The organism is Streptomyces sp. NPDC050439 (assembly GCF_040655335.1).
GTDB lineage: Bacteria > Actinomycetota > Actinomycetes > Streptomycetales > Streptomycetaceae > Streptomyces.
Genome location: NZ_JBFAJT010000006.1, coordinates 550,450 through 663,440 on the forward strand (window position 1 = coordinate 550,450; position 112,991 = coordinate 663,440).

The following is a 112,991-nucleotide window of genomic DNA, read 5'->3' on the forward strand; positions in this document are numbered from 1 at the left end:
GATGGGGCCCAGCCTCCAAGAGGCGGGACCCCATCCACGTACGAAACAGCGTCAGCGTGAACGCTTGGCCAACCGCTCCACGTCCAGCAAAATCACCGCGCGCGCCTCAAGCCGGAGCCAGCCGCGCCCGGCGAAGTCCGCCAGAGCCTTGTTGACCGTCTCGCGGGACGCGCCGACCAGCTGGGCCAGCTCCTCCTGCGTGAGGTCGTGCACGACGTGGATGCCCTCTTCGGACTGCACGCCGAAGCGGCGCGACAGGTCGAGAAGGGCGCGGGCCACACGCCCGGGCACGTCGGAGAAGACCAGATCGGACATCTGGTCGTTCGTCTTGCGCAGGCGCCGCGCGACGGCACGCAGCAGCGCCGCGGCCACCTCGGGCCGCGCGTTCAGCCACGGCTGAAGGTCGCCGTGGCCCAGGCCGAGCAGCTTGACCTCGGTGAGCGCGGAGGCGGTGGCCGTACGCGGACCCGGGTCGAACAGCGAGAGCTCACCGATGAGCTCGCCGGGGCCGAGCACCGCGAGCATGTTCTCGCGGCCGTCGGGTGAGGTGCGGTGAAGCTTCACCTTGCCCTCGGTGACCACGTAAAGGCGGTCTCCGGGGTCACCTTCATGGAAAAGCGCATCCCCGCGCGCGAGCGTCACCTCACTCATGGAGGCGCGGAGCTCCGCGGCCTGCTCGTCATCGAGCGCCGCGAAGAGCGGGGCGCGCCGCAGAACGTCGTCCACGAGTTCTCTCCTTGTCGACCTGCATCAGGGGACCGTGCTCCCCATTTTGCCGGACGGTCCAAACAGTGTGATCAGTCACAAGTCTGCCGCACTGACGTCGCGAGCTGTGCGGGAGGGGGCCAATTGGGGGCCGATCCATGGGGTCCAGGGCGGATGTCAGTGTCGGGCTCTAGGCTGGCCGGGTGTCCAAAAAGCCGGTGGGAGCACAGGCCAGGAGTACCGGGAAGGCTACAGCCCAACCGGATTCCGCTGTGGGCGAACATACATCCACTGAGCCAGAGAATGCGACAAAAGGGACAAGGGTGCCACCGGTGAGCAAGCCTTCGGAGCAGATTCAGGCCACCGCCGCCGCGGCGAAATCCACCCCGGCCAAGAAGGCCCCCGGGGCAGCCAAGAAGGCACCGGCGGCAGCCAAGAAGACCGCCGCCGCGAAGAAAGCTGCTCCAGCCGAAAAGACCGCCGCCGCGAAGAAGACCGCCGCCGGCAAGAAGACCGCACCGGCGGAGGCCAAGCCCAAGGCCGCGCCCAAGGCCAAGCCCGAGTCCCACACCGCCCTCGTCCGCCGAGCCCGCCGCATCAACCGTGAGCTCGCCGAGGTGTACTCGTACGCCCACCCCGAGTTGGACTTCGAGAACCCCTTCGAGCTGCTCGTCGCCACGGTCCTCTCCGCGCAGACGACCGACCTGCGGGTGAATCAGACGACCCCGCGCCTCTTCGCCGCGTACCCGACCCCTGAGGACCTCGCCGCCGCAAGCCCCGAAGAGGTCGAGGAGTTGATCCGGCCGACCGGGTTCTTCCGGGCGAAGACGAAGTCGATCATGGGCCTCGCCACGGCCCTCAGGGACCACCACGGCGGCGAGGTCCCCGGCCGCATAGAGGACCTGGTCAAGCTCCCCGGCGTAGGACGCAAGACCGCGTTCGTCGTGCTGGGGAACGCCTTCGGAGTCCCCGGCATCACCGTGGACACCCACTTCGGACGGCTCGTCAGGCGCTGGAAGTGGACCGAGGAGACCGACCCGGTGAAGGTCGAGGCCGCCGTCGCCGACCTCTTCCCGAAGAGCGAGTGGACGATGCTCTCGCACCGCGTGATCTTCCACGGGCGCCGGATCTGCCACTCCCGCAAGCCCGCCTGCGGCGCCTGCCCGATCGCCGATCTCTGCCCGGCGTACGGGGAGGGCGAGACCGACCCGGAGAAGGCGAAGAAGCTCCTGAAGTACGAGATGGGCGGCCTGCCGGGCCAGCGCCTCAAGCCCCCGCCGGACTATCCGGGGAAGGCCGCGCCCCCGCTGGGCGCCGCATGAGCGAGGAACCAACAGAGGGTCCACAGGCGTTGTCCACAGTTGGACGGGGGTGCCGATGACGCACGCGAGCGACACGAGCGAGACAACCGACACGAGCGATACGCACATGAGTGATGGGAACGGCTCCCAGAGGCCCGGCCAGGGACTCGGTCAGGGACTCGGTCAGATCCAGGGACTCGGCCACGGCCACGGCCGCACCGCCGGCCCCCTCGACCCCGTGCGCCTCAGCACCGAAGGCCTCCCCGCCTGGCTGGATCCGGTCGCACACGCGGCCGAGACGGTCCGGCCGACCCAACTCAGCCGCTTCCTGCCCCCGAAGAGCGGCGCCGGACGCCAGTCCGCCGTGCTGATCCTCTTCGGAGAGGGCACACACGGCCCCGAGCTGCTCCTGATGGAGCGCGCGGGGAACCTGCGCTCGCACGCGGGACAGCCTTCCTTCCCCGGCGGCTCCCTCGACCCCGAGGACGGCGATCCGCTGACCGACGGCCCCCTGCGCGCCGCCCTGCGCGAGGCCGAGGAGGAGACCGGACTCGACCCCCGGGGCGTCCAGCTCTTCGGCGTGCTGCCCAAGCTCTTCATCCCGGTGAGCGACTTCGTGGTGACCCCGGTGCTCGGCTGGTGGCGTACGCCCACCCCCGTGGGGGTCGTCGATCCGGCCGAGACGGCCCGCGTCTTCACGGTCCCCGTGTCCGATCTCACGGATCCCGGCAACCGCGCGACGACGGTTCATCCGAGCGGCCACCAAGGCCCGGCCTTCCTCGTCGAATCCGCTCTGGTCTGGGGTTTTACGGCCGGAGTGATCGACAGAATCCTGCACTTCGCAGGCTGGGAGCGCCCCTGGGACCGCACCAAGCAGGTGCCGCTCGACTGGCGCGCATGACAAGGTTGCGGGGACGTGGCGACCGCGATGCGAGGCGAGGATTGAATCGGTGAACGTGCTGGACATCCTTTTGGTGGTCGCCGCCGTGTGGTTCGCGGTCGTCGGCTATCGCCAGGGATTCGTCGTCGGCATCCTGTCGGTGATCGGGTTTCTGGGCGGCGGCCTCGTCGCGGTGTACCTGCTGCCCATCATCTGGGGCGCCCTCACGGACGACGAGGGAGCCGTCAGCACGACGGCCGCCGTCGTGGCCGTGGTCATCGTGATCGTCTGTGCCTCCATCGGCCAGGCCTTCACCACCCACCTGGGCAACAAGCTCCGCCGGTACATCACTTGGCAGCCGGCCCGCGCCCTGGACGCCACGGGCGGCGCGCTGGTCAACGTACTGGCGATGCTCCTCGTCGCCTGGCTGATCGGCTCCGCCCTCGCGGGCACGACGCTGCCGACGGTCGGCAAGGAAGTACGCAACTCCAAGATCCTGCTCGGCGTTTCGCGCACGCTGCCCGACCAGGCGGACACCTGGTTCGCGGACTTCTCCTCGGTCCTTGCGCGCAACGGCTTCCCGCAGGTCTTCAGCCCGTTCTCGAACGAGCCCATCACCGAGGTGCAGGCCCCCGACCCCAAGCTCGCCAAGAGCGAGGTCGCCACGAAGGCCCGGCGCTCCATCGTGAAGGTGCAGGGCGAGGCGCGCGGCTGCGGCAAGGTCCTCGAAGGCACCGGCTTCGTCTTCTCGGAGCGCCGCGTGATGACCAACGCGCACGTGGTCGGCGGCGTGGACGAGCCGACGGTGCAGATAGGCGGAGACGGCAGGACGTACGACGCGAAGGTGGTGCTCTACGACTGGGAGCGCGACATCGCCGTACTGGACGTGCCGACGCTCGACGCGCCCGCGCTGCAGTTCACGTCGAAGGACGCGGCCAGCGGTGACAACGCGATCGTCGCGGGCTTCCCGGAGAACGGTCCGTACGACGTCCGCCCCGCGCGCGTGCGTGGTCGCATCACGGCCAACGGCCCGGACATCTACCACCGGGGCACCGTGCGCCGCGACGTGTACTCGCTCTACGCGACCGTCCGCCAGGGCAACTCGGGCGGCCCGCTGCTCACGCCCGAAGGCAAGGTCTACGGCGTGGTGTTCGCGAAGTCGCTCGATGACCCGGACACCGGATACGCCCTCACCGCCGACGAGGTCCGCGAGGACATCAAGGCAGGCCGCACCGCCAACCAAGAGGTCGACAGCGAGGGCTGCGCGCTCTAGCCGGCGCGCAGTCGGGGGAGCAGCCGGATCGGTCCGGATCAGTCGCGCGTATGCCTCAGCCGCGCCGAGACCCAGCGGGCCCTGCGGCGCAGGATGCGGGGGATGCCGATGCCTTGAGCGGGGCCTTCATGGCCCGGATCACGGGGACCGCCCCTCTCACGGCTGTTCAGCGCGATGGCTGAGCGGCGGTTGCGTGCTGCGTCACTGTAGTCGTGCGTCCAGCCCATACCCCGACGTGTGCCCGTGCCCCAAGGTCGGTAATCGCGCCCACGGGCCCCAATTGGCCTATGCGGGAGGCAATTGGCCGTTCGAGGAACAGGTGTTCGCAACTACCGGTCCGGCTCGGGATCCTTCAGCCAGTTGACCAGTTCGGTGGAGAAGGCGACGGGGTCCTCCTCCTGCGGAAAGTGCCCCAGACCGTCGAACAGCCGCCACCGGTAAGGCGCTTCGACGTACTCGCCCGAGCCGGCCGCGCTGCGCGTACGCATCACGGGGTCCAGCGAGCCGTGCAGATGCAGCGTGGGAACCCGCACGGGGCGCTTCATGCGCCGGTTGAACTGGATGCCGTCGGGACGGGCCATCGACCGCACCATCCAGCGGTACGGCTCGACCGAGCAGTGCGCCGTCGACGGGATCGTCATGGCGCGGCGGTACGTCTCCACCGACTCGTCGTCCGGCAGCCGCGGCCCCGACCAGTCCCGCACCAGACGCCCCACCAGAGCGGCGTCGTCGGCGACGAGTTGACGCTCCGGCACCCACGGCCGCTGGAAGCCCCACACGTACGAGGCCGCGGCGGTCTGCTTGCGGTCCGACAGCATCGCCGAGCGCCAGCGCCGCGGGTGCGGCATCGAGGAGACGGCGAGGCGGCGCACCAGCTTGGGCCGCATCACGGCCGCCGTCCACGCGAGGTAGCCGCCCAGGTCGTGCCCGACGAGCGCGGCATCCGGCTCACCGAGCGACCGCACGACGCCCGTGATGTCGAGCGCGAGGTTCGCGGGGTCGTAACCCCGCGGCGTACGGTCGCTGCCGCCCACGCCCCGCAGGTCCATCGCGACCGCCCGGAAGCCCGCGTCGGCGAGCGCCACCATCTGGTGCCGCCAGGTCCACCAGAACTGCGGGAAGCCGTGCAGCAGCAGCACGAGCGGCCCGTCACCCATCTCGGCGATGTGGAAGCGGGCGCCGTTGGCGGCGACGTCCCGATGGGTCCACGGGCCTTCGATGCGTACGAGTGACGCCGGTTGGGCCGGATGGGGGGCGGGCGTGGCGGGGTCCGTCATGAAGACGAGCGTGCCACAGCCGCAGGCTTCTCCGTGCCACGGTCGAGGGTCGCGCCCACGGCGGGCGCGGGGCCGACCGAACGCGGGTGCGGCTTCACGTTCTGCAGTACGGCAGCCGTCTGCTTGGCCGAAGCGGCGGCCTTCTGCGGCCCCTTGCCCTTCTTGGCCTTCTTGGCGAAGACGACGCCGATCAGGGCGAGCACGCCCGCGACCAGCACGTTCGCCGCGAAGGACAGCACGAAGCAGATGGCCATGTTCCAGCCGCTCCAGGTACGGATGCCGTACGCCAGGGCGAAGCTCAGCATCGGCAGCGAGAAGAGCAGCACCGCCCCCGCGGCGGCGAACGCGCCACCGCCGACCGCACCCCGCTTGACGTCCTGCCGCAGCTGGGCCTTGGCCAGCGCGATCTCGTCGTGCACCAGCGCCGACATCTCGCTGGTCGCCGTGGAGACCAGCTGGCCGAGGCTGCGTTCGGTGCCGACGGGCCCGTCGGGTGCGCTCATCGCTTCTCCCCTTCTCCGTAAGCCTGCGTAAGCCTGCTCACATACGTCTGTTCCGGTACGACCGCTCAGCTCAGTCTGCGCAGTCAAGTCTGCTCAGATCATGCCGGACCGTCGTCTTCGGCGCGTGCCCCGGCCGACACTTCGGCAAGCCTGCGGTGCTCGGCCGCCTTCTTCTCATAGATCGCGGCCATCCGCAGGTGGTACTCCGGCTTGTCCTCTTCGTACACGTCCGGGATGCCGTCGAGGTCGTCGTCGCGCTCCTCGTGCTCGTACAGCGCGCGGTAGCGGGCGTTGCGCACCTTGAGCAGGATCCCCGAGAGCACGGCCGCGATGAGAGACCCCATCAGGACGGCTGCCTTGATCTCGTCGGTGAGCAGCGGGTCCTCGGTGAAGGCGAGTTCGCCGATCAGGAGCGAGACGGTGAAGCCGATGCCGGCCAGCGAGGCGACGGCGAACACGTCCGCCCAGGCGAGGTCGTCGTTGAGTTCGGCCTTGGTGAAGCGGGCCGCGAGCCAGGTGCCGCCGAAGATGCCGACCGTCTTGCCGACCACGAGACCGAGGACGACACCGAGCGTCTCCGGCTTGCTGAACACGTCTCCCAGGGCGCTGCCCGACACCGCCACACCGGCGCTCAACAGCGCGAACAGCGGTACGGCGAGTCCTGCGGAGAGGGGGCGCACGAGGTGTTCGATGTGCTCGCCCGGTGAGTGCTCCTCGCCCTCGCGGCGGGTGCAGCGCAGCATCAGGCCCATCGCGACTCCGGCGATCGTGGCGTGGATGCCGCTGTTGTACATCAGCCCCCAGATGACCAGGGCCAGCGGAACGTAGACGTACCAGCCGCGTACGTCCTTGCGCAGGAGCAGCCAGAACACGGCGAGGCCGATGACCGCGCCGCCGAGCGCCGCGAAGTTGAGGTCGCTGGTGAAGAACACCGCGATGATCAGGATCGCGAAGAGGTCGTCGACGACGGCGAGCGTGAGCAGGAAGGCGCGCAGCGCGGACGGCAGCGAGGTGCCGATGACCGCGAGGACGGCGAGCGCGAAGGCGATGTCGGTGGCGGTCGGCACCGCCCATCCGTCGAGCGATCCGCCGCCGACGGTGTTGACCAGGACGTACACGAGAGCGGGTGCGGCCATGCCGCAGAGCGCGGCGATGACGGGCAGGGCCGCGGCCTTCGGGTCGCGCAGGTCGCCCGCGACAAGTTCACGCTTGAGTTCGATGCCGGCGACGAAGAAGAAGACGGCGAGCAGTCCGTCGGCCGCCCAGTGCGCGATGGAGAGGTCGAGGCCGAGGGAGGAGGGCCCGAGGTGGAAGCCGCTCACGGACTTGTACGACCCGCCGGCGGTGTTCGCCCAGATCAGCGCGGTGACGGCGGCGACGAGGAGGAGGACACCGCCGACGGTCTCGGCGCGGAGCGCGTTCGCGACGAAGTTCCGTTCGGGCAGCGAGAGCCGTCCGAGGACCTTGCGGCCGTTACGGGGTGTGTTGCGGGGTGCGTTGCTGGGGGCGGGCGCGGCCACGGGGGTCGACCTCCGGTCGGTGGGCAGGACGAATCACTTGCCGACCAGACTTCCCGGCGCACCTAGGTTCTTCTTGTTTCTTCTTGTCGCGATGTTGACGCGAACCTCAGCGTACCCAACATGCGACCGGACCTATCCGGCGATCGTCACTTTATGCGCAAGAGGGGCGCCCGGCGTGGTGCCGGGCGCCCCTCGTCGGCTCGGGTCTGATTAGTCCTCGCTCGGCGCGGCCGGCAGCTTGGTCTGGATCAGATCCATCACGGAGGAGTCCGTGAGGGTGGTGACGTCGCCCAGCTCGCGGTTCTCGGCGACGTCCCGGAGCAGCCGCCGCATGATCTTCCCGGAACGCGTCTTGGGCAGCTCGGCCACCGGGAGGATGCGCTTGGGCTTGGCGATCGGCCCCAGGGTGGTGCCGACGTGGTTGCGCAGGTCCGCGACGAGGCCCTCGTCGTCGGCGTTCGCCGTGCCGCGCAGGATCACGAAGGCGACGATGGCCTGCCCGGTGGTCTCATCGGCAGCGCCCACGACCGCCGCCTCGGCGACCGAGGGGTGGGAGACGAGCGCGGATTCGACCTCGGTGGTGGAGATGTTGTGCCCGGACACGAGCATGACGTCGTCCACGCGGCCCAGGAGCCAGATGTCGCCGTCGTCGTCCTTCTTGGCGCCGTCCCCGGCGAAGTACTTGCCCTCGAAGCGCGACCAGTAGGTGTCGATGAAGCGCTGGTTGTCGCCCCAGATGGTGCGCAGCATCGAAGGCCACGGCTCGGTCAGGACGAGGTAGCCGCCCCCGCCGTCGGGCACTTCGCGCGCCTCGTCGTCGACGACGGTCGCGGCGATGCCCGGCAGGGCGCGCTGGGCGCTGCCCGGCTTGGTCTCGGTGACGCCCGGCAGCGGCGAGATCATCATCGCGCCGGTCTCGGTCTGCCACCAGGTGTCCACGATGGGGCACGAGTCGGCGCCGATGTTCTTGCGGTACCACATCCAGGCCTCGGGGTTGATCGGCTCACCGACCGACCCGAGGACCCGCAGGCTGGACAGGTCGAACTTCGCGGGGATGTCGTCGCCCCACTTCATGAACGTACGAATCGCCGTCGGCGCGGTGTAGAGGATCGTGACGCCGTACTTCTGGACGATCTCCCAGAAGCGCCCCTGGTGCGGGGTGTCGGGGGTGCCCTCGTACATGACCTGCGTCGCGCCGTTCGCCAGCGGGCCGTACGTGATGTACGAGTGCCCGGTGACCCAGCCGATGTCGGCCGTGCACCAGTAGACGTCGCTCTCCGGCTTGAGGTCGAAGACGGCGTGGTGGGTGTACGCGGCCTGCGTGAGGTAGCCGCCGGAGGTGTGCAGGATGCCCTTGGGCTTACCCGTCGTCCCCGAGGTGTAGAGGATGAAGAGCGGGTTCTCGGCGTCGAAGGCCTCGGGGGTGTGCTCGGCCGACTGGCGCTCGGTCAGCTCGTGCCACCACACGTCGCGGCCCTCGGTCCACGCCACGTCCTGCCCGGTGCGGCGCACGACCAGGACGTGCTCGACGGAGCTGTCCTCGCGCGCCACGGCGTCGTCGACGGCGGGCTTGAGGGCGGCGGGCTTGCCCCTGCGGTAGCCGCCGTCGGAGGTGATGACGACCTTGGCATCGGCGTCCGCGACGCGCTTGGCGATGGCGTCGGCGGAGAAGCCGCCGAAGACCACGGAGTGCGCGGCGCCGATGCGGGCACAGGCCAGCATCGAGATGACGGCCTCGGGGATCATCGGCAGGTAGACGGCGACGCGGTCACCCTGCTGGACGCCCAGCTCGGTCAGCGCGTTGGCCGCCCGGCTGACCTCGTCCTTGAGCTCGGCGTAGGTGATGGCCCGGCTGTCGCCGGGCTCACCCTCGAAGTGGATCGCCACACGGTCGCCGTTGCCCGCCTCGACGTGACGGTCGACGCAGTTGTACGCGACGTTCAGCTTGCCGTCGGCGAACCACTTCGCGAACGGCGGGTTCGTCCAGTCGAGCGTCTCGGTCGGCTCGGTGGCCCAGGTCAGCCGGCGGGCCTGCTCGGCCCAGAAGCCGAGCCGGTCAGCCTTGGCCTGTTCGTACGCCTCCGCGGTGACGTTGGCGTTGGCCGCCAGGTCGGCCGGCGGCGCGAACCTTCGCTCTTCTTTAAGAAGGTTGGCCAGGCTTTCGTTGCTCACGACATCTCCCATTCCCAGGGTGTCCGTTGTGTCCAAAGCCACAGCTCATCAGACCCGAACCCCTGGTGACAAGAGCTTGCCGAAAATTGGTTTAGACCTTTACTCGGCTCGGCGGCTCCTCGCGGGGTTCTCCCTGATGCGGCGACGGTGTCACCTGGTCGAATACGTCGTCCGGGCTGTCGGTCAGCAGATAGGCCTGCGCCTCGCCGACATGGAAGTACATGCCATGCAGTTCGAGCGAGCCCTCGGCCATGCGGCGCGCCACGGACTCGTGGCCCCGCAGATGCGCCAACTGCTGGACCACGTTGGTCAGGCAGAGCTGCTCGACGGCGTCGGCGGGCGCCCGTCCGGCGAGCCGCGCCCAGCCCTCCTGCTCGTGGGCCGCCATGCGTTCCAGGCTCGGCATCCCGTGCCGCAGCCACCGCTTCAGGGGCGTCTGGGCGCCCCCGGGCGGAGTGGTGAGCAGCGCCTGCATCGCCCCGCACCCGGAGTGCCCGCACACGGTGATGGACCGCACCCGCAGCACGTCCACCGCATACTCGATCGCCGCGGCCACCGAGTCGTCGCCGCTCTCGGCACCCGGCAGCGGCACCAGATTGCCGACGTTGCGGACGACGAAGAGGTCGCCGGGGCCGCTCGACGTGATCATCGACGTCACGAGGCGGGAGTCGGCGCAGGTCAGGAAGAGCTGTGAGGGCTGCTGCCCCTCGCGGGCGAGCCGGGCCAGCTCCCCCCGCACGTGCGGTGCCGTGTTCCGCTGGAACGCGCTGATCCCGCTGGCCAGTTGATGCCCGCTGGGTCGTGTCTCGCCCTGCGGTGCTTCCTGGGGACGGTCGCAGTGGTGGTTGCGCCAGGCCGTCCAGGGGCGGCAGCAGGAGTGCGACGAACTGGCGGGTTCGGCGATCCGCGTCCCGGCACGCCCGGTCACCTCGACGGCGCCGCCCTGCGCGGTGTGCGCGTCCTGCCAGCACTGAAGCGCTTCGTACGCCGCGTGGTCCATGAACGATCCGTCCAGCTCGATGACGGCCGAAGCGCCGTGCGGAACAAGATGCAGCGCCCTGCTGAGGCGCGGTACGGCGAGGAAGGTCAACTGCCCGCGCACACGCACGTGGTGGACGCCGTCCTCCTCGGTGTGCGTGATCCGAGTGCGGGCGAGGCGGTGCAGCGCGACGGCCACGGCGACGGCGACACCGATGGTCACGCCTTCGAGCACCCCGAGGAAGACCACACCGAGCGTCGTGGTCGTGTACACGAGGATCTCGCGGTGGCGGGTGATGGTGCGGATGTGGTTCAGGCTCACCATCTGGATGCCGACCGCCATCACCAGGGCGGCGAGCGCGGCGAGCGGGATCAGCTCGAGGAGGGGGACCAGGAGCAGGGCGGCCACTACTACCCAAACGCCGTGCAGCATCGTGGAGTTCCTGCTGACGGCACCCGCGCGCACATTGGCCACGCTGCGCACCGCGACCCCGGCGACGGGGAGTCCGCCGAGCGCTCCGGACACTGCGTTGGCGGCGCCCTGGCCGAGCAGTTCGCGGTTCAGGTCGGAGCGGATGCCGCCGGCGCGCGGGTCGCGCCGCGCGGAGACCAGCTTGTCCACGGCGACGGCGCCGAGCAGTGACTGCACGCTACAAACCAGCGTGACCGTGAGGACGGCGGCTACGAGCCCGAGGGCGGGGCCCTCCGGCAGGCCGACCAGAGCGTGACTGCGCCACGACGGCAGATCGACCTTGGCCACGCTCAGCCCGGCGACCACGGAGACGGCCGTGGCGGCCGCTACGGAGACCAGGGGAGCGGGTACGACACGCAGGGCTTTGCCCGTACGCCCGGGGATCCGCGGCCAGAGCAGCAGCAGCGCCAGGGTCAGCAGGCTGATGGACAGCGCCGCCGGATGTACGTCGGCCAACTGGGCGGGCAGACCACGGAGGTTGTCGAGCACGGAACTTTGCGGGGTGCCGCCGAGCACGATGTGCAGCTGGGCGACGGCGATGGTGACCCCGATGCCGGCCAGCATGCCGTGCACGACGGCCGGGCTGACGGCGAGCGCCGTGCGCGCCACGTGCAGGCAGCCGAGGGCGAGTTGGCAGAGCCCGGCGAGAACGGTGATGGCGCAGGTGGTCCGCCAGCCGTACTGGTGGATGAGGTCGGCGGTGACGACCGTGAGCCCTGCGGCGGGCCCGCTGACCTGCAGCGGCGATCCGCCGACCCATCCGGCGACCAGGCCGCCGACGGCAGCGGCGACGAGGCCTGCCTGGAGCGGCGCGCCGGTGGCGAGCGCGATGCCGAGGGACAGCGGAAGGGCGATCAGGAAGACGGCGATCGACGCGGAGACGTCGGCGCCGGCGATGCGGAACTTACGGCCCTTGCGGAACTTGCCGGGCGGCGGCGCGTGGGGCTCGTGGTCGCGTGAGGCGTGGGCCGAGTCGGTGGCATGGGTGGGGACGCAGGCAGACATGTTTTCCCGTCTCCTCCGGGGCAGCGCGGTCGCGGAACAGGGGGCCCTTCGGAGGTCTCCGGCGGGCGGGGTCGCGGCCGTGGGTCACGGCGTTGCAGCGGCGGGATTTCTCAACTCTCGGTAAACGAATCGTAATGGAGAGTAAAGGCTATGGATAGACAAGCAGGGCAAATGGGGCACTAGATCACTCCGAAGGGTGAATAAAGCATTTTGTCGGCTTGTCGCACCACGTGGCTCATGACCCCGTGCGACGTTGGCGGCGCTGTGGTTCATTCCCGGGCAATTACGGACTAATCGCTTCCCGGTGGTGATCCCTGAAGTGCCCCCGTGGGCTCCCTGCAGTCCCCTGCAGCCGTGCCCCATTCGAAGCCGACTCGAAGGAAGAAGGTGGGCGGAAGATGGCCGCCACCCAGAGGATCCAGCGGATCGCCGCGGGCACCACCGCCCTCGTGGCATGCGTCGCGGTACTGGCCGGCTGCTCCAGCGGCGACACCGGCACCAAGTCAGGCGCCTCCGGCGCCAAGAAGGCATCTCCCGCCCCGGCCCCCAAGAGCGCGGTCCGCATGATCGGCGACGGCTCCACCGCCTTCACCGGCCGCCAGCCGCACCTGCCCGAGCCCGCCCGGCTGAGACCCGGCCAGAAGCCGCCCCAGTTCGTGGTCTTCTCCTGGGACGGCGCGGGCGAGGACAGCCAGAAGCTCTTCTCGCACTTCCGCAAGGTGGCCAAGCGCAACGACGCCACGATGACGTACTTCCTCAGCGGCGTGTACATGCTCCCCGAGGCGAAGCGGAAGCTCTACGATCCGCCGCAACACCAGTCCGGCGCCTCGGACATCGGCTTCAACGACCGCAAGGGAATCAAGGACACCGTGGAGCAGCTCCGCGGCGCCTGGCTCGAGGGCAACGAGGTCGGCACCCACTTCAACGGCCACTTCTGCGGCGCCGGCCGCGGTGTGGGCGAGTGGTCGGTCGAGGACTGGAAGAGCGAGATCAACCAGGCCAAGTCGTTCGTGAAGGCCTGGAAGACGAACACGGGCCTGAAGAAGGCGCAGCCGCTGCCCTTCGACTACGACAAGGAACTCATCGGAGCCCGCACGCCCTGCCTCGAAGGCCAGAAGAACTTCATGCGGGCCGCCCGCGACCTGGGCTTCCGCTACGACACCAGCGGCGTCAACAACCAGGTCTGGCCCAAGAAGAAGGAAGGCCTCTGGGACCTGTCGATGCAGCTGGTCCCCGTACCCGACCGCAAGTTCGAGACGCTGACCATGGACTACAACTTCATGGTGAACCAGTCGGGCACGACGTCACAGGGCGACCCCAGCAAGCACGAGTACTGGGGTGACCAGATGCGTGACGGGCTGCTGGAGGGCTTCGACCGCGCCTACAAGGGCAACCGCGCCCCGCTGATCATCGGCAACCACTTCGAGTCCTGGAACGGCGGCACGTACATGCGCGCCATCGAGGAGACGATCGAGACGGTCTGCACCAAGCGCGACGTGCGCTGTGTCTCCTTCCGTCAACTGGCCGACTGGCTCGACGCGCAGGACCCGCAGACCGTGCAGCGCCTGACCAAGCTCCCGGTCGGCAAGGAGCCGAAGGAGGGCTGGAAGTCCTTCCTCTCCGCCCGGCCCGCACCGGCCCCGAAGGGCGTACCGGGCGCTCCGGCAGCCAAGCCGTAGCCCTTCGCCGCAGCGCCCCTGGCCTGGTTCAGGCCGTGGCGACGGTCCGCTCACGCAGGACGAAGTCGGGGTCGACCTGGGCAGCCAGGTCGGCACCCGTCCGTTCGTTGCCCCAGCTCTGCGCGTTCTTCAGGTGGAAGTGGACCATCTGGCGGGTGTAACGGTCCCAGTCCCTGCGGTCGTACGAGGTGTCGACGGCGCTCTGAAGTGCCTGCAGGGAAAGGCGGTTGTCGTCCTCCAGGAACTCGAACCGCGGCGGGCGGCCCTTCTCCATGGCGCGCACCCAGTCCGAGTGCCCGACCGTCACCAGGAGGTCGTCGCCGACCTGCTCGCGCAGGAAGTCGATGTCGTCCTGGCCCTGCACCTTGTTGCCGACGACCTTGAGGTCGACGCCGAAGTCCCGTGCGTATTCCTTGTACTGGCGATAGACGGAGACCCCCTTCCGGGTCGGCTCGGCCACCAGGAACGTCATGTCGAAGCGGGTGAACATGCCGGAGGCGAAGGAGTCCGAGCCCGCGGTCATGTCCACGACCGCGTACTCATCGCGCCCGTCGACGAGGTGGTTGAGGAGGAGCTCCACCGCCCCCGTCTTGGAGTGGTAGCAGGCGACACCGAGGTCGGCTTCGGTGAACGGCCCTGTGACCATCAAACGCACGGCTGCGTCGTCGAGTTCCACCGGCCGCGCACACGCGTCGTACACGGGGTTGTCCTCGCGCACCCGCAGGATGCGCGAGCCCTCGCCGGGCGGTGTCGTCTTGATCATCGTGTCGGCGGAGGCGATCCGCGGGTTGGAGCCCCGCAGGTAGTCCTTGATCAGGGGGAGGCGCGCGCCCATGGCGGGCAGGGCGGCGGCGTCGGCCTCGTCGAGGCCGAGCGCGGGGCCCAGGTGCTGGTTGATGTCGGCGTCCACCGCGAGGACCGGTGCTCCGGTGGCGGCGAGGTGTCGGATGAAGAGCGAGGACAACGTGGTCTTGCCGCTGCCGCCCTTCCCTACGAAAGCGATCTTCATGTTCACCAAGGGTAGCCGGACGATCACGTGACGTATCGATGCGGCGTGAAGAAGACCACTCCTTCGTGGGGCGGGCGCCCGGGGTGCGTAGGGTCGTACTCATGAGTACGACAGCCGATCCGCTCGCGGCCCTGGGCGCACTGCCCGGCGTGGCCGACTCCGTGGACTCCGTGCGCAAGGCCGTGGACCGGGTCTACGGGCACCGGATCATGCGGCGCCGCAGCAATGAGGTCACCTCCGAGGCGGCGCTGCGCGGCGCACGTGGCTCGGCGGCCCTCTCGGGTGCCGACTGGGCGCTCGAAGAAGTGCGTCGCCGAAGCGATTTCAGTGGCGACGATGAGGCCCGCACGGTCGGCGCGGCCCTGCGGCTGACCGCGGAAGCCGGTCAACTCCTCTCCATCTGGCGTCAGTCGCCGCTCCGGGTGCTCGCGCGCCTCCACCTGGTGGCCGCCGCCGAGAACGACGAGGCGGCGGGGCGGCCGCGCCTGGCGGGCGAGCCGGTCGACGAGCCGCTGATCGAGCTCGCCGTGCCGGACTCCGGCGAGGTGGCGGGCCGCCTGGAGGGTCTCTCGCAACTGATCATCGCGGGCGGCTCCGCGCCGGCCCTGGTGACGGCCGCCGTGGTGCACGGCGAGCTGCTCAGCCTGCGACCCTTCGGCTCGCACAACGGCCTGGTCGCGCGGGCGGCCGAGCGCATCGTCCTGGTGGGCAGCGGCCTCGACCCGAAGTCCGTCTGCCCGGCGGAGGCGGGTCACGCGGAACAGGGTCGCGCGGCCTACGTGGGGGCGCTCGACGGCTACGCGTCCGGTACCCCGGAGGGGATGGCGGCCTGGATCGCCCACTGCGGGCGCGCGGTCGAACTGGGGGCCAGGGAGTCGACGGCGGTCTGCGAGGCGATGCAGCGCGGCGCCGCGTAGAAGGGCCCACGCGGGGATGCGGCGGCCCTGCACACGAATGCGCCCTACACAGGGATGCGGCGGTACGAAACTTCTCGTACCGCCGCTGGCATGTTCACCGGGTTACCAAGCGTCCTCGAAGGTTGCCCATCAGGTCGGGACTTTGCCCGTCACCTGGTGCGGCTGGCCCGTAATCGACGGGTCGACGTCGCGTGGGTGCTCGGTGTTCATGCTTCGGTCCGTGGGGCCTTGGTTGCGTTTAAAGGTAATCCTCTCGGATGTCCTTGGTCTCGCGGGCCGTTGACTCCTTTGTACTCCTGTCCTGGGGTAAGCGGAAGTCCTGGCACTACTTCTTTACTTTTAGGTTCAAACAAGGGTGAATCGGGCGCGTGAGGTCCGGCGTCGGCTCACGAACCACACCAGGCCCGCCGTGGCCGCGGCGGCACCCACGGCCGCCACCGCGACGAGCGCGGGCCGCGACGGCTTCTGGCGCCGCTCCTTGAGCCGGACCGGGCGGTGGAAGTCGAGAATCGGCCACCCGCGCGCGAGAGCCTCGCGGCGGAGGGCCCGATCGGGGTTGACCGCGTGCGGATATCCCACGGATTCGAGCATGGGGACGTCGGTCGCGGAGTCGCTGTAGGCGTGGCAGCGGTCGAGGTCGTATCCCTCGGATTCCGCGAGTTCCTTGATCGCGGCCGCTTTGGTGGGGCCATAGGCGTAGTACTCCACCTCGCCCGTGAAGCAGCCGTCGTCGCCGACCACCATCCGGGTGGCCACCACCCGGTCCGCGCCGAGCAGTTCACCGATCGGCTCGACGACCTCGGCGCCCGACGTGGAGACGATGACGACGTCCCGGCCTGCGGTGTGGTGCTCCTCGATGAGCGACGCGGCCTCGTCGTAGATGATCGGGTCGATCAGGTCGTGCAGCGTCTCGGCGACGATTTCCTTGACCTGCTGCACGTTCCATCCGCGGCACAGCGCGGAGAGATACTCGCGCATCCGCTCCATCTGGTCGTGGTCGGCTCCGCCGGCGAGGAAGACGAACTGTGCATATGCGGTGCGCAGAACCGCCCTGCGGTTGATCAGCCCGCCTTGGTAGAACGACTTGCTGAAGGTGAGTGTGCTCGACTTCGCAATGACCGTCTTGTCCAGGTCAAAGAAGGCAGCTGTGCGAGGCAAGGAGTGGTTTTCCACGAGGCCGAGCATAGGCGCCCACCATTCGGCGTAAGGTGAGGCGCGTGGGTTTGCCTGAGAAGGCTCTCGGGTACACCATGGAAGTCACGGATCGTTCGCGACCGTGCTAACCCGGTCTGGCTCCTCCCCCCCCGAGTCGGACCGTGGGGACGACCCCCGCTCTCCCCCCCGGCGGGGGTCGTCGCATGTCCGGATGGGTTTTCCGGGCTTCTTTCGACCCTCATCTGATCGCCTGACGCCGTCTGACGGCCGTTTTGGGTGATCTTTCGCATGCCCAAGATCCGTCACGGTGCGTAGTCGGCGGGCTGCTCTGTGGAAACCTTCGAGATGTCACCGGTATGGGTGAAGGGGATATTCACAGCCCTCGCCTTGTCCACAGTTATTGACCAAGATCCACACGTTATCCAGGACCGCTGCACGCTGAATCCGCTGCTTCTGCACGCGAAGTTCATGGCCGGATTGCTTTGGCCGACTCATCGCCGATGTGGAACGCGGCATTCAACGGGCTTGCAGTGAGAGGGGGCTGGAGATCGTGGCCGGAGTGATTACACGTGACATGTCGCCGTCGAACGACGGACGACAGGGCGGACCGCTGATCGTCACGGAAGACGTGGACCTGCTGGACGACCTGCTGCGGCTGTGCGCCGCGGCCGGAGCGCGGCCCGAGGTGCAGCACGGCGTGCCGGAGCGCAGAGGCGGCTGGGACGCGGCGCCGCTGATCCTCGTCGGGGACGACGCGGTGGACCGGGTGCGGGGCGCCGTGCGCAGGCGCGGGGTCGTGCTGGTCGGCCGGGACCAGGACGACTCGGGGGTCTGGCAGCGCGCGGTCGAGATCGGGGCCGACCATGTGCTGGTCCTGCCCGACGGCGAGCGCTGGCTGGTGGACCGCATCGCCGATGTCGCCGAGGGAGTGGGGCGGCCCGCGCTCACGGTGGGAGTGATCGGCGGGAGCGGCGGCGCCGGTGCCTCGACGCTGGCGTGCGCCCTCGCCGTCGCGGCGGCCCGCGCGGGGCGGCGCACGATGCTGGTGGACGCCGACCCGCTCGGCGGCGGGCTGGACGTGCTGCTGGGCGGCGAGGCCGCCGACGGACTCCGCTGGCCCGCCTTCGCGCAGTCCAGGGGCCGGGTCGGCGGGGGCGCGCTCGAGGAGTCGCTGCCCGAGCTGCATTCCCTGCGGGTCCTGAGCTGGGATCGGGGCGATGCGGTGGTCATCGCGCCCGAAGCCATGCGGGCGGTGGTCGCCGCGGCCCGCAGGCGGGGCGGGGTGGTGGTCGTGGACCTGCCGCGCCGCGTGGACGAAGGAGTGGCCGAGGCGCTGGCCCAGGTGGATCTGGGGCTCTTGGTGGTGCCCGCGGAGCTGCGCGCGGTCGCGGGTGCCCGGCGGGTCGCCTCGGCGGTGGGGATGGTGCTGCGGGACCTGCGGGTGGTGGTCGGCAGGGGAGGCGCCGGTCGCGGAGGCGGCGGACTCGGTGGGCCTGACGGCGCCGGGGAATTCGATGCGGAAGAGGTCGCCCGGCTGCTCGGGCTGCCGCTCGTCGGCGAAGTGCCGAGGGAAGCCGACCTGTTGGCCGCGCAGGCCGGGGGCATGCCGCCCGGAGGCGTCGCGCGGGGCCCGCTCGCCCGGTTCTGCACCGCCTTCTGGGACCGGGTTCCGGTCGACGCCACCGGGGGCGGCTCATGAGCGCCGTCGTGGGGGCCCGGATGCTGGACGGGGTGCGCCAGTGGCTCGCGGAGAACGGCACGGAGCCGACCCCGGCCCGCGTCGCCGAGGCGCTGCGGGCCCAGGGCAGGGTGCTCGGCGACGCGGAAATCCTCGGGACGGCTGAGCGACTGCGGTCCGAACTGGTGGGCGCCGGGCCCCTGGAGGCACTGCTCGCGGACGCCTCGGTGACCGATGTGCTGGTGTCCGCGCCCGACCGGGTGTGGGTGGACCGCGGCGGCGGCCTGGAGCTGACCGGGGTGTCCTTCGAGGACGCGACAGCTGTGCGGCGGCTCGCGCAGCGGCTCGCGGCCGTGGCGGGGCGGCGCCTCGACGACGCCAGGCCCTGGGTGGACGCACGGCTGCCCGACGGCACCCGCCTCCACGCGGTGCTGCCCCCGGTCGCGGTCGGATCGACGTGCCTCTCCTTGCGCGTCGTACGCCCCCGGGCCTTCACCCTCGCGGAACTGACCGCGGCGGGGACGGTGCCGCCGGGCGGCGACCGGGTGCTGCGGGCACTGATCGACGCCCGGCTCTCGTACGTGATCAGCGGCGGGACGGGGTCGGGCAAGACGACGCTCCTCAGCGCCCTTCTCGGTCTCGTCGGGCCGGGCGAGCGGATCGTGCTCGCCGAGGATTCGGCGGAGCTGCGCCCCGACCACCCGCACGTGGTGCGCCTGGAATCCAGGCCCGCCAACCAGGAGGGGGCCGGTCAGGTGGGCCTCGACGACTTGGTCCGGCAGGCGCTGCGCATGCGCCCTGACCGGCTCGTCGTGGGCGAGGTGCGGGGCGCGGAGGTGGTCCATCTGCTGGCCGCCCTGAACACAGGGCATGAGGGCGGCTGCGGCACGGTCCACGCCAACGCCGCGGGGGACGTGCCCGCCCGCCTGGAGGCGCTGGGTACGGCGGCGGGACTCGACCGGGCGGCGCTGCACAGCCAGTTGGCTGCCGCGCTGTCCGTGGTCATCCACCTCGTACGGGACCGCGCAGGCCGGCGGCGGATCGCCGAGGTGCATGTCCTGCAACGAGATGCCTCCGGCCTCGTGGTGACGGTGCCGGCGCTGCGATGGGGCGAGAAGGAGTTCGTACGGGAGCGGGGCTGGGAGCGGCTGAAGTCGCTCCTGGAGAGCGGCGGTTGGAGTGAGGGGCCATGAGCGCGATGGGCTTGGCGGCTGCTGTGTGCGCGGGCGGCTCGGCCTGGCTGTGGGTCGGGCGGGACCGTGAGCGGCGGCGGACGCGGGCGGTGCTCGGGGGTGAGGACGCGGCAGGGCCGTCGGCATGGCAGCGGGCCATGGCCCGCGTCGGCGGCCGGGTGCGGCACGAATGGTGGGCGCTGGCGTGCGGGGCGGCGGTCGCGCTGCTCGGGGAGTCCGTGCTTCCGCTGGTCGTGGGAGCGGCCGGAGTGCCGCTGATACGGCGCGTACGGCGGGGCAGGGACGCACGGCTCGCAGAGGAGCGCCGGGCCACCGAAGTGATCACGCTGTGCGGGTCGCTCGCGGGCGAGGTGCGGGCCGGGCGGCAGCCGGGGGAGGCGTTGCGGACCGTGGCGGCCGGGACCGGTGCCGGGCTCGGTGAGGCGCGGGCCGGGGTGCTCGCGGCGGCGCGGTTCGGCGGGGATGTGCCGGGGGCGCTGGAGGACGCGGCGCGGGAGCCGGGGGCCCGAGGGCTTGTGGGGCTCGCGGCGTGCTGGCGGGTGGCGGTGGACCGTGGCGCCGGGCTCGCGGCGGGCCTCGAGCGGCTGGAGGGTGCGCTCCGGGTGGAGCGGGACCAACGTGCCGATCTTCGGGCCCAGTTGGCGGGAGCCCGGTCGACCGCGGTGATGCTCGCGGGGCTGCCGGTCCTCGGGCTGCTGATGGGGAGCGCGCTGGGTGCGGAGCCCTTGCGGGTGTTGCTGCACACCGGGGCGGGGGTCGGATGCCTGGCGGTGGGCGGGGCGTTGGAAGGGGCCGGTGTGTGGTGGGCGCTGCGGATCGTACGAGGGGTGGAGGAGCGATGAGCCTTGTTGTTGTCCACAGGCTGGGGGTGGCCGTGTGGGGTGTGGCGGCCGTGCTCTGGCTGATGTCGGCTGCGCTTGCCGCGCGGCGTGAGCGGGTAGCCAGGGGGCGTACGGGAGTCGTGCTCGGGGTGGTGGAGCGGCTGCCGGAGGAGCGGCGGAGGCACTGGTTCCGGTGGCGGGGCGCGGTGCGGGGGTGGCTGGCGGTGGTCGGGGCGGTGAGTGCCGGGTGGGTGCTGGTGGGCGGTGTCGCGGGGTTTCTCGCGGGAGCCGGTGCCGGGTACGGGGTGTGGCGTTGGTGGCGGGGGCGAGGGACTCGCATCGCTGAACTCGACGCGGCAGAGGCGGCTCGTCAACTGCCGCTCGCCGCAGACCTGTTGGCGGCATGCGTCGCCGCCGGTGCGGGGCCCGTCGTGGCCGCTCAGGCTATCGGTGAAGCGCTGAAGGGGCCGGTCGGGGAACGGCTGGCGCAGGGCGCGGCGGAGGTGCGGCTCGGCGGCGAACCAGTCGATGCCTGGCGGAGGTTGGGCGCGATACCGGGCGCGACGGCGCTGGCCCGCCTGTTGGAACGGGCGGGGGACTCCGGGGCTCCGGCGGCGGAGCGGGTGGCGCGCCTCGCCGCGGACTGCAGGGCGGATCGGAGCCGCGCGGCGACGGCCGCGGCGCGCAGGGCCGGGGTGCTGATGACGGCACCGGTGGGGCTGTGCTTCTTGCCCGCGTTCATCGCGGTGGGGGTGCTGCCCGTGCTGATCGGCCTGGCGGGCGGGTTGTTGAGCGGCGTCTGAGCGGCTCGACCGATCGAAGTCGCGATAACGGAACGCGATGACAGAACGTACGGAAATTCTACGGGGGTTGCTATGTGGGGACAGCTGTGTGCGCGGGCGTCGAAGGTCCGGTCGTGCGGGGTGCGAGGGGACGCGGGGATGGTCACCTCGGAGTACGCGATGGGGCTCATCGCGGCGGTGGGGTTCGCCGGACTGCTCTACAAGGTGGTGACGAGCGGGCAGGTCAGGGCCGCGTTGCAGGCGGTCGTGGAGAAGGCGCTCGATGTCCAGTTCTGAACGGGCGCGGGGCGGCCGTGGCCGTGGCGGTGACCAAGGCTTCGTGACGGCTGAGGCGGCCGTGGTGCTGCCCACGCTCGTGCTGTTCACGATGGCGCTGGTCTGGGCGTTGCTGACCGCGTCCGCGCAGATCCAGTGCGTGGACGCGGCGCGGGCAGGGGCGCGGGCTATGGCCCGGCAGGACCCCGAGAGCGCGGCCGTGGCCGCGGCGCGGCAGGCGGCGCCGCAGGGCGCGGCGGTGGCCGTGCGACGCGACGGCGACCTGGTCCGGGTGGAGGTCGTCGCGGACTCGCCCGGGCCCGGGGCGCTGGGGCTCGGGCTGCGCCTGCGGTCGGAGGCGGTGGCGTTGGCGGAGGAGACGGTGGGGGTGAGCGCGTGAGAGGGCGGGACGGGTGGCGGGCTGCCGGGAAGGCCTCGGACCGGGGAGCCGCCACGGTGTGGGTCGTCGTCGTGATGGCCGTGCTGTGCGTCGTCTGCGGCGCGGTCCTCGCGATGGGGCAGGTGATCGTGGCCCGTCATCGAGCCGGCGGCGCGGCCGACTTGGCGGCACTGGCGGCGGCGGACCACTGGATGGAGGGGCGTTCGGGTGCGTGTGCCACGGCCGGTCGGGTGGCCGAGGCCCAGGGGGCGAGCCTCGTGCGGTGCGCGGTGCGCGGCGAGATCTCGGATGTCACGGCTGCGGCGAGCCTCGGCCCGTTCGTGACGGAGGTCAGATCCCGGGCGGGGCCGGCGGGACCGGTCGCTCCGGAACCGGAACCGGAACCGCAGCCGGAGTCGGAACCGGAGCCGAGGCCTCACGCGGAGGCTGTGGCGCCCACCGGGTGGCGGCCGGAGGTACGGCCGCCACGCGGCACCGGAGGGCGGCCAGATGCCCTTGTGGGGCTTGCTGGGCGGAGGCCTGAGGTGAGGGCAGGGCCCGCGCCCCGACGTGCCGGCCAGGAGCGAGCCCCGAGGCGGACGGCACGCGCCCCCTCACTCTCAGGGCGTGGGCGCGTCCTTGAGGAGGGTGGTGAGCAGGCGGATCGCGCCGCGCTTGTGCAGGGGATCGTTGCCGTTGCCGCACTTCGGGGACTGGATGCAGGAGGGGCAGCCGGCCTCACACTCGCAGGAGGCGATGGCCTGACGGGTGGCCGTCAGCCATTCCCGGGCCGTGTGGAAGGCCCGCTCGGCGAAGCCCGCGCCGCCGGGATGGCCGTCGTACACGAAGACGGTCGGCAGGAGCGTGTCCGGGTGGAGCGGCACGGAGACGCCGCCAATGTCCCACCGGTCACAGGTCGCGAAGAGCGGCAGCATGCCGATGGAGGCGTGCTCGGCGGCGTGCAGGGCGCCGCCGAGGATCTCCGGATTGACCCGGGCGGCGTCCAGTTGGTCCTCGGTGACCGTCCACCAGACCGCCCGGGTGCGCAGCGTGCGGGGCGGCAGGTCCAGCTTGGTCTCGCCGAGGACCTCGCCGGTGATCAGCTTGCGGCGCAGGAAGGAGACGACCTGGTTGGTGACCTCCACGGAGCCGTAGCAGAGACGGCCCGAACCCCAGGGGATCTCGGTGTCCGTCTCCAGGATGGAGATGGACGTGGTGTCGCGGGCGGTCGTGGAGTACGGCGGCCCGGCCTCCTCGACCAGGGCGACCGAGTCCTCCAGGTCCAGACGGCGCACGAGATACGTGCGGCCCTGGTGGAGGTGGACGGCGCCCTCGTGGACGGCGGTGTGCGCGGCGGACGCGTCGACGGTGCCGAGGAGCCGCCCAGTGCCCTCCTCGACGATCTGGACGGGCCTCCCGCCCTCGCCGCGGATGTCGGTGAGGTCGGCGGCCCGCTCCCTGCGGGTCCAGTGCCACGCCTTGGTGCGGCGGCGCAGCAGCTTCGCGGCCTCCAGCTGTGGGAGCAGGTCCTCGGTGGCCGGGCCGAAGAGGGCCAGGTCGTCGTCCGTGAGCGGGAGCTCCGCGGCGGCCGCGCAGAGGTGGGGCGCGAGGACGTACGGATTGTCGGGGTCGAGGACCGTCGACTCCACCGGCTGTTGGAACAGCGCCTCGGGGTGGTGGACGAGATACGTGTCCAGCGGGTCGTCGCGGGCGACGAGGACGGCCAGCGCGCCCTGCCCGGAGCGCCCGGCACGGCCCGCCTGCTGCCAGAGCGAGGCGCGGGTGCCCGGATAGCCGGAGATGATCACGGCGTCGAGACCGGAGACGTCCACGCCGAGTTCGAGGGCGGTGGTGGCCGCGAGGCCGAGAAGCTCCCCGGAGTGCAGCGCTCGCTCCAGGGCGCGGCGTTCCTCGGGGAGATATCCGCCCCGGTAGGCGGCCACGCGGCGGGCCAGGGAGCGGTCGACCTCGGAGAGGCGTTCCTGGGCGATCACCGAGATCAGCTCGGCGCCGCGCCGGGACCGCACGAAGGCGACCGAGCGGACGCCCTGGACGGTCAGGTCGGTCAGCAGGTCCGCGGTCTCGGCGGTGGCGGTGCGGCGGACCGGCGCGCCCTTCTCGCCGTGGAGTTCGGTGAGTGGGGGCTCCCAGAGGGCGAAGACGAGGTCACCGCGGGGCGAGGCGTCGTCGGCGACTTCTTTCACGGGAAGCCCGGTGAGGCGTTCGGCGGCGATGGCCGGCTCGGCGGAGGTGGCGGAGGCGAGGAGGAAGACGGGGTCGGAGCCGTAGCGGGCGCAGAGGCGGCGCAGGCGGCGCAACACCTGGGCGACGTGCGAGCCGAAGACGCCGCGGTAGGTGTGGCACTCGTCGATGACGACATAGCGCAGGGCGCGCAGGAAGGAGGACCAGCGGGGGTGGGAGGGGAGTATCCCGCGGTGCAGCATGTCGGGGTTGGTCAGGACGTAGTTGGCGTACTGACGTACCCATTCGCGTTCTTCGACGGGGGTGTCGCCGTCGTACACGGCGGGGCGGATCGCGTTGCCGAGGGGCTCCGCGAGCTCGCGTACGGCGCGGCGCTGGTCGGCGGCCAGGGCCTTCGTGGGGGCCAGGTACAGCGCGGTCGCGCCACGCCCGTTGGGAGCCTCGGAGCCGTCCAGGAGGGCCGAGAGCACGGGAGTGAGATACGCCAGCGACTTTCCCGAGGCGGTTCCGGTGGCGACGATGACCGACTCGCCGTCCAGGGCGTGCTCGGCGGCGAGTGCCTGGTGGGCCCAGGGGTGCTCGATCCCGGCCGACTGCACCGCGGCGACGACCTCGGGGCGAATGCGATCAGGCCAGACTGCATACCGGGCCTCGCGCGGGGGCAAGTGCTCCGTATGAGTGACGCGCGAAGCACGGCTCGGCCCCGCGGTGAGCCGGTCCAGGACCGTCCGTGGAGACGTGCGTACCGGGGCGCCCGCGGCGGGTCCTCCGGGCGGAGAAAAGTTGGCCATCGGCACCGAGTGTGTCACTGGCGGGATGGACAATGGTCCCAAGGCGTCGTGCACGCCTGCCTGTAAGTGATTGAATGCCATCGCGGCTGGCGATCCGTCCTGGGGGCTCTGCCGAGGTGTCCCGAGGGATGACCGCTCGATAGCAAGGTGCTGGAGGATCCGTGGACCTGTCCCTGTCGACCCGTACCGTCGGCGATCGTACGGTCGTCGAGGTCGGTGGCGAAATCGATGTTTATACCGCGCCCAAGTTGCGCGAACAGTTGGTCGAGTTGGTGAACGACGGCAGTTTCCACCTGGTCGTCGACATGGAGGGCGTGGACTTCCTCGACTCCACCGGACTCGGCGTTCTGGTCGGCGGCCTGAAGCGGGTGCGTGCCCATGAGGGCTCGCTGCGCCTGGTCTGCAACCAGGAACGCATTTTGAAGATCTTCCGCATCACCGGCCTGACCAAGGTGTTCCCCATTCACACCTCGGTCGAGGAAGCGGTCGCGGCCACCGACTGAGAGCCGGATGTCCCGGGTCGCCTGCTTGTGCGGCCCGGGGGTGGCAGTACAGCAGGGGACCGGGCCCTCGGCCCGGCCCCCTGACAGCACGCGCGTATGTCCGAGGGGGAATGCATGGCCACCGTTGAACTCCGCTTCAGCGCGCTGCCCGAGCACGTCAGAACTGCTCGGCTCGTGGCGGCGGCGGTCGCGCGCAGGGCCGGGGTGGACGAGGCCGTCCTCGACGAGGTCCGGCTGGCCGTCGGCGAGGCCTGCACGCGTGCCGTCGGGCTGCACCAGAGCAGCGGCGTCTCCGCGCCGGTGCGGGTGGCCCTGATCGAGGACGAGAAGCAGTTCTCCATCGAGGTCGGCGACGAGGCCCCCCACGCGACTCCCGGCGACCGGACATCCGGCTCGGGGTCCGGTTCGGCCGACGATCTTGAGGCCGAGGGCGAGGACGAGATGGGTCTCGCCGTCATCAGCGGGCTCGTGGACGACGTGGAGGTCACCGCCGGCGAGGGCGGCGGTCTCATCCGGATGACGTGGCCGACGGCCCCGGTGCCGCTCGTCTGAGCCAATCCCTGAGCCGTCCATGTGTCGGATCTGAGCCGGGCTCCGGCCCGGCGCGCTTCGGCTCCACCTCGCCTCATCAAGGTCTTGCTCCCCGCCCGGGAGCAGGGCCTTTTTCTTTTTGGATCATTGCCCCGGTCAATTGCCTCGGGACTGGCGGTCGCCGTCAACGCTTTTGGGGCATTACCGCTTTCGGGGTCAATCTGTGGTCGCGATCATTTGCTGGGAAGCAATCTCGCGCCAATTCCGTTTGCGGCGCTCTGTTTTGATCAGGTTCAGCTCCCTACAATCCGTCCACATCTTGAGCTCAGCCCAAGCGTCAAGGAGGACGAATGGCGGGGCTTTCTACCCCTCATCAGATCGACCATCCCTCAACCCTCGCAGCCGCAGTACTGACCGACGACAACCGCCTCATCGTGATGGTCATCGCGGCCGTCGCGGTGGCGGCTCTCGTGGTCGCCTGGGTGCTCGTACGCCAGGTACTCACGGCCGACGAGGGCACCGACAGCATGAAGAAGATCGCGAAGGCGATCCAGGAGGGCGCCAATGCCTACCTAGGCAGGCAGTTGCGCACTCTCGGTGTTTTCGCCGTCGTGGTGTTCTTCCTGCTCATGCTGCTGCCCGCAGACGACTGGAATCAGCGTGCCGGCCGATCGATCTTCTTCTTGATCGGTGCGGTGTTCTCGGCGACCACCGGCTATATCGGCATGTGGCTCGCCGTACGCAGCAATGTTCGTGTGGCGGCAGCCGCCCGAGAGGCCACTCCGGCGGAAGGGGAACCCGAAAAGGATCTCACCGCCGTTTCGCACAAGGCCATGAAGATCGCTTTCCGCACGGGCGGCGTTGTCGGCATGTTCACGGTGGGGCTCGGTCTTCTGGGCGCCTCCTGTGTGGTGCTCGTCTACGCGGCCGACGCGCCGAAGGTCCTGGAGGGCTTCGGCCTCGGGGCGGCGCTGATCGCGATGTTCATGCGTGTCGGCGGCGGCATCTTCACCAAGGCCGCCGACGTCGGCGCCGACCTGGTCGGCAAGGTCGAGCAGGGCATTCCGGAGGACGACCCGAGGAATGCCGCGACCATCGCCGACAACGTGGGCGACAACGTCGGCGACTGCGCGGGCATGGCCGCCGACCTCTTCGAGTCGTACGCCGTGACCCTCGTCGCCGCGCTGATCCTCGGCAAGGTCGCCTTCGGCGACTCCGGACTCGCCTTCCCGCTGATCGTTCCGGCGATCGGCGTCGTGACGGCGATGATCGGGATCTTCGCGGTGGCGCCGAGGCGCTCCGACCGCAGCGGCATGACCGCCATCAACCGCGGGTTCTTCATCTCCGCGTTCATCTCGCTGGCGCTCGTGGCCGCGGCGGTCTACGTCTACCTGCCGGGCTCGTACTCCGACCTGAACGGTGTCACGGACGCGGCGATCGCCGGTCATGACGGCGATCCGCGGGTCCTCGCGGTCGTCGCCGTCGCGATCGGCATCGTCATGGCCGCGCTGATCCAGCAGCTCACCGGCTACTTCACGGAGACCAGCAGGCGTCCGGTGAAGGACATCGGCAAGACGTCCCTCACCGGACCGGCCACCGTCGTCCTGGCCGGCATCTCGATCGGGCTCGAATCGGCCGTCTACACCGCGCTCCTGATCGGGCTCGGCGTCTACGGTGCGTTCCTGCTCGGCGGTACGTCGATCATGCTCGCCCTGTTCGCGGTGGCGCTCGCCGGAACCGGCCTGCTCACCACGGTCGGCGTGATCGTCGCCATGGACACCTTCGGTCCGGTCTCCGACAACGCGCAGGGCATCGCCGAGATGTCCGGTGACGTCGAAGGCGCCGGCGCGCAGGTCCTCACCGACCTGGACGCCGTCGGCAACACCACCAAGGCCATCACCAAGGGCATCGCCATCGCCACGGCGGTCCTCGCGGCCGCGGCGCTCTTCGGCTCGTATCGCGACGCCATCGCGAGCGCGGCCAAGGACGTCGGCGAGAAAATGGGCGACGGCGCTCCGATGAACCTGGTCATGGACATCTCGCAGCCCAACAACCTGGTCGGCCTGATCCTGGGCGCCGCGGTCGTCTTCCTCTTCTCGGGGCTTGCGATCAACGCGGTGTCGAGGTCGGCCGGAGCGGTGGTCTACGAGGTGCGGCGGCAGTTCCGCGAGCGCCCCGGGATCATGGACTACTCCGAGGAACCGGAGTACGGGCGCGTCGTCGACATCTGCACCAAGGACGCGCTGCGCGAGCTGGCCACGCCAGGTCTGCTCGCCGTGCTCACGCCGATCGCGGTCGGCTTCTCGCTCGGCGTCGGCGCGCTCGGCTCGTTCCTGGCGGGCGCGATCGGCACCGGCACGCTGATGGCGGTCTTCCTCGCCAACTCCGGCGGTGCCTGGGACAACGCGAAGAAGCTCGTCGAGGACGGCCACCACGGCGGCAAGGGCAGTGAGGCCCATGCCGCGGTGGTGATCGGCGACACCGTCGGTGACCCGTTCAAGGACACCGCGGGCCCCGCGATCAACCCGCTCCTGAAGGTGATGAACCTGGTGGCGCTGCTCATCGCGCCGGCGGTCGTCCAGTTCAGCTACGGGGACGACGCGAGCGCGGGGATGCGGGCACTGATCGCGGTGCTCTCGATCCTCGTCATCATCGGCGCGGTGTACGTCTCCAAGAGGCGGGGCATCGCCGTGGGCGACGAGGAGGAAGGTGGTGCGGAGCCGGTAAAAAGCTCGCCTGATCCGGCCGTGGTCTCGTAACGCCGGGTCAGACTCTGCCCAACACAGGGGCGGGCGGCGCGTTTTGACGCGGCGTCCGCCTTTCGTGTGTGTCGTGCGCTCTCTGGTGAGCCTTCTCATGCGCTCTCGCCTTGGTGCAAATGGCTTCAATAGGGGTGGTACCGGACCCCCGGCATGCGGTTGTAGCCCAGTTGGCGTGTAAGTTCCGGGGCCGAGAGCCATGGAAGGGACCAATCCGGTGAACAAGAAGCTTGCAGCCGCACTGTCCGGCGGTGCGGTACTGGTACTGGCGCTGTCGGGCTGCAGCGACGACGGCAACGAGAAGCTGGACTCCTGGGCCAAGGACGTCTGTGACTCGGTTCAGCCGCAGTCGAAGAAGATCGCCGCCGCCAACGCCGCGATCCAGAAGGAGACCTCGGACAACAGCTCGCCGGAGGACGTCCAGAAGACCGACTCCAAGGCGTTCCAGGACATGTCCGACGCCTACAAGGCGATGGGCACCGCGGTGAAGGACGCGGGCGCCCCGCCGGTCGACGGCGGCCAGAAGAAGACCGACGACGCGGTCAAGGAACTGAACGCCATCTCCAAGTCGTACGGCGACCTGAAGAAGAAGGTCGACGGCCTGGACACCAAGAACCAGGCGGACTTCGCGGACGGGCTCAAGAGTGTCGCGGGCGAGCTGGACAAGCTGAGCAAGAGCGGCAACAAGGCGCTGGAGAAGTTGCAGGAGGGCGAGGTGGGCAAGGCGATGAGCAAGCAGGACAGCTGCAAGTCGGCCAGCGCCACGCCTTCTGCCGCGTAGGGGTCGCCTTCCCTTCTGCGACTTGCTGCCCCGGAGCCTCGGGAAAGATCCCCCGGCGCCGGGGCAGCGGCGTATACGAGCGTATGCGGGTCACAATGAAGGGGTGAGTATCGCTAGCGCCCCCCTGCCCTCGTCCGATCGTGCCGACGTCTCCGCCCAGCTGCGGGAAGCCCTGCTGGAGGCCGACTTCACCGCTGACGGGCTGCTGGAGCTGCTCGGGGCGCCCGCCTACACGGCGCTCGCCCGCAGCGAGACCGTGCCCGCGCTGCGGGCCACCCGCGGCGAAGGTCCGCTGGAGACGCTCGTACGGCTCTTCCTGCTGCAGCGTTCCGTGCCGCACGCGCGCGTGGCGGCCGTTCTGCCGGTCGGCCCTCTACAGGAGAGCGGTTGGCTCTCCGCGGCGGACGGTGAGGGCGCGCTGAAGGCGACGGTGGACGTGCGGCCCTACGGCGGGCCGAGCGGCGAGGACTGGTTCATCGTCTCGGACCTGGGCTGCGCGGTCGGCGGCGCCGGTGGCATCGGCAACCACGACGAAGGCGTCGTCCTGGGAGTCGGCGGGGCGTCGACGACGCTCGCCGGGCTCACCGTGCGTACGCCCGTGGCCAGTGCTCTTGACCTCGGCACGGGCTCCGGCATCCAGGCGTTGCACGCCGCGCAACACGCGACGCGGGTGACGGCGACCGACCTCAACCCCCGTGCGCTGCACATCACGCGGCTCACGCTCGCGCTGTCCGGCGCTCCCGAGGCGGACCTGCGCGAGGGCTCCCTCTTCGAACCCGTGGGCGAGGAGACGTACGACCTGATCGTGTCCAACCCGCCGTTCGTGATCTCTCCCGGGGCGCGGCTCACCTATCGCGACGGCGGGATGGGCGGGGACGATCTGTGCCGGTCGCTCGTTCAGCAGGCAGGGGAGCGGTTGAACGAAGGGGGGTACGCGCACTTCCTCGCCAACTGGCAGCACGTGGAGGGCGAGGAGTGGACCGAGCGGCTCCGGTCATGGGTGCCGCGCGGATGCGACGCGTGGATCGTGCAGCGTGAGGTGCAGGACGTCACGCAGTACGCCGAGCTGTGGCTGCGCGACGCCGGGGACCACCGCACGGACCCGGAGGAGTACGCGGCGCGGTACGACGCGTGGCTCGACGAGTTCGACGCCCGCAAGACACGCGCGGTCGGGTTCGGATGGATCACGCTGCGCAAGTCCGCGACAGGGGCCGGTTCCGCCGAGCCGACCGTGACCGTGGAGGAGTGGCCGCACCCCGTCGAGCAGCCGCTGGGCGAGACGGTGCGGGAGTTCTTCGCGCGGCAGGACTACCTGCGGACGCACGACGACGCCGCGCTGCTCGCAGGGCACTTCAAGCTCGCGGACGAGGTCGTGCAGGAGCAGGTCGGGCTGCCCGGCGCCGAGGACCCCGAGCACGTCGTGCTGCGCCAGCACCGCGGGATGCGGCGGGCCACCAAGGTGGACACGGTGGGCGCGGGCTTCGCCGGTGTGTGCGACGGCACGCTGAGCGCCGGGCGGATCCTCGACGCCATCGCGCAACTGGTGGGCGAGGACCCCGTATTGCTGCGCGACCGCACGCCCGCGCAGATCCGGCTCCTTGTCGAGCAGGGCTTCCTGGTGCCGGTCGACCTGTAGTCGGCACGCGGGGGGCCGCCGGGCCGTTGGCGGTACGCGTACGGCGTGTCTCGTACGTTTCGCGGACATGGGTCCCGCGTCGTGGGTGGGATGGATGGACGTCGGCGACCGCCGGACGTACATCGAGAAGGTGGACTGTACGAACCAGCCCCGCGGCGATTGGTTCCGGTCGAGTCGGGCCGAGCGCCGACCGGTGTTTCTGCCGGGCGCCCTTCGTTCACCCGAGGTTCGCGCCCCGGATTCCCGGGCGTGTCAGTTTGCCGATCCGGGAACTCAGTACGGGGAGGCAAAGACATGGAGAGTGGACCAGCGATCTTCGCGGGCACGGTGTTCGCGCTGTTCGGAGCGGGACTGCTGCTGTGGACCGGAGCACGCGTGGCACACCGCGCGCCCGTCGCCGACGGTGTGAACCCTGTCGCATCGGCGACGCTCGCCGCGCTCGCCGGCTCGGGCGCACTGGTGCTCGGAGTGTGGTGTTTCACTCGCCTCTGACCGGAAGCGGCCGGTGGCCGCGGGACGCGTACGGGCCGTAGGCCCGGCGCCGGTGCCGAGCCGGTGGTGAAGCCGGTGGTCAAAGGGCAGGTCGCCACTCCGGGCGGCAGGAATGGCGGTAGTCGGGTTACCGTTCGAGTGGCCGTTGCGGGCTTTTCCCGTTTGACACGGGGGCGGGATGTACCGTCACACTCCGCAGCGTCAGCGCAACTCAAGCGCACCGAGCGAGGCCACGCAGCATGGCCCCGAAGCCACGCAGCACGGCCACCGAGTACCGACCGGAGAGAAGAGCGAAGTTGTCCCCGACCAGCGAGACCGCAAAGGGCGGCCGCCGACTCGTCATCGTCGAGTCGCCTGCCAAGGCGAAGACGATCAAGGGTTACCTCGGCCCCGGCTACGTAGTCGAGGCGAGCGTCGGGCACATCCGCGACCTCCCCAACGGCGCCGCGGAGGTACCCGACAAGTACACCGGCGAGGTGCGCCGCCTCGGCGTGGACGTCGAGAACGACTTCGAGCCCATCTATGTCGTCAACTCCGACAAGAAGGCGCAGGTCAAGAAGCTCAAGGACCTGCTGAAGGACTCCGACGAACTCTTCCTCGCCACCGATGAGGACCGCGAGGGCGAAGCCATCGCGTGGCACCTCCTCGAGGTCCTGAAGCCCAAGGTCCCGGTCAAGCGGATGGTCTTCCACGAGATCACCAAGGCCGCGATCCAGGGCGCCGTCGCGAACCCGCGCGAGCTCAACAAGCGCATGGTCGACGCCCAGGAGACCCGCCGCATCCTCGACCGTCTGTACGGCTACGAGGTCTCGCCGGTCCTGTGGAAGAAGGTCATGCCGCGCCTGTCGGCCGGCCGTGTCCAGTCCGTGGCGACCCGGCTCGTCGTCGAGCGTGAGCGCGAGCGCATCGCCTTCCGCTCCGCCGAGTACTGGGACCTGACGGGCACCTTCGGCACCGGTCGCACCGGTGACGCCTCCGACCCCTCGCAGCTCGTCGCGCGCCTCACCACGGTCGACGGCAAGCGCATCGCCCAGGGCCGCGACTTCAACTCGGTCGGACAGCTCAAGTCCGACACCCTGCACCTGGACGAGACCAACGCCCGCGCGCTCGCCGCGGCCCTGGAGAACACCAGGTTCGCGGTCCGCTCCGTCGAGTCCAAGCCCTACCGCCGCTCTCCGTACGCGCCGTTCCGTACGACGACGATGCAGCAGGAGGCCAGCCGCAAGCTCGGCTTCGGCGCGAAGGCCACGATGCAGGTGGCGCAGAAGCTGTACGAGAACGGCTTCATCACCTACATGCGTACGGACTCCACGACGCTGTCCGACACGGCGATCACCGCCGCTCGCGCGCAGGTCACGCAGCTGTACGGCAGCGACTACCTGCCGGACAAGCCTCGTACGTACGCCGGGAAGGTCAAGAACGCGCAGGAGGCGCACGAGGCGATCCGCCCCTCGGGTGATCGTTTCCGCACGCCCGCCGAGACCGGCCTGACCGGCGACCAGTTCCGGCTCTACGAACTGATCTGGAAGCGGACCGTCGCCTCCCAGATGAAGGACGCGACCGGAAACTCCGTCACGGTGAAGATCGGTGGCACGGCCGCCGACGGCCGCGACGCCGAGTTCAGCGCGTCCGGCAAGACCATCACCTTCCACGGCTTCATGAAGGCCTACGTAGAGGGCGCGGACGACCCGAACGCCGAGCTCGACGACCGTGAGCGCAGGCTCCCGCAGGTCAACGAGGGCGACGCGCTGACCGCCGACGAGATCACCGTCGACGGCCACGCGACGAAGCCGCCGGCCCGCTACACCGAGGCCTCGCTGGTCAAGGAGCTCGAAGAGCGCGAGATCGGCCGCCCGTCGACGTACGCGTCGATCCTCGGCACGATCCTCGACCGCGGCTACGTCTTCAAGAAGGGCACGGCCCTCGTGCCGTCCTTCTTGTCCTTCGCCGTGGTCAACCTCCTGGAGAAGCACTTCGGGCGGCTCGTCGACTACGACTTCACCGCACGCATGGAGGACGACCTCGACCGCATCGCGCGGGGCGAGGCGCAGGCCGTGCCGTGGCTGAGGCGGTTCTACTTCGGCGAGGGCGACGACTCCGGTGTCGCCTCCAGCGCGGGCAACGGCGACGGCGACCACCTCGGCGGGCTCAAGGAACTGGTGACCGACCTGGGTGCGATCGACGCCCGGGAGATCTCCTCCTTCCCCGTCGGCGACGGCATCCTGCTGCGGGTCGGCCGCTACGGCCCGTACATCGAGCGCGGCGAGAAGGACTCGGAGGGCCACCAGCGCGCCGACGTGCCCGACGACCTGCCCCCGGACGAGCTGACCGTCGCGTACGCCGAGGAGCTGCTCGCCAAGCCGAGCGGTGACTTCGCGCTCGGCACCGACCCCACGTCGGGCCACGAGATCATCGCCAAGGACGGCCGTTACGGCCCGTACGTCACCGAGGTGCTCCCCGAGGGCACCCCGAAGACGGGCAAGAACGCGGTCAAGCCGCGGACGGCCTCGCTCTTCAAGTCCATGTCGCTCGACACGGTGACGCTCGAGGACGCCCTGAAGCTGATGTCCCTGCCGCGCGTGGTCGGGGCGGACGCCGAGGGCGTGGAGATCACCGCGCAGAACGGCCGCTACGGCCCGTATCTGAAGAAGGGCACGGACTCGCGGTCCATCGAGACCGAGGAGCAGCTATTCAACATCACGCTGGAAGAGGCCCTCGCGATCTACGCCCAGCCCAAGCAGCGCGGGCGGGCCGCCGCCAAGCCGCCGCTCAAGGAGCTCGGCGAGGACCCGGTCAGCGGGAAGCCCGTCGTCGTCAAGGACGGCCGCTTCGGTGCGTACGTCACGGACGGCGAGACCAACGCGACGCTGCGGGCCGCCGACAGCGTCGAGGACATCACCGCCGAGCGGGGCTACGAACTGCTCGCCGAGAAGCGGGCGAAGGGTCCTGCCAAGAAGACCGCCAAGAAGGCGGCGAAGAAGGCCCCCGCCAAGAAGACGGCCGCCAAGAAGACGGCTTCTACGGCTGCGAAGAAAACGGCCGCAAAGAAGACGACGGCCGCGAAGAAGACCACTACGAAGACGGCGGCCGCCAAGAAGACCGCTGCTTCGGCGGCGAAGGCGTCCGACGCCGAGTAGGCAGCCGCGTACGTCACCCGGTGACGGCGATGTGAATGTGTGAACCGAAGGGGCGCCTGTTTGTTCGGGCGCCCCTTCGGAGTGTCACACCGTCCGGATAGGCTGGACGGATGACGCGTGCCGAGCAGCCAACGGTCGGAAACCCGGCCCCCGACGACGCCCTGGTCGCAGATTCCCGAGAGCGTGCTGTCCGCGCCTTGCTGCGCGTGCCGCAACTGAAGCGGCTCTGGAGCGCCCAGCTCGTCGGCGGTGTCGGCGATGCCCTCGCCCTGCTTGTCCTGGTGGTGCTCGCTCTGCAAGCGGCCATCGCCGAAGGGGCGTTCGGGGGCGGTTATCGCGGGGTCGCTTTCGCGGTCACCGCGGTCTTCGGGGCACGCGTTCTCGCGACGCTGCTCTTCGGGGCGGTGCTGCTGGGACCGCTGAGCTCCCTCACGTCACCGGACGGGCCGCTCGACCGGCGCTGGACGATGGTCGTCTCGGACGGCCTGCGGGCCGCGCTCCTGATCGTCGCGCCGCTGTGGATCGACTGGACCCCGGACAACGCGCTCGCGATGCTGCTCGTGACCGCCTTCGTGATCGGCGTCGCCGAACGCTTCTGGACGGTCTGCCGGGAGAGCGCGGCGCCCGCGCTGCTGCCCGCCCCGCCCCTGGAGGGCGCCACGGTGCGGCCGCTGCCGGACCACATGGACGCACTGCGGCGCCTGTCGCTGCGTACGGGCTTCGTGGCGCTGCCCATCGCGGCCGCCGCGCTCGTCGCCGTCACGCTGATCGGGAACCTGCTGGGCGCCGGGCTCGACTGGTTCGAGGTGCACCAGGCGGGGCTCGCCTCGTTCGTCGCCGCCGGGCTCTTCGCGGCCTCGCTGTCGATCGTCTTCGTACTCGAACTTCCCGCCACACAGACGCCACGCGCGCGTAGCCCGCTCGAAGGGCTGCGCAGGCCGCGCACCGGCAGCGGCACCGACCGGGGCCGCACCGGCGCCATCCCGCTGCTCGTCGCCGCCTGCGCCGCGATCGCCGGGGCCGTCGCGGCCTCCGTCGCGGTCGCCGTGCTGCACGCCAAGGACCTGGACGGCGGGCCCGTCACGTACGGCCTGATCGTCCTCGCGCTGACCGGCGGCACCGTCGTCGGCATCCGTACGGCACCCTCGCTGCTGCCCTCGCTCTCGCGCCGCAGGCTGCTCGCGCTCGCGATCGCCCTCACCGGCGTCGCCCTGCTCGCCGCGGGCCTCGTGCCCGACGTGACGACCGTGCTGCTGCTCCTCGCGCTCGCCGGAGTGGCCGCAGGCATCGCCGCGCACACCGGGCACGCGCTGCTCGACCAGGAGGTCGAGGACTACCGCAGGGCGCGCACGACGGAGCATCTCCAGGCGGTCGTACGCCTCTTCGTCGCGCTCGGCGCGCTCATCGCCCCCGTGGTCGCTGCGGCGATCGGGCCGCACCGCTTCGTCAACGGCAAGTTCGTGTTCGACCACGGAGGCGCCGCCTTCACGCTGATGCTGGTGGGCGCGCTGCTCCTGCCGGTGGCCGCGCTGGTCCTCGCCAAGATCGACGACCGGCAGGGCGTGCCGTTGCGCCACGACCTGCGCGACGCGCTGCGCGGCGGCGACGACCCCGAGCAGGGGATCGCCGGCACGGGCTTCTTCATCGCCCTGGAGGGCGGCGACGGCGCCGGCAAGTCCACGCAGGCCGAGGCGCTCGCCGAGTGGATCCGGGCCAAGGGCCACGAGGTCGTCGTCACGCGCGAGCCGGGGGCCACGCCGGTCGGCAAACGACTGCGGTCGATCCTGCTCGACGTGTCGTCGGCCGGTCTCTCGCACCGCGCCGAGGCACTTCTGTACGCAGCCGACCGCGCCGAGCACGTCGACACGGTCGTCCGTCCCGCCCTCGAGCGGGGCGCGGTCGTCATCTCCGACCGCTACATCGACTCGTCCGTGGCCTACCAGGGCGCGGGCCGTGATCTGTCCCCGACCGAGATCGCCCGCATCTCGCGGTGGGCGACGGCCGGACTCGTCCCGCATCTGACGGTGCTGCTCGACGTGGCGCCCGAGGCGGCCCGCGAGCGGTTCACCGAGGCCCCCGACCGCCTTGAGTCGGAGCCCGCCGAGTTCCACGCGCGCGTGCGGTCCGGTTTCCTGACGCTCGCCGCCGCCGACCCGGGGCGCTACCTGGTGATCGACGCCGCCCAGGAGCCGGAGGCGGTCACGACCGTCGCCAGGCACCGGCTCGACCTGATGCTGCCGCTCTCCGAGGCCGAGGTGAAGGCACAGGAAGAGGCCCGCAAGGCGGCCGAGGAAGAGGCGCGCCGTAAGGCCGAGGAAGAAGCCGCACGCAAGGCCGAGGAGGAGCGGATCGAGCGCGAGCGCCAGGAGCAGCTCGCCAAGCTCCGCGCCGAGGAGGAGGAGCGCAAGCGCCGCGAGCTGGAGGAGGCGCAGCGCCGCGAGGCCGAGCGCCAGGCCGAGGAGGCCAGGCAGCGCGCCGAAGAAGCCAAGCGCAAGGCCGAGGAGGAGCAGGCCCGCCTGCTCGCCGAGGAGAAGGTGCGGGCGGCGGAGGAGGCGCGGCGCCGCCGGGAGGCGGAGGAAGAGGCGCGGCTCCGGGCCGAGGCCGAGGCGCGCCGCCTGGAGAAGCAGCGCAAGGCGGAAGAGGCGCTGCTGCGGGCCGAGGAGGCGCGACGCCTCGCGGCGGCTTCGGCGGCGGCCGCTGCCGCGGCTGCGGCTAGCGCGGCGGCTCCGGCTCCGAAGGCTGCGCCGGCTCCGAAGGCCGCGCCGGCTCCGAAGTCGAGTCCCGCTCCGAAGGCGGCTCCTGCTCCGGAGGCGGCTCCTGCTCCGAAGGCGGGGCCCGCCCCGTCCGCGTCCAAGTCCCCTTCGGATGCCGTGCCGGACAACGAGACGACGATTCCCACGCCCGTCGTGAAGCCGGGTGCGTCCGCGTCGGCCGCCCACGCGCCGGGTGCGGCTGACGAGACCGCGGTGCTTCCGCAGGTGCAGGACACCCCCGGCACTCGCGGCACCCACGGCACCCGCGGCTCGGAGGAGACCGAGGTCCTGCCGCAGCCGCCGGTCCCGGGTGCCGCCGACGAGACGGCCGTACTGCCTTCCGTACGGGAGGACAAGGTGCCGCCGGGGTACTTCCGCGACGAGCGGCCCGAGGGCGGCAACGACCGCACCCGCGAGCTGCCCCAGGTAGACGAGAACGGGGAGCCCGTCCAGCGGCCTCGCTCGGACTGGGCGGAGGAGACTCCGCTGGACGATCTGCCCTCCCTGGCGGACGAGTTGCTGGGGGACCGGGACGACGACGAGGACGGCCGGGGCGACGGCCGCGGCGGCCGGGGGCGGAACAAGCGCTGAGCCCCGCCCGGCGAGCTGAACCTGGCCCGGCGAGCTGAGCCTCGCCGGGCGGGCGGACCGCGCTGGCACTGCGTCGGCACTGCGTTGGCGCCGCGTTGTCAGTGGCGTGCTCCACAATGAATTCGACAGCGTGACGTGACGTGCGGGGCGCGACGCAGGTGCAGGGCGGAGGCGGTGACCGATGACCGTATGGGACGACCTGGTGGGCCAGGAGCGGGTGAGTGAGCAGCTCGGCGCCGCCGCCCGGGACGCCGACACGCTGGTCACCGCCGTGGCCTCGGGCTCCCCGCGGCCCGAGTCGTCGAAGATGACGCACGCCTGGCTGTTCACCGGACCGCCCGGCTCCGGGCGGTCCACCGCCGCCCGCGCCTTCGCCGCCGCGCTCCAGTGCACGAGCCCGGACCGCGCGCTCGGCTGTGCCCCCGGCTGCGGCTTCTGCGACGGGTGCCACACGAGCCTGGTCGGCACGCACGCCGACGTCGAAGTGGTGCGTACGGACCTGCTGTCCATCGGCGTCAAGGAGACCCGCGAACTGGTCAGGCGGGCCCAGCTCTCGCCCGCCGGAGGCCGCTGGCAGGTCATCGTCCTGGAGGACGCCGACCGCCTCACCGAGGGCGCGGGCAACGTCCTGCTGAAGGCCGTCGAAGAGCCCGCCCCCCGCACCGTATGGCTGCTCTGCGCGCCCTCACTGGAGGACGTGCTGCCCACCATCCGCTCCCGCTGCCGCCATCTGACGCTGCGTACGCCTCCGGTGGACGCCGTCGCCGACGTACTGATCCGGCGTGACGGCATTGAGCCGGATGTCGCCTCCGCCGCCGCGCGTGCCACCCAGGGGCACATCGGCCGCGCCCGCCGCCTCGCGACCGACCCGCGGGCCCGCGAGCGCCGTGCCGCCGTGCTCAAGCTGCCGATGCGGGTGCAGGACATCGGCGGCTGTCTCAAGGCCGCGCAGGAACTCATCGACACGGCGGGCGACGACGCGAAGCAGGTCGCCGAGGAAGTCGACGTCAAGGAGACCGACGACCTCAAGGCGGCGCTCGGCGCGGAGAAGGGCGGCCGGATGCCGCGCGGCACGGCGGGCGTCATGAAGGAGCTGGAGGACCGGCAGAAGCGCCGCAGGACCCGCACCCAGCGGGACAGCCTCGACCTCGCGCTCATCGAGCTGACCGGTGTCTACCGCGACGTGCTCACCCTGCAGCTCGGCTCGCGTGTGGCCCTGGCCAACGTGGAGGTGCTCGACATGCTGGAACGCCTGGCGAACGGCACGTCCCCCGAGTCCACCCTGCGCCGCATCGAGGCGATCAGCGCCTGCCGCACCGCACTGGACCGCAATGTGGCGCCGCTGCTCGCGGTGGAGGCGATGACGGTGGCGCTGCGGGCGGGTTAGGGCGGGCGATGACGGTGATCGCGACCGTGGCGCTGGGGGCTGGGGGCTGGGGGCTGGGGGCTGGGGGCTGGTGGAGGCGGTTGGCGGGTCACCCGTACGAGCACATTGCGTAACGCGGCCAATGCGTAGCGTTAGTCTCGTTTGATGCGCATCAGAGGACTCCGCACCCCCGCGACCGTGTTCCTGGCCGCCGGACTGCTCATCTCCGGCTGCTCGGCCGGGAGCTCGACGGCGGACGCGTCCATGGCCGCGCTGCCCCGCGCCACCCCGCAGGAGCTGTCCCCGTACTACGACCAGAAGCTGAGCTGGCGCGAATGCGGCGTCCCCGGCTTCGAGTGCTCCACGATGAGGGCCCCGCTCGACTACGCGAAGCCGGACGGCCCGCAGATCAAGCTCGCCGTCTCCCGGAAGAAGGCCACGGGCCCCGGCAAGCGCCTGGGCTCGCTCCTGGTCAACCCGGGCGGCCCCGGCGGCTCGGCGATCGGCTACCTCCAGTCGTACGCGGCCCTCGGCTACCCCGAGGAGGTCCGCGCCCGGTACGACATGGCGGCGGTCGACCCGCGCGGTGTGGCCCGCAGCGAACCCGTCACCTGCCTGGACGGCAAGCAGATGGACGCGTACACGCAGACGGACGTCACCCCCGACGACAAGCGCGAGACCGCCGAACTGTCGGACTCCTTCAAGAAGTTCGCGGCGGGCTGCGAGAAGCACTCCGGCAAGGTGCTGCCGCATGTCTCCACGGTCGAGGCGGCCCGTGACATGGACATCCTGCGCGCGGTGCTCGGCGACAAGAAGCTGAGTTACGTGGGCGCCTCGTACGGCACGTTCCTGGGGGCCACGTACGCCGGGCTCTACCCCGACCGCGTCGGCCGCCTGGTCCTGGACGGCGCGATGGACCCGTCCCTGCCGGCGCGCCGCATGAACCGTGACCAGACGGCGGGCTTCGAGACAGCGTTCACGTCGTTCGCGAAGGACTGCGCGAGCCGGGCGGACTGCCCCCTGGGCACGGAGGGCGAGGCGGACGCGGGCAAGCGCCTCAAGGCGTTCTTCGACGAACTGGACCGCGCGCCGCTCCCCGCCGGCGACTCCGACGGCCGCAAGCTCGGCGAGGCGCTGGCCACGACCGGCGTGATCGCGGCGATGTACGACGAGGGCGCCTGGCCCCAACTGCGCACGGCGCTGTCCGCCGCGATGAAGGAGAAGGACGGCGCGCCCCTCCTCTCCCTCTCCGACAGCTACTACGAGCGCGACGCCGACGGGACGTACGCGAACCTCATGTTCGCCAACGCCGCCGTGAACTGCCTGGACCTGCCCCCGGCCTTCAAGACGGCCGCCGACGTGAAGAAGTCGCTCCCGGACTTCGAGAAGGCGTCCCCGGTCTTCGGCGAGGGCCTGGCGTGGGCCTCGCTGAACTGCGCGTACTGGCCGGTGAAGGCGACGGGCGAGCCGCACCGCATCAAGGCGGAAGGCGCGGCTCCGATCGTCGTGGTCGGCACCACGCGCGACCCGGCGACCCCCTACCGCTGGGCCGAGGCCCTGGCCGACCAGCTCTCCTCCGGCAAGCTGCTCACCTACGAGGGCGACGGCCACACGGCGTACGGCCGGGGCAGCAAGTGCGTGGACTCGACGATCAACGCCTACCTGCTGGACGGCAAGGCCCCGGACGACGGAAAGCGCTGCTCACAGGGTTGACGCGAGCCTGGGTGCTCCGCCCACCGGGGGTGTGCGGAGCACCCCCGGAAACTGTGTAGACTTGGCGTCGCTGCTGATCGCACCATAGGTGCGGGACGCGTGCGCCGCCTTAGCTCAGATGGCCAGAGCAACGCACTCGTAATGCGTAGGTCTCGGGTTCGAATCCCGAAGGCGGCTCTGTAGAAGCCCCAGGACTCACTCGCCGTGACCTGGGGCTTTTGCTTTGCCGTTTTGCGGGGTGAGGGCGTGGCTGGGCGTGGGTTTCTCAGCGGGCGTAGGTGCCCAGGCCTATCAGGCAGTAGACGTACTCGTTGATGGTCGAGCCGTTGAGGGTGTAGCGGTACGAGAAGGCGTACTGCGTTCTGGGGTTGTCGTCGCAGCGGCTCATCTCCGATGTCATGGGGATCGTCTGGATCACCTCGTAGTGGGCGTCGGACGCCGAGCACGACACCTCTTCCACGTCGTTGACCTCCTGCGCCGTCGTGGAGTCCGGCAGCGTGCCGTTGAGGCAGGTTCCCGACCTGAAGGGGGTGGGGGCCTGGCTCGTGGGGGTGGCTGTGGCGGCGGAGGTCGGGGTGCTCGTGTATGCGGGTGGGGTTGTGTTTGTGGGTGGGGTGTAGGGGCTTTGGCTTGTTGTGGGGGTGGGGGCGGCGTTGTCGGTGGTGGTGCCCGCGTCGTCGTCCTGTCCCTGGGTCAGCAGCAGGATGAGGGTGACCACGGCGCCGACGGTGCCCAGGGTTATCAGGCAGCCGCGGGCGGTGGAGCCGGGGCTGTTGTTGCGCGGCCGGGGGCTGGGCGTGGGGCTGGGGCCTGGTGTCGGCGGTGTGGGTTCGGGCATCGGGTCAGTATGGGTCCCGGGGGTGCTTTGGTGGAGTGGTTTTCTAGAAAAGTGCTCTAGAAGTGGCTTGGCTGGGCCCAAGGGGTGGGTGCTCTAGGCTGGGGGCACCATGAGCCCCAAGCAGCAACGTGGCGAAGAGACCGCCGACCGACTTTTGGATGCCGCGCTCCGGGTGTATGCCGACTCCGGAGAGCAAGGCGTGACCGTCGGTGCGCTCACCAAGGCCAGTGGGGTCAGCCTCGGGAGTCTCTACCACCACTTCGGCAGCGTCGACGGGCTCATGAGTGCCCTGCTGCAGCGCTGGCTCGGGCGGCTGCTCGTCGAGATGGCCGCTTCCGTGGAGCGGTCCCGTACGGCCAGGACCGGTATCCGCGCCCTCGTGCGTGCCTACCTGAAGTTCATCCAGGAGAACCCTGAGGCCGCCCGCCTCCTGCACTCCTCGTACGCCGACCGGCTAGGGATGGCGCAGGCCCGGCAGATCCGCGACGCCCAGGAGGCCAGGCTGTCGCCGCTGACCGCCTGGATGCAGCAGCACGTCGACTCGGGTGAGGTCGCCCCGCTTCCCATGGCCCTGCTCGAGGGGCTGGTCCTGGGGCCCGTCGTCGCCACTGCCCGTCGGTGGCTCGCCGGTTTCGACGACGTGGACCTCGATCAGGCCGCGCGTGTACTGCCGGAGAGGGTCTGGCGCTCGATCGTTCCTTGAGGGGCGCGGGGGGCGAGGAGTGAGGGTGGGCGGTCGGGTGGTCAGTGGCGTAGCGCCTTGCTGATTTCCGCCTTGGGGGTGCCGGAGAGGGAGCGGTTGCTGCGGGCCGTGCCTGACTTCGACTTGCCGGGCTCCACGTCGGTGATGTTGAGGACGGCCGTGTCCAGGAGATTGCCGTCGCCGTCACGGAAGTTGACGGAGATGGTGTAGTCCGCCTTCTTGTCCTTGGGGTTGGTGGCCGTGATCGCGGCTGTTGTTCTGTCGTCCTCCGACTTGGTGGGGCCGTCGACCTTTACGTCGCCCTTCGCGTCCACCCCGTCCTTCACCTCGGCCATCTTGGAGGAGGCGGCCTCCGTCGCGGACGAGACGGCTTCGCCCGCCTTGGCTGTTGCGGACGCGGCCCTGTCCTTGGCCTTGTCCACGTCGCTCTCCGAGCAGGCGGTGGTGGAGAGGGCGAGGAGGGTGAGGAGGGCGGTTGCGGTTGCGGCTGTGGTGATGCGGGTGGCGTGGGTGCGGGCGGGCCCGGTGCGGGGCGTCTTGGTGCGGTTCATGCGGACCACCTTCGGGGTGGTGGGGGGCGGGCGCGAGGTGGGGCGGGCCGTATGGGTGCGGCGTGAACCACCGCTCGTTCCTGCGGGCCAGGCGCGCTAGCGTCCCCACCCGCCAAGAAATCCCACCACCGCCGGGCAATCGGGTGCGTGAGTGGGAGAAATTTGCCCTAGCCGGGGCGGCGGTGGGTGGGGGAAGTGTGTTTGTGTCTGTGGCGGGGGGTGCGAGGATGCCGCGATGAGTGATGACGTTGCCGCTGTTTACGTTCGGTATGAGTCGCCCGCGCGCCATCAGCGGGGGCATTTCACCGGGGTGTTCGGGCTGGTCAACAACCTCGCCAAGGCGGGGAAGTTGACTGCCGAGCAAGAGCTGTTTCGGCGTACCAACAACGATTGGTACGACGGCGCCTATCCGGACCCCTCGACCGTTGACCCCACCGTTTACGACCACGAAGTGAACCCTGGTGCCGTCGCCTGGTTCAAGGTCTCCGCCACCCATCTCATAGAGCGCGTACCCGGCTATCTGGAGATTCTCGACGCGCACGGTGTCGAGTGTCGGGTGGTGCGGTCCTCGGATCCTGGGCGGGTCGTGTACGAGGACGAGTTTCAGGTCGTGGTCGTGCCTTACGAGGGCGAGGCGTAGGCGGCCGGTCCGGAGTTATGTGGATCCTGTCAGGCCGCTGTCCGATTCCGGTTAGGGCCCTGCGGGCCCGCTTATGCTCGACGCCATGTGCGCTTTTGTCCTGGTCGCGGAGGATGACGAGAAACAGGCCGAGCTGGTCCGCCGCTATCTGGAGCGCGAGGGCCACACGGTCGCCGTCGTCCACGACGGGCGCGCCGCGATCGACGAGGTGCGGCGCAGGCCGCCGGATCTGCTCGTGCTCGACGTGATGATGCCTCGCGTCGACGGGCTCGGTGTCACCCGCGTCCTGAGGGGAGGGGGTGGGGCTGGTCCCGCCGCCGGTTCTGCCCCCGCCCCCGGGATTCCGATTCTGATGCTCACCGCTCGGTCCACCGAGGACGATCTGCTGCTCGGTCTCGATCTCGGCGCCGACGACTATCTGACGAAGCCGTACAGCCCCCGTGAGCTGATGGCCCGCGTCCGTACGCTGCTCCGACGCTCCCAGGGCACGCACCATCCCGTCGTCGAGGGCGGTGAAGCCGTGCCGCGTGTGCTGCGTGTCGGCGGGCTCACCGTCGACCCGGTGCGGCACGAGGTGACCGTCGACGGGCGGCTCGTCGAGTGCACCCCGGGGGAGTTCGAGCTGCTCGCGGCGCTTGCGGCGGAGCCGGAGCGGGTGTTCACACGGCCTCAGCTGCTCGATCGTATTCATGGGTCGTCGGGGTACATATCGGTGCGCACCGTCGACGTACACGTACTGAATCTGCGCAAGAAGATCGAGGTCGATCCGCGCAGGCCGCGCCATCTCGTGACGGTCTTCGGCGTCGGCTACAAGCTCACGGGTGCGGCCTTCGGCGCGGCTCCCGGGGCGCCCCTCGGGGCGGCGGCGCGTCGTGGCGCGTGACATACCGTTCCGCAAGAGCCTGTTGCCCCGGCTGCTCGCCGTTTCCGTCCTCGTCTCCGTCCTGTCGATCGCCGCCACCGCCTGGCTCGCCGCCCAGACCACGTCCGGCGCCATCCGGCAGGAACAGGGGCAGGTGCTCGCCGACGACGCGCGTGTCTACGACGAGTTGCTCGGTCTCGCGGCGACCGCGCCCGGGTGGCAGGGTGCCGAGAAGACCGTGCGGGAGCTGGCCCGGCAGACCGGGCGGCGTATCACCCTGACCACCCAAGATCGTGTCGTCATCGCCGACTCGCGGAGAAGTGACGGGAGCCGCGCCGGTGTCGAGCTGCCCTCCAAGGCCTCGGCCGTCGTCGATCCGCTTGCTGTCGACGGGGCGTTGACCACAGGGGAGGGGAGCGTCCGCGAGGACACCGCGGGGCTCGATCGCATCGATCCGCGTGCCGTCGGTCCCTTCCGGCTCTCGGAGCGGGAGCGGGGCGAACTGGCGAAGGTGGCCGCTGATGTCGTCGGCTGCATGCACGACTTCGGGGTCGTCGCCCGGTCCGTCCAGGGGCCCGGCGGGCGTCCGCGCATCGAGGCCGCCAACGACCCGAACCGTTTCCTGGACTTCACCTGCAATGACACGCGGCTCGTCGTCCCGACCCGCACGGAGAGCAAGGCCCTCAAGAGGCTCAACGAGCTCACCAACGCGTGTCTGCGGCGCGGGTCGCAGCCGCCCGTCGCGGTCGAGCTCGATCTCACCTGGCGGCGGTCGGACGGAGGGGCGGGCCCCGCGCCGGGTGTCGTGGGTCCGCCCGTCGACTCGGGCATGCGTGCGGAGCCGGGGTTGAGGACAGAGGGGCGCGCCACCCCCACCCCCGAAGCCACTTATACGCCCGCTCCCAAGTCCACCCCCACCGAGCCGGGCGGCCGCGAGCCGGGCGGCCGCGAGCCGGGCGGCCGCGAGCCGGACGGCGCGGAATCGGACGGCTCCGAGTCGGACAGCCCCGCCGCCCGCCGTACCCCCACCGGGCCGGCCCTCCCCGCCGATCCCATGGACGGCACCCGCGTGGCCGACGCCAAGGCCGCCGCCTGTCTGGGCAGCGCCCGCCGCGAGCAGCTCGGCCCGTACGTATCCGCGCCCGCGCTCCTCTTCGTGACCTCGTCCGACGGTTCGCGCACCGCGGCGGCCCGCGCGGGCGAGACCCCGGGGTTCAGCCTCTCCCCGGCCAACACCGCCCGGCTCGCGGGCCTCTCGGCGGGCATCCTCGCCGTGACCGTCGCCGTGACCGCGTTCGCCGCGAGCCGGCTGACCCGCCCGCTGCGCGCGCTGACCACCGCGACGCAGCGGATGAAGACCGGCGAGGCCGCCGAACCCGTCAACGCGCGCTCGGCCGGGTCGGCGGGAGAGATCCGCCAACTCGCCGACGCCTTCAACGACATGGCCGCCCACCGCAAGGCCCTCGAGGATCACCGCAAGGCTCTGGAGGATCAGCGTCAGGCCATGGTGAGCGACGTCGCGCATGAGCTGCGTACACCGTTGTCCAACATCCGCGGGTGGCTGGAGGCAGCCGAGGACGGCGTCGTCGCCACCGACCCGGAGCTGGTCTCCTCGCTCCTCGAAGAGGCCGTGCTGCTCCAGCACATCGTCAATGACCTGCAGGATCTCGCCGCCGCCGACGCCGGCACCCTCCGGCTGCACCGCGAGCCCGTGCACGCCTCCGACGTCGTGGACCAGGTCGCGGCGGCGCACCAGGCGGGGGCGGAGGCGGCGGGCGTACGGCTGAGCGCGACGACGACCGGCGATCCCTGCTTCACCGCCGATCCGCTGCGGCTGCGCCAGGCCATCGGCAACCTCGTCTCCAACGCGATCCGGCACACCCCGGAGGGCGGCAGCGTCACGATCGACTGCCGCGCCACGTCCGACGAGGTGGTGGTGGAGGTCGCCGACACCGGTACCGGCATCGATCCCGACGACCTGCCGCACGTCTTCGACCGCTTCTGGCGCGCGGACAAGTCGCGTACGCGGTCCACGGGCGGCAGCGGGCTCGGCCTCGCGATCGTCCGGCAGTTGGTGGAGGGGCACGGCGGGACGGTGTCGGTGCGCAGTACGCCGGGGGAGGGGGCGGTGTTCACGGTGCGGGTGCCGTCGGAGGCGTCGGAGCCGGTGGAGGCGACGGAGGCTTCGGAGCCGGCGGAGGCGCTGGAGTCCTCGGAGCCGTCGGGATGAAGGTGGTTGGGTGCGGGAAGGCGGAAGGCGGAGGGGCGGTGCCGATGGCCCACGTGAGCGAATCGTGGGTGATCCGTGAGCAACTGGTGCCGGTATCCGGGGGCCGGAGCGTGGGGCCGAAGTCTGTGCGCCCGTGCGTTCCGCGTGGGGCCGATGGCGCGCGTGCGGCCGCTCTCGGTCCGCGGGCACCTTAACTCCCCCACCCCGTCAGGAAGTTAAGCGTGCCGCGCAGAAACCGAGCGGGCCCGACCGCTACGGTGACACTCCCCCGAGTTACGCGCTGAGCGCGAGTACCGGCGGGGCCGGGCCCGATGTTCTGATCCCATCAGGGCTCGCCAACCGATCGCTAACATGTGGCCAACGGTTGGCGGGAGATGGCGTGGACGTACGGTGCGATGGCGTGGACGTACGGTTCGACGGGTTGCGGTTCGGGCTCCTGGGTGCGCCTGCCGTGTACGACGCCAAGGGCGAGCCACAGCCGGTGCAGAGCGCCAAGGGCCGCGCCCTGCTGGCCGCGCTGCTGCTCGAACCGGGCCGGGTGGTGTCCGTCGGCGCCCTCAAGGACGCGCTGTGGGGCGGTGCCCCGCCCGCGTCCGCACACGCCTCCTTGCAGAATCACGTGACGCGGCTGCGCCGGCTCCTGGACGATCCGGGCCGGCTGCGGGCGGTGCCCCCGGGGTACCGGCTGCGGGTGGCCGAGGGGGAGTTGGACGTACGGGTCTTCGAACAACTGGTCGCACGGGCGCGGGCCGCGCACGCGGCGCGTGACTGGGACGGTTGCGCGGAGGCCGCGTCCGGCGCGCTCGGGCTGTGGCGCGGGACTCCGCTGGGCGGGGTGCCCGCGGATGCGGCGGGGCACGCGCTGGTACCGCGCCTCGATGAGGCGCGGCTCCTCGCCCTCGAACTGCGGTACGACGCGGAGCTCGCGTCCGGGGGTGGCGGCGGGGGGCTCGTGCCGGAGCTTGCGGAACTGGTCGCCGAGCATCCGCTGCGGGAGGCCTTCCACCGGCAGTTGATGCTGGTGCTGCACCGCACGGGCCGCCAGGCGGAAGCACTGGCCGTCCACCGCGAGCTGCGGCGCAGGCTGGTGGAGGAACTGGGCGTGGAGCCGGGCGCGTCCGTTCGGGACGCGCACTGGGAGATATTGCAGGAGCCTGCGGGCTCGGCGAGCGTGGCGGGCGGTGCGGGTGCCGTTTTTGGCGCGGAGCCTGCGGGTTTGGCGGGTGCGCCTGGTAGCGCGGGTGTAGCGGGTGCTGGGCGTGTTGCGGGTGCAGTAGGCGTCTCGGGCGTCTCGGGCGGCGCGGGTGACGCGGGCCTTGGGGGCGTTGCGGGTGCCGTGGCCTCCTCGGGTGGCCCGGCGGCCACCGCTGAGGCCGCACACGGCTCCGCACTCGCGTCCTGCTCCAGTCCCGCCGACGCCATCCACGCCCCGGATGCCGCCTCCGCCGCCTCGCCCGCCTCCGCCGCCACCCCCGCGCATCCCTCCACCCCACGCAACTCCCCTCACACACGTCCCGCGCAACTCCCGCCGTCCCCGCCGTACTTCACGGGGCGCGAGGACGTCGTACGCTCCCTGGCCAAGCTCCTCGCCGGGTCGGTCCACGGCAGCGGCAGCGACGACATAAGCAGCAGTGGCGGCAGCGGACACCGCAGCGGCGACGCCGACAGCCACGCCCGCTGCGACTCGCCCCCGCCTAGCGCCGCCCCCCAAACCGCCCCGCCTCCGCATGGCGCCGCCCCCACCCCACCCGTAGCCGTCCTCTCCGGCATGGCCGGAGTGGGGAAAAGCGCCCTCGCCCTGCACGTCGCGCACCGGCTGCGTGCGCGGTTTCCCGATGGGCAGCTCTACATCAATCTGCGCGGGGCCACCCCCGGCATGACGCCCCTCACGCCCATCCAGGCCCTCGCCGCCCTGCTCCGGGACCTCGGCGTCGATGCGAGTCATAGTCCCGAACACCCGGACGCGGCAGCCGCGTTGCTCCGTTCGTTGCTCGCGCCCACCCGCACCCTCGTGGTCCTCGACGACGCCGCGACCGCCGCGCAGGTGCGGCCGCTGCTGCCCGCGGGACCGGGCTGCGCGGTCATCGTCACCAGCCGTTCGCCGCTCACCGCGCTCGACGGGGCGGGACGTTTCCCGCTGGACCCGCTCTCCGAGGGGGACAGCGTCGCCCTGCTGCGCGCCGTCTCCGGGCGCGCGGGGCTCGACGAGGGGCACCCCCTGGTCGAACTCGCGGGCCGGCTGCCGCTCGCCCTGCGGATCATCGCGGCCCGGCTCGCCGCCCGCCGCGCCCTCACTCCCGACGCCCTCGCCGAACTCCTCACCGTCAGCGGCGGACGGCTGCACCACCTGGAGCACGACGACCTGAGCGTCCGGCGCTCGCTGGCCGTGGCCCTGGACGCGCTGCGTACGTCGGAGCGTGAGTCCGACCGGGACGCGGCCGCCGCTCTCGCCGCGCTCGGTGCCCTCGACCTCCCGGCGTACGGAGTCCCGCTCGTGGCACGCCTGTTGGGCGTGGAGGAGTGGCGCGCGGGCGCCGCGCTCGACCGTCTCGTCGACGTCGCGCTCCTCGACGAGACGGCCTACGGCCGCTATGCCCCGCACGACCTCGTACGCGACTTCGCGCGGGAGGCCGCCCACCAGGACGAGGCGCGGGCCGCGGACGTCGTGGACCGGGCCCTGCGGTGGTACGCGGAGTCGGCGCGGCAGACCCTGCTCGCGATCATGCCGGAGGGGCTCGACCGCGACGACCGGCTCGGGGAGCTCCCCGAGCGGCTGTCGGCACGGCATACCGCCGACGGCCGCCCGATACCGGCCGTGCCGCCGATGTCCACCGACGACGCCTTCGCCTGGGGCGACACCGAGCTCGCCAACGTCATCGCCCTCGCCGACCGCCACGGCCGCGAATCCGCCCTCCTGCCCGTACTCGTCCGCTGCTTCTTCTCGTACCTCAAGCGCCGTGGCCGCCTCGCCGAGGCCGACCTCCTGAACCGCCTCTCGGTGACCGCGGCCCGCCGTCGGCAGGACACGGCGGCCGAGGCCCAGGCCCTCACCGACCTCGCGGGGCTCAGCTATGTCTCGGGCCGCAGCGGCACGGCGCTCGACCTGATCGACGAGGCCCTCGACCTGTGGCGGTCGCTCGGCCGCACGTCGTGCGTCCACCGCGGCGTCATCAACCGCGGCCTCCTCCTCGAAGCGCTCGGCCGTTACGAGGAGTCGGCCGAGGCGCTGCGCCACAGCCTGGAGCTCGCCCAGGCCGTGGACGACCCGCTGAGCGAGGCGTTCGCCCTCAGCACCTTGGGCAACGTCTACGAGCACACCGACGCACGCGCCGCGATCTCCTACTACGAGCGGAGCCTGGCGATCGGCGAGACGCTCGGGCATGTGGGCCTGCGGCAGGAGCTCCACTGCGACATGGGCAAGGCGCACCTCGTCCTCGGCGAACCGGCTGTGGCGCTGGGCCACTTCGAGGAGAGCCTGCGCCTGCACGGCGAGGCCGAGGACTGGCACAACGAGTCCAAGGTGCGCCTCGGGATGGTCCGCGCCCTGCGCGAGATGTCCCGCACGCGGGACGCGGGGCGCGAGTGCGCCGGCCTGCTGGAACGCGCGGAGCAGCGGGCCGACGCCCACATGGCGGGTCTTGCCCGCCATCAGTGGGGGCTGCTGCTGTACGCGGAGGGGCGTGCGGATGAGGCGTACGCGCAGTGGAGGTCGGCGCTGGCGGCGCTGGACGGCACGGACAGCAGCGAGGTGGTCGGGGAGCTGAAGAGCTTGCTGGCGGGCTCGTCGGTGGCCTGAACTCGCCTGAGGTCAGGGCTACTTCGCGTCCGCGTAGCACTCCACCACCGCGACGGTGAACGGGAAACGCACCGGCGTATCGCCGAACGTGATGCGCCCCGCCAGGTCCCCGGCCGCGCGGATCGCCGCCGTGACCTTCTCGGCCTCCTCCTGCGGGCAGTGCACGATGACCTCGTCGTGCTGGAAGAAGACCAGTTCGGCGCGGAGTCCGGCCGCGGCGATGGACTGACGCAGCGCGGCCAGCATCAGCAGGGCCCAGTCGGCCGCGCTGCCCTGGACGACGAAGTTACGGGTGAAGCGGCCGCGGGCGCGGGTGTTGCTCGACGCGTACCCCGGGGTGAACTCGCCGTCCTGGGACGGGGCTTCGGCGGGGGCGTCCTGCGGGATGCCCGCCTCGTCGAAGTCGCCCGCCCCGGCCGCAGGCGGGCTCGTGCGGCCCAGCCAGGTCCGTACGAGGCGGCCCTCCTCGCCCGCCTTCGCCGCGTCGTCGACGTACGCGACCGCGGCGGGGAATCTGCGGCGCAGTGCCGCCAGGTTCTTCAGGCCGTCGCCCGATGTCTGTCCGTACACGGCGCCCAGGAGTGCGATCTTGGCGTGGTCGCGGTCGCCGGAGAACGCGCGGTCGGACAGGCGTGTGTAGAGGTCCTCGTGGCTGCCGGCCACCTCCATCAGGCCCCGGTCGCGGGAGATCGCGGCGAGGACCCGCGGTTCCATCTGGTCGGCGTCGGCGACGACCAGCCGCCAGCCGGGGTCGGCGACGACCGCGCGCCGGATGATCTTGGGGATCTGCAGGGCGCCGCCCCCGTTGGTCGTCCAGCGTCCGCTGACGGTGCCGCCCGGCGTGTACTCGGGCCGGAAGCGGCCGTCGCGCACCCAGTCCTGGAGCCAGCTCCAGCCGTGCGCCGTCCAGATCCGGTACAGCTTCTTGTACTCGACGAGGGGGCGCACCGCCGGGTGGTCGATCTCCTCCAGCTCCCAGCGGCGGGTGGACTTGATCCTGATGCCGGCCTGCGCGAAGGCCTTGATGACGTCGTTCGGCAGGTCGGGGCGTACGCGGCGGCCGAAGGCGGCGGAGATCTCGTCGGCCAGCTCGGCGAGGCGGCGCGGTTCGGCCGCGCCCGCGTTCCTGCCGCCGCCCGCATAGCGCTCGCCGAGGAGCTCGGTGAGCAGGGCGTGGTGGACGTCGGCGCGCCAGGGCAGGCCCGCCACGTTCATCTCGGCGGCCACCAGCAGGCCGGCCGACTCGGCCGCCGTGAGCAGCCGCATCCTGCCGGGGTGCTCGGCGGCCTCGTGTCTTCGCTGCTGGGCGGCATACACCTCCAGGAGGGCGTCGAAGGGGAGCGGGGTGCTGACGGGGGACGGCTCGAAGAGGGAGTCCTGGGCTCCGGGGGAGGCCGCTCTGGGGGGAGGGTCGGCCGGCACCGGGGCGTTGTGCAGCCGGGCCCAGGCGGCCGCGGCCGAGCGGGGCTCGCCGAGGCGGCCCTCGTGACCGAGGAGGAGGAGCTCGGCGTCCTCGATGTCGTAACACCGGTTCACCCGGACGCCTGCCGCGAGCAGCGCGGGATAGATCTCGGCGGTGGAGCGCCAGACCCAGCGGCTCACGTCGGGCCTGGCGCGGACGGCCGCGACGAGATCCCGCTCATGCCGCACCGGCCCCGCGGGCAGGCCGTCGTCCCCGAGGGGGGCAAGGGTGGCGCCACCGGCCTCGGTGGCGGCGATGGCCCACCTTTCGGTCATATGGCCGAGTGTGTCAGCAGCCACTGACAATGCGGGGGAGGGCGGCGGGGCGGGGGCTGGTAGGGCTGAGGGCTGGTGGGAATCTTCTTCGGGTTCAGGGGCGCTCTGGTCCGCGGGCCCGCGTCGATCTGGTCCGAGGGGTTCGCGTCGCTCTGAGGGCCCGGGACTGGCTGTCGAGGCCCCGGGCTGGGCTGCCAAGGCCCCGGGACCGGCTGCCGCATGTCCGGGGGCCGGAGTGCGGGGCACGACGTGCGCGCCCCGGCATGCGGGCTCGGTGTGCGGGCAGTCCGGTGTGTGGGGCACGGGGTGCGGGTGGCTCGGTGTGCGGGCGGTCCGGTGTGTGGGGCACGGGGTGCGGGTGGCTCGGTGTGCGGGCGGTCCGGCGTGTGGGGCCCGGTCCGACGTGCGGGGTCCGGCGTGCGCGCGCCCCGGCCTGCGCGCCCCCAGCGTGCAAAGGGCCCTCGCCCCCCGTCGCACCCCCAGCGTGCCAAAGGGCCCCCTCACCCCCGCCACCGCACCCCCAGCACCCCCGCCCCCGCTCCCACCACCGCGCAGACCCCCGCGGCCATCCCCACCATCTCCCACGGCACCGTGACCCCCGCCGGTGCCGACAGGCGGGTGAGGCCCGCGCTCAGTGTGCCCAGGTTGAGGAAGGTCACCGCCAGGCCCAGGGTCGTGCCCACCGCCACCGCCAGCAGGGACTCCCCGGCGACCACCAGCCGGACCTGCGTCCGCGTGGCCCCGGCCAGCCGCAGTGAGCGCAGTTCAGGGCCCCGGGCCGAGGTCGCCATCAGCAGGGTTCCCGCCAGGGAGATCGCCGTGTAGGTCAACGCGATGCCCAGCAGCATCAGCAGCCCCAGCCGTGTCTGCGGTTTCGTCGCGGGGTGCGTGTCCGTCAGCCATTCCTCCGCCGTGCGGACCCGGAGCTCGCCCGCGCCCCGCTCCCGCAGCGCCCCCGCCACCGCAGCCGGGTCCGCCCCGTCCCGTAGCCGCACGTCGACGCGGTCCACGGCCGCGCCCGCGCCCGCGTTCGCCGACGTGACGTACGCACCGTTGTCCCCGGTGCCCCGCGCCAGCACCGCGACGATCCGCAGCCGCGCGGGCCTGCCGTCCCCGAGCCAGACGTCGACCCGCTCGCCGACCCGCCGCCGCTCCCACTCCTCGTTGACGACGATCGACCGGTCGTCGAGGTCGCGTACATCCCCCGCCACCACCGGAAGCCGCGAGACCGAGGCGAACGCGGCCGGATCGCGCACGGCCCGTGCCTCCGACCGGACGAGCGCCGTGCCTTCCTCCCGTACGAACACGGCCGTGGAAGCGGACGGCGCGGCTACCGCCACCCCCTCGGTCCTCCCCAGCAGTGGCTCCCGATTCCTCAAGTCATCGCCTGTCAGGACCAGTTCGGCCCCGGTCCGCTCCCGTGCCTCCTCCGCCCTCGCCTCGCCCGCCGTCTGCGCCGAGCCGAGCAGCGATCCCGCGAGAGCCACCGTCACCAGGACGGGCGCGGCGACGGCCGCGGTGCGGCGCACGGAGGCCGCGGAGTTCTCGCGGACCAGGAGGCCGATCGCGCCGGGCAGGCGGACGGCGCGCAGAACGGGGCGTACGAGAAGGGGAGTGAGCGCGGCGAGCGCGGTGATCAGGATCATCGGCTGCGTCGTGTACGTCTTCCGCTTCATCAGCGCGGACGGATCGCTCCACAGCGTCCAGGCCAGCAGCCCGACCCCCGCCGCCAGCAGCGCGCCCCCCACGACACGGCGGCTCCACGGCATGACTCCGGTGTCGACGGACGCGTCCCGCAGCGCCTCCACGGGACCCACGCGCCCCGCACGCCGCGACGCGATCCACGCCCCGGAGAAGGCCACCGACACCCCGACCCAGAACGCGAGATGGAACGGCCAGACCGCCCCGCCGATCGCGAACCACTCCGGCGCGATCTCCGCGTCCACCAGGGCCTCGGCGAGTACCGGCGCGCCCCAGGCTCCCAGCACGCACCCGGCCCCGGAGGCCGCGACCCCCACCGCGAGCGCCTCCGCGAGCACCGTCCTGCGCACCTGCCCCGGTGTCGCTCCGGCCATCCGCAGCAGCCCGAACTCCCGCCGCCGCAGCGCCACGACGAAGGAGAAAGTGGACGCCGTGACGAAAACAGACACGAAAGCGGACACCCCGCCCGCCGTCCCGAGGAACGAGTTCACCGCCACCAGGGCCTCCGCGTCCCGCCCCGGCTCCGCATCGGCGAGCCGTCGGTCGCCCCCGGTCAGGACGCGCGCCCGGTCCCCGACGACGTCCCGCACCTTCCCGGCCGGGGCATCCACCCCCACCGCGTCCCTCTTCGCCCCGTCCAGACGCACCGGTCCGAGGCTTCGGAGGTCGCGCAGAAGTTCGATATCCACAGGGTGTGGATGAGCGAGCGGTTTCGATACGTGGGTGCTGTCCGGGCCGCGTCGCACCGGCACGGTCAGGGTGTTCTGGCCCATGACGACCACAGGCGACCCGGCGAACCGCACCGGCTCCCGCTCCGGCGCGCTGAACGTCGAGGCAAGCCCGAGCCCCATCGCGGCGGTGAGGGCCACGCCCAGCGCAACTGCGACAAACGCACCCAGAAGGCCGACCCATCGGCTACGGAGAGAGGCGAAGAACATCACCGACCACCCACGATCGCGGCATCCGCGTGCCCACGGAGGGACAGTCCGCCGCCCGCACCCGCACCCGCACTCGCACTCGCACCCGCACCCGCACCTGCATGTGCAGCCGCACCCGCACCCGCAGTCGCCTCAAGCCCCGCCATCCGCCGCGCCACTTCCCCCGCATCCGGCGCGAGCACCTCGTCGGCCACCTGCCCGTCCACCAGGAACACCACCCGGTCCGCGTACGACGCCGCCACGGGGTCGTGCGTCACCATCACGGTCGTCTGGCCTTCCCTGTCCACCAACTCCCGTAGCAGCGCGAGCACTTCGCGGCTGGTCGTCGTGTCGAGCGCGCCGGTCGGTTCGTCGCCGAACAGGACGGCGGGGCGGGTGACGAGTGCCCGCGCGAGGGCCACCCGCTGCTGCTGTCCGCCAGAAAGCTCTCCCGGGCGATGACGGGCTCGGTCGGCGAGGCCCACCCGGCCCAGCGCGTCCCCCACCTCCGTGCGCGAGGGCTTGCGGCCCGCGAGCCGTAGCGGCAGGCCGACGTTCTGCGCGGCGGTCAGCGACGGCAGGAGGTTGAAGGACTGGAAGACGAAGCCGATGCGGTCCCTGCGCAGCAGTGTCAGCCGCCGTTCGCTCAGCCCCGTCAGCTCCGTGCCACCCACCTCGACCGTCCCGGACGTCGGCCGGTCAAGACCGGCGGCGCACTGCAGCAGCGTCGACTTGCCGGAGCCGGAAGGGCCCATGATCGCGGTGAAGGTACCGGCACGCATCGCGAGGTCGACGCCGTCGAGGGCGGTCACGTCACGGTAGTGGCGGCGGACGGCGGTGAGCCGTACGGCAGTTGAGGTCATGCCCCAACCCAATCGTCCGCGGCCCCGCCGGGCACGACCACTGGGGGGCGTCCTGGGGGTATGGCCAGCCATACCCTTGACGTATGGATGATCCGGCGGCCGAGGTGACAGAGGTGATCGACAAGGCGTTCGCGGCGGCGCTGTACGCGGACGTGTACGGGGGCGGCAACGGCGCCAATGGGGGCGGGGGCGATGGTCTCGACACCGGTGCGTCCCTTCTCGCGGCCGCCCCCGATGCCGACGCGGAGCTGTGGCGCAGGGGCGAGGAGCTGGTGCGCCGGGCGTGGGAACGGGGCTGGCAGCCGGCGGACGTCATACGCATGGTCGGCCGCGCGCAGGACGACGTCGCCCATGGCGTCGACCGCGCGCACCTGACCCGGCTGGCCGCCGAGCTGATCACCACGGAGACCAGGCGGTACGGCGACACGCTTCCGCCGCGGTGGCACGGGCAACTGTCCGAGCTCACGCTCCAGTACGGCGACGCCGCCTCCCGGCCGGAGGGCTCGTCGACGGCGGGTACGAAGCCGGGAGGCTCGTCCTCGGGCGGCTCGTCTGCGGGGGGCTCGTCTTCGGGAGGACCGAAGCGAGGCGGCTCGTCCCCGTCCGGTGCGAGGGCGGATCGCTCGTCTTCGGGAGGGGCGAAGGCAGGCCGCTCGTCCCGGCCCTTGGCCGCCCCGAAGCTGGATCGCTTTTCGCAGGCCACCGTCACCCTTGCCCTCTACCGCCTCCTCCTGCGCCTCCCGGTGATCGAGCCCGTCGGTCCGGCTCCCGGTGCCCCGCTTCACGCGCCCCCGCCGCCGGGGCACGAGGAGCCCCGCATCCTCACCCGTATCCGCGCCCTGCTCGCGAAGGCCGAGGCCACCGGGTTTCCCGAGGAGGCGGAGGCGCTCACCGCCAAGGCGCAGGAGCTCATGGCCCGGCACACCATCGACGAGGCCCTGCTTGCCTCCCGCACCCACGCCAAGGACACTCCGGGCGCCTGTCGCATCGGTGTCGACGCCCCGTACGAGACGGCGAAGGCGATCCTCCTGGACGCGGTGGCCACGGCGAACCGTTGCCGTGCGGTGTGGAACGAGGCGTACGGTTTCTCGACCGTCGTCGGCTTCGAGACCGACCTGGAAGTGGTCGAACTCCTCCACACCTCCCTCCTCGTACAGGGGACGGCGGCGATGACGAAGGCGGAGGCGGGGCAGCGGGCGGGCGGCCGGAAGCGTACGAAGACGTTCCGTCAGGCGTTTCTCCTGGCGTACGCGAACCGGCTCGGGGCGCGGTTGGCCGCGGCGGCGGAGGATGTGACCGTGGGGTCGCCTGATGCGGGTGAGTTGTTGCCTGTGCTGGCGGCGAGGGACGTGGCCGTCACTTCCCGGGCGGAGCGGATGTTCCCTCGGACCACTACTACCCGGGTACGGGGTGCTGTGGATCGGGAGGGCTGGGAGCAGGGGGCGGCTGCGGCGGATGCGGCGGCGGTGGGCCCTGGGCGGGCTCGGCTTCCCTAGCGTTCCGGCTGCCCCGGGGTGCCTTCTTGCCGAACGGGCCTCTCCCACGCGTCCGGTGCCCGGGGTGTCACCTGGCCGAACGGGCCTCTCCCGCCCACCCGCCCGTTTGCCCCGCGGTGCCTCCTGAACGAGCAGGCTTTTCCCACCCACCCGCCCGTTTGCCCCGCGGTGCCTTCTCAACGAACAAGCCTTTCCCGCCCACCCGCCCGATTGCCCCGCAGCGGCACCTGGACGAACAGACCCCCGGGGGGGCGGGCGCGGGCGCCCCCCCACACCACCCCAAATCCCCCGTATCATCACAGAGTGACCTGGCTTCGAGCGCTGAAGGAGACCAGCCGCTCGGGGCTGACCGTCGAGCGGAAGCGGCTTGAGCCTCTGATCGCGTTGCGCGGCGCGGCCGGCCTCGCCGTCGTCATCGGTCTGAGTCTCACCCTCTTCGGACCGGCCGTGGCCGCAAGCTCGGCCTTCGGCGCCTTCCAGGCCGCCATCGCCACCTTCCAGCGCAGCTGGCGCCCCCGCCCGGAACTCGCCCTGGCCTCCGGCACGAGCCTCGCCGTGTCCACCTTCCTCGGCTACCTCACCGGCTCCCACCTCCTCCTCTTCCTCGCCCTCCTCTCCCTCTGGACCTTCCTCTCGGGCCTGAGCTGGGCCGCGGGCCCGACCATCGGCATCATCGCCTCGTCCAACGTCGCGATCATGCTGGTCACGGTCACCCTCCCCGGCTCCATCGCCGCCGCGGCCGGCCACGCCGCGATGATGGTGGTGGGCGGCGCCGTACAGGCCGCCCTCGTCGTTCTCTTCCCCGTACGCAGGTGGGGCGCCCAGCGGGACGCCCTCGCCGACGCCCTCGCGGCCGAGGCCGATTACGCCCGCCGGCTACGCCACGACCCCCACGCCGACTTCGACCCGGAACCCCTGATGGCGGCCCGAGACGCGGCGACCATCACCCCGCGCCAGGCCCGCACCCGCCCCGCCGAACTCCACGGCGCCCGAGGCGTCGCGGAACGCATCCGCCCGGTGCTCGCCTCGCTGGCCGACCCCGCGGTGGGCGTACCGGAAGAGGGCCCCGAACGCGACCGCGTACGCGAGATCCTGGCCGCTGCGGGCGCGATCCTGGACGCGGCGGCCAGGGCGATCCGGCAGGGCGAGCCGGTGAAGATCCCGCCCGAGGCCGTGGCCACCCTGCGGACCCCGGACACCGGAGCGATCCTCACCGGCCCGGCGCAACGAGCGGCGAAACGCCTGTCCGCGCTCCTGCGCGACGTCGTCGAAACCGCGGGCAGACCCCCCGCCGAAGCACCACCAGCGACCCCGACCCCGGCCCCGGCCCCGACCCCGACCCCGACCCCGACCCCGACCCCGACCCCGGCTCCAGAACCAGCTCCGGCTCCGACCCGGGCGCCGGCTCCCCCCACCCCCCTCCTCCGCCCCACCTTCCCCGCGCTCCTCCCCGCCGCCCTCCGTGCCATGAGGGCCGAGCTCCGCCGCCGGCACGAATCCCCCGTCACCCGCCACGCGATCCGCGTCACCGGAGTGGCCGCCGCGGGCTATCTCCTCGGGACCTGGCTCCCCCTGGGCCACGGCTACTGGGCCCCCATGGCCTCCGTCATGATCATGCGCCCGGACTTCTCGCAGACGTACTCCCGCGCGGTGGCCCGTTTCGGCGGCACGCTCGTGGGCGTCGCGCTCGCCACGGGCGTGGTGCAGCTGGCGCACCCCGACACAGGTCTCTCCGCGGCGCTCGCCGTGCTCTGCGCCGGGATGATGTACCTCCTGATGCGCACGGGCCAGGTCGCCGCCCAGGCCTGCGTCGCCGCGTACGTCGTGTTCCTGCTCGGCATGGGCGGCGAGCAGTGGACGCAGACCGTGCCGGAGCGTGTCGTGCTCACGCTCCTCGGCGGCGTCCTCGCGATGATCGCGTACGCCGTGTATCCGGCCTGGGAGACCCCGCGCCTGCGCAACCGCCTCGCCGACTGGCTGATCGCGGACGGCCGTTACGCCGCAGCCGTCGTCAGCCGATACGCCGACCCCGCCGGCAGCTCATGCCCGGACGTCCGCGAGGCGCTCCTGGCCGCCCGCGACGCCCGTATCGCCTGGCAGGAAGCGGTCGCCCGCGCCAAGCACGAGCCGGTACGCCACCGCGGCCTCTCCCGCGCCGCGGCCGCCGACGCCGAGGACATCCTCGCCCAACTCGGGCGCGTGGCCATGCTGATGGAGGCCCACCTCCCGGACCGCGACGCCACCCCCGTCCCCGCGGCCGAACGCCTCGCGCAAGCCCTGCGCAAGTCGACCGAAGACGGCGCGAAGGCCGTGCGTGAGCGCCGCGTGCCGAAGTGGGAGGCCGTGCGCGAGGCCCTCGCCGAGTGGGACGGCGAGGGCGTCCCCGACCGGGTCGTACGCAGGGGAGCGGGGCTCCTCCTCGCGACCCTCGACGAACTGTCGGACGCCCTGGACACGGCACCGCCGCCCATGCTGGTGGACGGCTCGGACGCGACCACATCGGACGCGACCACATCGGACACGACCACATCGGACACGACCAAAACAGACAGCGGGCCGCGGGACCCCGAACAAGGTCCCACGGCCCGCTGACCGCGTCACATCAAGCAGTGCCTACGACTCAGGAAGCCCCGCCGTAGGCAGACCCTCCGGCAGCTTTCCGCCCTTGGTCCTGGTGAACTGGTCCTGGCCCGCGCCCTGCCAAGAGACCGTCATCGACGTCCCGTTGACCGACTCGACCGTGCCCTCGGTGCGATTCGAGTCACCCTTGGCGCACTTCAGCTTGATCGCGTCACCGGACGCGGTCCCGCTGCACAGGACGTTCTCCCCGAGCAGCGTCGCCTGCTTCCCGGCGATGACCAGGGCCAGCGGATTCCCGTCGGCGGTGGCGACCCAACTGCCCTCGGAGCCACCGTCCGCGGCACCGGAGTCCGCATCACCCGAACCCGCATCACCCGAACCCGCGTCCGCACCCTCGTCCGGCGAATCGGACCCGTCGGCCCCCGCGGAGGACCCCGCCGAGCCCTTGTCCTTGCCCTCGTCCCCACCGTCGCCGCCGTCACTGCTGCAACCGGTCAGGACAAGGGCGGCGACAAGACCCGCCGCCGCGGCGCCGATACGTACGTTCCGGACGTGCGTGCGCACTGAGTTCCCCCTACGAACCAAGCCGATGAACCGCGCGCCAAGCTACCAGGACGACTTGCGCACCCCGGGGAGGAATCCGGCGTGCGCTTGGTCACGCAGCTTGACCCTGGAAAGGCCGAACTTCCCGACGTAACCGCGCGGGCGGCCGTCGACGCTGTCCCGGTTGCGTACGCGCGTCGCGCTCGCGTCCCGCGGCTGCCGCGCCAACTCGGCCCGCGCGGAACGCCGTTCGGCCTCGCCGGACGAGGGGCTGCGCAGGATCTCCTTCAGCTCGGCCCGGCGCACGGCGTACCGCGCGACGATCTCGCGCCGCTTCTCGTTCTTCGCGATCTTGCTCTTCTTGGCCATCAGACCCTCACCCCACGCGCACGGATCCTGGCGACGGCGGCCTCGATGCCGATGGAGTCGACGGTCTTGATGCCCTTGGCGCTGAGCCGCAGCCGTACGTGACGGCCCTCGCTCGGCAGCCAGTAGCGCTTGCGCTGGACGTTGATGTCGAAGCGGCGTGACGTGCGCCGGTGCGAATGGGAGATCTGGTTGCCGAAGCCCGGCGTGGCGCCGGTCAGCTGGCAGTGGGCGGACATGGTGACGCACCTCTCGGTCGTGGGGAAGCGATCAGCGATCCCCTGTGGAACCGTTTTGAAAACGGGAATCATTTTCATACACTAGCGCCATGGCTCGCAACGAACTCCGCCCGATCATCAAACTTCGGTCCACCGCCGGAACCGGCTACACGTACGTGACCCGCAAGAACCGCCGTAACGACCCCGACCGCATGACGCTGCGCAAGTACGACCCGGTCGTCGGGCGCCACGTCGATTTCCGAGAGGAGCGCTGACCGTCATGCGCAAGGACATCCACCCGCCGTACGGCCCCGTCGTCTTCCGCGACAAGTCCGCCGGCTTCGCCTTCCTCACCCGGTCCACCGCGACCAGCGAAAAGACCGTCGAGTGGGAGGACGGACGCACCTACCCCGTCATCGACGTCGAGGTCTCCTCCGCGAGCCACCCCTTCTACACGGGCACGGCCAAGGTCCTGGACACCGCGGGCCGCGTGGAGCGCTTCGAGCGCCGATTCGGTGCGCGGTGAACCCGGTGAATCCCGTGAACCCCGCCGACCGGACGGCGGGAATGGACATCGCCATCGTCGGCGGGCTCCACTCCGACGCCCGCAAGGCAGCCGTCGAGCGCCTCCTGGCCACCGTGCCGGGGAGCGTCGCGCTCCACCACGACCTGGCGACCGCCGTGCACGGCACCGTCGTACGCACCGTGCGCGACGTCGGCGGAGTGCTCTCCTCCGGTGAGACGCCGCTGGTCAACGACTGTGCGTGCTGCGCCCTGCGCGAGGACCTGGTGCCCGAGCTCGAACGGCTCGCTGCCTCCGGTCTCACTCGGCTCGCGATCGTCGAGCTGTGGGACTCGGTCGAGCCGAAGGCGATGGCCGAGGTGATCACGTCGCACGCACAAGCACAAGCACACGCAAGCGCAAACGCGCACGAGGGGCTGCGGCTGACCGGTGTGATCACGGCCGTCGACCCGGCGCTCATGCTGCCCTACCTCGGCAACGGCGACGACCTGATGGAGGCCGGGCTCGCCGCGGCCGCCACGGATCAGCGCACGGTCGCCGACACCTGGGCCCGCCAGCTGGAGTACGCACCGGTGCTCGCCGTCGCGGATTCTCCCGAGGCCGACGACGAGGACCGCGCGCTCCTCGCCCAGCTCCACCCGACCGCCCGCCAGGTCCCGATCAGCGGTCATGGGGACCTGGCGGGTGCCGCGCTCGCCGGTTTCGACGTCGAGGCGGCCGCTGCGGCGCAGCACCCGTCCTGTGCGCTGCTGCCGACCGACGCCGATGAGGCGGGGGTCGCCACCCTCGTATGGCACCGGGACCGGCCCTTCCATCCGGAGCGGCTCTACCAGGCGCTGGAGGGCCTGACCTGCGCGGCGGCCCGCAGCCGGGGCCGGTTCTGGCTCGCCGACCATCCGGACACGCTGCTCGGCTGGGACGCGGCGGGCGGCGCGCTGTGCGTGGAGAGCGCGGGGCCGTGGCTGGCCTCGCTGCCCGACGCCGCGTGGGAGATGGTGCCGCCGGTGCGGCGGGCCGCCGCCGCGCTCGACTGGCATCCCGAGCACGGCGACTGCTGCCAGCACTTGGTCTTCGTCTCGCCCGGCCTGGACCGCGAAGGGCTCGAAGAAGTCCTGGAGTCCTGTCTTCTCACGGATGAGGAGTACGCCGCCGGGCGCGCCGCCTGGAAAAACCTGCCCCCCGCTTTCGACACTCTCCTGGAGGTCTGAATGTCCCCGCGCAAGCCGTCCGGACGCGAGCAGAAGCCGCGCCCCAATCCCCTTGACCAGGCGAAGGTCACGTACATCGACTACAAGGACACGGAGTTGCTCCGCAAGTTCATCTCGGACCGGGGAAAGATCCGCTCCCGGCGGGTCACCCGGGTATCCGCCCAGCAGCAGAGGCTGCTGGCCCGCGCGATCAAGAACGCCCGGGAGATGGCCCTGCTGCCCTACGGCTCGGCCGGCTGAACCGCACCGCCATGAGGCTGTTGCGTAAACGTTGGAACAGTAAGGGCACGCCGTGCGTCTTTACCTAGAACGGTGTTCGCATGGCGCGGGGGGAGTTGGGCAGGTGCGGACCAGGTGCTGACAGAGCTGTAATCAAGAGAGCACCCCGCGTGCACGTGCATCTGCCCATGCATCAGCATGTGAACACAGCTATGATCCGGGACAGTTGACCACTGCATCTAGAGCGATCTAGAGCCACACCAGGCACTGCACCACCGGGGAGCGACTGTGCATCACGTGTATAACGGCATGGCCGCCACGGAGCTTCATGGGGTGGTCTGGCAGAAGAGCAGGCACAGCAACTCGCAGGGTGCCTGCGTGGAGTTCGCGAAGTTGCCGGGCGGCGATGTCGCCATGCGGAACTCGCGCTTTCCCGAGGGGCCGGCGCTCGTCTACACGCGCGCCGAGATTGAGGCCATGCTGCTCGGGATGAAGGATGGGGAGTTCGACCACCTGATAGGTGGTTAGCCCCGCTCCTGAACGACGTTCACGCCACTGAACCGCGGCGCTTTCAGGCCAGTCGGAACAGCGCCCACACGACCTTGCCCCGCAGCGCGCCCGCGAGCGGGTGCCAGCCCCAGCTGTCGCTGAACGAGTCCACCAGGAACAGGCCGCGGCCCGACTCGGCCGAGAAGTCGTCGTCGGTCTCGCGCGTGACCGGACTGTCGTCGCTGGGGTCGCGCACGGCGCACACCAGGCGTGAGGTCCAGCGCATCAGGTGCAGCCGCACCGGCGGACCGTGGTCGCGCGGGGTGTCCGAGGGCAGCGCGTGCCTGAGGGCGTTGGTGACGAGTTCGGAGACGACGAGGGCGATGTCGTCGAAGCGCTCTTCCAGTTCCCACTGACACAGCGTCTTGCGGGTGAACTGCCGTGCGCTGCCGACCGCTTCGTAGCGGGCGGGCAGCGAGCAGGACGCGGCGCTGGAGACGGCTGAGGGGTCGAGTGGGGGAAGCCCCTGCCGTAACGGCTCGAGCATGGTCGATCCATTCGTCCCCATGCGAGGCACTCCCCGGTTTCGCGGTACATAGCGATGGAGCGGTGGTGCGGTCGGTACAGCGGCGCCGCGACGCATCGGTACAGCTCGGTGCGACGGTGAACAACTGGTGGCGCGCGGACCATGGTTCCGAATGCGTACAGCAGATGCAAGGGCAGATGCACGTGCACGCGCCGGACTTGGTCGCTCCCGTGCCACTTCTTGCCCATTTCTTCCTACGACTTCTTGTGGAGGACTTCCGAAGGCTTTCCGTTTCTGTAACCGAACGAGTACGGCCTGAAGCGTTTAATGGCAGACTGCTGGCTTCCAAGTGATGGGGAGGATTGAGCGAAGTGACCGCAGGGGAGTCGAGCGGCTCGGTCGTACGGCGCATGCTCCTTGGCTCGCAACTCAGGCGCCTGAGGGAATCGCGCGGCATCACCCGTGAAGCGGCCGGCTACTCGATCCGAGCCTCCGAATCGAAGATCAGCCGCATGGAGTTGGGACGGGTGAGCTTCAAGTCCAGAGACGTCGAGGACCTGTTGACGCTGTACGGCGTCACCGACGAGGCCGAGCGCGTCGCGCTGCTCTCGCTCGCCAAAGAGGCCAACCTCGCGGGCTGGTGGCACAGTTACTCGGACGTCCTGCCGGGCTGGTTCCAGACGTACGTGGGTCTCGAAGGCGCCGCATCACTCATCCGCGTCTACGAAGTCCAGTTCGTGAACGGCCTGTTGCAGACCGAGGCGTACGCCCACGCGGTCGTCGCGCGCGGCATGAAGGGCGCGAGCAAGGCCGACATCGAGCGCCGCGTCGCCCTGCGCCTCGAACGCCAGAAGCTCCTCATCTCCGAGCGCGCCCCTCGCTTCCACTGCGTGCTCGACGAGGCGGCGCTCCGACGTCCGTACGGTGACCGGGAAGTGATGCGCGGTCAGCTGCAGCATCTGATCGACATCTCCGAACGGCCGAATGTCACTCTCCAGGTCATGCCGTTCAGTTTCGGTGGGCACTCGGGCGAGAGCGGAGCGTTCACCATGCTGCGCTTCCCGGAATCGGACCTCTCGGACGTCGTGTACGTGGAACAGCTGACGGGAGCCCTTTACCTCGACAAGCCCGAGGAAGTCGGCCAGTACGAGCGGGTGGTGGGCGAGCTGCAGGGCGACAGCCCTAATCCGGCCGATAGTCGCGATCTTCTCCGAGGTCTGCTCCAACTGACGTGACCGGTCAGTACGATGACGTGCAATCAGGTGTCTGCGTCGTTTGTCTGCACCGTCTGTCTGCACCGTCTCTGCGGCAAGGGGTCTCATGTCCTTCTTCACTGACCTGGCTCACCAGTACATCGACGGTGAGTGGAAGGCCGGTTCCGGCTCCTGGGACATCATCGACTTCAATCCGTACGACGGCGAGAAGCTGGCGTCGATCACCGTGGCGACGGCCGACGAGGTGGACCAGGCCTACCGGGCGGCCGAGCGCGCGCAGAAGGAGTGGGGCGCGACCAACCCCTACGCCCGGCGCGCGGTCTTCGAGCGTGCCCTGCGCATCATCGAGGACCGTGAGGAAGAGATATCCGAGGCGATAGTCGCCGAGCTGGGCGGCACCCGGCTCAAGGCCGCCTTCGAGCTCCACCTCACCAAGGAGTTCCTGCGCGAGTCCGTGAACTTCGCGCTGCTGCCCGAGGGGCGCATCCTGCCGTCGCCCGGCGAGGGCAAAGAGAACCGCCTCTACCGCGAGCCGGTGGGCGTGATCGGGGCCATCAGCCCGTTCAACTTCCCGCTGCTGCTCTCCACCAAGACCGTCGCCCCGGCCCTTGCCCTCGGCAACGCGGTGGTGCTCAAGCCCCACCAGAACGCCCCGGTGACGGGCGGCAGCCTCCTCGCGAAGGTTTTCGAGGACGCGGGCCTGCCGCCCGGCGTGCTCAACGTGGTCATCACCGACATCGCCGAGATCAACGACGCGTTCATCGAACACCCGGTGCCGAGCGTCATCTCCTTCACCGGCTCGGACCGCGTGGGCCGCCATGTCGCCACGGTCTGTGCCTCGCACTTCAAGCGCTCCATCCTGGAACTCGGCGGCAACAGCGCGCTTGTCGTCCTGGACGACGCGGACATCGACTACGCCGTGGACGCGGCCGTCTTCAGCCGCTTCGTGCACCAGGGCCAGGTCTGCATGGCCGCCAACCGCATCCTCGTGGACCGGTCGGTGGAGGCGGAGTTCACCGACAAGTTCGTCACGAAGGTCGCCTCCCTGAAGGTCGGCGACCCGGCGGACCCGGCGACCCACATCGGTCCGCTGATCAACTCCTCGCAGGCGGAAGCGGTGACGAAGCTCGTCGACCAGACCGTGGCGGCGGGCGCGAAGGCGCTGCTGCACGGCCGCACCGACGGCAATCTGGTGGCGCCCACCGTCCTGACGGACCTGCCGGCCGACTCTCCCGCGCTGCGGCAGGAGATCTTCGGCCCGGTGGCGCTGCTCGTGCCCTTCGACGGCGAGGAAGAGGCCGTACGCATCGCCAACGACTCCCCGTACGGGCTCAGCGGCGCCGTCCACACCGCCGACGTCGAGCGGGGCGTACGGTTCGCGCGGCGGGTCAACAGCGGCATGTTCCACGTGAACGACGGCACCGTGCACGACGAGCCGATCGTGCCCTTCGGCGGCGAGAAGGCCTCGGGCGTCGGCCGCCTGAACGGCGACTCGACGGTGGAGGCGTTCACGACGCAGAAGTGGATCTCGGTGCAGCACGGGCGCTCACAGTTCCCCTTCTGAGCCTTCTGACCCTGCTGAGCCACCTCTGCGGGACGTGAAAACTCCCGGACCACTCCCGGACCCTTGCGGACAGAACCTGACCGTAAGGGTCCGTAACGTTCGTGGTGTCGGAAAGCCCGACAGGCTGCAACTGGCTCTCCAAGAGGCTCCAAGAGAGGCGGACCCCATGGTCACCCACGTCAACGCAGAGGCCCCCGGCGACGAGCGCGGCGCGCTGCTCGCCTTCCTCGACGCGGAGCGCGGCGGCATCCGGCGGGCCCTGATCGGCCTGACCGACGAGCAGGCGGCCACGAAGCCGAGCGCCAGTGAACTCTCGCTCTCCGGGCTGCTCAAGCATGTCGCGGAGGTCGAGGAGAGCTGGATCTCGCGGGCCATGGGCGTCGCCCCCGCCGTCGAGCGCACCGAGGCGAACTGGGACGAGTGCTTCCGCCTGACCGAGGACGAGACGGTCGACTCCGCGCTCGCGTACTGGCGCCAGGTCGCCGAGCGCACCGAGGAGTTCATCCGCTCCCGGGCCACGCTCGACGAGACCTTCGCGCTTCCGGACGAGCCGTGGTTCCCGAAGGAGGACGTGTCGATGCGGTGGGTGCTGCTGCGCCTGATCACCGAGATGTCCCGGCACTCGGGCCACGCCGACATCATCCGCGAGACCCTCGACGGCAAGACCGCCTTCGAGCTGGTGGCCCTGGAGCGCGGCGAGAGCTGGGGCTAGGAGTCCGCGGCTAGGGGCGGCTAGGGGCCGTCGAGCTGCGCGGCCATCTCCGCCCGCAGGGCGTGCAGCTCCCGCAGCTGGTCGGGGGTGGGGGTGCCGTCGGCGGCGAGGGCGTGGTCGATGACGCGGAGGGCGGCCGCGTGATCCTGCTTGGACTCGCCGAGGAGGACGGCCTGGTGCAGGGCGCGCGCGTACCTCTCCTTCGGTACGGGCGCGTGCTCGAAGGACTCGGCGATGGGCTGCCCGATGCGTACGCAGTTGCCGGCCGGGTCCGACATCAGGAACTGCCGGACGCCGTAGCTCATGTCGCGCACGGTCCCGATCCGGGGCAGGCCACGGGTCGGTATCCGCCCGAGGGTCTCCTTGAGGCCGGTGCGGAAGGCCTCGTGGAGGGCGTCCACGCGGTCGGTCACGATGTAGCAGGTGCTGTAGGAGGTCTGCGGGTCGTAGCCCTTGAGCCGGAAGAACTGAAGCTCCATGTCGTCGCGCCGCACCACGGCGAACGCGTTGGGTGCCTTCTGGTAGAAGGTCACCTCGAAGCCGACGGCCTTGTAGAAATCGAGGGTCTCGTCGAGCTCATGGCAGGGGAGGAGAGGGATCATTGTCTCGGCCATGCCGCTACTCTAATCAAAATTGATTAGAAGGAGGTGGCTTTGATGTCGGCGATCCGACTCCTTGTCCTCGGCGCCGTCCGTCAGCACGGACGGGCCCACGGCTATCAGGTGCGCAACGACCTGGAGTACTGGGGCGCCCACGAGTGGTCCAACGCCAAGCCCGGCTCGATCTACCACGCGCTGAAGCAGATGGCCAAGCAAGGCCTGCTGCTCGCGCACGAGATCGCCCCCTCGACGGCGGGCGGCCCGCCGCGCACGGAGTACGAGATCACCGAGGCGGGCACCGAGGAGTTCCTGAGCCTGCTCCGGTCGAACCTCGTCTCGTACGACCAGCGCCCTGACATGCTCTCCGCGGCTCTCGGCTTCATCGTCGACCTGCCCCGGGCCGAGGCCGTCGACCTGCTGAAGCAGCGGGTGGCGGGCATCGAGGAGTGGCGCAGGTCCGTGACCGAGTACTACACGCCCGAGGAGGGCCCGGAGCAGCTCGGGCACATCGGCGAGATCATGAACCTCTGGGTCCACACGGCCGACGGGGGCGTGGAGTGGACGCGCGGACTGATCGAGCGGATCGAGGGCGGCGCGTACACGTTCGCGGGGGAGGGCGCACCGTTCGTCGCCGTCCTCGGTGAGGGTGAGGAGAACCCGTACGCGACCGGGGAGCCGCATGCGGGGGACGACCGCTGATCAAGTTTGACTAATCCTGGATTCGGGGATACCTTCCCTCGCGTTGGACTCGTAGTCAAGTTTGACTACGGGGTGCCAGGGGCTCGGAGGGAGACGGATGACGGACGCGATCGTCGTCGAGGGCGCACGGAAGCGGTACGGGGAGAAGTGGGCGCTCGACGGCCTTGACCTGAGGGTCGGGCGCGGCACGGTGCACGGCGTGCTCGGCCCGAACGGTGCCGGCAAGACCACCGTGGTGCGGGTGCTCGCCACGCTGCTGCGGGCGGACGAGGGGCGGGTGGAGGTCGCCGGGTACGACGTGCGGCGCAGCCCCGACGAGGTGCGCAGGCGCATCGGCCTGCTCGGTCAGCACGCAGCCCTGGACGAGGAGCTGAGCGGGCGGCAGAACCTGGACATGTTCGGGCGGCTCCATCACCTGGGCGCCCGGCACGCGCGCGTGCGGGCCGACGAGCTCCTGGAGCGGTTCGGGCTCGGGGACACCGGCCGCAAGGCGGTCAAGCAGTACAGCGGCGGCATGCGGCGCCGCCTGGACCTGGCGGCCTCGCTCATCACCGAGCCCGACGTGCTGTTCCTGGACGAGCCGACGACCGGACTCGACCCGCGCGGACGCACGGAGGTCTGGGAGGCGGTGCGCTCGCTGGTCGACGGCGGCACGACGGTGCTGCTCACCACGCAGTACCTCGAAGAGGCCGACCAGCTCGCCCACCGCATCTCGGTGGTCGACCGGGGCCGGGTCATCGCGGACGGCACGGCGGACGAGCTCAAGTCGAAGACGGGCGGCGACCGCATCGACGTGGTGGTGCGCGACGCGGCCCAACTGGAGCTGGCGGCACGCCTCCTGCCCGGCGACGCCACCGTGGACGCGGACCGCCGTCTCGCGAGCGCGCCGGTGGCCGACCGCATGGAGGCGCTCACCGGCGTCGTACAGGCCCTGCGCGAGGCCGGTGTGGAGGCCGAGGACATCGCGGTGCGCAGGCCGACCCTGGACGAGGCGTTCCTGCGCCTCACGGGTCCAGCGGGCCTCGCGGACGGCCAGGAACGCATGAAGGAGACCGTGTGAGCGCGACGACGACAGGCCGTCTGCCGGTGGCGAGCGGCACGCCCCTCCGGTGGGCGGCGATCGACTCCTGGACCATGACGCGACGCGAACTCGCGCACTGGGCGCGGCAGCCCGTGCAGGTGCTCGTCGGCCTGGTCTTCCCGGTGATGCTGCTGCTGATGTTCAACTACCTGATCGGCGGCGGGAAGGGCATCGCGGGCGATTACGCCGAGTTCCTGGTGCCCGGCATGTTCGCGCTGACCATGGCCTTCGGTCTGGACGCGACCATGGTCGCCGTCACCCAGGACCTCAACAAGGGCGTGATCGACCGTTTCCGGTCCATGCCGATGACCAACGGCGCGGTGCTGGTGGGCCGTTCGGTCGCGGACATGCTCCAGTCGCTCACCTCGCTGCTGGTCATGATCGGCGTCGGCCTCGTGATCGGCTGGCGCTGGCACGGCTCCTTCGGGGCCGCGCTCGGCGCGGTCGGGCTGCTGCTCCTGCTGCGGTTCGCGATGCTGTGGATCGGCATTCACCTGGCGATGGTGGCGGGCAAGCCGGAGCTGGTCGTGGCCGTGCAGATCCTGGTCTGGCCGGTCGGTTTCCTCTCCAACGCCTTCACCGTCCCGCAGAACATGCCGGGCTGGCTCGGTGCCGCCGTCGAGTGGAACCCGATGTCGGCGACGGCCACGGCGGTCCGCGACCTGTTCGGCAACGACCCCGGAGTGGTGGGCACTTCATGGGCCGCCGAGCACGCCGGGCTGCTCGCGGTGGCGTGGCCCGTGGTCCTCGTGGGGGTGTTCATGCCGCTCGCGGTGCGCAGGTTCGGGGGCCTGAGCAAGTAGCGCAGAAGGGCCCTAGTGGTGGAAGCCCGTGGCCGCGTCCCTGTCCCGGGTGAAGGGATGCGGCTGCCGCCGCAGTTCGGGCAGCAGGCTGCTCAGATCCTCCAGGAAGAGCTCCGCGAGGTCGGCCGTGAAGCCGTTGCGGCAGACCACGCGCAGGACCGCCAGATCCTCGCGATGGGCCGGGAAGGTGTACGCGGGGACCAGCCAGCCGCGCTCGCGAAGCCGCCGGGACACGTCGAAGACGTCGTACGCCTGTACGTCGTCCCGCGTCGTGAAGGCGAAGACCGGCAGCTGGTCCCCGCGCGTGATCATCCGGAAGTCGCCGAGCGCCTCGACGCGTTCCGCGAGGCCGCCGGCGACGTCCCTGGCCGCCTGCTGGACGGCGCGGTAGCCCTCACGGCCCAGGCGCAGGAACGTGTAGTACTGCGCGGCGACCTGCGCGCCAGGACGCGAGAAGTTCAGCGCGAACGTCGGCATGTCACCGCCGAGGTAGTTCACCCGGAAGACCAGCTCCTCGGGAAGCGCGTCCGCGTCCCGCCACAGCGCCCAGCCGACGCCCGGGTAGACCAGGCCGTATTTGTGGCCCGACGTGTTGATCGAGGCCACCCTCGGCAGCCGGAAGTCCCACTCCAGGTCCTCGTCGAGGAACGGCGCCACCATCGCGCCGGACGCCCCGTCGACGTGCACGGGGATGTCGAGCCCGGTGCGCTCCTGGAGGTCGTCCAGAGCCGCGCAGAGCTCGGCCACCGGCTCGTACGACCCGTCGAAGGTGGACCCGAGCACGGCCACCACGCCGATCGTGTTCTCGTCGCAGAGCTCGGCGGCGGCCTCCGGGTCGAGATGGAAGCGGTCGCCCTCCATGGGGACCTGGCGCGCCTCGACCTCCCAGAAGTTGCAGAACTTGTCCCAGCACACCTGGACGTTGACGCCCATGACCAGGTTCGGGCGCGCGGTGGGGGACGGGTAACGGTCGCTGTTGCGCTTGTCCTTGGCCCAGCGGCGCTTGAGCGCCATGCCGGCCAGCATGCACGCCTCGCTCGACCCGGTCGTCGAGCAGCCGACGGCACCCGCTGGGTCCGGCGCGTGCCACAGGTCGGCGAGCATGGCCACGCAGCGCCGCTCCAGCTCGGCGGTGTGCGGGTACTCGTCCTTGTCGATCATGTTCTTGTCCCGGCACTCCGTCATGAGGACGCCGGCCTGCGGCTCCATCCACGTCGTGACGAAGGTCGCGAGGTTGAGCCGAGAGTTGCCGTCCAGCATCAGCTCGTCGTGCACCAGCTGGTACGCCGTCGTGGGAGGCAGCGGCCCGTCGGGGAGGCGGTGCTTGGGCGGGGCCTCGGTCATGCCGCTGACCGGGTTCGCCTCTCCGTAGAAGGGGTTCACCGCGAGGGTGCGCCCCTTGGAGTCGCCGTTCGGGTCCTCGCTGCGGTGGAGCGGCATGGCGGTCTCCTCGAAGGCGTGAGGTTTTCTGGCGTGCCTTTCATGTCCCCTCTGGCGAGGATATGGGCGGCCGCCGGGGTCTGCACTTGCACCTCACGTGACGTGAGGACCCAGGCTGTGGTGTGTACCGAGAGAGGGGCGCAAGCCATGAGCCACGTGAGCTATTCCGTGGGACAGGTCGCCGGTTTCGCCGGAGTGACGGTGCGCACGCTGCACCACTACGACGAGATCGGCCTGCTCGCACCCGGCGGGCGCAGCCACGCGGGCCACCGGCGTTACGACGACGCCGACCTGGACCGGCTGCAGCAGATCCTGTTCTACCGGGAGCTCGGCTTCCCCCTCGACGAGGTGGCGGCCCTTCTGGACGACCCGGAAACGGACCTGCGCGGTCACCTGCGCCGCCGCCACGAGCAGCTGACCGCCCGGATCAGCAGGCTCCAGGAGATGGCCGACGCCGTCGAGAACGCCATGGAGGCGAAGAAAATGGGCATCAACCTCACGCCCGAGGAGAAGTTCGAGGTCTTCGGGGGCGACCCCGACCAGTACGCGGACGAGGTCGAGCGCCGCTGGGGCGACACCGACGCGTACAAGGAGTCGCAGCGCAAGGCCGCCTCGTACACCAAGGAGGACTGGCAGCGGATCAACGACTCGTTCAACGCGGTGCACGCGCGCATGGGGGACCTGCTCGCCCAGGGCCTGCCCGCGGACTCCGTGGAGGCGATGGACACGGCGGAGGAACACCGCGCCTCCATCACGCGCTTCCACTACGCCTGTTCGCACGAGCTGCACACCTGCCTCGGCGAGATGTACGTGGCGGACGAGCGGTTCACGGCGACCTACGAGGCGATCAGGCCCGGGCTCGCCGTCTACATGCGGGACGCAATCCTGGCGAACGCGGCGCGCAACGGCTGAGCAAGAGGATCAGTAAGGGGCACCCGCCACGGGCGGGTGCCCCTTACTGTCATGACTCCTGGACGATCACGGCCGCCGTGCCGTACGCGCACACCTCGGTGCCCACGTCCGCGGCCTCGGTCACGTCGAAGCGCATCATCAGGACCGCGTTGGCGCCTCGCGCGCGTGCCTGCTCGATGAGGCGCTCCATTGCCTGGTTCCGGGTCTCCACCAGCGTTTTCGTGAGTCCCTTCAGCTCGCCGCCGATCATGGACTTGAGGCCGGCGCCGATCTGGCTGCCCAAGTGCCGGGAGCGAACGGTGAGGCCGAAGACCTCACCGATAACCTGTTGTACGCGGTAGCCCGGTACGTCGTTCGTCGTCACGACCAGTACGTCGGAGAGCGGGTCGGTGCCACCGCCGAAGTCTTCGATACCCATGGCACACAGCTTTGCCCCGGAGCACGCGCAGTGCACCCTGGAAGAAGGCTGGAACCTGGGCACGTCACCTCGCGTTGATAGCTTTGGGCGGCCATCCCCCCGCCGCATCGCCCTCTCACCCACAGGAGCCCCGAACCGTGACGACGCTTGCGCTCGGACCAAGCTGGCTGGATCCGGATTACCTCCTGAACACGTTCGGGGTCTGGGGTCTGCTCGCGATCGTCTTCGCCGAGTCGGGCCTGCTCATCGGCTTCTTCCTGCCGGGTGACTCGCTGCTGTTCACGACGGGTCTGCTGATCACGACGAAGCAGCTCGACTTCCCGCTCTGGCTCTGCATCGTCCTGATCTGCATCGCCGCGATCCTCGGCGACCAGGCGGGCTACCTCTTCGGCAAGAAGGTCGGCCCCGCGCTCTTCAACCGCCCGGACTCCAAGCTGTTCAAGCAGGAGAACGTGGTCAAGGCGCACGAGTTCTTCGAGAAGTACGGCCCGAAGTCGCTGGTCCTGGCCCGCTTCGTGCCCATCGTGCGGACGTTCACGCCGATCATCGCCGGCGTCAGCGGCATGCGGTACCGCTCGTTCATCACGTTCAACATCATCGGCGGCATCCTCTGGGGTGCCGGTGTCACGATGCTCGGCGCCTGGCTCGGCAAGATCGAATTCGTGCACAAGAACATCGAGGCGATCCTCATCCTGATCGTCCTGATCTCGGTGGTGCCGATCGTGATCGAGTTCCTGCGGGCGCGCAGCAAGTCCAAGAAGGCCGCGGCGACCGAGGGCGAGGCCCCCGGGGCGGCCCCGGCCTCACGCGGCCGCCACGCGAAGCGCTAGGGCACTCGCCGGCGGGCCCGGGGTCAGAAGCCTCGGGTCCGCTTGGCCGCCCGGCGGTTCGCCGCCGTGGTGGCGCCCGGGATCTTGAGGATCATCCGCGAGACCTCGCTGCCCAGGTTCACGCCGATCGCGATGGCCAGTGCCGTCGCCGCCGCCTTGGTGAGCGAGTTGATGCCCGTGTTCATGTCGTTCTGCGCGAGCGCCAGCAGACCGAAGTACGTGGCGCTGCCGGGCAGCAGCGGGCCGATGGCCGCGGTGACGTACGGCAGTGAAGAAGCGAAGCGGTAGCGCGAGAAGAGCTGGCCGAACAGGCCCACGAGCCCGGCCGCGACGGCCGTCGCCGCCACCGGCGACAGCTCCAGCGAGGTCTGCGCGAGCGCGCCGTACATGACCCAGGCGATACCGCCGTTCAGGGTCACGATGAGCACGGTGTGACGTTCCTGCTGGAGCAGTATCGCGAAGGCGAGGCTCAGCGCCATCGACGCCAGGATCTGGATCACCGGGCGCGAGTCGGTCGCCACGAACGCCGTCTCCGGCTGCAGGCTCGTCGCGTCGAGCATCACGCCGAGCGACAGGACGAGCAGGACGCCGCAGACGATGCCCACGACGAGATAGCAGACCTCCAGAAGGCGGGCGGCCGCCGTGATGTAGTAGCCGGTCAGGCCGTCCTGGACGCCCGCGACCAGGGCTCTTCCGGGGATCAGCGCGAAGAGGCCACCGGTGATCACCGCGGAGGCGTTGACCTCCTGGGAGTGCACGAGGCTGAGCGTGACGCCCATCGCCGCGGGCGGCATCGCGGCGCCCACGAACTGGTAGAACTCCGGAAGGCCGCGGCCCGCGCACAGCCAGGCGAGCCGGTCGCCGAGCATCGCGCCGAACGCCGCGACCAGGAAGACCAGCGCGCCACCGCCGACGAGCACGGAGGCCGAACCCGCGAGCAGCCCGCTGGCCGCCGTGAGCGCCCATCCGGGGTACGGGTGACGGTTACGCCGGATCGCCGCCAGACGGCGGTAGGCCTCTTCCAGGGTGATGTCGATGTCCGTGTCGCTGATGTCGTCCACCAGCTGGAAGACGGCCGCGAGACGGGTGTAGTCGGTGCCCCGGCGGCGCACCGTCCTGGAGGCGGTGACCGGGTCCTCCACCAGGGACGGCTGGTGCGAGATCGAGAGCAGCGTGAACGTGACGGTCGGCTCGCAGCGGTCCAGGCCGTAACTGCGGCAGACGGCGAACATCGCCGCTTCCACGTCCTCGGCGCCCTCGCCGCCCGCCAGGAGCAGCTCGCCGATACGCAGCGTCAGGTCGAGCACACGCGGGACCGCGGGCCCGGTCTCGTCCTCGTGCTTCTGCGTGGCCTCCGGAGTGGGCCGCTCGGCGACCGGCATGCGCAGCATCGTGCGCATCTGGTCCTGCCAGGGCGTCTCCTTGGTGAGTTTCACCAGGGGTATGCCGTGCGGGGGCGTGAACGCGGGGGGCGCGTTGCGGGAGCTGTAGGTGTGCGGCGTGGTGAACGCCGACTTCTCCGTCTCCTGCGTGGTCGACGCGGGATTCGGCAGGCCGTTCGGGATCGCGAACTCGGAGGTCGTCTGCGACTCGTCCTCGGGTGGCGGTGGCTGCTGCATCACGCCGGTGGGCTGAGTGAACGCACTCCGTGCCTCGTCCGACTGTGGCTTGCGGTCTTCGGCCTCCTGGTCAGCCACTTTCACTGCCTCGCTCCCACATACGTACCTTGTGCACCTCCAGTACGAACAGTATGCGCACAGATACGCGAACGGGCCGCGCGGTCTTCGTGAAGATCGCGCGGCCCGTAAGCGGAGGACAGGGGCACTCAGTGACCCTGGGCCTCCGCACGCTTGTACGACTTCTCGATCTCGGCCTCGGCGTCCGCGCGGCCGACCCAGTCGGCGCCCTCGACGGACTTGCCGGGCTCCAGGTCCTTGTAGACCTCGAAGAAGTGCTGGATCTCCAGGCGGTCGAACTCGGAGACGTGGTGGATGTCGCGCAGGTGCTCCACGCGGGGGTCCGACGCCGGGACGCAGAGCAGCTTGTCGTCGCCGCCCGCCTCGTCGGTCATCCGGAACATGCCGATCGCGCGGCACTTGATGAGGCAGCCCGGGAAGGTCGGCTCGTCCAGGATGACGAGGGCGTCCAGCGGGTCACCGTCCTCGCCGAGGGTGTTCTCGACGAAGCCGTAGTCCGCGGGGTAGCTGGTCGACGTGAAGAGGCGACGGTCCAAGCGGATCCGGCCGGTCTCGTGGTCCACCTCGTACTTGTTCCGCGAACCCTTCGGAATCTCGATGGTGACGTCGAACTCCACGGGTGGCTCCTCCATGATCAGCACATACTTCGGGTGGTTAAGTGTCCCTCACGCAGATGTGTGATCGCGAAAGGGGCTGGTCGTCGTGCCCGAGCTCAAGCCTTGGCAGCAGACCCGGCAGCAGATCGGGAAGCTGCTCGAGCAGCTTCCCAAGCCGTCGGCTCCCAAGATCTCCGCCGCTCTCAAGATTCCTGCGAAGCGCAAGACCTTGCAGCTCACGGCGGGTGCGGCCACTGTCGGACTCGCGATCGCGGCCGGTGCCGTGGCCGCGGCCGGCCCCTGGGACTCCTCCGGTCAGCGTACGGCCGAGCGGGACTGGGCGGCCTCCCAGGAGGCCGGGGGTGGCACAGATCACGGCGGTCGTACGTCCGGACGGGCCCCCGCGGCCGCCCCGAGCGCCCCGTCCGTGCTCAGGGGCCTCGGAGTGCCCGCGGGCTCCGCGCACGGCGGCTCAGCGCCCGCACCGGACGGCAAGGCGGTGGCAGGGGTCCTCGACCCGCTCCTGAAGGCCAAGGCGCTGGGCCCCGAACGCTCGGCGGTCGTGATCGACGCGGGCACCGGGCGGCGGGTCTACGGCAAGGGCGGCGGCGAGGCCCTGACGCCCGCGTCCACCACCAAGATCGCCACGGCGGTCGCGGCGCTGACCGCGGCGGGGGCGGACCACCGCATCACCACGAAGACGGTCATCGAGCCGGACTCCAAGGAGGTCGTCCTGGTCGGCGGCGGCGACCCCACGCTCACCGCACGCAAGGACGGCCCCTACGCGAAGAGCGCCGCCAGCCTGCGCGAGCTGGCCGAGGACACCGCGCACGCCCTGAAGGAGCGCGGCACCAAGAAGGTGACCCTGACGTACGACACCTCGCTCTACAGCGGGGAGCAGCAGCACCCCATCGGGCCGAACGAGAACCTCACCCTGGTCAGCGCGCTGATGGCCGACGAGGGCCGCCTCGACGACTCCTCCAGCGGCCCCGCCCCGCGTTCGGGTGACCCGGCGGGTGACGCGGCGAAGAAGTTCGCCGACCTCCTTAAGAAGGAGGGCATCGAGGCCGGCACCGGCGGCAAGGAAAAGAAGGACCCCGGCCCGTCCAAGGCGAGCGACCGGGCAGACTCCCTGGCCGAGGTCGAGTCCCCGCCCCTCTCGGCACTCGTCGAACGGATGCTGACGCACAGCGACAACGACATCGCCGAGGCGCTGGCCCGCCAGACGGCGCTCGCCTCGAAGGAACCCGCGAGCTTCGACGGCGCGGGCAGGGCGATCGACGCCCGGCTGAAGAAGGCGCAGCTGCCGCTCGACGGCACGAAGTTCGCCGACGGCAGCGGCCTGGACCGCGCCGACCGCAGCTCGGCCGAACTGCTCGCCGCGCTCCTGGCCCGGGCCGCCGACCCCGCCCACCCCGAACTGCGCTCCGTGGTGACGGGCCTGCCGGTGGCGGGCTTCACGGGCACCCTGGTGGACCGCTATCCCAAGGACTCCCCGGGCACCGGCGTCGTACGCGCCAAGACCGGAACCCTGACGGGCGTGAACACCCTGGCGGGCACGGTCGTCGACACGGAAGGCCGTCTCCTGGTCTTCGCTTTCATGACGACCGGCACGACGGACCCGAAGGCGGCCCAGGCGGCACTGGACGCGATGGCGTCAGCGGTGGCGAAGTGCGGTTGCCGCTGACCCTCGCCCCGCCCCGTCGACCCCTACGGGCGCGGAGTGGGGCAATCTCGGGGTTCAACCCCCTCCGCAGGCGGACACGACCACGTACCGTTGACGCATGACGAGCATCGGTGGTGCGGAGATGGTCGACTGGAATCTCGCGGTGGCGACCGCGACCCGGCTCGTGCGGCCGGGTCCAGAAGTGAGCCGGGACGAGGCACGGGCCATCGTCGCCGAGCTCCGGAAGCATGCGAAGTCCTCGGAGGAGCACGTCCGGGCCTTCACCCGGATGGGCACGGAGGACATGCACGACACCCCGGTGCTCGTCGTCGACCGCGCCGGCTGGATCAAGGCGAACGTCGCCGGTTTCCGGGAGATCCTCAAGCCCCTCCTGGACAAGATGCAGGACCGCCGCTCCGGCGGTCCGGGCGCCGTGCTCGGTGCGGTCGGCGGCAAGGTCACCGGCGTGGAGCTGGGCATGCTGCTCTCCTTCCTCGCCTCACGCGTCCTCGGCCAGTACGAGACCTTCGCTCCGGCCACCCGCGACCTCCCGGCGGGGGAGCACGGCGGCGGCAGGCTCCTCCTCGTGGCACCGAACATCGTGCACGTCGAGCGCGAACTCGACGTGGACCCCCACGACTTCAGGCTCTGGGTGTGCCTGCACGAGGAGACGCACCGCACCCAGTTCTCGGCCGTGCCCTGGCTGCGTGACCACCTCGAGGGCGAGATCCAGGCGTTCCTCTCGGAGACCGAGGTCGACCCGATGACGGTCCTCGAACGCATCAGGGAAGCGGCGCAGTCCCTCGCGGGCGGTCGCCCCGAGGGCGAGGAGGACGACGGGGGCCGCTCCATCGTGGAGCTGGTCCAGACCCCCGCCCAGCGCGAGATCCTCGCCCGGCTCACGGCGGTCATGTCGCTCCTGGAGGGCCACGCGGACTTCGTGATGGACGGCGTCGGGCCCGACGTGGTGCCCTCCGTCGCCGAGATCCGGGAGAAATTCCAGCAGCGCAGGGCGCGCGGGGCGAGCCGCCTTGACCAAGCCCTGCGCAAGCTCCTCGGCCTCGACGCGAAATTGCGCCAATACCGCGACGGCGAGCGGTTCGTGCGCGCCGTCGTCGGCGAGGTCGGAATGGACGGCTTCAACCGGGTCTGGACTTCGCCGAACACGCTGCCCACCAAGTCGGAGATCGCCAAACCGGCGGACTGGGTCGCGCGGGTGCACCGTAAGGGAGAGTGAGGGCGGCAGGGGAGCGAGTTGCGGCCGATGGCAGGCGAACGCCCCCGCAATCACCCGTCCGAGGGACCGTGAGCCATGGGTAGGCGTGCAATGCTCGGGGAACGGCTCGGCTCTGTCACCATCGACACACTCTGAGTGACTAACCTCTGGGGATCTGCCTGAGGCCCGATCTCCTGCGTGTGGTCCTGAGTGACAGGTCCGAGGCTCACCCCCGAACTTCATGAAGGGAACCGGACATGGGTCCCCATCCTGCGGTCGCGGCGATACGCCTGGCGGTTCGCCGCGTACTCCACGACGTACTGACCGACGTACAGCGCACCGACACCCCGCGCGCCGATCAGAGGCGCCTCGAAGCACGGCGCACCCCCGACGCACAGCGCACGCCCGAGCTCGTCCCCCCGCGCCCCGCGCACTCCCACCCTCCACGCGAGCAGGCCACGTCGCCACTCGTGCTCGTCGCCTGCTCCGGCGGCGCCGACTCCATGGCGCTTGCCTCCGCCCTCGCCTTCGAGGCCCCCAAACTCGGCATCCGGGCCGGCGGCGTCACCGTCGACCACGGTCTGCAGGACGGGTCCGATCTGCGCGCCGCCGAGGTCGTCTCGCGGCTCACCGCCCTCGGCCTCGACCCGATCGAGTCCGTCGCCGTCGACGTCGGCAGGGACGGCGGCCCCGAGGCCGCGGCCCGCGACGCGAGATACGGCGCGCTCGACGCCGTCGCCGAGCGACACGGCGCCGCCGCGATCCTCCTCGGCCACACCCGCGACGACCAGGCGGAGACCGTCCTGCTCGGTCTCGCCCGCGGCTCCGGCATCCGCTCCCTGTCCGGGATGGCGGCCGTGTCGGGCGGCCCGGGGGCCGACCGCCGCTACCGCCGCCCCTTCCTGCACATCGACCGGCAGACCGCCCGCAAGGCCTGCATGGTCCAGTCGCTGCCCGTCTGGGACGACCCGCACAACACCGACCCCGCCTACACGCGCTCGCGGCTGCGGCACGAGGGCCTGCCCGCCCTGGAGAAAGCCCTCGGCAAGGGCGTCGTGGAAGCACTCGCCCGTACGGCCCAGTTGTCCCGGGATGACGCCGACGCCTTGGACCACTGGGCCGCACAGGCGGAAGCTTCCGTGCGCGACGCCGCGGGACTCCTGGAGTGCGCCAAGCTCTACGCCCTGCCGCCCGCCGTGCGCCGCCGCATCGTCCGCCGTGCCGCCATCGAGGCGGGCGCCCCGGCCGGTGCGCTGTTCGCCCGGCACCTCGAAGAGGTGGACCGGCTGATCACGGGCTGGCGCGGCCAGGGAGCCATCAATCTCCCGGGCAAAGTCGTCGCCCAGCGCCAGGGTGGCAGACTGGTGATCCGGCAAGGCTGTTGACCGAGGGGCCCCTGGGCCCCGCGCAGCCGGTGTGACGGACGACCGAAAGTGATGCGGGTGGACGCGAAAGACATGGGCACCGACCTTCAGTCGGTGCTCATCACCAAGGAAGAGATCGACGCGAAGCTGGCTGAGCTGGCCGCGAAGATCGACGCGGAGTACGCGGGCAAGGACCTGCTGATCGTCGGTGTGCTCAAGGGCGCGGTGATGGTCATGGCGGACCTGGCGCGTGCGCTGTCCACCCCGCTCACCATGGACTGGATGGCCGTGTCGTCGTACGGCGCGGGCACCCAGTCCTCCGGTGTCGTGCGGATCCTCAAGGACCTGGACACCGACATCAAGGGCAAGCACGTCCTGATCGTCGAGGACATCATCGACTCCGGTCTGACGCTGTCCTGGCTGCTCTCCAACCTCGGCTCGCGTGAGCCCGCGTCGCTGAAGGTGTGCACGCTCCTTCGCAAGCCCGAGGCGGCCAAGGTCGCGATCGACGTGGAGTGGGTCGGCTTCGACATCCCGAACGAGTTCGTCATCGGGTACGGCCTGGACTACGCGGAGAAGTACCGCAATCTGCCGTTCGTCGGCACCCTCGCCCCGCACGTCTACGGCGGCTGATCACCGGGCCTCCCGGCCCTCTCCCGGCCAACTCGTCGGAGGCGGCCGGGAACCCTCACCCGTTTCCCCGCGTTGAAGCATGCGAAGACGGGTTTGTCAGCCGTCCCGTGCGGCTTCGGGTGACAATGCTGGGGTACCGTCCGAAGAACAGTCTTTATCAAACTCACTATGGCAGGAGGGACGGGGCGTCTTCGCTCCGTATGGATGGACGTGAAGCGATACTTCCGTGGGCCAGTCATGTGGATCGTGCTGGCCGTCCTTGCCGTGGTCGTGTTGATGCAGGTCGTCGGTTCGTCCGGCGGCTACAAGACGGTGGACACCGGCCAGGTTGTGCAGGCGATCAACGACGACAAGGTCGAATCCGCCAAGCTCACGACCGGTGACGAGCGGACCATCAAGGTCGAGCTCAAGGACGGCCAGAAGGTCAAGGACAGCAGCAAGATCCAGGCGAGCTACATCGGCGACCAGGGCGTCGCCATCGCCAACACCTTGCAGGAGAAGTTCGAGGACAAGAAGATCCCGGACGGTTACACCGTCTCGGAGTCGAAGCAGAACCCGTTCGTCGGCATCCTGCTCTCCCTTCTCCCCTTCGTACTCATCGTCGTCGTCTTCCTGTTCCTGATGAATCAGATGCAGGGCGGCGGCTCCCGGGTCATGCAGTTCGGGAAGTCCAAGGCGAAGCTCATCACCAAGGACACCCCGAAGACGACGTTCTCCGACGTCGCCGGCTCGGACGAGGCCGTCGAGGAACTCCACGAGATCAAGGAGTTCCTCCAGGAGCCTGCGAAGTTCCAGGCCGTCGGAGCCAAGATCCCCAAGGGCGTGCTCCTGTACGGGCCGCCCGGTACGGGCAAGACGCTCCTCGCGCGCGCTGTCGCGGGTGAGGCCGGCGTGCCCTTCTACTCGATCTCCGGTTCCGACTTCGTCGAGATGTTCGTCGGTGTCGGTGCGTCGCGTGTGCGTGACCTCTTCGAGCAGGCCAAGGCGAACGCCCCGGCGATCGTCTTCGTCGACGAGATCGACGCCGTCGGCCGGCACCGCGGTGCCGGTATGGGCGGCGGTCACGACGAGCGCGAGCAGACGCTGAACCAGCTGCTCGTCGAGATGGACGGCTTCGACGTGAAGGGCGGCGTCATCCTGATCGCCGCCACGAACCGCCCCGACATCCTCGACCCGGCGCTGCTTCGTCCCGGCCGTTTCGACCGCCAGATCGCGGTCGACCGCCCGGACATGCAGGGCCGTCTGGAGATCCTCAAGGTTCACCAGAAGGGCAAGCCGGTCGCCCCGGACGTCGACCTGGGCGCGGTGGCACGGCGTACGCCGGGCTTCACCGGCGCCGACCTGTCGAACGTGCTGAACGAAGCGGCGCTCCTCACGGCGCGCGGCGACAAGAAGCTGATCGACAACCACTCGCTCGACGAGGCGATCGACCGTGTCGTGGCCGGTCCGCAGAAGCGGACGCGGATCATGTCCGACAAGGAGAAGAAGATCACCGCGTACCACGAGGGCGGACACGCCCTGGTCGCGGCGGCTTCTCCGAACTCGGACCCGGTCCACAAGATCACGATCCTGTCGCGCGGCAGAGCCCTCGGTTACACGATGGTCCTGCCGGACGAGGACAAGTACTCGACCACGCGCAACGAAATGCTCGACCAGCTCGCGTACATGCTGGGCGGGCGCGCGGCCGAGGAGCTCGTCTTCCACGACCCGACGACGGGCGCGGCGAACGACATCGAGAAGGCCACCGCGACCGCACGGGCCATGGTCACGCAGTACGGCATGACCGAGCGGCTCGGCGCGATCAAATTCGGTGGCGACAACACCGAGCCGTTCCTGGGCCGCGAGATGGGTCACCCGCGCGATTACTCGGAAGAGGTCGCGGCGCTGGTCGACGAAGAGGTCAAGAAGCTCATCGAGACCGCGCACAACGAAGCCTGGGAGATCCTCGTCGAGAACCGCGACGTTCTCGACAACCTGGTTCTGCAGCTCCTCGAGAAGGAGACGCTGAACAAGGAGCAGATCGCCGAGGTCTTCGCCGGCATCGTGAAGCGTCCGGCACGCCCGGCGTGGACCGGTTCCTCGCGGCGCACGCCCTCGACCCGTCCGCCGGTGCTCTCCCCCCGGGAGCTGTCACTGACGAACGGTGCGAACGGCGCCACGCCCGCGGTGACCGCGGGCCCGACGGAGACGCCGATCGACGTGACCAAGGAGGATCGCCCCGAAGGCTGATCCCCCCGGTCGCCTCAACAGGCCCGGAATGGAAGCTGCGCCCCCCTGGTTCTAGCCTGGGGGCGCAGTTTTTTTCGTACGCGGTAGCGCTTCCGTACGCAGTGACGCACGGAACGCAAGGAACGAGGCACAGATGACCGACCCCGTGACGCTGGACGGCGAGGGCACGATCGGCGTTTTCGACGAGAAGCGGGCCGAGAACGCCGTGCGCGAGCTGCTGATCGCGGTCGGGGAGGACCCGGACCGCGAGGGCCTGCGGGAGACTCCGGGCCGCGTGGCACGCGCGTACAAGGAGATATTCGGCGGTCTGTGGCTCAAGGCCGAGGACGTCCTGACGACGACGTTCGACCTCGGCCACGACGAGATGGTCCTGGTGAAGGACATCGAGGTGCAGAGCTCGTGCGAGCACCACCTGGTGCCTTTCCACGGTGTCGCGCACGTCGGCTACATCCCGTCCTCCGACGGCAAGATCACCGGCCTGTCGAAGCTCGCCCGCCTCGTGGACGTGTACGCACGCCGTCCGCAGGTCCAGGAGCGGCTGACCACGCAGGTCGCCGACTCGCTGATGGAGATCCTCGAACCGCGCGGCGTCATCGTCGTCGTCGAGTGCGAGCACATGTGCATGACCATGCGCGGGGTGCGCAAGCCCGGCGCGAAGACGATCACCTCGGCGGTGCGCGGGCAGCTGCGCGACCCCGCGACGCGCAACGAGGCGATGAGCCTGATCATGGCGCGCTAGCGCGACGCGTGGACGCCCCGGCGCGCGCCCGGCCGCTTCAGGCGGCCGCGGCCGTTCCGCCGGTCTCGTCGTCGTCCTCCGGGAGCCTGCAGACGCGCTCCAGGAAGAATGCGGCCGCTATGACCGCGATGCCCGCCACCAGGGAGAGGCCGGCGTAGATCGCCTGGTCGCGGCGGGACGGGACGTCCAGATACTCCAGGAGGAAGGCGCCCGTGCCGCCGTACATCCCGGCGACCAGGGCGGCCACCAGGGCGCTCGCCTGGCCGAAGACGACCGCGCGTGCGGCCATCATCGGTTCGACGCCCTTGGCTCCGGGGCGTCGCTCGCGCTGGGCGCGCAGCCGGGAGCGCAGGGAGAGGGCCGTGGCCAGCAGCACCGCGGCGATCACCGCGAGCACGATGGGCGCGGCCAGCGGGACCCGCGGGAGGGTGCCCACGGAGTCCCACAGCCGGGCGCCCGCCCAGGACAGCACGCCGGCCACCAGGAAGAGGCCGATCAGTGTCCTGATGCGCAGCTGCTTCACGGGTGACCCTTCATCGTCGTACGGACCGCTTCTTGTCGAGCTTCTTGTCGATCTCGATCGTGCGGGTCCGATAGACCCTAACGATTACTCGGGCAGGCGGAGTTCCAGGTCGACGCGGGGCGTGACGCCTTCGCGGGTGACCTTGGCGAGCAGGTCCGCCACCTCGCCGCGGCCCGCCAGCTGCGCCTCGGGCTCGACGTCGTGCCAGGGGGCCAGGACGAAGGCACGTTCGTGCGCGCGCGGGTGGGGGAGCGTGAGGTCGGGGTCGTCCGAGACGATGTCCGCGTACGCCACGATGTCGACGTCGATCGTGCGGGCGGCCCAGCGCTCGTCACGGACGCGGTGGAAGGCCTCCTCGACGGCGTGCGCCCGCTCCAGGAGCGAGGAGGGCGGCAGGGTCGTCTTCACCACGACCACCGCGTTGAAGTACGACGGCTGGGTGCCGGGGTCGACGCCCCAGGGCTCCGTCTCGTACACCGGGGAGACGGCCTTGACGCGCAGGCCGGGGGTGTCCTCCAGGGCGTCGACGGCGCCCTGCAGCGTCTCCAGGCGGTTGCCGAGATTGCTGCCGAGGGAGATCACGGCGCGTTTGGGGTTGGAGAGGGTGGTGTCGGCGGCGTCGACCTGCTCCACGACGGCGGTGGGCACCGGCTGGACGGTCGGGTCGCTCTGCCCTTGCGTGGAAAACGCGGTCATACTCGGCTCCGGGTGATGGTGACGGTCACGTCGTCGAAGGGGACGGTGATCGGGGCGTCCGGTTTGTGGACGCACACCTCGACCTCCAGGACTCCTTCGTGCTTCAGACACGTCTGTGCGATGCGCTCGGCGAGGGTCTCGATGAGGTCCACCGGGTCGCCTTCGACGGCGGCCACGACCTCCTCGGCCACGATGCCGTAGTGCACGGTCTTCGCCAGGTCGTCGTCGGCGGCGGCCGCACGGGTGTCCAGGCCAAGAACCAGGTCCACGATGAAGGTCTGGCCCTCTTCGCGTTCCCGCGGAAAGACACCGTGGTGTCCACGGGCCTTGAGGCCGCGCAGCGCGACACGATCCACGCGAATCACTCCTGCAATCGTCGTTATCGGCAGGCCTGCACCGAGTGCGGTCGGAACACCGGCCTCGATCGAATCTACCTGCGCGCACTGACAGCCCTCGTCCGCGGGGGCTCCCGGAATCGCCCCTACCCACTCAAGAGGGTGTGTCCTCGTCCTCTTCGTCGTCTGTTTCGGCGAGTACGGGTGAGGCGTGGTGCGACCAGAGCTTCCAGCCGTCGACTGTGCGGCGGAACACATTGGTGGCGACGACGAGCTGGCCGACGAGCGGACCGAGTTCGCCGCCGGCCTCGGGCGGCGGGCCGCCGCTGAGAATGTTCTCCGTGCAGGTCACCAGGGCGGTGTCACCGGCCACGCCGACGTGCACGTCGGTCAGGAAGAACTGGATGTACTCGGTGTTCGCCATGATCAGCGCGTACGACCTGAGGACCTCGCCGCGGCCGGTGAGCACCGGCCAGCCGGGGTGGACGCAGGAGATCGCGGCCTCGGCTCCGTCCTCCGCGATGTCCTCGTCGTCCCGGGCGTCGGGGTCATGCGACTCGGGGGCCGCGTCCGCGTCCAGCCAGAGGTCGGAGAGCTCGTCGAAGTCGCCGCGCTCCAGTGCTTCGTAGAAGGCCGTGTTGGCCAGCTCGACCTGTTCGACGTCGGTCCTGGCCCCGGTCACCGGGAACCGCCCGCCGCGCTGGTCACGGCGTGTGCGACACGTACGGCGTCGGCGGTGGCCCGCACCTCGTGCACGCGGACCGCCCACGCGCCCTGGTGGGCGGCGATGGCGGAGACCGCGGCGGTGGCCGCGTCGCGCTCGCGGGCGGGCGGCGGGGCACCCTCGGGGCCTGCGAGGACGCGCCCGAGGAAGCGCTTGCGGGATGCGGCGACCAGGATCGGGTGGCCGAGCTCGCGCAGGCGGTCGATGCGGGCCAGGAGCGCCAGGTCGTGCTCGGCGTTCTTGGAGAAGCCGAGGCCGGGGTCGACGACGATGCGCTCGGGGGCGATGCCGCCCTCGATGGCGGCGCGCACGCGCGCGTGGAGCTCGGCGACGACTTCGGAGACCACGTCCTCGTACGAGGGCGTGGCGTGGATGTCGGCGAGGAAGCCGCGCCAGTGCATCACCACGAAGGGCGCGCCCGCGGCGGCGACCGCGGGGACCATGCGCTCGTCGGCGAGGCCGCCGCTGACGTCGTTGACCAGGACGGCGCCCGCGGCCAGTGCCTGCTCGGCGACGGTGGCGCGCATGGTGTCCACGGAGACGGTGACGCCTTCGGCCGCCAGGCCCCGCACGACGGGGACGACGCGCCGCAGCTCCTCGTCCTCGTCCACGCGCGTGGCGCCGGGGCGGGTGGACTCACCGCCCACGTCGACCAGGTCGGCGCCCTGGGCGACCAGGTCGATGCCGTGCTTGACGGCAGCCGTGGTGTCGAACCAGCGGCCCCCGTCGGAGAAGGAGTCGGGTGTCACGTTCACGACCCCCATGACCGCACAGCGGCCCCACTGGGGCAGCCCTTCGACCGGTCCCCGCCCGCGCAACGTACTCATGCCTCCAGCCTAGGCCCGAGCGGGCGGGCGCTACGCCGCCCGGACCTCACGCTCTGTGGTCCGGTGCGGGCAGGGGCGGCGCTGTGCGCCCGCACGGCGCAGGACGCGGGGCATCGCGAGGGTCACGAAGCCCTCGGCCTGCATGGCGGCGAAGCCGATGCGGGGGAGGTCCTTGGAGGAGCGGTAGACGACGAAGCGGGGCTCCCAGCGGGGGCGGAACTTCGCGTTGAACTTGTAGAGCGACTCGATCTGGAACCAGCGCGAGAGGAAGACGAGCAGGCCCCTCCAGGCGCGCAGGACGGGCCCCGCGCCGATCTTCTCGCCGCGGGCGAGGGCCGCGCGGAACATCGCGAAGTTGAGGGACACGCGCGCGATGCCGAGCTTCGGGGCGGCCTGCAGGGCGGCCACGATGAGCAGCTCGTTCATGCCGGGGTCGGCGGCGCGGTCGCGACGCATCAGGTCGAGGGAGACGCCGTCCGTGCCCCAGGGGACGAAGTGGAGGACGGCCTTGAGGTCTCCGTAGGGACCCGGTTCCTCGTCGGCCTTGTGCGCGGTCGCGATCAGACAGTCGCCGTCGTCCGGGTCGCCGATGCGGCCGAGTGCCATGGAGAAGCCGCGTTCGGTGTCCGTGCCGCGCCAGTCGTCGGCGGCGCGCTGTATCCGCTCCAGTTCACGCTCCCCGAGGTCACGCACCCGCCGTACGCGCGTCTCGTAGCCATTGCGCTCGATCCGCTTGACCATCTGGCGTACGTTGCGCATCGCACGCCCGGACAGGGAGAAATCCACGACGTCCACCACCGCCTCGTCGCCCAGTTCGAGGGCGTCAAGGCCGGTCTCGCGGGTCCAGACCTCGCCGCCGGTCTCGGAGCAGCCCATCACGGCGGGCGTCCAGGAGTGGGCCTTGGCCTCGTCCATGAAGCGTTCGATGGCGCCGGGCCAGGCCTCCACGTCACCGATGGGATCGCCGCTGGCGAGCATCACCCCGGAGACGACGCGGTAGGTGACCGCGGCCTTGCCGCTGGGGGAGAAGACGGCCCCCTTGTCGCGGCGGAGCGCGAAGTGGCCCAGCGAGTCGCGGGCGCCGTGCTTGTCGAGGAGGGCGCGCAGCTTGGCCTCGTCGTCCTCGGTGAGGCGTGCGGCCGGGTGTTCGGGGCGGAAGGCCAGGTAGACGGTGGTGAGGGCGGTGAGCATGCCGAGCGCGCCCAGCGAGTAGGCGACGGTCGAGGTCGTGGTCCCGTAGTAGTCGACCGGGCCCTCGAAGCCGAACAGGCCGTACAGGACGTGGGCGAGGCGGTCCGTGATGCTCGGGTCCCCGATGACCTTGCCCGGGTGGACACTGACGATCACCAGGCCGAGGGCGATGGAACCGGCCCCGAGGAGGACGAAGTTGGCGACCGCGCGCCAGCGGCTGCGCGGGTCGGGCAGCGCGGCGAACTCGCTCCGGTGGCGAAGGAGCAGCGTCAGGAGGGCGAGGGAGATCAGTACGCCGATGACCGAGTGCCGGTAGGCGAACTGCGCGACGGCACCGGCCGGGAGCAGCACCACGGCGGCCCGCCAGGCCCGCCGCTTGTGGCGCCGCAGGCCGTGCGCGAGAAGCAGCAGGAGGACGCCGGAGCTGAGCGCGAGGGCGGCGGCGAAGGGGCCGAGCGCGCCGGGCAGGACCTCGGCGAGGGCGTGCATGCGGCTGTGCCGGAAGCGCGGGAAGACGCCGGCCGCCACGTTCAGCAGGCCCACGAGGGTGCAGGCGCGGGCGACGAAGGTCGGTACGGACTCGGGGCGCGGGCCGCGCACCAGCCGGCCGAGTCTGCTGTGGCTGCCGTCACGGAGCCCGCCGGTACGGCGCCGTCCTTCGGGGCGGCTGCCCTCACTGTCCGGAACCCCACCCGACATTTCCGCATCTATCCTGACAGACATCGCATCCCGTGGTTCTGCGAGAGACCTTGATTCCGGCACCAAAACGGCATCCGGCGACATTGCGCCCTCTAGGACGGTCCTTCTGGGAGTCGGGTTCACTCCCGACCGGAAAACCGCCGGAAAAGAACCACGGAACAGGCAGAAAGCGCAGGCAGAACGTCCATGGGTCTGACGAGCAACAAGCTCCTCGTGTTGGCGGTCCTCCTCGCCGTCCTGCTGTTCGTCGGCACGGTCTGGCTCTGGCCGCGGCTTGCCCGCCAGACCTGGCGGTCCGTCACCGGCCGCGTCGGGCTGCTCATCGCCACCCAGTTGGCGATCTTCGCCTCGGTCGGCCTCGCCGCCAATCAGGCGTTCGGCTTCTACGCCACCTGGGCGGACCTCTTCGGCCAGGAGACCAGCCCCGGTGTCGTCGTCGACCACGACCCCGCCAAGGGCGGGTCCCCGGTCGACGTACGCGGCACCCGGCCCGTGAACGTGCCCGGCGGCGGCAGGCCGTCGACCGGCGGACAGATCCAGAAGGTGGTCGTCAGCGGGAAGGAGGCCGACATAGCGAGCCCCGCGTACGTCTACCTGCCGCCCGAGTACTTCCAGCCGCGGTACAAGAACCGCACGTTCCCGGTGTCCGTCGTGCTGACCGGCTACCCCGGCACCGCCGAGGCGCTGATCAAGGGCCTGCACTACCCGCAGACCGCCCACTCACTGGTCAGGCGGGACAAGATGAAGCCGATGATCCTCGTCATGATGCGGCCCACCGTGGCGCCGCCGCGCGACACCGAGTGCGTGGACATCCCCGGCGGACCGCAGGCCGAGACGTTCTTCGCCAAGGACCTGCCGGACGCCATCTCCGAGCACTACAGGGCGGGCCGCACCGCGGGGAGCTGGGGCGTCATCGGTGACTCCACGGGCGGCTACTGCGCCCTGAAGCTCGCCCTGCACCACCCCGACGTGTACGCCGCCGGGGCGGGCCTCTCCGCGTACTACAAGGCGCCCATCGACGTGACGACGGGCGATCTCTTCCACGGCGACAAGGAGTTGGAGGAGCGCGCCGACCTCATGTGGTCCCTCGACCACATGCCGCCGCCCAAGACGTCCCTCCTTGTCACCACCAGCAGACATGGAGAGGACAACTTCGCGGACACCGAGAAGTTCATCGGCAAGGTGAAGGCGCCCACCAGGGTCTCGTCCATCACGCTCGACAGCGGCGGGCACAACTTCAACACCTGGCGCCGCGAGATTCCCGCCACCCTGGAGTGGATCAGCGGGCGGCTGAACGGCAAGTAGCGGCTGAGCAAGTCAAGGGGCTCCTCAGAGCTTGCTGATGGCCGTGATGGTCTCCAACTCGACCTCCCCGCGCGCGATGTCGCGCGCGTCGGCCGCCGTCGACCTGCGCAGCGCCTCGTGCAGCCGGGCCGGGGTGAGTACGCCCAGGAAGCGGCCCTCGCTGTCCTTGTCGATGACCGCGATCCAGCCCGCGTCGTGCTGGAGCATCGTGGCGAACGCCTGCTTGAGGGTGGCGCCCACCGGGAGCCACGCCTCCATGCGCCGGGCGTGGTCCCTGACGGTCCCCTTGGCGCCGTGCGCGTGCTCGGCGGAGATCCAGCCGTGCAGGTTGTTCTCGCCGTCCAGGACGACCGCCCACTGGGCGTCGAGCCGTGCGGGCAGCGGGTCGTCCAGGTGCACGACGGGAGGCTGCTCCAGGTCGCCCTCCTCGATGGGCGTCACGGAGAGGCGCTTGAGGCCGCGGTCCGCGCCGACGAAGTCCGCCACGTACGCGTTGGCCGGTGCGCCCAGGATCGTCGACGGGGTGTCGAACTGCTCGATGCGCCCGTCTCCGTAGACGGCCATCCGGTCGCCCAGACGGACCGCCTCCTCGATGTCGTGCGTGACGAAGAGGACGGTCTTGCGGACGGCCTGCTGGAGGCGGAGGAACTCGTTCTGCAGGTGCTCGCGCACCACGGGGTCGACCGCGCCGAACGGCTCGTCCATCAGGAGCACGGGCGGGTCGGCCGCCAGCGCGCGGGCCACACCGACCCGCTGGCGCTGTCCTCCGGAGAGCTGCTCGGGGTAGCGGTCGCCGAAGGTGGCGGGGTCGAGGCCGACCAGGTCGAGGAGTTCGGCGGCACGCTCTCGGGCCTTGCCGCGCTTCACGCCGAGCAGGTGCGGGACGGTCGCCGTGTTCTCCAGGACCGTTTTGTGCGGGAAAAGGCCGACCTGCTGGATGACATAGCCGATACGGCGCCGGAGTTGCACCGGATCGGTGGTCGATATGTCCTCGCCCTCGACGAATATCCGGCCCTCGGACGGCTCGATGAGGCGGTTCACCATCTTCATCGTCGTCGTCTTGCCGCAGCCCGACGGGCCGACGAGCGTGACCAGTTCACCCTCGGCGACCTCGAAGGACAGGTCGTCGACGGCCGTGGTGCCGTCCTCGTACCGCTTGGTGACGTGCTCGAACCGGATCATGATTCCCCATTGTTGCGGGCGTTGTGTAAAGCCCATGTTGCGCCAGTACGACGAGTCTCGGCGATTGTCGGTGCTGCGCGTTAGGGTCGCCAGACGGCCTCAGGAAACGGGACTCGGGGGGAGTGGGGCGGGATGAGCGAAGAGAACTGTCTGGTGACGAACGACTGGATCTGCGGGGAGTACGTCCGCTCCCGCAGCCAGGAGCTGATCGACGCCACCGTGCAGCACGTGGGCATCACCGCCGCCTCGGTCGCCATCGGCGTCGCCGTCTCGCTGCCGCTCGCGCTGCTCGCCCGGCGCTGGCGCTTCCTGGCGGGACCGATCCTCGGCGTGACGACCGTGCTCTACACCGTCCCGTCGCTCGCGATGTTCTCGCTGCTTCTGCCGTTCTTCGGGCTCTCGGCGTCGCTGGTCGTCACGGGCCTCGTGCTGTACTCCCTGACGATCCTGGTGCGGAACATCCTGGCGGGGCTCCAGGCCGTGCCGGACGAGGCCAGGGACGCCGCCAAGGGGATGGGGTACGGCCCGCTGAGGCTGCTGTGGGAGGTGGAACTGCCGCTCGCGCTGCCCGCCCTGCTCGCCGGAGTCCGCATCACCACGGTCTCGACGGTGGCCCTGACGACGGTAGGCGCGATCGTCGACTACGGAGGCCTCGGATCGCTGATCCTCGACGGCCTCGACACGACCTTCAAGGCGCAGGTGCTCACCGCGTCGGCGCTCTGCGTGGTCCTCGCGGTCGTCGCCGACCTGCTCCTCCTCGCGCTGCAGCGGTGGCTGACCCCGTGGACCCGCGTCCATCGCATACGTACGAAGCGTCCCGCCCCGGCGGAACGCACGGCCAAGGTGGCTGAACCTGCATGAACGCGATAACCGGCGCGTACGACTGGCTGACCACGAGTGCCAACTGGCAGGGCGAGAAGGGGGTGTGGCACCGCCTCGCCGAGCACCTCTACTTCAGCGGGGTCTGCCTCGCCGTCGCGTGCCTGATCGCGCTGCCGATCGCCCTGTACCTCGGCCACATCGGCAAGGGCGGCGCCCTCGCGGTGAACATCTCCAACATCGGCCGCGCGGTGCCGACACTCGCGGTGCTCGTGCTGCTCACGCTCACCCCGCTCGGCGAGCACGGGGACGTACCGACGCTCATCGCGCTCGTGCTCTTCGCGGTCCCGCCGCTGCTGACCAACGCGTACATCGGGATGCGTGAGGTCGACCGGGCGGTGGTGGAGGCGGCCCGGGGGATGGGCATGAGCGGCCGACAGCTCTTCGCGCGGGTCGAACTGCCCCTCGCGTACCCGCTGATCATGACCGGCGTACGGTCCGCGGGCGTGCAGGTCGTCGCCACGGCGACGCTCGCCGCGATGGCGGGCGAGGGGGGCCTCGGCCGGATCATCACCGCCGGGTTCAACCTGCAGAACACGCCCCAGGTGGTGGCGGGCGCGCTCCTTGTGGCGCTTCTCGCGCTCTTCGTCGAGGTGGTGCTCGTCGTGGTGGGGAAGGTGTTCAGTCCCATGCGAGGGCGCTCGGGGGTCGCGCGGTGATCCCCGACAGCCTCACGTTTTCCAGTTTTCCCGGGTCTTTCGAAATGGTGGTTCACGCATGAACAGCACAACGCGTCGCGCACGACGGATGGCAGGGGCGGCCGTGGCCGTCGTGGCGCTGACCGCGGGGCTCACCGCGTGCGGCGGGGACAGCCTGGAGAAGGACGGCAAGGGTGAAGGGGACAAGGCGGGCGGCAAGGGCAAGATCGTCGTCGGGTCGGCCCGTTTCACCGAGCAGAAGGTGCTCGCCGAGCTCTATGTGGGCGTCCTGGAGGACGCCGGATACGACGCCGAGGTCAAGACCGTCCAGAACCGCGAGGTGTACGAACCCGAGCTCAAGAAGGGCTCGATCGATGTCGCCCCCGAATACGCGGCGACGCTCGCGGAGTTCCTCAACCTCGGCAAGAACGGCCCGAAGGCGAAGCCGGTCGCCTCGAATGACGTGGACGACACGGTGACCGCGCTGAAGAAGCTCGCGGAACCGGAGGGCCTGAAGGTGCTGCCCGCCGGTGAAGCGGTCGACCAGAACGCGTTCGCGGTGAGCAAGGAATACGCGAAGGAGCACAAGCTCAAGACCCTTTCGGATCTCGGTAAGTCCGGCGAGAAGGTCAAGATCGCCGCGAGTGACGAATGCGAGTCGCGCCCGTTCTGCGCGCCCGGGCTCGAGAAGACGTACGGCATCGACGTCGCGGGAATCGACCCCAAGGGTGTCGGCACCACGCAGTCCAAGCAGGCCGTGAAGAACGGCACGGACCAGGTGGTGCTGACCACGACCACCGACGCGACGCTCGACAGCTTCGGTCTGGTGGCCCTTGAGGACGACAAGAAGCTGCAGAACGCGGACAACATCCTTCCGGTTGTGAACGCGAAGGAAGCGGGCGACAAGGAGATAGCCGACGCGCTCGGGAAGCTGACCAAGACCCTGACGACGGAAGATCTCGCGGAACTCGACCGGAAGGTCGATGTGGAGCGACAGAAGGAAGCCGATGTCGCCAAGGAGTATCTGGAGTCGAAGGGATTGATCAAGAAGTAGCGCGGGAAGGAGGAGCATCCTCGAAGTGGCTCGGCCGAAAGTGGAGTTGAGTGGCCGAAGAGGATCGTGAAGGGTGGGGAGTTAGCGCTGTGACGCTCTCATTTTGGCGGGCGGGGCACCATAGTTCGCCTACGCGCGGTAAGTTTCTGGCCATGCCACGTGGACGTCACCGCCATTCCCCACCCCTGCACAGGCTGCTTCCTCCCTCGACGGTCGCAGGCCTCTCCCTTGTCTGCGCCGGTGGCGCCTGGCTGTTCGCGGAACCCGTCGTGCTCCGCGGCCTGGTCGCCGCCGCGGCGGCGGCCGCCGTCGTGGGCTCGGTCGTCATGCGCCGCTGGGACCTGGCGGCCGGCAAGCAGGTCGCCGAGCTGGGCCGGGCCCGCAAGAGCGACGAGTGGCGTTACGAGGAACGCATAGCCGAGTGCGAGTCCGACCTCGACGAGTCCCGCGAGATCCGGGGCCGTCTGGAGACGAAGCTGCGCTCCAAGCGGGCCGAGCTCGCCGCCCTGCGCAACGAACACGCGGCGCTCCTGCGGCGGTACGCGACCGCGGAGACCGAGCGCGCGAGCGCCCTGGAGGGGCGGCGGCTGCTCGCCATCGAGGCGTCCACCCCGGCGCGGGCGCTGCCGCCGGCCCCCACGCGCGCGGAGCCCGCGGCCCGGGCCGAGGCGCCGGCTCCCGTGGTGCGCCCGGGGTCGATCGCGCCCCCGTCGCTGTACGACAGGGCGAACATGGCGCTCGACCGGCTGACCCCGAAGCCTTCCCCCGAGGGCGATGCCTCCCGGCAGCGCGCGGACGGGGACGAAGCGCGGGGGAAGTCCGGGGCGGCCGAGGGGTACGGCGGGCATGAGCGCGCGGTCGCCGTCGCGCCGCCCGCGCAGAGGCGACGCCAGGGCGTCCAGGGCGGCTTCGACTTCTTCGGCACGAAGAGCGAGGCGACCGCGGGTGCGTTGGAGTCCGTGCAGAACGAGGACCTCGCGGACGTCGTGGGCGAGGAGGCACTCGCCGTGCACAAGGCGGAGTCCGAGGCGGAGTTCAAGAACGCGCCGCAGGACGACGCCGCGCGGGGCGTGGGCCAGGTCATCGACCTGACGGCGCACGACGAGACCGAGCAGATCGACGTGGCGGAGCTGCGGACGGCTTTGCGGGCGTAGGCGGGCCCCTGGGCCTTGGTTGCCGTCATCACCGGCTCCGCCGAGTTCGTCCTCAAACGCCGGACGGGCTGAATTCCAGCCTCTTCAGGCCATCCACCGATCCGGTCGCGCCGTCCTCCGTCCCGTACGCGACCTCTCCGCCTGCGCGGACAGCAGTGCGGCCGCCTCCTCCGTGGGTCGCAGCCGCGCCGTGACCGTCTTGTCGGCGCCCGTGTCGACGTGCACGTCCGCCACCCCCTTGAAGCGCTCCCAGGGGCCCTGCGTGAGCCGCACGCTCTGCACCTTCGCGTGCGGAACCAGGGACAGGCGGCGGCGCAGCAGGCCGTGCCGCGCCGCGAACACCGTGTCCGTCACGGTCAGGCCGTACCCCTTCCACCACACCGGAAGGCACCACGCGGCCCGCGCGGGAGGGCGGACGAGCTCGGCGGCGTCCGGCACCCGTACCCCCGGCAGGATGCGCGCGATCACGGCCTCCGCGATCTCCCGCGGCGCGACCGGGACCAGGACGCCGTTGGACGAGCCCGCGACATCCAGCTCGACCCGCACCCAGCCGCGCCGCCGCCACAGCCACGGCTCCACGACACGCACCGTCTGCACGCGCCCCGGGGGCACCGTCTCGTGCGCCTTGTCGAGCAGCCCGTGGTCGATGCGCAGACCGTCCGGGGACTCGCCCACCTTCCAGTCGTACTCCCCGATGAACCGCCCCACGCTGCCGGCGAACGCGCCGCCCAGCATGGGAAGTCCCGTCGCGAGCACCGTCCACAGGTTGTGGGTGGCGAACCACAGGAAGGGCGGCACGATGAGCGTGGCGACGAGCATGGCCCACGTCGTGCCCGTCAGCAGCAGGGCGATCGCGAGCATGCGCGGCGGTACGTGCACCAGGTTGTCGACCGGCGCCTCGCCGACCTCGTGCGCCGTCTCGGGCGCGAAACCGGCCGCACGCGCGAGGAGTTCGGCCCGCAGGAAGGAGGCCTCCTCCTGTCCCAGATAGGCCAGTTCGTCCTTCTTCTCCGTCCCGACGACGTCCAGCTTGAGCTTGGCGACGCCCGCGATACGGGCCGCGAGCGGCTGTGTCACGTCCACCGCCTGGAGCCGGTCGAGCCGGATGTGCGCGGTGCGCCGGAAGATCAGGCCGGTACGGATGCGCAGTTCGGTGTCGGTGACGGCGAAGTGCGTGAACCACCAGCTCATGAAGCCGTAGAAGGCGCCGCCCAGGAGGACGACGGCGATGCCGACGAGCAGCCCGGTCACCGGGAGCTCGGAGACCCGCCGTTGTGTGCCGCCCGGGTCGTGCACCGCGAAGCCCACGATGACCGCGACCGGGGCCCAGGCCCTGCGCAGGGGCGTGACGGGATGCAGACGCCGCTCTCGCACGACCTCGACGCCCGGGGTGTGTTCCTGCCCGGCAACCTCCCGTACGCCGCTCACAGCCCCGCCGAGCGGGCCTCGCCCAGTTCGGTGAGCCGGTCGCGCAGCCGCTCCGCCTCCGCGGGGACGAGGCCGGGGATGCGGGCGTCCGTGGCGGCGGCCGCCGTGTGCAGCTGCACCCCGGCCAGGCCGAAGTAGCGCTCCACGGGCCCCGATGTCACCTCGACGAGCTGCATCCGGCCGTACGGGACGACCGTCTCCTCGCGCCAGAGCACACCCCGGCTGATCAGGAGGTCGTCCACCCGCTCCGCGTACCGCCACGAGCGCCAGTTGCGCCCCAGCATCGGCCAGCCCCACGCGACGAACGCCAGCGGGACGGCCGCGAACGTTGCCCACGACGGCCCGGCGAAGACCCACAGGAGCACACCGACGGCCGCCGCGAGCGGCACGAGCCACACCACGAGGAGCAGTCGCCGCATCCGCAGCACCCCCCGCGGCAGCCCGGTCCACACCGGCTCCGCGGCTGACTCTCCCGGCTGCGCCGGCCGTGCCGGTCCCGCCGTCCCCGTTTCCATGCCTCAAGCGTACGTAGCCGACGTGACAGTCGCGTAGGAGCGCGCGTACGAGAGAATGCGCGCATGAGCCCCACGACGGAGACCACGCTCGGCATCGGCGGCGCCGCGGAGAGCACCGACATGGTGCTCAACATCGGCCCGCAGCACCCGTCCACGCACGGCGTGCTGCGGCTGCGCCTCGTCCTCGACGGCGAGCGGATCCAGCAGGCCGAGCCGGTCATCGGCTACATGCACCGCGGTGCGGAGAAGCTCTTCGAGGCGCGTGACTACCGGCAGATCGTGGTGCTCGCCAACCGGCACGACTGGCTGTCCGCGTTCTCGAACGAGCTCGGGGTCGTCCTCGCCGTGGAGCGGATGCTGGGCATGGAGGTGCCCGAGCGCGCCGTCTGGATGCGCACGCTCCTCGCCGAGCTGAACCGCGTCCTCAACCACCTGATGTTCCTCGGCTCATATCCCCTCGAACTGGGCGGCATCACCCCGGTGTTCCACGCGTTCCGGGAGCGCGAGGAGCTCCAGAACGTGATGGAGGAGATCTCCGGCGGCCGCATGCACTACATGTTCAACCGGGTCGGCGGCCTCAAGGAGGACCTGCCGGCCGGATGGGCCGCACGCGCGCGTGGCGCGGTGGCATCGGTCCGCTCCCGCATGGATGTCTACGACAAGCTGGTGCTCGGCAACGAGATCTTCCGGGGTCGTACACGCGGCGTCGGCGTGCTCTCCCCTCAGGCGGTGCACGCCTACGGAGTGAGCGGTCCCATCGCCCGCGCCTCCGGAGTCGACTTCGACCTGCGCCGCGACGAGCCCTACCTCGCGTACGGGGAGCTCCAGGACACCCTGAAGGTCGTCACGCGTCAGGAGGGCGACTGCCTGGCCCGCTTCGAGTGCCTCCTGGAGCAGACCCACAACGCCCTCGACCTCGCCGACGCCTGCCTGGAGCGGCTCGCCGAGCTGCCGCCGGGGCCGGTCAACCAGCGTCTCCCGAAGGTGCTCAAGGCCCCCGAGGGCCACACGTACGCGTGGACCGAGAACCCCCTGGGCATCAACGGCTACTACCTGGTCTCCAAGGGCGAGAAGACCCCGTACCGCCTGAAGCTCCGCTCGGCGTCGTACAACAACATCCAGGCACTCGCCGAACTGCTGCCGGGGCAGTTGGTCGCCGACATGGTGGCGATCCTGGGGTCACTGTTCTTCGTGGTCGGCGACATCGACAAGTAGCGGCCCGCCGGGCGCGTCCTCGAGCGCCACGGGCTGGATCAGCCACCCGAAGTCGCCGAGCCCGCCCTCGGCGGTCAGCTCGGCCGCCTCCCCCGCGCGCGTGAGGGCCCGTACGTACGCCGTCGGATCACTGGTGGCAAGGGAGAGCGGCGGGCGGCCACCGCGCACGCCGAGCGCCCGCAGGGTCGCCCGCTGGGTGAGCAGACGGGCTCCGGGCAGCGCGCACGCGTCCAGCGCCACATGGGCGGTGATGTCGCACGTGCCGTCGGGCACGGGCGCCACCTCGCGGCCCTCCCGGAAGCCGTTCAGCGTCCCGAAGGGCGGCCGTGCGGCGCGGTCGTGCGCGTAGTCCACGGCGACCGCGAGGCCGCGCGTCAGCGTCGCCGCGGCCGCCGACCACGCCTCGTCCCGGGGGCGGCCGATCTCCGCGCGCAGGCCGGGCTCAGGGGCGAGCGGCCACCAGCGCGCGAGCCAGGAGGCGTCCGCGCCCTCCACCGTGTCGCCGAGGGACTCGTTGCCGTCGTCGCCGACGAGCACGTGCCGCGCCAGGCCTTCGGAGTCCACCTCGACGACGTCCAGGGGGACGTTGTCGAGCCATTCGTTGGCGAAGAGCAGGCCGGTGACCCCGGTGGGCGGCAGGTCGTGCCACTCCACGCGCGGATCGAGTCCTGCCGGGCGCGCGGCCCGCTCGACCGCGCAGGCACGCACTCGTGCCGCCACGTCGGCGGGCAGCGCGTCCAGGACGCCCGCGGTCAACTCGCCGCGCCCCGCGCCAAGATCGACGAACGCCAACTCGTCCGGGTGGTCGAGGGCCTCGTCCACCCGGCACAGCAGCCGGGCCACGGCGCCCGCGAAATGGGCCGAGGCGTGCACCGACGTCCGGAAGTGTCCCGCGGGGCCTTCGGGGCGCAGATAGAAGCCGCCGGGCCCGTACAGGGCGGCCTCCATGGCCTCCCGCCAGCCACGCCGCGCGTCTTTCCGCTCACCTCGGGCCTCGTTCGTCACGCGAGAAGGCTAAGCGGGCCTCCACCTTGGGGAGTACACGCGAGCGGTACGGATCGGACCTCCGGTTGACCCCGGAGGGCCGTCCCGCTGCCTACGCTGGGTTACGTGCAGCGCGTCTATGACTTCCTCCGCAGACACCCGACCGGGGTCGATGGCTTCTGGGCCCTCGTCCTGCTCGGGATGTCCGGCATCGGTCTGGTCTCCATGGCCGAGGGGGAAGGCCGTGACCCGAAGGTCGCGGCCGCCGTCATCGTCCTCGGCATGTCCGTCGTGGTGGCGCTGCGCCGCAAGTACGTCGAGAAGATGCTCATCCTCGCCGTCGTGCTCGGCGTCGCCCAGTTGATCTTCGACGTGAAGACGATGCCGGCCGACTTCGCGATGCTGGTGATCATCTACACCGCGTCGGCCGACGGCGCGAAGTGGGCCTCGCGGTTCGCCCTCGTCGGCGGCCTGTGCGCGGCTCCGCTGTCGTCGCTGCGCTGGCCGGAGGAGAGCATAAGCACCTTCGGCAGCATCTTCTTCACGATCTTCCAGATGGTGCCGTTCGCCCTGGCCTGGGTGCTCGGCGACTCCATCCGCACCCGCCGGGCGTACTTCGCGCAGCTGGAGGAGCGCGCCGACCGCCTGGAGAAGGAGCGGGCGGCACAGTCCAAGGTCGCGGTGGCGGCCGAGCGGGCCCGCATCGCGCGTGAGCTGCACGACGTCGTCGCGCACAACGTCTCGGTGATGGTCGTCCAGGCCGACGGCGCGGCGTACGTCCTGGACGCGGCCCCCGAGCAGGCCAAGCAGGCCCTGGAGACCATCTCCGGCACCGGACGGCAGGCGCTGGCCGAGATGCGCAGGCTGCTGGGCGTGCTGCGCACCGGCGAGCACCAGGAGAGCGGTGAGTACGTCCCGCAGCCCGACGTCGAGCAGCTCGACGAGCTCATCGAGCAGGTGCGCACGGCAGGCCTCCCGGTCGACTTCAAGGTCGAGGGAACCCCGCGCCCGCTGCCCAGCGGCGTCGAGCTCACGGCGTACCGCATCGTGCAGGAGGCGCTCACCAACACCCGCAAGCACGGCGGCGAGAACACCGGCGCGAGCGTGCGCCTCGTCTACTTCGACGACGGCCTCGGGCTGCTCGTCGAGGACGACGGCAAGGGCGCCCCGCACGAGCTGTACGAGGACGGCGGCGCGGACGGCAGCGGGCACGGCCTGATCGGCATGCGGGAGCGCGTCGGCATGGTCGGCGGCACCCTGGACGCGGGGCCGCGGCCGGGCGGCGGCTTCCGCATCAGTGCGCTTCTCCCGCTCAAGCCCGCAAACTGACACCTGTCACCGAAACGAAAGGGCCTTTGATGTCGATCCGCGTCATGCTCGTCGACGACCAGGCGCTGCTGCGCACGGGGTTCCGGATGGTGCTCGCCGCACAGCCGGACATGGAGGTCGTCGCGGAGGCGGGCGACGGGGTCGAGGCGCTGCAGGCGCTGCAGACGACCGAGGTCGACGTGGTGCTCATGGACGTACGCATGCCGAAACTGGACGGCGTGGAGACGACCCGGCGCATCTGCCAGGACGCGAACCCGCCGAAGGTCCTGATCCTGACGACGTTCGACCTCGACGAGTACGCCTTCTCGGGGCTGAAGGCGGGCGCCTCCGGCTTCATGCTGAAGGACGTGCCCCCGGGTGAGCTGCTCGCCGCGATCCGCTCCGTGCACAGCGGTGACGCGGTGGTCGCGCCGTCCACGACGCGGCGCCTCCTCGACCGTTTCGCGCCGATGCTGCCGAACGCGGGCGGGCAGCCCCAGCACAAGGAGCTGGAGCGGCTCACCGAGCGCGAGCGCGAGGTCATGATCCTGGTCGCCCAGGGGCTCTCGAACGGGGAGATCGCGGCGCGGCTCGTCCTGTCGGAGGCCACGGTGAAGACCCATGTGGGCCGCATCCTTACGAAGCTCGGCCTGCGGGACCGGGTGCAGGTGGTCGTCCTGGCGTATGAGACGGGTCTGGTGCGGGCCGGCGGCGGCGGGGCCTGACGGCTGCCCCGTCCCGTGGGGTCAGCGCAGGATGCCCTCCAGGAAGTCGCTGCCCAGGCGGGCCACCACGGAGACGTCCAGCTGGTGCATCACGTACCGCCCGCGCCGAGCCGTGGTGACCAAACCCGCCTTCTTGAGGAGGGTGAGGTGCCGGGAGACCTCGGGGGCCGTCAGGCCGACCGCGTGGGCCAGCTCCCCGGTGGTGAAGGACGCGCGGGCCAGGTCGCGGCACAGCCGCAGGCGCACGGGGTGCGCGAGGGCCGTGAGCCGCTTCTCCAGGGTCTCCACCGAGGTGGGCCTCGCCAGGTCCGGCGCGGACACGGGGTAGTGGATCACCGGGCGCCAGCCGGGCGCGTGCAGGACCATCAGGTGCGGCCAGGCGAAGTGCGAGGGCACGAACGTGAGCCCCGCGCCCAGGGAGTGGTCCAGGGCGGTCGTCCGGCCCGGCACGAGCTTGTCCGCCGTGATGCGACGGTTGTCCGCGTCCACGGAGAGGGCCGCCGAGACTGACGTCAGCACTTCGGAGAGGCCCTTGTGGCGCAGTATCTCCGTCTTGTGCCGTGCGTCGGCGGCCAGTTGGACGCGCACCCGCCGCCAGGTGTCCGCGAAGAACGCCTCGTCGCAGTCCTCCAGGAGGCGGCGCAGCCAGGCCCGGACGGTCCGCGGGTCGCTCAGCAGGCGCCGCGCGAAGTCCAGTTGCCGTGTGCCGCGGGTGGCGGCGAGCTCCAGGGCGCGCGCTCCGCGGACCGGGTCGGTGAGCGGCGAAGGGCCGCCTTCGTTGTAGGTCGTGCCGCAGGTGAACTCCAGGGCCGCCATGACGAATCGCTCGTCGTCCAGGCGGTCGAGCAGGTCCAGTTCGTCGGTGAGGGTGGCGCCCGGCCTGCCGTCGCCGTCGACGAGCCCGGCGAACGCCATGAAGACGTCCGAGAACGTGTTCCGCCACAGGAAGTCGGCCTCGCACAGCCGGTCGGCGAGGTCCGGCTTGAGGCAGGCGGTGGTCGCCGTGGCCCAGCCGTGCAGCCCCGGGTGGTGGCCGGGCTCGGCCAGCGCGTGCAGGGCGACGCCCAGCTCCGCCAGGGGCGAAGGGTCGAAGAAGATCCGCTCCTGCGGCAGGCCCGCGATCTCGATGTGCACGCTCATGGACCCATCGTGCACCGCGCCACCGACATCCCGGCCGCCGATTGACGCCCGGTGTCAATCGGCGCGACGACGGCGTGACGGCGGGAGCAGTCTGTGGTGACAGGGCCGGACGACGACACCACCGGACCCGGTCTTCACCTCCTTGAGCCGACTCTGCTTCCCGTCGACTCAAGGGGGCCCGATAAGTAACATTTGTCATGAGAGGCGAACCCATCATGAGCATCACCCAGCAGTACCTGCTCGACAGCTACCGCGCCGTCCAGCACGACGAGCGCACCCCGCCCGCCCCCGGCCGCCAGGACTGGCAGGTCCTGCGCGAGATACGCGACTACGGCCGCTTCCGTGCCGTCGTGGAGGAGCGCCCCGCCCACGGAAGGCTCCGGGCAGCCGTGGCCCGACTCATCCGGGGATCCGCCGCACGAACTCCGCGACCGCATCATTGACGTCGTCGGACGTCCACTCCAGGCCCGCCTCGGTCACGGTGACCTCCGTGACCGAGAGGCCGGGCGGCCCGTCCGGGAACCAGCGGCCGAACAGCTGGGTCTTGGTCTCCTCGGCCTGCGAGAGCGCCGCCTCGGTGAGGACGTCGGCGTCGTACGGCAGCCAGACCTGGAACTGATGGGTGTGCGGCTGCTCGGGGTGCACGCGCGACCAGGGCACCCCGGCCGCCGCGAACCCTTCCCGCAGCGCGTCGGCGACCACGCGCGCGTGGTCGACGTAATCCGGCAGCCGGGGGAGGGTGTTCTTCAGGCCGAGCAGGGCGGCGACGGCGGCCGGGAACTGCTGGAAGACCTGGCCGCCGTAACGGTGGCGCCAGATCCGCGCTTCGTCGACGAGGGTGCGCGGGCCCGCGAGGACCGCGCCGCTCAGGCCGTCGAGGGACTTGTAGAACGACACGTACACGGTGTCCGCGAGAGCGGCGATCTCCGCCAGGGAGCGGTCGAAGTGCGGTGTGCACTCCCACAGGCGCGCGCCGTCGAAGTGCACGACGGCGTCACGTTCCCTGGCCGCCTCCACGACCTCTTCGAGCTCCTCCCAGGACGGCAGCACGAAACCGGCGTCCCGGAGCGGCAGTTCGAGCATCAGCGTCCCGAAGGGCTCCTCGAAATCCCGCACCTCGTCGGCCGTGGGCAGCCGCGGCTCCCTCGTCGGATGCACGGTGCGCAGACCGCTCACCGCGGAGAGGGCGCCCCCTTCGTGGACCTCGGGGTGCGCCTTCGGGTGCAGGGCGACCGTCGCGTTGCCGGTGCGGCCCGCCCAGCAGCGCAGGGCGACCTGCTGGGCCATCGTGCCGGTCGGGAAGAAGGCGGCCGACTCCTTGCCGAGCAGTCGCGCGACCTCGTCCTCCAGGCGCGCGACGACCGCGTTGCCGTAGATGTCGATGGGCTCGTCCGGGTCCACGACCTCCGACGCCGCGTCCGCGAGCGCGGAGAGCCGCGCCGCGAGCGGGAGGTGCGCGGACCAGCGGTGCAGGGTGCGGGTGGCGCCGAGGGCGGCGGACCGGCGGCGGGCGGCGAGCAGGTCCTGCTCGCTCACCTCGGATTCTCCGTCGTGTGCAGTCATCCCCCGAGCATGGCGTGCGGTCGGCCACCGGTCATACCAATACCCACAGCCTGTGGACAGCCGAGGACGCGGCACCGACCAATCGCGTTAGCATGACGAGAAATCGTCCGGTACCCCGAGCGGACTGGAACGGGAAGGCGTCATCGCGTGAACGCACCTCATCAGCCAGACCCGCGGGACCGCCCCGCGAGGCTCACGGTGGGCGTCGTGGGAGCGGGCCGTGTCGGCCCCGCGCTCGCCGCGGCACTCCAGCTCGCCGGGCACCGACCGGTCGCCGCGTCCGGGGTCTCCGACGCGTCCGTACGACGCGCGGCCGCCCTGCTGCCAGACGTCCCCCTCGTCCCACCCGCCCAGGTCCTGGAGCGCGCCGACCTGGTCCTCCTGACCGTTCCCGACGACGCCCTCGTGGGCCTCGTCGAGGGCCTCGCCGAGACCGGCGCCATCCGCCCCGGCCAGCTCCTGGTGCACACGTCCGGGCGGTACGGAACCCAGGTCCTCGAACCCGCGCTGCGCGCAGGCGCCCTGCCGCTCGCGCTGCACCCCGCCATGACGTTCACCGGCACCCCCGTCGACGTGCAGCGCCTGGCGGGCTGCTCCTTCGGCGTGACCGCCCCCGAGGAGCTGCGCCTCGCCGCCGAGGCCCTGGTCATCGAGATGGGCGGCGAGCCCGAGTGGATCGCCGAGGAGGCCAGGCCGCTGTACCACGCGGCGCTCGCGCTCGGCGCGAACCACCTGGTCACGCTGGTCGCCGAGTCCATGGACCTGCTCAAGGAAGCGGGAGTTTCCGCCCCCGACCGGATGCTCGGCCCGCTGCTCGGCGCCGCCCTGGACAACGCGCTGCGGTCCGGCGACGCCGCCCTCACCGGACCCGTCGCGCGCGGGGACGCGGGCACCGTCGCCGCGCACGTCGCCGAGCTGCGCAAGCACGCCCCGCAGACCGTCGCCGGCTATCTGGCGATGGCCCGCGCGACCGCCGACCGCGCCCTCGCCCACGGACTGCTCAAGCCCGAGCTCGCCGAGGACCTCCTGGGCGTCCTGGCCAACGGCGGGGGCGTGACCGGGACCGGCGACGCCGGGGGAGGCACCCGATGACCCGCCTGGCGCACACCGCCGAGCCGCTGCGCACGCGTACGCGCGCCGGGCGCCGGGTCGTCGTCATGACCATGGGCGCCCTGCACGAGGGCCACGCCACCCTGATCCGCACCGCGCGCCGCATCGCGGGCGACGAGGGCGAAGTCGTCGTCACGGTCTTCGTGAACCCCCTCCAGTTCGGGGCGAACGAGGATCTCGACCGCTACCCCCGCACCCTGGACGCCGACGTCAAGATCGCCGAACAGGAAGGCGCGGACTTCGTGTTCGCCCCCTCCGTGGACGAGGTCTACCCCGGCGGCGAACCCCAGGTCCGCATCAGCGCAGGACCCATGGGCACCCTCCTCGAAGGGGCCACCCGCCCCGGACACTTCGACGGCATGCTCACGGTCGTCGCCAAGCTGCTGCACCTCACCCGGCCCGACGTCGCGCTGTACGGCCAGAAGGACGCCCAGCAGCTCGCCCTCATCCAACGCATGGTGCGGGACCTGAACTTCGGCGTCGAGATCGTCGGCGTACCCACCGTGCGCGAGGACGACGGCCTGGCCCTGTCCAGCCGCAACCGCTACCTCTCCCCGGCCGAGCGGCGCACCGCGCTCGCGCTCTCCCAGGCCCTCTTCGCGGGCCGCGACCGGCACGCCGCGCAGGAGGCCCTCCACGCGCGGGCGGCGCTCGCCCCCGTCACGCACGCGCGCGCCGACGCCCTGAACGCCCTGGGAGAGTCCCGCGCCGCCGCCGACACCCACGCGCTCGCCCAGTCCGTCACGCCGTCCGTGCCCGGCGGCCCCGCGGCCGTCCGGGCCGCCGCCCGCCACGTCCTCGACCAGGCGGCCCGCAGCAAGCCCCCGCTCGAACTGGACTACCTGGCGCTGGTCGACCCCGCCGACTTCACGGACGTCCAACCGGGCCACACCGGTGAGGCGGTCCTCGCCGTCGCGGCCAAGGTCGGCGCGACCCGGCTGATCGACAACATCCCGCTCACGTTCGGAGCCACCCCATGAGCGCCACCGGAATACGGCTGCACGCCCCCGCGCCCGGCTGGTCCCTGGAAGCCGACATCGTCGTCGTCGGCTCCGGAGTGGCCGGTCTGACCACGGCCCTGCGCTGCTCGGCGGCGGGCCTGAAGGCCGTCGTGGTCACCAAGGCACGCCTGGACGACGGCTCCACGCGCTGGGCCCAGGGCGGCATCGCCGCGGCACTCGGCGAGGGCGACACCCCCGAACAGCACCTGGACGACACCCTCGTGGCGGGCGCGGGCCTGTGCGACGAGGAGGCCGTGCGCACCCTGGTCACCGAGGGCCCCGACGCGGTGCGGCGCCTCATCGAGACCGGCGCCCACTTCGACACAGGACCCGAAGGCGCCATCGAGCTGACCCGCGAGGGCGGCCATCACCGCCGCCGCATCGCCCACGCGGGCGGCGACGCGACCGGCGCGGAGATCTCCCGCGCCCTGGTCGAAGCGGTGCGCGCGCAGGCCATACCGACCGTCGAGAACGCGCTCGTACTGGACCTGCTCACGGATGCCGACGGGCGCACCGCCGGTGTCTCCCTGCACGTCATGGGAGAGGGCCAGCACGACGGCGTGGGCGCGGTGCACGCCCCCGCGGTCGTCCTCGCCACCGGCGGCATGGGCCAGGTCTTCTCGGCGACCACGAACCCCTCCGTCTCGACGGGCGACGGCGTCGCGCTCGCCCTGCGCGCGGGCGCCGAGGTCAGCGACCTGGAGTTCGTGCAGTTCCACCCCACCGTGCTCTTCCTGGGCGCCGACGCGGAGGGCCAGCAGCCGCTGGTCTCCGAGGCGGTGCGCGGCGAGGGAGCCCACCTCGTGGACGCGGACGGCGTGCGCTTCATGGTCGGCCAGCACGAGCTCGCCGAGCTCGCGCCCCGGGACATCGTCGCCAAGGGCATCACGCGCCGCATGCAGGAACTGGGCACCGAGCACATGTACCTGGACGCCCGGCACTTCGGCGCCGAGATGTGGGAGAACCGCTTCCCGACGATCCTTGCCGCCTGCCGCTCCCACGGCATCGACCCGGTGACCGAGCCCATCCCCGTCGCCCCGGCCGCGCACTACGCCTCCGGCGGCATCCGCACCGACCCGCACGGCCGCACCACGGTCCCGGGTCTGTACGCCTGCGGAGAGGTCGCCTGCACGGGCGTGCACGGAGCGAACCGCCTCGCCTCCAACTCCCTGCTGGAAGGCCTGGTCTACGCCGAGCGCATCGCCGACGACATCGCGTCGTCGCACACGGGGTCGTCGCACTCGGGCCAGACGCTCCACGCGCGCGTGCCCGCGCCCGTCTCCCACCCCGACACCCCCGCGCACCCCTTGCTGCCCCCCGAGGCCCGCTTCGCCATCCAGCGCGTGATGACCGAGGGCGCGGGAGTGCTCAGGTCCGCCGACTCGCTCTCCGGGGCCGCGGCCCGGCTCGCCCGCATCCACGCCGAGGCCGCGGGCGCGCTCGCCGAGGACGGCAAGACCGCCGAGCCCGGCGTCGACACCTGGGAGACCACCAACCTCCTGTGCGTCGCCCGCGTCCTGGTGGCCGCCGCGCAGCGCCGCGAGGAGACCCGCGGCTGCCACTGGCGCGAGGACCGCCCCGACCGCGACGACGAGGCCTGGCGGCGCCACATCGTCGTACGCCTCAACGCGGACCGGACCCTGGCCCTGCGCACGACCGAGACCGCAGACTTCCCCCCGACGACCAGCCTTCAGGAGAAGTGACCGTGAGCACCCCCGACGACCTCCCTCTCGCCCCCACCGGCGGCTGCGGCGATGCCTGCGGCTGCGGCGGAGACGACGCGTACGACCCCATGGAGTGCGGCCTCGACCCCGCTCTCGCGCAGCTCCTGACCGAGGCGGGGCTCGACCCCGTGCAGGTCGAGGACATCGCGCACATGGCGATCGAGGAGGACCTGGCGGGCGGCGTGGACGTCACCTCGGTCGCCACGATCCCCGAAGAGGCCGTCGCCACCGGCGACTTCACCGCGCGCGAGGCCGGCACCGCGGCGGGCCTGCGCATCGCCGAAGCCGTCATCTCCATCGTCTGCACGGACACCTTCGAGGTGGAGCGGCACGTCGAGGACGGCGACCGGGTGGCGGCGGGCGACAAGCTGCTCAGCGTCACCACCCGCACCCGCGACCTGCTCACCGCCGAGCGCAGCGCGCTCAACCTGCTGTGCCGCCTCTCCGGCGTGGCGACGGCCACGCGCGCGTGGGCCGACGCACTGGACGGCACCAAGGCCGAGGTCCGCGACACCCGCAAGACGACGGCCGGGCTCCGCGCCCTGGAGAAGTACGCGGTGCGGATGGGCGGCGGCGTGAACCACCGCATGTCGCTCTCCGACGCGGCCCTGGTGAAGGACAACCACGTGGTGGCCGCCGGAGGCGTGGAGCAGGCCTTCAAGGCCGTCCGCGAGGCCTTCCCCGACCTGCCCGTCGAGGTCGAGGTCGACACCCTGCACCAGCTGCGCGAGGTCGTGGACGCGGGCGCCGACCTGATCCTCCTGGACAACTTCACGCCGGGCGAGACCGAGGAGGCCGTGGCCCTCGTCGACGGCCGGGCGATCCTGGAGTCCTCCGGCCGCCTCACCCTGGAGAACGCCCGGGCGTACGCGGAGACGGGCGTGGACTTCCTCGCGGTCGGCGCCCTCACCCACTCCTCGCCGATCCTGGACATCGGCCTCGACCTGCGCGCGGCGGAGTGACGACGACATGCTGCTGACCATCGACGTCGGAAACACCCACACCGTCCTCGGCCTCTTCGACGGCGAGGAGATCGTCGAGCACTGGCGCATCTCCACCGAGGCCCGCCGCACCGCCGACGAACTCGCCGTGCTCCTCAACGGGTTGATGGGCATGCACCCGCTGCTCGGCGACGAGCTGGGCGACGGCATCGACGGCATCGCCATCTGCTCGACCGTCCCCTCCGTCCTGCACGAACTGCGCGAGGTCACCAGGCGGTACTACGGAGACGTGCCCGCCGTCCTGGTGGAGCCCGGCATCAAGACCGGCGTGCCGATCCTGATGGACAACCCCAAGGAGGTCGGCGCCGACCGCATCATCAACGCGGTCGCGGCGGTCGAGCTCTACGGAGGCCCCGCCATCGTCGTCGACTTCGGCACGGCGACGACGTTCGACGCGGTCTCCGCGCGCGGGGAGTACACCGGAGGCGTCATCGCCCCCGGCATCGAGATCTCCGTCGAGGCCCTCGGCGTACGGGGCGCCCAGCTCCGGAAGATCGAGCTGGCCCGGCCGCGCAGCGTCATCGGCAAGAACACCGTGGAGGCCATGCAGTCCGGCATCCTGTACGGCTTCGCGGGCCAGGTCGACGGCGTCGTGCAGCGCATGGCCCGCGAACTGGCGGGCCCGGGCGGCGACCCGGACGACGTGACGGTCATCGCGACCGGCGGCCTCGCGCCCATGGTGCTCGGCGAGGCCACGGTCATCGACGAGCACGAACCGTGGCTGACCCTCATCGGCCTCCGCCTGGTCTACGAGCGGAACGTGTCCCGGAGTTGATGTCCCGGAGTTGAAGTCCCGCAGGTGAGCCCGCCAAAGCCGTCGGCTCATAACCGGCGGCTCATAAGCGGGGCTTGCGCACACAACCCTGCGCCCCATACAAGAGTCTGCGCAGGGACGGGACTTGAGCAGGTTCGAGCGGGCGTGGAGCAAATGGGGCGTAGGGGAAGACTGGCCGCGGCAGTGGCGGCCGGGGTGCTGGCCGGCCTCGCCGGTCCCGCCGCGGCGGCGCACACGGCCACCGGGTTCGACGAGGCGCGCTCCGTGTACGCGGTGAGCGTCCCGGCGGCGACGGCCTCTCCGTCCACGACCTCCAGCACGGCGCCGTCCGGTGTGACCCCCACCTCCACCACGTCCCCGGACCCCGAAGAGCACGGCCCCGAAGCCCCCGACGCCCGAGAAGCCCCGGACGGCAAAATGGCGGACACCGGCGCGAACGTCCTCCCCTGGATAGCCGCCGCCGCGGCCGGCGCCCTCGGAGTCGGCGCGGTCGCCTTCGCCATGATCCGCCGCCGCTCGGACTAGACACGCGAGCGGGCAGAGCCACGACACATATTGGCGTTAAGCGGATTTTGTCCACTTTGCACGTATCGTTAGCTCATGCCCACGCCATACGGATCTCGCGGCGGCATGGCCTTCGGTGCGGAGGAACTGCGTGTGCTCCGCCGCGCTCTGGCCCTCGCCCTGCATCCCAGCCCCGTCTCCGCCGGGGACGTCCAGGACTGCCTACGCCTAGCCGACGCCGTCGACCAGGCGGTGAGCGAGGGTGCCAGGCTCCGCGCCTTCCTGCTGGCCGACCTCGCCCGCTACCGGACGGCCCTGCCCGGCACCGCCACCGGCTACCTCGCACTCCTGGAGGACGTCCTCTCCGCCGGCTACCAGCCCGGCGCCGACGATCTCGCCGCGCTGCGCGCCCTGCGCGGCAACCCGGTGGCCGCCGCCCTCCTCGACCGCTGCCGGACCGTCGCCGAACAGGCCGTACGCGCCCGTCTCGCGGGCCGGTCCCATGCGGCCGTCCCGGCACCCCGCCCCCTCGTCCCCGCCTCACGCACGCGCCTGCTCGCCCTTCCCGGCGGCCGGAGCGAGGCCGGTGACCGGGCGGCGCCCAAGCCCAAGACGCCGAACTCCCCTCCGGCGAAACCGGCCGCCCCGGAGCCGCCACGCCCCGTGCCCACCCCGGCCGAGGTCTTCCCTCCCAAGCGCCGCCCGACGGACCCGCCGCACCAGCTCGCCGCGGGCTAGCTACTCTGGGGGGCATGGAATACGTCTCCGCGCTCCTGCCCCCCGTAGTGATGGCCGTGTTCTTCGGCGGTCTCATCGTGACGATCGTGAAGACCCAGGGCGGCGCCAACAAGGCCAAGGAGGACGCGGCCGTCGACGCCGTGATCTCCAGCGCCGAAGGCGCCCGGCAGACCCCCAAGGCCTGACGGTCCCGATCTCCGGTGACCTGAGGTCACCACCCGCACACTCTTGGCGTACGACTCGCTCACATTCCGAGTCGTACGCCCTTTTTGTTGGGGAAATGGCAGCTCCGCCACGTCCGTCACGTCATTAGTGACATCTCCCACTATTGTTCTCGTGTGCCTCGCCCCTTGGGAGAACTCGAAGACTCAGTCATGACACGGGTGTGGAAGTGGAACCGCCCCGTGACCGTTCGAGAAGTCCTGGAAGACCTTCAGCAGGAACGGTCCATCGCGTACACCACCGTCATGACCGTTTTGGACAATCTTCATCAGAAGGGCTGGGTGCGCCGTGAAGCGGAAGGCCGTGCCTATCGATATGAGGCGGTCTCCACTCGGGCCGCCTACGCCGCCGCACTGATGAACGAAGCTTGGTCGCAGAGCGACAACCCCGCGGCCGCTCTCGTCGCGTTCTTCGGGATGATGTCGGCGGAACAGCGCGAAGCACTCAGTGACGCGATGCGGATCGTGGGCCCGGTCTCTCAGGCCCCGATCTCCGAAGCGCCGATCTCTGAAGCCCCGATCTCTGAAGCCCCGATCTCTCAAGGCCCCGCCACTCAAGCCCCGCAGAACCCCGGCGAGGCGGAGCCCGAAGCAGAACGATAGCGTCCGGTCATGCCAGCAGAACCCCCTGAACTCAGCGCTAAAGCAGTCTCCGTACGCCGGGCGCGCACAGCCGATGTGCCGGTCGTACGCAACCTCCTGGACTCCTACGCCCGTCAGGGGATCCTGCTCGACAAAGCGACGGTCGCCCTTTACGAGTCCATCCAGGAGTTCTGGGTCGCGGAACGCGACGACAACGCCGAGGTCGTCGCCTGCGGTGCACTGCACGTGATGTGGGAAGACCTCGCGGAAGTGCGCACTCTCGCCGTGAACCCCGACGTCAAGGGCGTCGGAGTGGGGCATCAGGTGTTGGGGAAGTTGCTGCAGACCGCTCGCTGGCTCGGTGTCCGCAGGGTTTTCTGTCTCACCTTCGAAGTCGACTTCTTCGCGAAGCACGGCTTCGTGGAGATCGGTGAGACACCTGTCGACGGAGATGTCTACAGCGAGCTGCTGCGTTCCAAAGACGAGGGCGTCGCGGAGTTCCTGGGCCTCGAACGAGTGAAACCGAACACCTTGGGCAACAGCCGGATGCTTCTGCATCTGTGATCGTCGCCGGTATTCCGGGGCTGCCTGCTGCCCCGGTT

Annotated in this window: 102 protein-coding genes, 1 tRNA gene and 1 pseudogene; 68 read left to right on the plus strand and 36 right to left on the minus strand. The window is 70.9% G+C overall.

The window, feature by feature from the left end; genetic code table 11:
* Window positions 1-51: 51 nt before the first annotated feature.
* Entirely contained in the window at window positions 52-726 is a 675-nt protein-coding gene (locus AB0I66_RS27095; protein WP_016642758.1) for a Crp/Fnr family transcriptional regulator, read from the minus strand.
* Between the two features lie 311 nt (window positions 727-1,037).
* Here AB0I66_RS27095 and nth point away from each other — a divergent pair, with 311 nt between their 5' ends.
* The 3 genes from nth to AB0I66_RS27110 all read left to right on the plus strand — a co-directional run bounded on the left by nth (window position 1,038) and on the right by AB0I66_RS27110 (window position 4,159).
* Complete coding sequence (nth, locus tag AB0I66_RS27100) at window positions 1,038-2,027, plus strand: endonuclease III (RefSeq protein ID WP_363210532.1); 990 nt, start codon at window positions 1,038-1,040, stop codon at window positions 2,025-2,027.
* Between the two features lie 106 nt (window positions 2,028-2,133).
* On the plus strand, window positions 2,134-2,907 hold the full coding sequence (locus AB0I66_RS27105) for a CoA pyrophosphatase (protein ID WP_363210533.1): 774 nt from the start codon (window positions 2,134-2,136) through the stop codon (window positions 2,905-2,907).
* A gap of 49 nt (window positions 2,908-2,956) precedes the next feature.
* The gene (locus AB0I66_RS27110) at window positions 2,957-4,159 is read left to right on the plus strand and encodes a MarP family serine protease (protein WP_363210534.1); all 1,203 of its coding nucleotides are present in this window, start codon (window positions 2,957-2,959) and stop codon (window positions 4,157-4,159) included.
* Window positions 4,160-4,197: 38 nt separating this feature from the next.
* Here the strand turns inward: AB0I66_RS27110 and AB0I66_RS27115 are convergent, their stop codons facing one another.
* The 6 genes from AB0I66_RS27115 to AB0I66_RS27140 all read right to left on the minus strand — a co-directional run bounded on the left by AB0I66_RS27115 (window position 4,198) and on the right by AB0I66_RS27140 (window position 12,086).
* Complete coding sequence (locus AB0I66_RS27115; RefSeq protein ID WP_363210535.1) at window positions 4,198-4,386, minus strand: hypothetical protein; 189 nt, start codon at window positions 4,384-4,386, stop codon at window positions 4,198-4,200.
* Between the two features lie 102 nt (window positions 4,387-4,488).
* Window positions 4,489-5,436 carry an alpha/beta hydrolase gene (locus tag AB0I66_RS27120; RefSeq protein WP_363210536.1) on the minus strand — a complete coding sequence of 316 codons (948 nt, stop codon included), beginning with the start codon at window positions 5,434-5,436 and terminating at the stop codon, window positions 4,489-4,491.
* Complete coding sequence (locus tag AB0I66_RS27125) at window positions 5,433-5,939, minus strand: phage holin family protein (protein WP_363210537.1); 507 nt, start codon at window positions 5,937-5,939, stop codon at window positions 5,433-5,435. Before AB0I66_RS27125 ends, AB0I66_RS27120 begins: the two co-directional genes overlap by 4 nt.
* A 98-nt stretch (window positions 5,940-6,037) precedes the next feature.
* A complete protein-coding gene (gene nhaA, locus AB0I66_RS27130) occupies window positions 6,038-7,459 on the minus strand; it encodes a Na+/H+ antiporter NhaA (RefSeq protein ID WP_363210538.1) in 1,422 nt (473 codons plus the stop codon).
* A 210-nt stretch (window positions 7,460-7,669) separates the two neighbouring features.
* Window positions 7,670-9,643 (minus strand): acetate--CoA ligase, encoded by a 1,974-nt coding sequence (gene acs, locus AB0I66_RS27135; protein WP_363210539.1) that lies wholly within the window; start codon window positions 9,641-9,643, stop codon window positions 7,670-7,672.
* 79 nt (window positions 9,644-9,722) lie between these two features.
* Window positions 9,723-12,086: a SulP family inorganic anion transporter gene (locus AB0I66_RS27140; protein WP_363210540.1), complete on the minus strand. Its 2,364-nt coding sequence runs from the start codon at window positions 12,084-12,086 to the stop codon at window positions 9,723-9,725.
* Between the two features lie 398 nt (window positions 12,087-12,484).
* Here AB0I66_RS27140 and AB0I66_RS27145 point away from each other — a divergent pair, with 398 nt between their 5' ends.
* The gene (locus AB0I66_RS27145; protein WP_363210541.1) at window positions 12,485-13,765 is read left to right on the plus strand and encodes a hypothetical protein; all 1,281 of its coding nucleotides are present in this window, start codon (window positions 12,485-12,487) and stop codon (window positions 13,763-13,765) included.
* Window positions 13,766-13,793: 28 nt separating this feature from the next.
* On the opposite strand, the gene AB0I66_RS27150 is transcribed toward AB0I66_RS27145, so the two are convergent.
* The gene (locus AB0I66_RS27150) at window positions 13,794-14,774 is read right to left on the minus strand and encodes an ATP-binding protein (RefSeq protein ID WP_363210542.1); all 981 of its coding nucleotides are present in this window, start codon (window positions 14,772-14,774) and stop codon (window positions 13,794-13,796) included.
* 101 nt (window positions 14,775-14,875) lie between these two features.
* On the opposite strand from AB0I66_RS27150, the gene AB0I66_RS27155 reads away from it, so the two are divergent.
* Complete coding sequence (locus tag AB0I66_RS27155; protein WP_363210543.1) at window positions 14,876-15,691, plus strand: oxidoreductase; 816 nt, start codon at window positions 14,876-14,878, stop codon at window positions 15,689-15,691.
* Between the two features lie 345 nt (window positions 15,692-16,036).
* On the opposite strand, the gene AB0I66_RS27160 is transcribed toward AB0I66_RS27155, so the two are convergent.
* Window positions 16,037-16,876 (minus strand): HAD-IB family hydrolase, encoded by an 840-nt coding sequence (locus AB0I66_RS27160; RefSeq protein ID WP_363210544.1) that lies wholly within the window; start codon window positions 16,874-16,876, stop codon window positions 16,037-16,039.
* 520 nt (window positions 16,877-17,396) lie between these two features.
* Here AB0I66_RS27160 and ssd point away from each other — a divergent pair.
* The 7 genes and pseudogenes from ssd to AB0I66_RS27195 form a co-directional block, all read left to right on the plus strand.
* Window positions 17,397-18,545 (plus strand): septum site-determining protein Ssd, encoded by a 1,149-nt coding sequence (gene ssd / locus AB0I66_RS27165; RefSeq protein ID WP_363210545.1) that lies wholly within the window; start codon window positions 17,397-17,399, stop codon window positions 18,543-18,545.
* Window positions 18,542-19,717, plus strand: coding sequence for a TadA family conjugal transfer-associated ATPase (locus tag AB0I66_RS27170; RefSeq protein WP_363210546.1), 1,176 nt, complete (start codon window positions 18,542-18,544; stop codon window positions 19,715-19,717). The genes ssd and AB0I66_RS27170 overlap by 4 nt, the downstream gene beginning before the upstream one ends.
* Entirely contained in the window at window positions 19,714-20,559 is an 846-nt protein-coding gene (locus tag AB0I66_RS27175; RefSeq protein ID WP_363210547.1) for a type II secretion system F family protein, read from the plus strand. The genes AB0I66_RS27170 and AB0I66_RS27175 overlap by 4 nt, the downstream gene beginning before the upstream one ends.
* A complete protein-coding gene (locus AB0I66_RS27180; protein ID WP_363210548.1) occupies window positions 20,556-21,341 on the plus strand; it encodes a type II secretion system F family protein in 786 nt (261 codons plus the stop codon). The genes AB0I66_RS27175 and AB0I66_RS27180 overlap by 4 nt, the downstream gene beginning before the upstream one ends.
* Before the next feature lie 72 nt (window positions 21,342-21,413).
* The gene (locus AB0I66_RS27185) at window positions 21,414-21,617 is read left to right on the plus strand and encodes a DUF4244 domain-containing protein (RefSeq protein WP_363210549.1); all 204 of its coding nucleotides are present in this window, start codon (window positions 21,414-21,416) and stop codon (window positions 21,615-21,617) included.
* On the plus strand, window positions 21,604-21,996 hold the full coding sequence (locus tag AB0I66_RS27190; protein ID WP_363210550.1) for a TadE family type IV pilus minor pilin: 393 nt from the start codon (window positions 21,604-21,606) through the stop codon (window positions 21,994-21,996). Before AB0I66_RS27185 ends, AB0I66_RS27190 begins: the two co-directional genes overlap by 14 nt.
* Window positions 21,993-22,358, plus strand: a pseudogene (locus AB0I66_RS27195) (Rv3654c family TadE-like protein); the annotation flags it as partial. The gene AB0I66_RS27190 and the pseudogene AB0I66_RS27195, both read left to right, overlap by 4 nt.
* A 237-nt stretch (window positions 22,359-22,595) precedes the next feature.
* Here the strand turns inward: AB0I66_RS27195 and AB0I66_RS27200 are convergent.
* On the minus strand, window positions 22,596-25,049 hold the full coding sequence (locus AB0I66_RS27200) for a DEAD/DEAH box helicase (RefSeq protein WP_363210551.1): 2,454 nt from the start codon (window positions 25,047-25,049) through the stop codon (window positions 22,596-22,598).
* Window positions 25,050-25,129: 80 nt separating this feature from the next.
* Between AB0I66_RS27200 and bldG the strand changes: the two genes are divergently transcribed.
* From bldG to AB0I66_RS27255, 11 genes are all read left to right on the plus strand, one after another.
* Entirely contained in the window at window positions 25,130-25,471 is a 342-nt protein-coding gene (bldG, locus tag AB0I66_RS27205; protein ID WP_003975386.1) for an anti-sigma factor antagonist BldG, read from the plus strand.
* 114 nt (window positions 25,472-25,585) lie between these two features.
* Entirely contained in the window at window positions 25,586-26,023 is a 438-nt protein-coding gene (locus tag AB0I66_RS27210) for an ATP-binding protein (RefSeq protein WP_363210552.1), read from the plus strand.
* Window positions 26,024-26,352: 329 nt separating this feature from the next.
* Entirely contained in the window at window positions 26,353-28,761 is a 2,409-nt protein-coding gene (locus AB0I66_RS27215) for a sodium-translocating pyrophosphatase (protein ID WP_363210553.1), read from the plus strand.
* 199 nt (window positions 28,762-28,960) lie between these two features.
* Window positions 28,961-29,542: a small secreted protein gene (locus AB0I66_RS27220; protein ID WP_363210554.1), complete on the plus strand. Its 582-nt coding sequence runs from the start codon at window positions 28,961-28,963 to the stop codon at window positions 29,540-29,542.
* Between the two features lie 103 nt (window positions 29,543-29,645).
* Complete coding sequence (locus AB0I66_RS27225; RefSeq protein WP_363210555.1) at window positions 29,646-31,178, plus strand: class I SAM-dependent methyltransferase; 1,533 nt, start codon at window positions 29,646-29,648, stop codon at window positions 31,176-31,178.
* Window positions 31,179-31,472: 294 nt separating this feature from the next.
* Window positions 31,473-31,670, plus strand: a complete 198-nt coding sequence (locus AB0I66_RS27230) for a hypothetical protein (protein ID WP_363210556.1) — start codon at window positions 31,473-31,475, stop codon at window positions 31,668-31,670.
* Window positions 31,671-31,966: 296 nt separating this feature from the next.
* On the plus strand, window positions 31,967-34,807 hold the full coding sequence (gene topA, locus AB0I66_RS27235) for a type I DNA topoisomerase (protein WP_363210557.1): 2,841 nt from the start codon (window positions 31,967-31,969) through the stop codon (window positions 34,805-34,807).
* A gap of 110 nt (window positions 34,808-34,917) precedes the next feature.
* Window positions 34,918-38,151 (plus strand): dTMP kinase, encoded by a 3,234-nt coding sequence (gene tmk / locus AB0I66_RS27240; RefSeq protein ID WP_363210558.1) that lies wholly within the window; start codon window positions 34,918-34,920, stop codon window positions 38,149-38,151.
* Between the two features lie 181 nt (window positions 38,152-38,332).
* A complete protein-coding gene (locus tag AB0I66_RS27245; protein ID WP_363210559.1) occupies window positions 38,333-39,538 on the plus strand; it encodes a DNA polymerase III subunit delta' in 1,206 nt (401 codons plus the stop codon).
* A 144-nt stretch (window positions 39,539-39,682) separates the two neighbouring features.
* Window positions 39,683-41,230 (plus strand): alpha/beta hydrolase, encoded by a 1,548-nt coding sequence (locus AB0I66_RS27250; protein WP_363210560.1) that lies wholly within the window; start codon window positions 39,683-39,685, stop codon window positions 41,228-41,230.
* Window positions 41,231-41,333: 103 nt separating this feature from the next.
* A tRNA-Thr gene (locus AB0I66_RS27255) sits at window positions 41,334-41,407 on the plus strand.
* 88 nt (window positions 41,408-41,495) lie between these two features.
* Here AB0I66_RS27255 and AB0I66_RS27260 read toward each other — a convergent pair.
* Entirely contained in the window at window positions 41,496-42,068 is a 573-nt protein-coding gene (locus tag AB0I66_RS27260) for a hypothetical protein (RefSeq protein WP_363210561.1), read from the minus strand.
* 109 nt (window positions 42,069-42,177) lie between these two features.
* Here AB0I66_RS27260 and AB0I66_RS27265 point away from each other — a divergent pair, with 109 nt between their 5' ends.
* Entirely contained in the window at window positions 42,178-42,771 is a 594-nt protein-coding gene (locus AB0I66_RS27265) for a TetR/AcrR family transcriptional regulator (protein WP_363210562.1), read from the plus strand.
* Between the two features lie 41 nt (window positions 42,772-42,812).
* Here AB0I66_RS27265 and AB0I66_RS27270 read toward each other — a convergent pair whose 3' ends face one another.
* A complete protein-coding gene (locus tag AB0I66_RS27270; protein ID WP_363210563.1) occupies window positions 42,813-43,322 on the minus strand; it encodes an FxLYD domain-containing protein in 510 nt (169 codons plus the stop codon).
* 235 nt (window positions 43,323-43,557) lie between these two features.
* Here AB0I66_RS27270 and AB0I66_RS27275 point away from each other — a divergent pair, with 235 nt between their 5' ends.
* The 4 genes from AB0I66_RS27275 to AB0I66_RS27290 all read left to right on the plus strand — a co-directional run bounded on the left by AB0I66_RS27275 (window position 43,558) and on the right by AB0I66_RS27290 (window position 50,850).
* Window positions 43,558-43,962, plus strand: a complete 405-nt coding sequence (locus tag AB0I66_RS27275) for a hypothetical protein (RefSeq protein WP_363210564.1) — start codon at window positions 43,558-43,560, stop codon at window positions 43,960-43,962.
* Between the two features lie 85 nt (window positions 43,963-44,047).
* The gene (locus tag AB0I66_RS27280) at window positions 44,048-44,845 is read left to right on the plus strand and encodes a response regulator transcription factor (protein WP_363210565.1); all 798 of its coding nucleotides are present in this window, start codon (window positions 44,048-44,050) and stop codon (window positions 44,843-44,845) included.
* Window positions 44,835-47,054, plus strand: coding sequence for an ATP-binding protein (locus tag AB0I66_RS27285; protein WP_363210566.1), 2,220 nt, complete (start codon window positions 44,835-44,837; stop codon window positions 47,052-47,054). The genes AB0I66_RS27280 and AB0I66_RS27285 overlap by 11 nt, the downstream gene beginning before the upstream one ends.
* A 400-nt stretch (window positions 47,055-47,454) precedes the next feature.
* Window positions 47,455-50,850: a BTAD domain-containing putative transcriptional regulator gene (locus AB0I66_RS27290; RefSeq protein ID WP_363210567.1), complete on the plus strand. Its 3,396-nt coding sequence runs from the start codon at window positions 47,455-47,457 to the stop codon at window positions 50,848-50,850.
* A gap of 18 nt (window positions 50,851-50,868) precedes the next feature.
* On the opposite strand, the gene AB0I66_RS27295 is transcribed toward AB0I66_RS27290, so the two are convergent.
* From AB0I66_RS27295 to AB0I66_RS27305, 3 genes are all read right to left on the minus strand, one after another.
* On the minus strand, window positions 50,869-52,587 hold the full coding sequence (locus tag AB0I66_RS27295; protein ID WP_363210568.1) for a bifunctional 3'-5' exonuclease/DNA polymerase: 1,719 nt from the start codon (window positions 52,585-52,587) through the stop codon (window positions 50,869-50,871).
* 500 nt (window positions 52,588-53,087) lie between these two features.
* Window positions 53,088-55,226, minus strand: coding sequence for an ABC transporter permease (locus AB0I66_RS27300; protein ID WP_363210569.1), 2,139 nt, complete (start codon window positions 55,224-55,226; stop codon window positions 53,088-53,090).
* Window positions 55,226-56,068, minus strand: coding sequence for an ABC transporter ATP-binding protein (locus AB0I66_RS27305; RefSeq protein ID WP_363210570.1), 843 nt, complete (start codon window positions 56,066-56,068; stop codon window positions 55,226-55,228). The genes AB0I66_RS27300 and AB0I66_RS27305 overlap by 1 nt, the downstream gene beginning before the upstream one ends.
* A gap of 83 nt (window positions 56,069-56,151) precedes the next feature.
* Here AB0I66_RS27305 and AB0I66_RS27310 point away from each other — a divergent pair, with 83 nt between their 5' ends.
* On the plus strand, window positions 56,152-57,564 hold the full coding sequence (locus AB0I66_RS27310) for a DUF2786 domain-containing protein (protein WP_363210571.1): 1,413 nt from the start codon (window positions 56,152-56,154) through the stop codon (window positions 57,562-57,564).
* 303 nt (window positions 57,565-57,867) lie between these two features.
* Window positions 57,868-60,156: an FUSC family protein gene (locus AB0I66_RS27315; RefSeq protein WP_363210572.1), complete on the plus strand. Its 2,289-nt coding sequence runs from the start codon at window positions 57,868-57,870 to the stop codon at window positions 60,154-60,156.
* A 21-nt stretch (window positions 60,157-60,177) separates the two neighbouring features.
* Here the strand turns inward: AB0I66_RS27315 and AB0I66_RS27320 are convergent, their stop codons facing one another.
* From AB0I66_RS27320 to rpmB, 3 genes are read right to left on the minus strand one after another with little or no spacing between them, the layout of a single operon-like run.
* Complete coding sequence (locus AB0I66_RS27320; protein WP_363210573.1) at window positions 60,178-60,708, minus strand: hypothetical protein; 531 nt, start codon at window positions 60,706-60,708, stop codon at window positions 60,178-60,180.
* Window positions 60,709-60,750: 42 nt separating this feature from the next.
* Entirely contained in the window at window positions 60,751-61,056 is a 306-nt protein-coding gene (gene rpsN / locus AB0I66_RS27325) for a 30S ribosomal protein S14 (protein ID WP_363210574.1), read from the minus strand.
* Window positions 61,056-61,292 (minus strand): 50S ribosomal protein L28, encoded by a 237-nt coding sequence (gene rpmB, locus AB0I66_RS27330; protein ID WP_363210575.1) that lies wholly within the window; start codon window positions 61,290-61,292, stop codon window positions 61,056-61,058. Before rpmB ends, rpsN begins: the two co-directional genes overlap by 1 nt.
* Window positions 61,293-61,381: 89 nt before the next feature.
* Here rpmB and rpmG point away from each other — a divergent pair, with 89 nt between their 5' ends.
* The 5 genes from rpmG to AB0I66_RS27355 all read left to right on the plus strand — a co-directional run bounded on the left by rpmG (window position 61,382) and on the right by AB0I66_RS27355 (window position 63,749).
* Complete coding sequence (gene rpmG, locus AB0I66_RS27335; RefSeq protein WP_009719228.1) at window positions 61,382-61,546, plus strand: 50S ribosomal protein L33; 165 nt, start codon at window positions 61,382-61,384, stop codon at window positions 61,544-61,546.
* A 5-nt stretch (window positions 61,547-61,551) separates the two neighbouring features.
* The gene (locus AB0I66_RS27340) at window positions 61,552-61,797 is read left to right on the plus strand and encodes a type B 50S ribosomal protein L31 (protein WP_363210576.1); all 246 of its coding nucleotides are present in this window, start codon (window positions 61,552-61,554) and stop codon (window positions 61,795-61,797) included.
* Window positions 61,798-61,838: 41 nt separating this feature from the next.
* On the plus strand, window positions 61,839-63,002 hold the full coding sequence (locus AB0I66_RS27345) for a GTP-binding protein (RefSeq protein WP_363210683.1): 1,164 nt from the start codon (window positions 61,839-61,841) through the stop codon (window positions 63,000-63,002).
* Window positions 63,003-63,242 (plus strand): 30S ribosomal protein S18, encoded by a 240-nt coding sequence (gene rpsR / locus AB0I66_RS27350; protein ID WP_363210577.1) that lies wholly within the window; start codon window positions 63,003-63,005, stop codon window positions 63,240-63,242.
* A 267-nt stretch (window positions 63,243-63,509) separates the two neighbouring features.
* Window positions 63,510-63,749: a DUF397 domain-containing protein gene (locus AB0I66_RS27355; protein ID WP_363210578.1), complete on the plus strand. Its 240-nt coding sequence runs from the start codon at window positions 63,510-63,512 to the stop codon at window positions 63,747-63,749.
* Window positions 63,750-63,792: 43 nt separating this feature from the next.
* Here AB0I66_RS27355 and AB0I66_RS27360 read toward each other — a convergent pair whose 3' ends face one another.
* Window positions 63,793-64,278 (minus strand): ATP-binding protein, encoded by a 486-nt coding sequence (locus AB0I66_RS27360; protein ID WP_363210579.1) that lies wholly within the window; start codon window positions 64,276-64,278, stop codon window positions 63,793-63,795.
* Between the two features lie 329 nt (window positions 64,279-64,607).
* Here AB0I66_RS27360 and AB0I66_RS27365 point away from each other — a divergent pair, with 329 nt between their 5' ends.
* The 3 genes from AB0I66_RS27365 (at window position 64,608) to AB0I66_RS27375 (ending at window position 67,726) form a co-directional block, all read left to right on the plus strand.
* Window positions 64,608-65,471 carry a helix-turn-helix transcriptional regulator gene (locus AB0I66_RS27365; RefSeq protein WP_363210580.1) on the plus strand — a complete coding sequence of 288 codons (864 nt, stop codon included), beginning with the start codon at window positions 64,608-64,610 and terminating at the stop codon, window positions 65,469-65,471.
* Between the two features lie 85 nt (window positions 65,472-65,556).
* Window positions 65,557-67,014: an aldehyde dehydrogenase family protein gene (locus AB0I66_RS27370; RefSeq protein ID WP_363210581.1), complete on the plus strand. Its 1,458-nt coding sequence runs from the start codon at window positions 65,557-65,559 to the stop codon at window positions 67,012-67,014.
* Window positions 67,015-67,180: 166 nt separating this feature from the next.
* Window positions 67,181-67,726, plus strand: coding sequence for a DinB family protein (locus AB0I66_RS27375; protein WP_363210582.1), 546 nt, complete (start codon window positions 67,181-67,183; stop codon window positions 67,724-67,726).
* Between the two features lie 20 nt (window positions 67,727-67,746).
* Here AB0I66_RS27375 and AB0I66_RS27380 read toward each other — a convergent pair whose 3' ends face one another.
* Entirely contained in the window at window positions 67,747-68,340 is a 594-nt protein-coding gene (locus AB0I66_RS27380) for a VOC family protein (protein WP_363210583.1), read from the minus strand.
* A 42-nt stretch (window positions 68,341-68,382) separates the two neighbouring features.
* On the opposite strand from AB0I66_RS27380, the gene AB0I66_RS27385 reads away from it, so the two are divergent.
* The 3 genes from AB0I66_RS27385 (at window position 68,383) to AB0I66_RS27395 (ending at window position 70,908) form a co-directional block, all read left to right on the plus strand.
* Window positions 68,383-69,024, plus strand: a complete 642-nt coding sequence (locus AB0I66_RS27385; protein ID WP_363210584.1) for a PadR family transcriptional regulator — start codon at window positions 68,383-68,385, stop codon at window positions 69,022-69,024.
* Window positions 69,025-69,121: 97 nt separating this feature from the next.
* Complete coding sequence (locus tag AB0I66_RS27390) at window positions 69,122-70,084, plus strand: ATP-binding cassette domain-containing protein (protein WP_363210585.1); 963 nt, start codon at window positions 69,122-69,124, stop codon at window positions 70,082-70,084.
* Window positions 70,085-70,158: 74 nt separating this feature from the next.
* Complete coding sequence (locus AB0I66_RS27395) at window positions 70,159-70,908, plus strand: ABC transporter permease (protein WP_363210684.1); 750 nt, start codon at window positions 70,159-70,161, stop codon at window positions 70,906-70,908.
* 12 nt (window positions 70,909-70,920) lie between these two features.
* On the opposite strand, the gene AB0I66_RS27400 is transcribed toward AB0I66_RS27395, so the two are convergent.
* Window positions 70,921-72,348: a glutamate decarboxylase gene (locus tag AB0I66_RS27400; protein WP_363210586.1), complete on the minus strand. Its 1,428-nt coding sequence runs from the start codon at window positions 72,346-72,348 to the stop codon at window positions 70,921-70,923.
* Window positions 72,349-72,504: 156 nt separating this feature from the next.
* On the opposite strand from AB0I66_RS27400, the gene AB0I66_RS27405 reads away from it, so the two are divergent.
* Window positions 72,505-73,260 (plus strand): MerR family transcriptional regulator, encoded by a 756-nt coding sequence (locus AB0I66_RS27405; RefSeq protein WP_363210685.1) that lies wholly within the window; start codon window positions 72,505-72,507, stop codon window positions 73,258-73,260.
* A 49-nt stretch (window positions 73,261-73,309) separates the two neighbouring features.
* On the opposite strand, the gene AB0I66_RS27410 is transcribed toward AB0I66_RS27405, so the two are convergent.
* Entirely contained in the window at window positions 73,310-73,678 is a 369-nt protein-coding gene (locus AB0I66_RS27410; RefSeq protein ID WP_363210587.1) for a YbjQ family protein, read from the minus strand.
* A gap of 137 nt (window positions 73,679-73,815) precedes the next feature.
* Here AB0I66_RS27410 and AB0I66_RS27415 point away from each other — a divergent pair, with 137 nt between their 5' ends.
* Entirely contained in the window at window positions 73,816-74,508 is a 693-nt protein-coding gene (locus AB0I66_RS27415; protein WP_363210588.1) for a VTT domain-containing protein, read from the plus strand.
* 23 nt (window positions 74,509-74,531) lie between these two features.
* On the opposite strand, the gene AB0I66_RS27420 is transcribed toward AB0I66_RS27415, so the two are convergent.
* Window positions 74,532-76,205 (minus strand): threonine/serine exporter family protein, encoded by a 1,674-nt coding sequence (locus AB0I66_RS27420; RefSeq protein WP_363210589.1) that lies wholly within the window; start codon window positions 76,203-76,205, stop codon window positions 74,532-74,534.
* A 128-nt stretch (window positions 76,206-76,333) separates the two neighbouring features.
* Complete coding sequence (locus AB0I66_RS27425) at window positions 76,334-76,822, minus strand: inorganic diphosphatase (RefSeq protein ID WP_135330561.1); 489 nt, start codon at window positions 76,820-76,822, stop codon at window positions 76,334-76,336.
* Window positions 76,823-76,991: 169 nt separating this feature from the next.
* On the opposite strand from AB0I66_RS27425, the gene dacB reads away from it, so the two are divergent.
* From dacB to folE, 6 genes are all read left to right on the plus strand, one after another.
* Window positions 76,992-78,488 carry a D-alanyl-D-alanine carboxypeptidase/D-alanyl-D-alanine-endopeptidase gene (gene dacB, locus AB0I66_RS27430; protein ID WP_363210686.1) on the plus strand — a complete coding sequence of 499 codons (1,497 nt, stop codon included), beginning with the start codon at window positions 76,992-76,994 and terminating at the stop codon, window positions 78,486-78,488.
* Window positions 78,489-78,585: 97 nt separating this feature from the next.
* On the plus strand, window positions 78,586-79,704 hold the full coding sequence (locus AB0I66_RS27435; RefSeq protein WP_363210590.1) for a zinc-dependent metalloprotease: 1,119 nt from the start codon (window positions 78,586-78,588) through the stop codon (window positions 79,702-79,704).
* Between the two features lie 236 nt (window positions 79,705-79,940).
* On the plus strand, window positions 79,941-81,068 hold the full coding sequence (gene tilS, locus AB0I66_RS27440) for a tRNA lysidine(34) synthetase TilS (protein ID WP_363210591.1): 1,128 nt from the start codon (window positions 79,941-79,943) through the stop codon (window positions 81,066-81,068).
* 51 nt (window positions 81,069-81,119) lie between these two features.
* Window positions 81,120-81,680: a hypoxanthine phosphoribosyltransferase gene (gene hpt / locus AB0I66_RS27445; RefSeq protein ID WP_135330538.1), complete on the plus strand. Its 561-nt coding sequence runs from the start codon at window positions 81,120-81,122 to the stop codon at window positions 81,678-81,680.
* Window positions 81,681-81,884: 204 nt separating this feature from the next.
* A complete protein-coding gene (gene ftsH, locus AB0I66_RS27450; protein ID WP_363210592.1) occupies window positions 81,885-83,909 on the plus strand; it encodes an ATP-dependent zinc metalloprotease FtsH in 2,025 nt (674 codons plus the stop codon).
* 133 nt (window positions 83,910-84,042) lie between these two features.
* Window positions 84,043-84,648 (plus strand): GTP cyclohydrolase I FolE, encoded by a 606-nt coding sequence (gene folE, locus AB0I66_RS27455; protein WP_344522535.1) that lies wholly within the window; start codon window positions 84,043-84,045, stop codon window positions 84,646-84,648.
* A 37-nt stretch (window positions 84,649-84,685) separates the two neighbouring features.
* Here the strand turns inward: folE and AB0I66_RS27460 are convergent, their stop codons facing one another.
* The 6 genes from AB0I66_RS27460 to AB0I66_RS27485 all read right to left on the minus strand — a co-directional run bounded on the left by AB0I66_RS27460 (window position 84,686) and on the right by AB0I66_RS27485 (window position 89,643).
* A complete protein-coding gene (locus tag AB0I66_RS27460) occupies window positions 84,686-85,171 on the minus strand; it encodes a DUF3180 domain-containing protein (protein WP_363210593.1) in 486 nt (161 codons plus the stop codon).
* 84 nt (window positions 85,172-85,255) lie between these two features.
* Window positions 85,256-85,867: a 2-amino-4-hydroxy-6-hydroxymethyldihydropteridine diphosphokinase gene (gene folK, locus AB0I66_RS27465; RefSeq protein WP_363210594.1), complete on the minus strand. Its 612-nt coding sequence runs from the start codon at window positions 85,865-85,867 to the stop codon at window positions 85,256-85,258.
* Entirely contained in the window at window positions 85,864-86,223 is a 360-nt protein-coding gene (gene folB, locus AB0I66_RS27470; protein WP_363210595.1) for a dihydroneopterin aldolase, read from the minus strand. Before folB ends, folK begins: the two co-directional genes overlap by 4 nt.
* Before the next feature lie 133 nt (window positions 86,224-86,356).
* On the minus strand, window positions 86,357-86,884 hold the full coding sequence (locus AB0I66_RS27475; protein WP_363210596.1) for a nuclear transport factor 2 family protein: 528 nt from the start codon (window positions 86,882-86,884) through the stop codon (window positions 86,357-86,359).
* Window positions 86,881-87,753, minus strand: a complete 873-nt coding sequence (gene folP, locus AB0I66_RS27480; RefSeq protein WP_363210597.1) for a dihydropteroate synthase — start codon at window positions 87,751-87,753, stop codon at window positions 86,881-86,883. Before folP ends, AB0I66_RS27475 begins: the two co-directional genes overlap by 4 nt.
* A 30-nt stretch (window positions 87,754-87,783) precedes the next feature.
* Complete coding sequence (locus tag AB0I66_RS27485; RefSeq protein WP_363210598.1) at window positions 87,784-89,643, minus strand: phosphatidylglycerol lysyltransferase domain-containing protein; 1,860 nt, start codon at window positions 89,641-89,643, stop codon at window positions 87,784-87,786.
* A gap of 186 nt (window positions 89,644-89,829) precedes the next feature.
* On the opposite strand from AB0I66_RS27485, the gene AB0I66_RS27490 reads away from it, so the two are divergent.
* Window positions 89,830-90,948 (plus strand): alpha/beta hydrolase-fold protein, encoded by a 1,119-nt coding sequence (locus AB0I66_RS27490; protein WP_363210599.1) that lies wholly within the window; start codon window positions 89,830-89,832, stop codon window positions 90,946-90,948.
* Window positions 90,949-90,972: 24 nt separating this feature from the next.
* Here the strand turns inward: AB0I66_RS27490 and AB0I66_RS27495 are convergent, their stop codons facing one another.
* Window positions 90,973-92,130 carry a betaine/proline/choline family ABC transporter ATP-binding protein gene (locus tag AB0I66_RS27495; RefSeq protein ID WP_363210600.1) on the minus strand — a complete coding sequence of 386 codons (1,158 nt, stop codon included), beginning with the start codon at window positions 92,128-92,130 and terminating at the stop codon, window positions 90,973-90,975.
* A gap of 132 nt (window positions 92,131-92,262) precedes the next feature.
* On the opposite strand from AB0I66_RS27495, the gene AB0I66_RS27500 reads away from it, so the two are divergent.
* From AB0I66_RS27500 to AB0I66_RS27515, 4 genes are all read left to right on the plus strand, one after another.
* Window positions 92,263-92,991, plus strand: a complete 729-nt coding sequence (locus tag AB0I66_RS27500) for an ABC transporter permease (RefSeq protein WP_363210601.1) — start codon at window positions 92,263-92,265, stop codon at window positions 92,989-92,991.
* Window positions 92,988-93,668, plus strand: coding sequence for an ABC transporter permease (locus AB0I66_RS27505; protein WP_363210602.1), 681 nt, complete (start codon window positions 92,988-92,990; stop codon window positions 93,666-93,668). The genes AB0I66_RS27500 and AB0I66_RS27505 overlap by 4 nt, the downstream gene beginning before the upstream one ends.
* 58 nt (window positions 93,669-93,726) lie before the next feature.
* Window positions 93,727-94,701: an ABC transporter substrate-binding protein gene (locus AB0I66_RS27510; RefSeq protein ID WP_363210603.1), complete on the plus strand. Its 975-nt coding sequence runs from the start codon at window positions 93,727-93,729 to the stop codon at window positions 94,699-94,701.
* Between the two features lie 152 nt (window positions 94,702-94,853).
* Complete coding sequence (locus AB0I66_RS27515) at window positions 94,854-95,855, plus strand: hypothetical protein (protein WP_363210604.1); 1,002 nt, start codon at window positions 94,854-94,856, stop codon at window positions 95,853-95,855.
* Window positions 95,856-95,939: 84 nt separating this feature from the next.
* On the opposite strand, the gene AB0I66_RS27520 is transcribed toward AB0I66_RS27515, so the two are convergent.
* Window positions 95,940-97,283 (minus strand): PH domain-containing protein, encoded by a 1,344-nt coding sequence (locus tag AB0I66_RS27520; protein ID WP_363210605.1) that lies wholly within the window; start codon window positions 97,281-97,283, stop codon window positions 95,940-95,942.
* A complete protein-coding gene (locus AB0I66_RS27525) occupies window positions 97,280-97,798 on the minus strand; it encodes a PH domain-containing protein (protein ID WP_363210606.1) in 519 nt (172 codons plus the stop codon). The genes AB0I66_RS27520 and AB0I66_RS27525 overlap by 4 nt, the downstream gene beginning before the upstream one ends.
* Window positions 97,799-97,861: 63 nt before the next feature.
* On the opposite strand from AB0I66_RS27525, the gene AB0I66_RS27530 reads away from it, so the two are divergent.
* Window positions 97,862-99,013, plus strand: a complete 1,152-nt coding sequence (locus tag AB0I66_RS27530; protein ID WP_363210607.1) for an NADH-quinone oxidoreductase subunit D — start codon at window positions 97,862-97,864, stop codon at window positions 99,011-99,013.
* On the opposite strand, the gene AB0I66_RS27535 is transcribed toward AB0I66_RS27530, so the two are convergent.
* Complete coding sequence (locus AB0I66_RS27535; protein ID WP_363210687.1) at window positions 98,978-99,961, minus strand: SAM-dependent methyltransferase; 984 nt, start codon at window positions 99,959-99,961, stop codon at window positions 98,978-98,980. The genes AB0I66_RS27530 and AB0I66_RS27535 overlap by 36 nt on opposite strands.
* Window positions 99,962-100,123: 162 nt before the next feature.
* Between AB0I66_RS27535 and AB0I66_RS27540 the strand changes: the two genes are divergently transcribed.
* Together AB0I66_RS27540 and AB0I66_RS27545 are read left to right on the plus strand one after the other, a co-directional pair.
* Window positions 100,124-101,326, plus strand: coding sequence for a sensor histidine kinase (locus tag AB0I66_RS27540; RefSeq protein WP_363210608.1), 1,203 nt, complete (start codon window positions 100,124-100,126; stop codon window positions 101,324-101,326).
* A 29-nt stretch (window positions 101,327-101,355) separates the two neighbouring features.
* Window positions 101,356-102,030: a response regulator transcription factor gene (locus AB0I66_RS27545; protein ID WP_363210609.1), complete on the plus strand. Its 675-nt coding sequence runs from the start codon at window positions 101,356-101,358 to the stop codon at window positions 102,028-102,030.
* A 21-nt stretch (window positions 102,031-102,051) separates the two neighbouring features.
* Here the strand turns inward: AB0I66_RS27545 and AB0I66_RS27550 are convergent, their stop codons facing one another.
* The gene (locus AB0I66_RS27550) at window positions 102,052-103,164 is read right to left on the minus strand and encodes a DUF5937 family protein (protein ID WP_363210688.1); all 1,113 of its coding nucleotides are present in this window, start codon (window positions 103,162-103,164) and stop codon (window positions 102,052-102,054) included.
* 221 nt (window positions 103,165-103,385) lie between these two features.
* Here AB0I66_RS27550 and AB0I66_RS27555 point away from each other — a divergent pair, with 221 nt between their 5' ends.
* Window positions 103,386-103,613: a hypothetical protein gene (locus AB0I66_RS27555; RefSeq protein WP_363210610.1), complete on the plus strand. Its 228-nt coding sequence runs from the start codon at window positions 103,386-103,388 to the stop codon at window positions 103,611-103,613.
* Here the strand turns inward: AB0I66_RS27555 and AB0I66_RS27560 are convergent.
* Window positions 103,570-104,733 (minus strand): beta-eliminating lyase-related protein, encoded by a 1,164-nt coding sequence (locus AB0I66_RS27560; RefSeq protein ID WP_363210611.1) that lies wholly within the window; start codon window positions 104,731-104,733, stop codon window positions 103,570-103,572. The genes AB0I66_RS27555 and AB0I66_RS27560 overlap by 44 nt on opposite strands.
* 147 nt (window positions 104,734-104,880) lie before the next feature.
* Between AB0I66_RS27560 and AB0I66_RS27565 the strand changes: the two genes are divergently transcribed.
* From AB0I66_RS27565 to AB0I66_RS27610, 10 genes are all read left to right on the plus strand, one after another.
* A complete protein-coding gene (locus tag AB0I66_RS27565) occupies window positions 104,881-105,825 on the plus strand; it encodes a DUF2520 domain-containing protein (protein WP_363210612.1) in 945 nt (314 codons plus the stop codon).
* Window positions 105,822-106,823, plus strand: coding sequence for a pantoate--beta-alanine ligase (gene panC / locus AB0I66_RS27570; protein WP_363210613.1), 1,002 nt, complete (start codon window positions 105,822-105,824; stop codon window positions 106,821-106,823). Before AB0I66_RS27565 ends, panC begins: the two co-directional genes overlap by 4 nt.
* The gene (locus AB0I66_RS27575) at window positions 106,820-108,547 is read left to right on the plus strand and encodes an L-aspartate oxidase (RefSeq protein ID WP_363210614.1); all 1,728 of its coding nucleotides are present in this window, start codon (window positions 106,820-106,822) and stop codon (window positions 108,545-108,547) included. Before panC ends, AB0I66_RS27575 begins: the two co-directional genes overlap by 4 nt.
* 2 nt (window positions 108,548-108,549) lie before the next feature.
* Window positions 108,550-109,530 carry a carboxylating nicotinate-nucleotide diphosphorylase gene (nadC, locus tag AB0I66_RS27580; RefSeq protein ID WP_363210615.1) on the plus strand — a complete coding sequence of 327 codons (981 nt, stop codon included), beginning with the start codon at window positions 108,550-108,552 and terminating at the stop codon, window positions 109,528-109,530.
* Window positions 109,531-109,537: 7 nt separating this feature from the next.
* Window positions 109,538-110,344 (plus strand): type III pantothenate kinase, encoded by an 807-nt coding sequence (locus AB0I66_RS27585; protein WP_363210616.1) that lies wholly within the window; start codon window positions 109,538-109,540, stop codon window positions 110,342-110,344.
* Between the two features lie 153 nt (window positions 110,345-110,497).
* Complete coding sequence (locus tag AB0I66_RS27590; protein ID WP_363210617.1) at window positions 110,498-110,869, plus strand: hypothetical protein; 372 nt, start codon at window positions 110,498-110,500, stop codon at window positions 110,867-110,869.
* Window positions 110,870-110,944: 75 nt separating this feature from the next.
* Window positions 110,945-111,586: a hypothetical protein gene (locus AB0I66_RS27595; protein ID WP_363210618.1), complete on the plus strand. Its 642-nt coding sequence runs from the start codon at window positions 110,945-110,947 to the stop codon at window positions 111,584-111,586.
* Between the two features lie 14 nt (window positions 111,587-111,600).
* Window positions 111,601-111,771, plus strand: a complete 171-nt coding sequence (locus AB0I66_RS27600; RefSeq protein ID WP_363210619.1) for a hypothetical protein — start codon at window positions 111,601-111,603, stop codon at window positions 111,769-111,771.
* Window positions 111,772-111,924: 153 nt separating this feature from the next.
* Complete coding sequence (locus AB0I66_RS27605) at window positions 111,925-112,410, plus strand: BlaI/MecI/CopY family transcriptional regulator (RefSeq protein WP_363210620.1); 486 nt, start codon at window positions 111,925-111,927, stop codon at window positions 112,408-112,410.
* A gap of 9 nt (window positions 112,411-112,419) precedes the next feature.
* A complete protein-coding gene (locus AB0I66_RS27610; RefSeq protein WP_363210621.1) occupies window positions 112,420-112,953 on the plus strand; it encodes an amino-acid N-acetyltransferase in 534 nt (177 codons plus the stop codon).
* Window positions 112,954-112,991: the final 38 nt, after the last annotated feature.

Excerpts from the sequence above, each read along its gene's own strand:
- rpsN (WP_363210574.1), bottom strand. The coding sequence starts at position 61,056 with ATGGCCAAGAAGAGCAAGATCGCGAAGAACGAGAAGCGGCGCGAGATC.
- AB0I66_RS27485 (WP_363210598.1), bottom strand. The coding sequence starts at position 89,643 with ATGTCGGGTGGGGTTCCGGACAGTGAGGGCAGCCGCCCCGAAGGACGG.
- AB0I66_RS27510 (WP_363210603.1), top strand. The coding sequence starts at position 93,727 with ATGAACAGCACAACGCGTCGCGCACGACGGATGGCAGGGGCGGCCGTG.
- AB0I66_RS27105 (WP_363210533.1), top strand. The coding sequence starts at position 2,134 with ATGAGTGATGGGAACGGCTCCCAGAGGCCCGGCCAGGGACTCGGTCAG.
- AB0I66_RS27375 (WP_363210582.1), top strand. The coding sequence starts at position 67,181 with ATGGTCACCCACGTCAACGCAGAGGCCCCCGGCGACGAGCGCGGCGCG.
- AB0I66_RS27150 (WP_363210542.1), bottom strand. The coding sequence starts at position 14,774 with ATGAAGATCGCTTTCGTAGGGAAGGGCGGCAGCGGCAAGACCACGTTG.
- folP (WP_363210597.1), bottom strand. The coding sequence starts at position 87,753 with ATGAGTACGTTGCGCGGGCGGGGACCGGTCGAAGGGCTGCCCCAGTGG.
- AB0I66_RS27300 (WP_363210569.1), bottom strand. The coding sequence starts at position 55,226 with ATGTTCTTCGCCTCTCTCCGTAGCCGATGGGTCGGCCTTCTGGGTGCG.
- AB0I66_RS27305 (WP_363210570.1), bottom strand. The coding sequence starts at position 56,068 with ATGACCTCAACTGCCGTACGGCTCACCGCCGTCCGCCGCCACTACCGT.
- AB0I66_RS27215 (WP_363210553.1), top strand. The coding sequence starts at position 26,353 with ATGGCGGGGCTTTCTACCCCTCATCAGATCGACCATCCCTCAACCCTC.
- AB0I66_RS27555 (WP_363210610.1), top strand. The coding sequence starts at position 103,386 with ATGAGCATCACCCAGCAGTACCTGCTCGACAGCTACCGCGCCGTCCAG.
- tilS (WP_363210591.1), top strand. The coding sequence starts at position 79,941 with ATGGGTCCCCATCCTGCGGTCGCGGCGATACGCCTGGCGGTTCGCCGC.
- AB0I66_RS27260 (WP_363210561.1), bottom strand. The coding sequence starts at position 42,068 with ATGCCCGAACCCACACCGCCGACACCAGGCCCCAGCCCCACGCCCAGC.
- ftsH (WP_363210592.1), top strand. The coding sequence starts at position 81,885 with ATGGACGTGAAGCGATACTTCCGTGGGCCAGTCATGTGGATCGTGCTG.
- AB0I66_RS27530 (WP_363210607.1), top strand. The coding sequence starts at position 97,862 with ATGAGCCCCACGACGGAGACCACGCTCGGCATCGGCGGCGCCGCGGAG.
- AB0I66_RS27595 (WP_363210618.1), top strand. The coding sequence starts at position 110,945 with ATGCCCACGCCATACGGATCTCGCGGCGGCATGGCCTTCGGTGCGGAG.
- AB0I66_RS27125 (WP_363210537.1), bottom strand. The coding sequence starts at position 5,939 with ATGAGCGCACCCGACGGGCCCGTCGGCACCGAACGCAGCCTCGGCCAG.
- AB0I66_RS27600 (WP_363210619.1), top strand. The coding sequence starts at position 111,601 with ATGGAATACGTCTCCGCGCTCCTGCCCCCCGTAGTGATGGCCGTGTTC.
- AB0I66_RS27400 (WP_363210586.1), bottom strand. The coding sequence starts at position 72,348 with ATGCCGCTCCACCGCAGCGAGGACCCGAACGGCGACTCCAAGGGGCGC.
- AB0I66_RS27395 (WP_363210684.1), top strand. The coding sequence starts at position 70,159 with ATGACGCGACGCGAACTCGCGCACTGGGCGCGGCAGCCCGTGCAGGTG.
- AB0I66_RS27175 (WP_363210547.1), top strand. The coding sequence starts at position 19,714 with ATGAGCGCGATGGGCTTGGCGGCTGCTGTGTGCGCGGGCGGCTCGGCC.
- AB0I66_RS27545 (WP_363210609.1), top strand. The coding sequence starts at position 101,356 with ATGTCGATCCGCGTCATGCTCGTCGACGACCAGGCGCTGCTGCGCACG.
- AB0I66_RS27295 (WP_363210568.1), bottom strand. The coding sequence starts at position 52,587 with ATGACCGAAAGGTGGGCCATCGCCGCCACCGAGGCCGGTGGCGCCACC.
- AB0I66_RS27210 (WP_363210552.1), top strand. The coding sequence starts at position 25,586 with ATGGCCACCGTTGAACTCCGCTTCAGCGCGCTGCCCGAGCACGTCAGA.
- AB0I66_RS27155 (WP_363210543.1), top strand. The coding sequence starts at position 14,876 with ATGAGTACGACAGCCGATCCGCTCGCGGCCCTGGGCGCACTGCCCGGC.
- AB0I66_RS27590 (WP_363210617.1), top strand. The coding sequence starts at position 110,498 with ATGGGGCGTAGGGGAAGACTGGCCGCGGCAGTGGCGGCCGGGGTGCTG.
- AB0I66_RS27385 (WP_363210584.1), top strand. The coding sequence starts at position 68,383 with ATGTCGGCGATCCGACTCCTTGTCCTCGGCGCCGTCCGTCAGCACGGA.
- AB0I66_RS27265 (WP_363210562.1), top strand. The coding sequence starts at position 42,178 with ATGAGCCCCAAGCAGCAACGTGGCGAAGAGACCGCCGACCGACTTTTG.
- AB0I66_RS27145 (WP_363210541.1), top strand. The coding sequence starts at position 12,485 with ATGGCCGCCACCCAGAGGATCCAGCGGATCGCCGCGGGCACCACCGCC.
- AB0I66_RS27575 (WP_363210614.1), top strand. The coding sequence starts at position 106,820 with ATGAGCGCCACCGGAATACGGCTGCACGCCCCCGCGCCCGGCTGGTCC.
- AB0I66_RS27345 (WP_363210683.1), top strand. The coding sequence starts at position 61,839 with ATGGACATCGCCATCGTCGGCGGGCTCCACTCCGACGCCCGCAAGGCA.
- rpsR (WP_363210577.1), top strand. The coding sequence starts at position 63,003 with ATGTCCCCGCGCAAGCCGTCCGGACGCGAGCAGAAGCCGCGCCCCAAT.
- AB0I66_RS27500 (WP_363210601.1), top strand. The coding sequence starts at position 92,263 with ATGAGCGAAGAGAACTGTCTGGTGACGAACGACTGGATCTGCGGGGAG.
- AB0I66_RS27280 (WP_363210565.1), top strand. The coding sequence starts at position 44,048 with ATGTGCGCTTTTGTCCTGGTCGCGGAGGATGACGAGAAACAGGCCGAG.
- AB0I66_RS27120 (WP_363210536.1), bottom strand. The coding sequence starts at position 5,436 with ATGACGGACCCCGCCACGCCCGCCCCCCATCCGGCCCAACCGGCGTCA.
- rpmG (WP_009719228.1), top strand. The coding sequence starts at position 61,382 with ATGGCTCGCAACGAACTCCGCCCGATCATCAAACTTCGGTCCACCGCC.
- AB0I66_RS27390 (WP_363210585.1), top strand. The coding sequence starts at position 69,122 with ATGACGGACGCGATCGTCGTCGAGGGCGCACGGAAGCGGTACGGGGAG.
- AB0I66_RS27560 (WP_363210611.1), bottom strand. The coding sequence starts at position 104,733 with ATGACTGCACACGACGGAGAATCCGAGGTGAGCGAGCAGGACCTGCTC.
- AB0I66_RS27535 (WP_363210687.1), bottom strand. The coding sequence starts at position 99,961 with ATGGAGGCCGCCCTGTACGGGCCCGGCGGCTTCTATCTGCGCCCCGAA.
- AB0I66_RS27515 (WP_363210604.1), top strand. The coding sequence starts at position 94,854 with ATGCCACGTGGACGTCACCGCCATTCCCCACCCCTGCACAGGCTGCTT.
- folK (WP_363210594.1), bottom strand. The coding sequence starts at position 85,867 with ATGACCGCGTTTTCCACGCAAGGGCAGAGCGACCCGACCGTCCAGCCG.
- AB0I66_RS27230 (WP_363210556.1), top strand. The coding sequence starts at position 31,473 with ATGGAGAGTGGACCAGCGATCTTCGCGGGCACGGTGTTCGCGCTGTTC.
- AB0I66_RS27495 (WP_363210600.1), bottom strand. The coding sequence starts at position 92,130 with ATGATCCGGTTCGAGCACGTCACCAAGCGGTACGAGGACGGCACCACG.
- AB0I66_RS27610 (WP_363210621.1), top strand. The coding sequence starts at position 112,420 with ATGCCAGCAGAACCCCCTGAACTCAGCGCTAAAGCAGTCTCCGTACGC.
- AB0I66_RS27270 (WP_363210563.1), bottom strand. The coding sequence starts at position 43,322 with ATGAACCGCACCAAGACGCCCCGCACCGGGCCCGCCCGCACCCACGCC.
- AB0I66_RS27360 (WP_363210579.1), bottom strand. The coding sequence starts at position 64,278 with ATGGGGACGAATGGATCGACCATGCTCGAGCCGTTACGGCAGGGGCTT.
- tmk (WP_363210558.1), top strand. The coding sequence starts at position 34,918 with ATGACGCGTGCCGAGCAGCCAACGGTCGGAAACCCGGCCCCCGACGAC.
- AB0I66_RS27370 (WP_363210581.1), top strand. The coding sequence starts at position 65,557 with ATGTCCTTCTTCACTGACCTGGCTCACCAGTACATCGACGGTGAGTGG.
- AB0I66_RS27185 (WP_363210549.1), top strand. The coding sequence starts at position 21,414 with ATGTGGGGACAGCTGTGTGCGCGGGCGTCGAAGGTCCGGTCGTGCGGG.
- rpmB (WP_363210575.1), bottom strand. The coding sequence starts at position 61,292 with ATGTCCGCCCACTGCCAGCTGACCGGCGCCACGCCGGGCTTCGGCAAC.
- folE (WP_344522535.1), top strand. The coding sequence starts at position 84,043 with ATGACCGACCCCGTGACGCTGGACGGCGAGGGCACGATCGGCGTTTTC.
- panC (WP_363210613.1), top strand. The coding sequence starts at position 105,822 with ATGACCCGCCTGGCGCACACCGCCGAGCCGCTGCGCACGCGTACGCGC.
- AB0I66_RS27585 (WP_363210616.1), top strand. The coding sequence starts at position 109,538 with ATGCTGCTGACCATCGACGTCGGAAACACCCACACCGTCCTCGGCCTC.
- hpt (WP_135330538.1), top strand. The coding sequence starts at position 81,120 with ATGCGGGTGGACGCGAAAGACATGGGCACCGACCTTCAGTCGGTGCTC.
- AB0I66_RS27410 (WP_363210587.1), bottom strand. The coding sequence starts at position 73,678 with ATGGGTATCGAAGACTTCGGCGGTGGCACCGACCCGCTCTCCGACGTA.
- AB0I66_RS27245 (WP_363210559.1), top strand. The coding sequence starts at position 38,333 with ATGACCGTATGGGACGACCTGGTGGGCCAGGAGCGGGTGAGTGAGCAG.
- AB0I66_RS27275 (WP_363210564.1), top strand. The coding sequence starts at position 43,558 with ATGAGTGATGACGTTGCCGCTGTTTACGTTCGGTATGAGTCGCCCGCG.
- acs (WP_363210539.1), bottom strand. The coding sequence starts at position 9,643 with ATGGGAGATGTCGTGAGCAACGAAAGCCTGGCCAACCTTCTTAAAGAA.
- AB0I66_RS27170 (WP_363210546.1), top strand. The coding sequence starts at position 18,542 with ATGAGCGCCGTCGTGGGGGCCCGGATGCTGGACGGGGTGCGCCAGTGG.
- AB0I66_RS27200 (WP_363210551.1), bottom strand. The coding sequence starts at position 25,049 with ATGGCATTCAATCACTTACAGGCAGGCGTGCACGACGCCTTGGGACCA.
- AB0I66_RS27525 (WP_363210606.1), bottom strand. The coding sequence starts at position 97,798 with ATGGAAACGGGGACGGCGGGACCGGCACGGCCGGCGCAGCCGGGAGAG.
- AB0I66_RS27160 (WP_363210544.1), bottom strand. The coding sequence starts at position 16,876 with ATGCTCGGCCTCGTGGAAAACCACTCCTTGCCTCGCACAGCTGCCTTC.
- AB0I66_RS27250 (WP_363210560.1), top strand. The coding sequence starts at position 39,683 with ATGCGCATCAGAGGACTCCGCACCCCCGCGACCGTGTTCCTGGCCGCC.
- AB0I66_RS27220 (WP_363210554.1), top strand. The coding sequence starts at position 28,961 with ATGGAAGGGACCAATCCGGTGAACAAGAAGCTTGCAGCCGCACTGTCC.
- AB0I66_RS27190 (WP_363210550.1), top strand. The coding sequence starts at position 21,604 with ATGTCCAGTTCTGAACGGGCGCGGGGCGGCCGTGGCCGTGGCGGTGAC.
- AB0I66_RS27490 (WP_363210599.1), top strand. The coding sequence starts at position 89,830 with ATGGGTCTGACGAGCAACAAGCTCCTCGTGTTGGCGGTCCTCCTCGCC.
- AB0I66_RS27340 (WP_363210576.1), top strand. The coding sequence starts at position 61,552 with ATGCGCAAGGACATCCACCCGCCGTACGGCCCCGTCGTCTTCCGCGAC.
- AB0I66_RS27115 (WP_363210535.1), bottom strand. The coding sequence starts at position 4,386 with ATGGGCTGGACGCACGACTACAGTGACGCAGCACGCAACCGCCGCTCA.
- AB0I66_RS27380 (WP_363210583.1), bottom strand. The coding sequence starts at position 68,340 with ATGGCCGAGACAATGATCCCTCTCCTCCCCTGCCATGAGCTCGACGAG.
- AB0I66_RS27505 (WP_363210602.1), top strand. The coding sequence starts at position 92,988 with ATGAACGCGATAACCGGCGCGTACGACTGGCTGACCACGAGTGCCAAC.
- AB0I66_RS27435 (WP_363210590.1), top strand. The coding sequence starts at position 78,586 with ATGACGAGCATCGGTGGTGCGGAGATGGTCGACTGGAATCTCGCGGTG.
- AB0I66_RS27140 (WP_363210540.1), bottom strand. The coding sequence starts at position 12,086 with ATGTCTGCCTGCGTCCCCACCCATGCCACCGACTCGGCCCACGCCTCA.
- AB0I66_RS27310 (WP_363210571.1), top strand. The coding sequence starts at position 56,152 with ATGGATGATCCGGCGGCCGAGGTGACAGAGGTGATCGACAAGGCGTTC.
- AB0I66_RS27180 (WP_363210548.1), top strand. The coding sequence starts at position 20,556 with ATGAGCCTTGTTGTTGTCCACAGGCTGGGGGTGGCCGTGTGGGGTGTG.